Annotated in this window: 82 protein-coding genes and 8 pseudogenes (1 of these 90 running past the window's edge); 69 read left to right on the top strand and 21 right to left on the bottom strand. The window is 59.6% G+C overall.

What is annotated here, in order from left to right; genetic code table 11:
- Positions 1 to 69 precede the first annotated feature (69 nt).
- A protein-coding gene (locus P5W98_RS35590) for an IS3 family transposase (RefSeq protein WP_421028881.1) occupies positions 70 to 1244 on the top strand; the annotation gives its coding sequence in 2 pieces (ribosomal slippage) (positions 70 to 319 and positions 319 to 1244; 1176 coding nt in all).
- Positions 1245 to 1511: 267 nt separating this feature from the next.
- On the opposite strand, the gene P5W98_RS35585 is transcribed toward P5W98_RS35590, so the two are convergent.
- Positions 1512 to 1847, bottom strand: coding sequence for a hypothetical protein (locus tag P5W98_RS35585; protein ID WP_421028880.1), 336 nt, complete (start codon positions 1845 to 1847; stop codon positions 1512 to 1514).
- Between the two features lie 60 nt (positions 1848 to 1907).
- Positions 1908 to 2867 (bottom strand): IS5 family transposase, encoded by a 960-nt coding sequence (locus P5W98_RS35580; protein ID WP_421026637.1) that lies wholly within the window; start codon positions 2865 to 2867, stop codon positions 1908 to 1910.
- Positions 2868 to 5189: 2322 nt separating this feature from the next.
- Between P5W98_RS35580 and P5W98_RS35575 the strand changes: the two genes are divergently transcribed.
- From P5W98_RS35575 to P5W98_RS35505, 15 genes and pseudogenes are all read left to right on the top strand, one after another.
- Entirely contained in the window at positions 5190 to 6155 is a 966-nt protein-coding gene (locus P5W98_RS35575) for a GlxA family transcriptional regulator (RefSeq protein ID WP_421028879.1), read from the top strand.
- Between the two features lie 249 nt (positions 6156 to 6404).
- Positions 6405 to 7616, top strand: coding sequence for a M24 family metallopeptidase (locus P5W98_RS35570; protein WP_421028878.1), 1212 nt, complete (start codon positions 6405 to 6407; stop codon positions 7614 to 7616).
- A 166-nt stretch (positions 7617 to 7782) separates the two neighbouring features.
- Positions 7783 to 9042 carry a serine hydroxymethyltransferase gene (gene glyA, locus P5W98_RS35565; RefSeq protein WP_421028877.1) on the top strand — a complete coding sequence of 420 codons (1260 nt, stop codon included), beginning with the start codon at positions 7783 to 7785 and terminating at the stop codon, positions 9040 to 9042.
- A gap of 7 nt (positions 9043 to 9049) precedes the next feature.
- Positions 9050 to 10426: an L-serine ammonia-lyase gene (locus P5W98_RS35560; protein ID WP_421028876.1), complete on the top strand. Its 1377-nt coding sequence runs from the start codon at positions 9050 to 9052 to the stop codon at positions 10424 to 10426.
- Positions 10427 to 10438: 12 nt separating this feature from the next.
- Positions 10439 to 11683, top strand: a complete 1245-nt coding sequence (locus P5W98_RS35555) for a sarcosine oxidase subunit beta family protein (protein ID WP_421028875.1) — start codon at positions 10439 to 10441, stop codon at positions 11681 to 11683.
- Positions 11684 to 11711: 28 nt separating this feature from the next.
- A complete protein-coding gene (locus P5W98_RS35550) occupies positions 11712 to 12059 on the top strand; it encodes a sarcosine oxidase subunit delta (RefSeq protein ID WP_129563966.1) in 348 nt (115 codons plus the stop codon).
- Complete coding sequence (locus tag P5W98_RS35545) at positions 12056 to 15064, top strand: sarcosine oxidase subunit alpha family protein (RefSeq protein WP_421028874.1); 3009 nt, start codon at positions 12056 to 12058, stop codon at positions 15062 to 15064. The genes P5W98_RS35550 and P5W98_RS35545 overlap by 4 nt, the downstream gene beginning before the upstream one ends.
- On the top strand, positions 15054 to 15692 hold the full coding sequence (locus P5W98_RS35540; RefSeq protein WP_421028873.1) for a sarcosine oxidase subunit gamma: 639 nt from the start codon (positions 15054 to 15056) through the stop codon (positions 15690 to 15692). Before P5W98_RS35545 ends, P5W98_RS35540 begins: the two co-directional genes overlap by 11 nt.
- Positions 15689 to 16201, top strand: coding sequence for a dihydroneopterin aldolase (locus P5W98_RS35535; RefSeq protein ID WP_421028872.1), 513 nt, complete (start codon positions 15689 to 15691; stop codon positions 16199 to 16201). Before P5W98_RS35540 ends, P5W98_RS35535 begins: the two co-directional genes overlap by 4 nt.
- A 12-nt stretch (positions 16202 to 16213) precedes the next feature.
- Entirely contained in the window at positions 16214 to 17101 is an 888-nt protein-coding gene (purU, locus tag P5W98_RS35530) for a formyltetrahydrofolate deformylase (protein WP_421028871.1), read from the top strand.
- Positions 17102 to 17222: 121 nt separating this feature from the next.
- Positions 17223 to 18472: pseudogene (locus P5W98_RS35525) on the top strand (YbfB/YjiJ family MFS transporter).
- A gap of 177 nt (positions 18473 to 18649) precedes the next feature.
- Positions 18650 to 18883: a hypothetical protein gene (locus tag P5W98_RS35520; RefSeq protein WP_421028870.1), complete on the top strand. Its 234-nt coding sequence runs from the start codon at positions 18650 to 18652 to the stop codon at positions 18881 to 18883.
- Positions 18883 to 19677, top strand: a complete 795-nt coding sequence (locus tag P5W98_RS35515; RefSeq protein WP_421028869.1) for a creatininase — start codon at positions 18883 to 18885, stop codon at positions 19675 to 19677. The genes P5W98_RS35520 and P5W98_RS35515 overlap by 1 nt, the downstream gene beginning before the upstream one ends.
- A gap of 24 nt (positions 19678 to 19701) precedes the next feature.
- Positions 19702 to 21177 (top strand): purine-cytosine permease family protein, encoded by a 1476-nt coding sequence (locus P5W98_RS35510; RefSeq protein WP_421028868.1) that lies wholly within the window; start codon positions 19702 to 19704, stop codon positions 21175 to 21177.
- A 207-nt stretch (positions 21178 to 21384) separates the two neighbouring features.
- Entirely contained in the window at positions 21385 to 22545 is a 1161-nt protein-coding gene (locus tag P5W98_RS35505; protein ID WP_421028867.1) for a porin, read from the top strand.
- Between the two features lie 1346 nt (positions 22546 to 23891).
- On the opposite strand, the pseudogene P5W98_RS35500 reads toward P5W98_RS35505, so the two are convergent.
- Positions 23892 to 24071, bottom strand: a pseudogene (locus P5W98_RS35500) (IS110 family transposase); the annotation flags it as partial.
- A 691-nt stretch (positions 24072 to 24762) separates the two neighbouring features.
- Here P5W98_RS35500 and P5W98_RS35495 point away from each other — a divergent pair.
- A complete protein-coding gene (locus P5W98_RS35495) occupies positions 24763 to 25674 on the top strand; it encodes a LysR substrate-binding domain-containing protein (RefSeq protein WP_421028866.1) in 912 nt (303 codons plus the stop codon).
- A gap of 13 nt (positions 25675 to 25687) precedes the next feature.
- Here the strand turns inward: P5W98_RS35495 and P5W98_RS35490 are convergent, their stop codons facing one another.
- Together P5W98_RS35490 and P5W98_RS35485 are read right to left on the bottom strand one after the other, a co-directional pair.
- Entirely contained in the window at positions 25688 to 26719 is a 1032-nt protein-coding gene (locus tag P5W98_RS35490) for a flavin reductase family protein (RefSeq protein WP_421028865.1), read from the bottom strand.
- Complete coding sequence (locus P5W98_RS35485; protein ID WP_421028864.1) at positions 26716 to 27963, bottom strand: aromatic ring-hydroxylating oxygenase subunit alpha; 1248 nt, start codon at positions 27961 to 27963, stop codon at positions 26716 to 26718. The genes P5W98_RS35490 and P5W98_RS35485 overlap by 4 nt, the downstream gene beginning before the upstream one ends.
- Positions 27964 to 28504: 541 nt before the next feature.
- Here P5W98_RS35485 and fdhA point away from each other — a divergent pair.
- From fdhA to P5W98_RS35375, 22 genes are all read left to right on the top strand, one after another.
- Complete coding sequence (gene fdhA / locus P5W98_RS35480) at positions 28505 to 29707, top strand: formaldehyde dehydrogenase, glutathione-independent (RefSeq protein ID WP_421028863.1); 1203 nt, start codon at positions 28505 to 28507, stop codon at positions 29705 to 29707.
- A 445-nt stretch (positions 29708 to 30152) separates the two neighbouring features.
- Entirely contained in the window at positions 30153 to 32051 is a 1899-nt protein-coding gene (locus P5W98_RS35475; protein WP_421028862.1) for a methyl-accepting chemotaxis protein, read from the top strand.
- Positions 32052 to 32544: 493 nt separating this feature from the next.
- Entirely contained in the window at positions 32545 to 32862 is a 318-nt protein-coding gene (locus P5W98_RS35470) for a non-heme iron oxygenase ferredoxin subunit (RefSeq protein WP_421029108.1), read from the top strand.
- The gene (locus P5W98_RS35465; RefSeq protein WP_421028861.1) at positions 32863 to 33174 is read left to right on the top strand and encodes a recombinase-like helix-turn-helix domain-containing protein; all 312 of its coding nucleotides are present in this window, start codon (positions 32863 to 32865) and stop codon (positions 33172 to 33174) included.
- A gap of 46 nt (positions 33175 to 33220) precedes the next feature.
- Positions 33221 to 34291, top strand: a complete 1071-nt coding sequence (locus P5W98_RS35460) for a Rieske 2Fe-2S domain-containing protein (RefSeq protein WP_421028860.1) — start codon at positions 33221 to 33223, stop codon at positions 34289 to 34291.
- A complete protein-coding gene (locus tag P5W98_RS35455; protein WP_421028859.1) occupies positions 34284 to 35054 on the top strand; it encodes an SDR family oxidoreductase in 771 nt (256 codons plus the stop codon). The genes P5W98_RS35460 and P5W98_RS35455 overlap by 8 nt, the downstream gene beginning before the upstream one ends.
- 25 nt (positions 35055 to 35079) lie before the next feature.
- Entirely contained in the window at positions 35080 to 35610 is a 531-nt protein-coding gene (locus tag P5W98_RS35450; RefSeq protein ID WP_421028858.1) for a cupin domain-containing protein, read from the top strand.
- Between the two features lie 18 nt (positions 35611 to 35628).
- On the top strand, positions 35629 to 36525 hold the full coding sequence (locus P5W98_RS35445) for an alpha/beta fold hydrolase (protein ID WP_421028857.1): 897 nt from the start codon (positions 35629 to 35631) through the stop codon (positions 36523 to 36525).
- Positions 36522 to 37376, top strand: coding sequence for an IclR family transcriptional regulator (locus tag P5W98_RS35440; RefSeq protein WP_421028856.1), 855 nt, complete (start codon positions 36522 to 36524; stop codon positions 37374 to 37376). Before P5W98_RS35445 ends, P5W98_RS35440 begins: the two co-directional genes overlap by 4 nt.
- Entirely contained in the window at positions 37373 to 38170 is a 798-nt protein-coding gene (locus tag P5W98_RS35435; RefSeq protein WP_421028855.1) for an SDR family oxidoreductase, read from the top strand. Before P5W98_RS35440 ends, P5W98_RS35435 begins: the two co-directional genes overlap by 4 nt.
- Entirely contained in the window at positions 38163 to 39830 is a 1668-nt protein-coding gene (locus P5W98_RS35430; RefSeq protein ID WP_421028854.1) for a thiamine pyrophosphate-binding protein, read from the top strand. Before P5W98_RS35435 ends, P5W98_RS35430 begins: the two co-directional genes overlap by 8 nt.
- Positions 39823 to 40644 (top strand): aspartate dehydrogenase, encoded by an 822-nt coding sequence (locus P5W98_RS35425; RefSeq protein WP_421028853.1) that lies wholly within the window; start codon positions 39823 to 39825, stop codon positions 40642 to 40644. Before P5W98_RS35430 ends, P5W98_RS35425 begins: the two co-directional genes overlap by 8 nt.
- 89 nt (positions 40645 to 40733) lie before the next feature.
- Positions 40734 to 42224 (top strand): aldehyde dehydrogenase, encoded by a 1491-nt coding sequence (locus P5W98_RS35420; protein WP_421028852.1) that lies wholly within the window; start codon positions 40734 to 40736, stop codon positions 42222 to 42224.
- An 18-nt stretch (positions 42225 to 42242) separates the two neighbouring features.
- Positions 42243 to 43205, top strand: a complete 963-nt coding sequence (locus P5W98_RS35415) for a VOC family protein (protein WP_421028851.1) — start codon at positions 42243 to 42245, stop codon at positions 43203 to 43205.
- Entirely contained in the window at positions 43202 to 44446 is a 1245-nt protein-coding gene (locus tag P5W98_RS35410; protein WP_421028850.1) for an NAD(P)/FAD-dependent oxidoreductase, read from the top strand. Before P5W98_RS35415 ends, P5W98_RS35410 begins: the two co-directional genes overlap by 4 nt.
- Before the next feature lie 22 nt (positions 44447 to 44468).
- Positions 44469 to 45110 (top strand): arylformamidase, encoded by a 642-nt coding sequence (kynB, locus tag P5W98_RS35405; protein WP_421028849.1) that lies wholly within the window; start codon positions 44469 to 44471, stop codon positions 45108 to 45110.
- A 43-nt stretch (positions 45111 to 45153) separates the two neighbouring features.
- Complete coding sequence (gene kynA, locus P5W98_RS35400; protein ID WP_421028848.1) at positions 45154 to 46023, top strand: tryptophan 2,3-dioxygenase; 870 nt, start codon at positions 45154 to 45156, stop codon at positions 46021 to 46023.
- 53 nt (positions 46024 to 46076) lie between these two features.
- Complete coding sequence (locus P5W98_RS35395; protein WP_421028847.1) at positions 46077 to 47291, top strand: aromatic amino acid transaminase; 1215 nt, start codon at positions 46077 to 46079, stop codon at positions 47289 to 47291.
- A 54-nt stretch (positions 47292 to 47345) separates the two neighbouring features.
- Positions 47346 to 47732, top strand: coding sequence for a RidA family protein (locus P5W98_RS35390; protein WP_421028846.1), 387 nt, complete (start codon positions 47346 to 47348; stop codon positions 47730 to 47732).
- A 486-nt stretch (positions 47733 to 48218) separates the two neighbouring features.
- A complete protein-coding gene (locus P5W98_RS35385; RefSeq protein WP_421028845.1) occupies positions 48219 to 48557 on the top strand; it encodes a hypothetical protein in 339 nt (112 codons plus the stop codon).
- Between the two features lie 33 nt (positions 48558 to 48590).
- Positions 48591 to 49925, top strand: coding sequence for an NAD(P)/FAD-dependent oxidoreductase (locus tag P5W98_RS35380; protein WP_421028844.1), 1335 nt, complete (start codon positions 48591 to 48593; stop codon positions 49923 to 49925).
- Positions 49926 to 49954: 29 nt separating this feature from the next.
- Entirely contained in the window at positions 49955 to 51292 is a 1338-nt protein-coding gene (locus tag P5W98_RS35375) for a spinster family MFS transporter (protein WP_421028843.1), read from the top strand.
- Between the two features lie 328 nt (positions 51293 to 51620).
- On the opposite strand, the gene P5W98_RS35370 is transcribed toward P5W98_RS35375, so the two are convergent.
- Positions 51621 to 51890: a hypothetical protein gene (locus P5W98_RS35370; protein ID WP_421028842.1), complete on the bottom strand. Its 270-nt coding sequence runs from the start codon at positions 51888 to 51890 to the stop codon at positions 51621 to 51623.
- A 550-nt stretch (positions 51891 to 52440) separates the two neighbouring features.
- Between P5W98_RS35370 and P5W98_RS35365 the strand changes: the two genes are divergently transcribed.
- From P5W98_RS35365 to P5W98_RS35335, 7 genes are all read left to right on the top strand, one after another.
- A complete protein-coding gene (locus tag P5W98_RS35365) occupies positions 52441 to 53691 on the top strand; it encodes an aromatic ring-hydroxylating oxygenase subunit alpha (protein WP_421028841.1) in 1251 nt (416 codons plus the stop codon).
- A 543-nt stretch (positions 53692 to 54234) separates the two neighbouring features.
- Entirely contained in the window at positions 54235 to 55299 is a 1065-nt protein-coding gene (locus P5W98_RS35360) for a glycine betaine ABC transporter substrate-binding protein (RefSeq protein ID WP_421028840.1), read from the top strand.
- Between the two features lie 130 nt (positions 55300 to 55429).
- Entirely contained in the window at positions 55430 to 56293 is an 864-nt protein-coding gene (locus P5W98_RS35355; RefSeq protein ID WP_421028839.1) for an ABC transporter permease, read from the top strand.
- A 4-nt stretch (positions 56294 to 56297) separates the two neighbouring features.
- Positions 56298 to 57281, top strand: a complete 984-nt coding sequence (locus P5W98_RS35350) for a quaternary amine ABC transporter ATP-binding protein (RefSeq protein WP_421028838.1) — start codon at positions 56298 to 56300, stop codon at positions 57279 to 57281.
- A gap of 217 nt (positions 57282 to 57498) precedes the next feature.
- Positions 57499 to 58377, top strand: a complete 879-nt coding sequence (locus P5W98_RS35345) for an IS5 family transposase (protein WP_421028837.1) — start codon at positions 57499 to 57501, stop codon at positions 58375 to 58377.
- 254 nt (positions 58378 to 58631) lie between these two features.
- Entirely contained in the window at positions 58632 to 59681 is a 1050-nt protein-coding gene (locus P5W98_RS35340; RefSeq protein ID WP_421028836.1) for a porin, read from the top strand.
- A 381-nt stretch (positions 59682 to 60062) separates the two neighbouring features.
- Positions 60063 to 60218 (top strand): hypothetical protein, encoded by a 156-nt coding sequence (locus P5W98_RS35335; protein ID WP_421028835.1) that lies wholly within the window; start codon positions 60063 to 60065, stop codon positions 60216 to 60218.
- Between the two features lie 253 nt (positions 60219 to 60471).
- Here the strand turns inward: P5W98_RS35335 and P5W98_RS35330 are convergent, their stop codons facing one another.
- Entirely contained in the window at positions 60472 to 60774 is a 303-nt protein-coding gene (locus P5W98_RS35330; RefSeq protein ID WP_421073411.1) for a hypothetical protein, read from the bottom strand.
- Positions 60775 to 61450: 676 nt separating this feature from the next.
- On the opposite strand from P5W98_RS35330, the gene P5W98_RS35325 reads away from it, so the two are divergent.
- Together P5W98_RS35325 and P5W98_RS35320 are read left to right on the top strand one after the other, a co-directional pair.
- Positions 61451 to 61744, top strand: a complete 294-nt coding sequence (locus P5W98_RS35325; RefSeq protein WP_421028833.1) for a hypothetical protein — start codon at positions 61451 to 61453, stop codon at positions 61742 to 61744.
- Between the two features lie 77 nt (positions 61745 to 61821).
- Positions 61822 to 62001 carry a hypothetical protein gene (locus P5W98_RS35320; protein WP_421028832.1) on the top strand — a complete coding sequence of 60 codons (180 nt, stop codon included), beginning with the start codon at positions 61822 to 61824 and terminating at the stop codon, positions 61999 to 62001.
- Between the two features lie 257 nt (positions 62002 to 62258).
- Here the strand turns inward: P5W98_RS35320 and P5W98_RS35315 are convergent, their stop codons facing one another.
- On the bottom strand, positions 62259 to 62702 hold the full coding sequence (locus tag P5W98_RS35315) for a porin (RefSeq protein ID WP_421029107.1): 444 nt from the start codon (positions 62700 to 62702) through the stop codon (positions 62259 to 62261).
- 670 nt (positions 62703 to 63372) lie between these two features.
- On the opposite strand from P5W98_RS35315, the gene P5W98_RS35310 reads away from it, so the two are divergent.
- The 7 genes and pseudogenes from P5W98_RS35310 (at position 63373) to P5W98_RS35280 (ending at position 71766) form a co-directional block, all read left to right on the top strand.
- The gene (locus tag P5W98_RS35310) at positions 63373 to 64806 is read left to right on the top strand and encodes a spinster family MFS transporter (RefSeq protein ID WP_421028831.1); all 1434 of its coding nucleotides are present in this window, start codon (positions 63373 to 63375) and stop codon (positions 64804 to 64806) included.
- Between the two features lie 433 nt (positions 64807 to 65239).
- Complete coding sequence (locus P5W98_RS35305; protein WP_421042781.1) at positions 65240 to 66328, top strand: porin; 1089 nt, start codon at positions 65240 to 65242, stop codon at positions 66326 to 66328.
- Between the two features lie 319 nt (positions 66329 to 66647).
- A complete protein-coding gene (locus tag P5W98_RS35300) occupies positions 66648 to 67607 on the top strand; it encodes an IS5 family transposase (protein WP_421026637.1) in 960 nt (319 codons plus the stop codon).
- Between the two features lie 360 nt (positions 67608 to 67967).
- Positions 67968 to 69119, top strand: a pseudogene (gene antA, locus P5W98_RS35295) (anthranilate 1,2-dioxygenase large subunit); the annotation flags it as partial.
- A 3-nt stretch (positions 69120 to 69122) separates the two neighbouring features.
- Positions 69123 to 69614 (top strand): anthranilate 1,2-dioxygenase small subunit, encoded by a 492-nt coding sequence (gene antB / locus P5W98_RS35290; protein ID WP_421028829.1) that lies wholly within the window; start codon positions 69123 to 69125, stop codon positions 69612 to 69614.
- Positions 69615 to 69630: 16 nt separating this feature from the next.
- Entirely contained in the window at positions 69631 to 70671 is a 1041-nt protein-coding gene (antC, locus tag P5W98_RS35285) for an anthranilate 1,2-dioxygenase electron transfer component AntC (RefSeq protein ID WP_421028828.1), read from the top strand.
- A 96-nt stretch (positions 70672 to 70767) separates the two neighbouring features.
- A complete protein-coding gene (locus tag P5W98_RS35280) occupies positions 70768 to 71766 on the top strand; it encodes an AraC family transcriptional regulator (RefSeq protein ID WP_421028827.1) in 999 nt (332 codons plus the stop codon).
- Between the two features lie 293 nt (positions 71767 to 72059).
- Here the strand turns inward: P5W98_RS35280 and P5W98_RS35275 are convergent.
- The 5 genes and pseudogenes from P5W98_RS35275 to P5W98_RS35255 all read right to left on the bottom strand — a co-directional run.
- Positions 72060 to 72293, bottom strand: a pseudogene (locus P5W98_RS35275) (transporter); the annotation flags it as partial.
- Between the two features lie 118 nt (positions 72294 to 72411).
- Positions 72412 to 73707, bottom strand: a complete 1296-nt coding sequence (locus P5W98_RS35270; RefSeq protein ID WP_421073412.1) for a carboxylesterase family protein — start codon at positions 73705 to 73707, stop codon at positions 72412 to 72414.
- A gap of 57 nt (positions 73708 to 73764) precedes the next feature.
- Positions 73765 to 74991 carry an acyl-CoA dehydrogenase gene (locus P5W98_RS35265; RefSeq protein WP_421028825.1) on the bottom strand — a complete coding sequence of 409 codons (1227 nt, stop codon included), beginning with the start codon at positions 74989 to 74991 and terminating at the stop codon, positions 73765 to 73767.
- 218 nt (positions 74992 to 75209) lie between these two features.
- On the bottom strand, positions 75210 to 76256 hold the full coding sequence (locus tag P5W98_RS35260; RefSeq protein ID WP_421028824.1) for a peptidase M29: 1047 nt from the start codon (positions 76254 to 76256) through the stop codon (positions 75210 to 75212).
- Between the two features lie 95 nt (positions 76257 to 76351).
- Positions 76352 to 76867 carry a flavin reductase family protein gene (locus P5W98_RS35255; protein WP_421028823.1) on the bottom strand — a complete coding sequence of 172 codons (516 nt, stop codon included), beginning with the start codon at positions 76865 to 76867 and terminating at the stop codon, positions 76352 to 76354.
- A 649-nt stretch (positions 76868 to 77516) separates the two neighbouring features.
- Between P5W98_RS35255 and P5W98_RS35250 the strand changes: the two genes are divergently transcribed.
- From P5W98_RS35250 to P5W98_RS35230, 5 genes are all read left to right on the top strand, one after another.
- The gene (locus P5W98_RS35250) at positions 77517 to 77825 is read left to right on the top strand and encodes a Dabb family protein (protein ID WP_421028822.1); all 309 of its coding nucleotides are present in this window, start codon (positions 77517 to 77519) and stop codon (positions 77823 to 77825) included.
- A gap of 327 nt (positions 77826 to 78152) precedes the next feature.
- The gene (locus P5W98_RS35245; RefSeq protein WP_421028821.1) at positions 78153 to 79034 is read left to right on the top strand and encodes a PaaX family transcriptional regulator; all 882 of its coding nucleotides are present in this window, start codon (positions 78153 to 78155) and stop codon (positions 79032 to 79034) included.
- Positions 79035 to 79428: 394 nt separating this feature from the next.
- Entirely contained in the window at positions 79429 to 80454 is a 1026-nt protein-coding gene (trpS, locus tag P5W98_RS35240) for a tryptophan--tRNA ligase (RefSeq protein ID WP_421028820.1), read from the top strand.
- A gap of 1014 nt (positions 80455 to 81468) precedes the next feature.
- A complete protein-coding gene (locus tag P5W98_RS35235; RefSeq protein WP_421028819.1) occupies positions 81469 to 81765 on the top strand; it encodes a type II toxin-antitoxin system RelE/ParE family toxin in 297 nt (98 codons plus the stop codon).
- Between the two features lies 1 nt (position 81766).
- Entirely contained in the window at positions 81767 to 82234 is a 468-nt protein-coding gene (locus P5W98_RS35230; RefSeq protein WP_421028818.1) for an addiction module antidote protein, read from the top strand.
- 854 nt (positions 82235 to 83088) lie between these two features.
- Here the strand turns inward: P5W98_RS35230 and P5W98_RS35225 are convergent.
- Entirely contained in the window at positions 83089 to 83532 is a 444-nt protein-coding gene (locus tag P5W98_RS35225) for a hypothetical protein (protein WP_421028817.1), read from the bottom strand.
- 155 nt (positions 83533 to 83687) lie between these two features.
- Positions 83688 to 84113 (bottom strand): GNAT family N-acetyltransferase, encoded by a 426-nt coding sequence (locus P5W98_RS35220; protein WP_421028816.1) that lies wholly within the window; start codon positions 84111 to 84113, stop codon positions 83688 to 83690.
- Between the two features lie 203 nt (positions 84114 to 84316).
- Between P5W98_RS35220 and P5W98_RS35215 the strand changes: the two genes are divergently transcribed.
- The 3 genes from P5W98_RS35215 (at position 84317) to P5W98_RS35205 (ending at position 85289) form a co-directional block, all read left to right on the top strand.
- Positions 84317 to 84445 carry a hypothetical protein gene (locus P5W98_RS35215; RefSeq protein WP_421028815.1) on the top strand — a complete coding sequence of 43 codons (129 nt, stop codon included), beginning with the start codon at positions 84317 to 84319 and terminating at the stop codon, positions 84443 to 84445.
- Between the two features lie 45 nt (positions 84446 to 84490).
- Positions 84491 to 84625 (top strand): hypothetical protein, encoded by a 135-nt coding sequence (locus P5W98_RS35210; RefSeq protein WP_421028814.1) that lies wholly within the window; start codon positions 84491 to 84493, stop codon positions 84623 to 84625.
- Between the two features lie 295 nt (positions 84626 to 84920).
- Positions 84921 to 85289, top strand: coding sequence for a DUF3564 family protein (locus P5W98_RS35205; protein WP_421028813.1), 369 nt, complete (start codon positions 84921 to 84923; stop codon positions 85287 to 85289).
- Positions 85290 to 85765: 476 nt separating this feature from the next.
- On the opposite strand, the gene P5W98_RS35200 is transcribed toward P5W98_RS35205, so the two are convergent.
- The 3 genes and pseudogenes from P5W98_RS35200 to P5W98_RS35190 all read right to left on the bottom strand — a co-directional run.
- Positions 85766 to 85957, bottom strand: coding sequence for a hypothetical protein (locus P5W98_RS35200; protein ID WP_421028812.1), 192 nt, complete (start codon positions 85955 to 85957; stop codon positions 85766 to 85768).
- The gene (locus P5W98_RS35195) at positions 85938 to 86417 is read right to left on the bottom strand and encodes a hypothetical protein (protein ID WP_421028811.1); all 480 of its coding nucleotides are present in this window, start codon (positions 86415 to 86417) and stop codon (positions 85938 to 85940) included. Before P5W98_RS35195 ends, P5W98_RS35200 begins: the two co-directional genes overlap by 20 nt.
- A gap of 286 nt (positions 86418 to 86703) precedes the next feature.
- A pseudogene (locus P5W98_RS35190) lies at positions 86704 to 87589 on the bottom strand (DNA-binding protein); the annotation flags it as partial.
- 149 nt (positions 87590 to 87738) lie between these two features.
- Between P5W98_RS35190 and P5W98_RS35185 the strand changes: the two are divergent.
- A pseudogene (locus P5W98_RS35185) lies at positions 87739 to 88999 on the top strand (tyrosine-type recombinase/integrase).
- 501 nt (positions 89000 to 89500) lie between these two features.
- On the opposite strand, the gene P5W98_RS35180 reads toward P5W98_RS35185, so the two are convergent.
- The gene (locus P5W98_RS35180) at positions 89501 to 89734 is read right to left on the bottom strand and encodes a DUF6650 family protein (RefSeq protein ID WP_421028810.1); all 234 of its coding nucleotides are present in this window, start codon (positions 89732 to 89734) and stop codon (positions 89501 to 89503) included.
- 503 nt (positions 89735 to 90237) lie between these two features.
- On the opposite strand from P5W98_RS35180, the gene P5W98_RS35175 reads away from it, so the two are divergent.
- The gene (locus P5W98_RS35175; RefSeq protein WP_421028809.1) at positions 90238 to 91392 is read left to right on the top strand and encodes an AAA family ATPase; all 1155 of its coding nucleotides are present in this window, start codon (positions 90238 to 90240) and stop codon (positions 91390 to 91392) included.
- Positions 91389 to 91958, top strand: coding sequence for a hypothetical protein (locus P5W98_RS35170; RefSeq protein WP_421028808.1), 570 nt, complete (start codon positions 91389 to 91391; stop codon positions 91956 to 91958). Before P5W98_RS35175 ends, P5W98_RS35170 begins: the two co-directional genes overlap by 4 nt.
- 77 nt (positions 91959 to 92035) lie before the next feature.
- Here the strand turns inward: P5W98_RS35170 and P5W98_RS35165 are convergent.
- Both P5W98_RS35165 and P5W98_RS35160 read right to left on the bottom strand, forming a co-directional pair.
- A pseudogene (locus tag P5W98_RS35165) lies at positions 92036 to 92320 on the bottom strand (AAA domain-containing protein); the annotation flags it as partial.
- Positions 92321 to 92446: 126 nt separating this feature from the next.
- Positions 92447 to 92685, bottom strand: a pseudogene (locus tag P5W98_RS35160) (transposase); the annotation flags it as partial.
- 432 nt (positions 92686 to 93117) lie between these two features.
- Here P5W98_RS35160 and P5W98_RS35155 point away from each other — a divergent pair.
- From P5W98_RS35155 to P5W98_RS35145, 3 genes are all read left to right on the top strand, one after another.
- Positions 93118 to 93729: a hypothetical protein gene (locus tag P5W98_RS35155; protein ID WP_421028807.1), complete on the top strand. Its 612-nt coding sequence runs from the start codon at positions 93118 to 93120 to the stop codon at positions 93727 to 93729.
- 539 nt (positions 93730 to 94268) lie between these two features.
- The gene (locus P5W98_RS35150) at positions 94269 to 95552 is read left to right on the top strand and encodes a hypothetical protein (protein WP_421028806.1); all 1284 of its coding nucleotides are present in this window, start codon (positions 94269 to 94271) and stop codon (positions 95550 to 95552) included.
- An 829-nt stretch (positions 95553 to 96381) separates the two neighbouring features.
- Positions 96382 to 97548 carry the 5' portion of an HNH endonuclease family protein gene (locus P5W98_RS35145; protein WP_434717183.1) on the top strand. Its footprint extends 417 nt past the window's final position, so 1167 of the gene's 1584 nt are visible here — the first part of the coding sequence; its start codon is at positions 96382 to 96384; its stop codon lies off the right edge, out of view.

Genomic DNA, 97548 nt, shown 5'->3' with positions numbered 1-97548 from the left:
TGACCTTGCCCTCGAAAAACGTATCCGTTATTGAGAGTGTGTAAAACTTCAGTGACGGAGGATTGAGCAATGGGTAACCCGAGGGCGCGGTACACGCTGGAATTCAAGGTTGAGGCGGTTCGCATGGTGCGTAACGGCCAGAGCCAGGCGGCGGTGGCAAAGATTCTGGGCATCAGTACGCAGACGCTAAACAGCTGGCTCAAGGCTGACGAGGCTGGCAAGCTCGCTGGCGCAGGCAAACAGGTATCGGCCGAACAGATGGAAATTGCGCGACTCAGGGCAGAGAACGCGAAGCTGCGCATGGAGCGCGACATCCTGGGAAAAGCGACGGCATACTTCGCGAAGAGGTCGGCGTGAAGTATGCCTGGATTGAGCGGCACAGCCGACAATGGCCGGTATCCGTGGCCTGTGAGGCGCTGGGTGTCAGCCCCAGTGGTTATCACAACCGCAAGGCCCGAGACGTTGATCCTGATCGGCCGCGCCGACGTATCAGCAACGATGCGTTGCTGGTCCACATCAAGGCCGTGCACGCCGAATCCAAAGGCGAGTACGGCTGGCCGCGCGTGTGGAAAAAGCTGCTTGCGCAAGGCATTCGCGTGAGCAAGGACCGGGTTCAACGGCTGATGAAGCTGCATGGCATCAAGGCGCGGACCAAACGCCGCTTCAAGGCCACGACAGACAGCAGCCACAACCTTCCGGTCGCACCGAACCTGCTGCAACGCGACTTCTCGCCGGCGAAGCCCGATCAGGTCTGGACGACAGACATCACGTATCTGTGGACCGACGAGGGCTGGCTGTACCTGACGGTCATCCTGGATCTGTTTAGCCGCCAGGTCGTGGGCTGGTCGCTCAAGCCGCACATGCGCACGGAGCTGGTTTCTGACGCGTTGCGTATGGCGTGGTTCCGTCGTCGCCCCGAGACCGGTCTGATCGTGCACAGCGACCGTGGGAGCCAATATTGCAGCGCCGAGTTTCAGGACCTGCTCAAGAGCTACGGCATGCAAAGCTCGATGAGTCGCCGAGCAAATTGTTGGGACAACGCACCGACCGAAAGCCTGTGGGGATCGCTGAAGCAGGCGCGCATCCACGGCAAACGCTTTGCGACGCGTCGCGAAGCGATGGACGAGGTAATCGACTGGTTGAGCTTCTACAATCATTCGCGCTTGCACTCGACGTTGAATTACGTCAGTCCGATGCAATTTGAACAAGACTGGCACGCCGCACAGCGAAAGGAAGCGGCATAATAAGTGCTCGGTTAGCGGATGCGAAAATCGCGGGCAACGTCAACCTATTGCGACGCTTGAGACCATAACCGGGTGGGTGAATGATATTCGGAATAGCGAGGTGGCCGTGGGCTCGTCGAACAGGAGATACTGCGATAGATACGGTTAGGTGTCCTATCTATAAGATAAAAAACTTTTCTTGAGTACACCGTACAGCTTCCGTTTCTAATGGAAGCGTTCCTTCGAAGCTCTCGCATGGGCCGTTCAGCGAACACTACTTCGACAGTATTACCCGGCAAACAAGTACCTGTTCGAATTCATCCAGGGAATGTCCTGGAGTTGCACACGCCGCGAGCGCTCCAGATGTGCTTCTCCTTCGGCGATCATATCGGCGGCCCTGTCCAGCACCTCTTGCAGGCGCGCCAGTATTTCGCTGTGCCATTGCTCCGTGTCGTCGGCGAAGGCAGGAGGTCTGGCGAGGCTTTCGAGCAGGGAGTGGGCAGTTTCGACGAAAGGCAGCGCACCGTGGTAGTCCTTGACGGCAAGCATCGCCTCGTCGGTTGCCTCTTTCAGCACCCGCAGATGCACTGCTGACGCTTCTTCACCATCCGGCGACGACTGCATCGCAGCGGCGTTGTTGCGTAAATCAGGCGTAGAGACGACATGATCTGTGTGCTCTCAATCTCAGGCGATACGGACGGACTGCGGGCGAGCGAGGGCTACCATGCGATTGAGTACACCCGCACGGATTGATACCTCGGTGGCTTGCGAGCCCGTCGCGCGCGCCCACAGACAGGAGCCCGTGAGTACCTTGAGCCGGTACATCAAGGTCTCGGCGAGCGATCGCCGGTGGTAGCCGCTCGCCTGCTTCCATTCGCGCCTGCTGCTTCCTTCGATAGCGGCAATAGCTGCATTGCGCCAGGTGGCGCCGGGCGTGCGGTCTGGCCACGGCTTCGCTCCCTCGCGCGGCGGAATCGACGGGCTGGCGCCACGCGCGGCGATCTGCGCGTGACAAGGCTTGGTGTCGTAAGCGCCATCGCCTGCGATGGTATCGATCATTACATCAGCCGGAATCTGGTCGAGCAGATCGGGCAACACTTCGCCATCGCCTTCGTCCTGATGGGTCATCAGCGCGGCGCAGATCTGGCCTGTGTTCGCATCCATCGCGAGGTGCACCTTGCGCCAGGTGCGACGCTTGGACCAGCCATGCTTGCGCACCTTCCACTCGCCTTCGCCGTAAACCTTCAGCCCGGTGCTGTCGATCACGAGGTGCATGGGCTCATGGGGACGTTGCGCCGGCAGCGCGACCTTGAGGGTCTGGGCGCGACGGCTCAAGGTCGTGTAGTTGGGTACCGGCAAGCTCGGAAAGGCGAGCTTGCGCAAGCTCTGGGCGAAGCCTTGCAGTGCGCGCAGCGGCAGATGAAAGACTTGCTTGAGACTGAGCAGCATCTGGATCGCTGCATCGCTGTAGACACGCGGTCGGCCGTGCCTGGTCGGGCCAGCCTCGGGTACCTGCGTCAGTACGCCTTCATCAATCCACATGGTTACATCGCCTCTTGCGATCAAGCCCGCGTTGTAATCCCGCCAGTTCCTGACGCGGTACACCCCTTTGGGTTCGCTGGCCTTGCGTTCGTCCTTGCGCATCTTCTCGGGGAAAAAATCGAGAATCTACGCAGCTCGATGCGAAGTTAACATCCTGGTCAACCCGAGCGTTGCACGTAAACGTCAGTCCACCTGGAAGCGCCCCAATTTCTGCAACAACGCCCATCGCAGCGGATAAATGACCAACACGCGACGGGCCGAGCGCATCAAGAAGCAGCGAGCGCTGCTGGAGGTTTGCATACTGCTCGCGCAATCCGGTTTCACTGGGCATGCGGATATCCATTTGGCATAAACCCTTGTTCTACGACCGGCATGTTAGTGGACGCCCAGGAGAAGAGGGTCATAGATCGTCACTTCGCGGTCGATGTGGCGAGGGCTTCCTGACGTGCGGCCACGAACGCCTTCGAGTGGCACTGTTCCGCGTGATTCAGCGCAGCGCGCCAGATAGCGTGCAGTGCGTGAGCCGCCTCCTCCCGATCGCATCGCCGTGGTCCAGCTGCGCCAGGCAGGAGCGCATCGTCGTGCTGCATACCATCGCCGATGCGGCCCGCATGGCGGCGCCCAGTGAGCGCCAGATGAGGCTGTGGGTGATGACGCGGGAAAGCGTTAAATCATCAGGATTGCAAAAATTGTCGACAGCTGCCTCTAATGGGCAAGGCGCCGCACGCGAACCCCCGGACGTTGTGTGCCGCGAGGAACTGGCCGACTGTTTCAATGCAATGGCGTCCTGCACCGAAAAAACCACGCACTCAGGCGTCCACGGACATTGCGGGTACGCAAGGTTCGGGCAGGATCTTCAGTTGATCGAGCTCTCAGCCCCCTCATTGTCGGCACGCGCTGGCCTTGCCTTGGCGGATCAACGTCTACGATCCGTCGCGATCGAACGGCTCAGCTGTTTTCGAAACGACCCCGATGTGTCCGGCAGGCGGGAGAGGGCGGCCGCATCAGCAACGCGAGCTGGCGCGGGTCGGAATGAAGCCAGGTGGAAGCAGGCAATGACCAGCCGGGGATGAAACCTGGAAGGCCGCCTGGTGGAGCAGGGGGCTGGCGCCGTCCCGGCCGTGCAGGCCCGCGTGACGCAGTTCAACTTATGCGTATGCCGCGGCGCGCTGTCGGTCCCCGGGATGCGTGGAATGCACGGTGAGTGCTCACCAACGTTAACGGGCGGTTGCACGGACGAACGCCCAGGATATGCGGGCCCAGGCGCGCTCCGAGTCAGGCGCGTGCGTTCGCGCCCGACGAAAAAACGCCCGCACAGGGGCGCGGGCTTGGAGCGTGTGCGTGGGTCGGGGGCCGCACGCACGCTTAAATATTAGGCGAAACCTGAGAGGTCACATTAAAAAATGACGTAACCTGTTGATTTATATTATTAATATTTTGTGTGCGAGGGTGGGGTCCCGGTGGGCGGCGCCCGGTCCGTCCCCCATGTTCAAACGTTGATAATGCGGGATTCTGTCAAATGCGGGTGCCGCGCAGGCTGGCGAGTATCGCAACTAACCGTCTTCCAGCCACCCAGCTCTCCGCTTTCCTACCCCAAACCCGCCTGCAGGCCCGCAGGCCACCGAGGACGCCAGCTCGTCTTGACCGTCGCCTGTCGACACCCTGAAGCCAGGCAGCCGGATGCCAGGTGAGTATTTATTCGGGAATGCAAGGCAAAAGTTGCCATCGATGCATGAGGTCAAGCGGGCTGCGTGGCGGGGTACAGGCGGCAACGGCGGGGCGCGAGTCTGCCTCTTTCCGGGGCGGCGCGAAAAACGCACGTCGCGTCACGGGTTTCGAAGCGCATGACGGGATGGTCGCATCCGGAGCCTCACGACGTCTCGTCGGACCGCTTGTTCCGCTGACCGAAGATAAGGGGCCTATCCTCCGTCAACGATGCTTTAACTTTCGATACCTAAGTAATGCGCTCGATTGCATTTTTCCTCGGGGCGGCCGTTTCGGCAGTTTTAGCTTTTAGTCCCTTCGTCAAGGAGGCTGAATGCTTCGCGAGGGCGGTTTTTATCGTTTCTGTAATGCCTTTCGCGCTTGCCCTGGACTTCCGCAGAAGGCAGCGCTGACTTCAAGCAAACAGCTGTCAGGGCGTTGCGCCGGATTCATTGACGCCGATGGTGCCGACGGCGCTTGACTCAAGCGCGGGAAACGAGTGGTGACGCTCACGCGCCGGGTTGAACTGGCCGGCCGCCGCGCGGGCATCATCCACATTCAGACCTGCCCCGGGCACCCACCGCCGGGCGGGAAATTGCCGGCTGCAAGGGCCAACGCTAAGATGCTGCAATCCAACCGGCCCCTTTCCGCTGTCAAACCGATCTTCCGATGTCAACGACCCTACCCAGGCAATCGCCACCGTCAAAGGTACGTGACGGCATGCACGATCTGCGTGTCATGCGTTACGGCTTCCTGTTGCGCGAGAATTTTTCCCTGATTGCGCTTGGCTCCGCCATTGATCCGCTTCGGATAGCCAACATGATCATAGGACGGCGCGTCTATGACTACAGCCTGATCGGCTCAGGCGACGAGTTCGTTCCATCGAGTGACGGTATCCGGGTGGTCCCCGACGTCTCGATGGCGGACAGCGCGCCTTTTGACGTGGTGTTCGTTGTCGGGCCGAATCCCATTCCGAAAAGGGGGATTGGCGCCGTTGTGGACTGGCTGCGCAGGCAGGCGGGCAAGGGCGCGGCGCTTGGCGGGCTCGACACCGGCAGCTATTTTCTGGCGCGTGCTGGATTGCTGAATGGATACCGTTGCACGATTCACTGGGAAGACCAGGACGTGTTGATGGAGCAGTTTCCCAAGCTGACAGTTTCCACGCGGCTGTTCGAAATCGACCGGGATCGCTATACCTGCAGCGGTGGCGTGGCACCGCTTGACTTGATGGTGCATCTGCTGGCGAATCCGCCGGGCAGCCAGGCACTCGCGGCGCGTGTGCTCGAATTGCTGGTCGCGGAGCCGCGCAGTCGCGAATATCGACAGCAGACTTCGTTGCGTCAATATATCGGCGCGGAGCATGAGAAGCTCGACGAGGCATTGCAAATCATGGAAAGCAACGTCGAAGAGCCGATTGCCGTGCCGGAGATTGCGTCTCATCTGCGGGTCTCGCAGCGGCAACTCCAGCGCTGGTTCCAGGAGCGCCTTGGCAAATCGCCAGCTGAGGCGTACCTCGAGATTCGTCTTCTGCGCGCCCGGCAGCTTCTGTACCGCACGGCAACTTCGCTTGAGGACGTGTGCGCGCGCACCGGTTTCACGTCGACGACCCACTTCTCCACGCGCTACAAGGCGCAATTCCAGATCTCCCCGATCGCCGACCGGCGTCGCTATCAGAACGCGCTGTAGCCATTCAGAGATCGCGGCAGGATACGCCCGTCGCGTATCGGCACTAAAAATTGACACAACCTCGGCGTACGGCGCCGAGGCGTGCAAGCGCAGGCTCTCCACACACGCAGGCAAGCGAACGATCGATTTCATGGTTAACCCGATTTGGCCAATTCGGGAACGACGTTGTCCATTTCGGAAATTCTCCAAATTCCCGAACTTCTAACATCTGCTCACACCCACCACGCTTTTTCACCCAGGAGCGAGCACATGAAGATGGAGAACCTGATTCGAATCGAGAATGGCGAGAAGGTGAAGCACACCTTTTCCGATGCGGAGTACGCAATCCGCCAACGCAAGCTGCGCGAGCTGATGGCGCGCGAGAATATCGACGCGGTGCTTTTCACGTCGTATCACAACATCAACTACTACTCGGACTTTCTCTACTGCTCGTTCGGCAGAAAGTACGGTCTCGTGGTTACGTCGTCCAAGGTCGTCTCGATCTCGGCCAACATCGACGGCGGCCAGCCGTGGCGGCGTACGGTCGGCGACTACAACGTGGTCTATACAGACTGGCAGCGCGATAACTTCTTTCGCGCCGTGCAGGGCGAGATCGACAACAAGGGCCGTGTGGGCATCGAGTTCGATCATGTGCCCGTCGAAGTGCTCTCGAAGCTGAAGGCGGCGCTGCCGTCGGTCGAGTTTGTCGACATTGGCGCACAGACGATGCGCATGCGCATGATCAAGTCCGATGAGGAGATTGCGCTCATCAAGCATGGCGCGAACGTGTGCGATATCGGCGGCGCCGCGCTCGCGGCGGCGGTGCGCGAAGGCGTGCCCGAGCACGAGGTTGCGCTCGCCTCCACGCAGGCGATGGTGCGCGAAATCGCGCGCCGTTTTCCCGATTCGGAATTAATGGACACGTGGACGTGGTTCCAGTCGGGCATCAATACCGATGGCGCACACAATCCGGTCACGACGCGCAAGGTGCAAAAGGGCGACATTCTCAGCCTGAACTGCTTCTCGATGATCGCCGGCTACTACACGGCGCTGGAACGCACGATGTTCTTCGATCATTGCCCCGACGAGCACCTGCGTCTCTGGAAGGTTAACGTCGAAGTGCACGAAGCCGGCCTGAAGCTGATCAAGCCGGGCGCGCGCTGCGGCGATATCGCGCAGGAACTGAACAAAATCTACGCGGAATACGGGCTGCTGCAGTACCGCACGTTCGGCTATGGCCACTCGTTCGGCGTGCTGTCCCACTACTACGGCCGTGAGGCAGGGCTCGAACTGCGCGAAGACATTGACACCATTCTGGAGCCGAACATGGTCGTCTCGATGGAGCCGATGATCATGCTGCCCGAGGGGCAGCCGGGCGCCGGCGGCTACCGTGAGCACGACATCCTGGTGGTCGGTGAACAAGGCGCCACCAACATCACGGCCTTCCCGTACGGCCCCGAGCACAACATCATCAAGGGCTGACAGGACAGTGCCGCCCCGCGGCGTGCGTCGCGGGTTTTCTTATTGACAGCAACCATCTTGCATGGGACCGGAGCCAGTACTTTGCCTGGAACCCGGGGGACGCGCTTGAGCGCGAGCCCGGGTCGAAAGCCAAAGCGCCGGCTCCGGATCGACAGGAGACGCCAGCGTGTTTTCCAGGGAACAAACCATCGCCGGATTCGATCCGGATCTCGCGGAGGCGATGCGCCTCGAGCGCGCGCGCCAGGAAGCGCATATCGAGCTGATCGCATCGGAGAATTACACGAGCCCGCGCGTGCTCGAGGCACAGGGCTCGGTGCTGACCAACAAGTATGCGGAGGGCTATCCTGGCAAGCGCTACTACGGCGGCTGCGAGCATGTCGATGTGGTCGAGCAGCTGGCGATTGCGCGTGCCAAAGCGCTGTTTGGGGCCGATTTCGCGAACGTGCAGCCCCATAGCGGGTCGCAGGCCAACGCGGCCGTGTACCTCGCCTTGCTCTCGCCAGGTGACACGATTCTGGGCATGAGTCTCGCGCACGGCGGGCATCTCACGCATGGGGCGAAGGTTTCGTTTTCCGGGAAGATCTTCAACGCGGTCCAATATGGTGTCGACGCCAGCACCGGCCTGATCGATTACGACGAGGTCGAGCGCCTTGCGCTCGAGCATCGTCCGCGCATGATCGTAGCCGGCTTCTCCGCCTACTCACGCGTACTCGATTTCGCGCGCTTTCGCGCAATTGCCGACAAGGTGGGGGCCTTCCTCTTCGTAGACATGGCGCACGTCGCCGGTCTCGTCGCCGCGGGACTGTATCCGAACCCGGTGCCGTTTGCCGACGTGGTGACCACCACCACGCACAAGACGCTGCGCGGCCCGCGCGGTGGCCTGATTCTCGGGCGCGCCAACACGGATATCGAGAAAAAGCTCAATGCGACAGTGTTTCCGGGCACACAGGGCGGTCCGCTGATGCACGTGATTGCCGCCAAGGCCGTTGCATTCAGGGAGGCGCAAAGCGCCGAATTCAAGGCTTACCAGGCGCAGACGCTCGCCAATGCACGGGCCATGGTGGAAGTCTTCACCGCGCGCGGCTACGAGGTCATATCCGGCGGCACCGACGACCACCTCTTTCTTGTCAGTCTCGTGGCAAAGGGCATGACCGGCAAGGACGCGGATGCCGCGCTCGGTCGCTCGCATATCACCGTCAACAAGAACGCCGTGCCCAACGACCCGCAATCGCCTTTCGTTACGAGCGGAATCCGTATCGGTACTCCCGCGATCACCACGCGCGGTTTCGGCGAGGACGACGCCGCAATGACGGCGCGACTGATCTGTGACGTGCTCGATCACCTGGGCGACGCGCAGGTGGAAGGCCGTGTGCGTGACGAGGTGGCGAAGCTGTGCGCGCGGTATCCGGTCTATCAGGGTCTGTGAGGACGCCATGAACGTGAGCACCTTCGACCTGTTCAAGATCGGCATCGGTCCATCCAGTTCGCACACCGTGGGACCGATGATCGCCGCGTGCAAGTTTGCCGGACGTTTGCGCGATCGTTCCGTGCTTGCTCGTCTGGGCTCGATGCGTATCGAGCTGTTTGGATCGCTTGGTGCAACCGGCAAGGGGCACGGTACCGACAAGGCGGTACTACTCGGTCTCGAGGGCAACCTGCCCGATACGATCGATCCCGACTATGCGGAACAGCGCCTCGCCGCCATCCGCGCGGCGAAGGAACTCGACCTGGCGGGCGAGCGCCGCATCGCCTTCGACGAAAAGACGCAGATTGCCTTTCTGCGGCGCGAGGTATTGCCGCTGCATCCCAATGGCATGCGCTTTACGGCGCTCGATACGAACGGATCGGTGCTCGATACTCAGGCGTACTACTCGGTGGGCGGCGGCTTTGTGGTCAACGATGCCGGGGAGCGGCTCAATGGCCTGCCGGGCACCGACGACGTGCCGTATCCGTTCCGGACCGGCGTGGATCTGTTGCGGCTGTGCGGCGAAAGCGGCCTGTCGATCGCCGATGTGATGGTGGCCAATGAGTGCACGTGGCGCTCGCCCGACGCCGTGCGCGCGGGCCTCCTGACGATTCGCGACGTGATGGCGGCATCGATTGCACGCGGCTGTGCGATCGAAGGCACGCTGCCCGGTCCGCTCAAAGTGCGGCGGCGCGCTTCCGCGGTTTTTCAGCAGTTGAAAGCGCAGTCGGAAGAGTGCCTGCGCGATCCGCTTTCGATGATCGACTGGATCAACCTCTATGCGATGGCCGTGAACGAGGAGAACGCCGCGGGCGGACGAATCGTGACCGCGCCGACCAACGGCGCCGCGGGCATCATCCCGGCCGTGCTGCAGTACTACACGAAGTTCGTACCCGGCTCAGACGATAACGGCGCAGTCACGTTTCTTCTGACCGCCGCCGCGATCGGCCTGCTTTACAAGGAGAACGCGTCCATTTCCGGTGCCGAGGTGGGCTGCCAAGGCGAGGTGGGCGTGGCGTGCTCGATGGCGGCGGGCGCGCTCGCGGCAGTCCTGGGCGGGACGCCGGAGCAGGTGGAGAACGCCGCTGAAATCGGCATGGAGCACAACCTGGGCATGACCTGCGATCCGGTGGGCGGCCTCGTGCAGATTCCATGCATCGAGCGCAACGCCATGGGCGCGGTAAAGGCCGTCAACGCTGCCCGGATGGCGCTCAGGGGCAACGGCAAGCACTACGTTTCGCTCGACAAGGTCATCAAGACGATGCGTGAAACGGGTGCCGACATGAAAACGAAATACAAGGAAACTTCGCGCGGGGGCCTGGCGGTCAACGTGATCGAATGCTGAGAGGAAGACACCATGAGCCGCTATTCGATATTCAGTCTGTTCCGCAACGGGTTGTCGTATCACGAGAACTGGGAGCGGCAGTGGAGGAGCCCGGAGCCCAAGAAGGAGTACGACGTGGTGATCGTCGGCGGCGGCGGGCATGGGCTCGCCACCGCGTACTACCTCGCGAAGGAGCACGGCGTGAAGAACGTCGCGATTCTGGAGAAGGGCTGGATCGGCGGCGGCAACACGGCGCGCAACACCACCATCGTGCGCTCGAACTATCTGTGGGACGAGTCGGCCGCGCTCTACGAGAAGGCGATGAAGCTCTGGGAAGGGCTCTCGCAGGACCTGAACTACAACGTGATGTTCAGCCAGCGCGGCGTGATGAATCTCGCGCATACGCTGCAGGACGTGCGCGACACCGAGCGCCGCGTGAACGCGAACCGCCTGAACGGCGTGGACGCCGAGTTCCTCACGCCCGAGCAGGTCAAGGAGATCGAACCCACGATCAACCTGAACAGCCGCTATCCGGTGCTGGGCGCATCCATTCAGCGTCGCGCCGGCGTGGCGCGCCACGACGCGGTGGCCTGGGGCTACGCGCGCGGCGCGGACCGCCATGGCGTCGACATCATCCAGAATTGCCAGGTGACGGGCATTCGCCGCGACGGCGGCCGCGTGACCGGCGTGGATACGGTGAAAGGCTTCATCAAGGCGAAGAAGGTGGCGGTGGTTGCGGCAGGCAACACCACGACGCTCGCCGACATGGCCGGCATCCGCCTGCCGATCGAAAGTCACCCGCTGCAGGCGCTGGTTTCGGAGCCCATCAAGCCGGTGGTCAACTCGGTCATCATGTCGAACGCGGTGCACGCGTATATCAGCCAGTCCGACAAGGGCGACCTCGTGATTGGCGCGGGCGTCGATCAATACACGGGCTTTGGCCAGCGTGGCAGCTATCACATCATCGAAGGCACGCTGCAGGCCATCGTCGAAATGTTCCCGGTGTTCTCGCGCGTGCGCATGAATCGCCAGTGGGGCGGCATTGTTGACGTTTCGCCCGACGCGTGCCCGATCATCAGCAAGACCGACGTGAAGGGCCTCTACTTCAACTGCGGTTGGGGCACGGGCGGCTTCAAGGCGACGCCGGGCTCGGGCTGGGTGTTCGCGCATACCATCGCGAACGACGAACCGCATCCGCTCAACGCGCCGTTCGCACTGGACCGCTTCTACAACGGCCATCTGATCGACGAGCACGGCGCAGCTGCCGTGGCGCACTAAATACGCACCGACGTTAGGAGAACATGAAATGTTGCTGATCGAATGCCCATGGTGCGGGCCGCGCGCCGAACTCGAATTCACCTGTGGCGGCGAGGCGGACATCGCACGCCCGCTCGACACCGACAAGCTGAGCGACCGCGAATGGGGCGAATACCTGTTCATGCGCGATAACCCGCGCGGCGTGCACAAGGAGCAGTGGCTGCACACCCAGGGCTGCCGCCGCTGGTTCAAGGTGACGCGTGACACCGTGAGTTACGACATTCAGGGTTACGAAACGTTTGGCGACGCCAACTCGCCGGCGAACGTCCAGGCGAAAGCACAACAGGCCGCACAACAAAGCGCACAGCAAGGCACGCAAGGGAGCAAGCAGCGATGAGCCAGAAGAACCGTCTCGGCGCCGGCGGGCGCATCAACCGCGCGATTCCGCTGACCTTCACGTTCAACGGGCGCACGTATCAGGGTTATCAGGGCGACACGCTGGCATCGGCGCTGCTTGCCAACGACGTGCACTTCGTCGCGCGCAGCTTCAAGTACCACCGTCCGCGCGGCATCGTGACCGCCGATGTGGCCGAGCCGAATGCCGTGGTGCAGCTCGAGCGCGGCGCGTACACCGTGCCGAACGCGCGCTCGACCGAAGTCGAGCTCTATCAAGGTCTCGTGGCGACCAGCGTGAATGCGGAGCCGAGCCTCGAGCACGACCGCCTTGCGCGCAACCAGAAGTTCTCGCGCTTCCTGCCCGCGGGCTTTTACTACAAGACTTTCATGTGGCCGCGTAAATGGTGGCCGAAGTACGAAGAGAAGATCCGCGAAGCCGCGGGTCTGGGCAAGGCGCCCGAAGTGCGCGACGGCGACCGCTATGACAAGTGCTTCGCGCATTGCGACGTGCTTGTGGTTGGCGGCGGCCCCACGGGTCTGCTGGCTGCGCATACGGCGGGCCGTGCTGGCGCACGCGTGATTCTCGTCGACGATCAGCGCGAACTGGGCGGCAGCCTGCTGTCGTGCAAGACCGAGATCGACGGCCGCCCCGCAATCCAGTGGGTCGAGAAGATCGAGGCGGAACTCGCGGCCATGCCGGACGTGAAGATCCTCTCGCGCAGCACGGCCTTCGGCTATCAGGATCACAACCTCGTGACTATCACGCAGCGTTTGACCGAGCATCTGCCGGTCTCGACGCGCAAGGGCACGCGCGAACTGCTGTGGAAGGTCCGCGCGAAGCGCGTGATTCTCGCCACCGGCGCGCACGAGCGTCCCATCGTGTTCGGCAACAACGACCTGCCGGGCGTCATGATGGCCTCGGCGGTTTCCACCTACATTCATCGCTATGGCGTGCTGCCGGGCCGCAAGGTTGTAGTGTTCGCGAACAACGACGCTGGCTACCGCTGCGCGCTCGACCTGAAGGCCTGCGGTGCGGAAGTCACGGTGGTCGATTCGCGTGCGCAGGGCAAGGGCGCTATGCAGGACGCCGCACGCCGCCAGGGCGTGAAGATCATGAACAACGCGGCCATCATGGCGGCGCACGGCAAGCTGCGCGTGAACTCGGTCGACGTGGTCGCGTATCAGAACGGCCAGACCGGCGCGAAAGTGGCTGATCTGCCGTGCGATCTGGTAGCGATGTCGGGCGGCTTCAGCCCCGTGCTGCACCTGTTCGCTCAGTCGGGCGGCAAGGCGCACTGGAACGATACGAAGGCGTGCTTCACGCCGGGCAAGCGCATGCAGCAGGAAGTGAGCGTGGGCGCGGCAGTGGGCGAATTCAGCCTCGCACGCGGCCTGACCCAGGCGGTCGATGCCGGCATCGACGCAACGAAGTCGCTCGGCTTCGCCGTGACGCGCCTGCAGGTGCCGAAGGCCGCCGAGATCACCGAAACGCCGTTGCAGCCGCTGTGGCTCGTGGGCAGCCGCAAGGCCGCGCCGCGTGGCCCGAAGCAGTTCGTCGACTTCCAGAACGACGTGGCCGCATCGGACATCCTGCTTGCGGCGCGCGAAGGCTTCGAATCGGTCGAGCACGTGAAGCGCTACACGGCCATGGGCTTTGGCACCGACCAGGGCAAGCTCGGCAACATCAACGGCATGGCGATCCTCGCGGACGCGCTCGGCAAGACGATTCCCGAAACCGGCACGACCACGTTCCGCCCGAACTACACGCCCGTGACGTTCGGCACTGTGGCGGGCCGCGAACTGGGCGACTTCCTCGACCCGGTCCGCAAGACCTGCATTCACGAATGGCACGAAGCGAATGGCGCGCTGTTCGAAGACGTGGGCAACTGGAAGCGGCCCTGGTACTACCCGAAGAAGGGTGAGGACATGCACGCGGCGCTCAAGCGCGAGTGCCTCGCGGTGCGCAACAGCGTGGGCATTCTCGATGCGTCGACGCTCGGCAAGATCGACATTCAGGGCCCGGACGCCGCCAGGCTGCTCAACTGGGTCTACACGAATCCGTGGCTCAAGCTCGAAGTGGGCAAGTGCCGCTATGGCCTGATGCTCGACGAGAACGGCATGGTGTTCGACGACGGCGTGACCGTGCGCCTCGGACCGCAGCACTACATGATGACGACCACCACGGGCGGCGCGGCGCGCGTGCTCACGTGGCTCGAGCGCTGGCTGCAGACCGAGTGGCCCGACATGAAGGTGCGTCTGTCTTCCGTGACCGATCACTGGGCGACCTTCGCCGTGGTGGGCCCGAAGAGCCGCAAGGTGCTGCAGAAGGTATGCAAGGACATCGACTTCGACAACGCAGCGTTCCCGTTCATGTCGTATCGCAACGGCACGGTCGCGGGCGTGAAGTCGCGCGTCATGCGCATCAGCTTCTCGGGCGAGCTGGCCTATGAAGTGAACGTGCCGGCCAACGCGGGCCGCGCAGTGTGGGAAGCGCTGATGGCCGCGGGCGCCGAGTTCAACATCACGCCGTACGGCACGGAAACGATGCACGTGCTGCGTGCGGAGAAGGGCTACATCATCGTCGGCCAGGACACCGATGGGTCGGTTACGCCGTTCGATCTGGGCATGGGCGGGCTTGTCTCGCAGACCAAGGACTTCCTGGGCCGCCGCTCGCTCAAGCGCTCGGACACCGCGAAGGAAGGGCGCAAGCAGTTCGTCGGACTGCTAACCGACGACGCGAAGTTCGTGCTGCCCGAAGGCGGCCAGATCGTCGCCGTGGATGCGCAGCAGAAGGCGGACGGCACCACGCCGATGATCGGCCACGTGACGTCGAGCTATTACAGCCCGATTCTCGACCGCTCGATCGCACTGGCGGTCGTGAAGGGCGGTCACAACAAGACCGGCGAATACGTCTCCATCTCGATGGCCGATGGCCGGCGCGTGAAGGCGAAGATTGCCAGCCCGATTTTTTACGACACTGAAGGGGTGCGTCAGCATGTTGAATGAAACGATGGATACGGCGCCCCTTGCGGAGCGCGCGGCAGCAGCGGTGCGGCTCGAGTCGCCTTTCGTCGGAGTGGCCGGGCTCATCAAGGCCCAGGAAGGCCGTGCGCCGAAGGGGTTCACCCTGCGTGAACTGCCGTTCCGCGATCTGGTGAACGTGCGCGGCGAACTCAGCGATCCGGCATTCGTGGACGCGTTCGCCCAGGTGGTCGGCTGCCAGCCGCCCGCGAAGCCCAACACGGTCGCACGCGGCAACGGCTATGACGTGTTGTGGCTCGGCCCCGACGAATGGCTCGTGCGCTCGGACGCAGCGGTCCAGGCCGGCGTGCTCGAAGAGAAGCTCGCCCCCGCATTCGGCGAGGCCTACGCTGCAGCCGTGGACATTGGCAGCGGCTACACGGTGGTGAAGATCGACGGCGCGCGCACGCGCGAACTGCTCTCGCGCGGCTGCCCGCTCGATCTGCATCCGAATCTGTTCAAGGAAGGGCAGTGCGCGCAGAGCGTCTTTTTCAAGGCCTCTATCGTGCTGATTCCGATGGGCGGAGACCGCTTCGAGCTCGTCGTGCGCCGCAGCTTCGCCGACTACTTCTGCCGCATCATGCTCGACGCCACCGCGTCGCTTGCATCATGAAGATCGTCGACGGCACTTTCGATCCGGCGCTCGATGGGGCACTCAAGGTGCCGGCAGCGCTCGAAGCGCCGCTCTCGCGCGGACGCGGCTGGAGCGTGTTCGTCGAGGGCTTGAGCGTGCCGGCGCGCATCGGCATTCATGCGCACGAGCACGGCCAGCCTCAGCCGCTTGTGATCGATGCGCAGCTCGGCTATCGCTCGATGCCCAAAGAGGAGAGCGACTGGATCGATTACGAGCGCTACTGCGCGCGCATCGCCGAATTTCTCGCGAAGAAGCCGCATACGCGGCTGCTCGAAACGCTGGTGGCCGATATTGCGGCGCTGTCGTTTCGCGAGTGGCCCGCGCTCGATACGCTCACGATCGAAGTGCACAAGCCGAAGATCCGGCCTGGTACGCGCCGCATTGGCGTGTCGCTCGACTGGACGCGTGCCGATTATCGGCAGTGGGCGGCCTGCCAGCGTGACGGATGGATACGGGAAAAACACGGCACACATCCGATGTGCCAATGACGGGGAGCATTCATGAACGGGTCTTCTGCTGACGTGACCGGCAGCACGTGCCGCTTCATCCTGAACGTGACCTGCGCGAGTGCGCAGGGCCAGGTGGCGGCCGTCGTCGGCTTTCTCGACGGGTTTCACTGCTATATCGACGAGCTCTCGGTTTTCGACGATCCGCAGACCGCCCGCTTCTTCGTGCGATGCGAGTTCCATGCCCCCGCGCCGAGGCAGCTGGGCCGTGAAACGCTCTCGGAAGCCTTTGCGCCACTTGCGCGCCAGCACGCTTTCGAGTGGGCCATTTTTGACGCGTGCGTGAAGCCAAAGGTGCTGATGCTCGTCTCGCGGCTCGATCACTGCCTTGTGGATCTGCTGCATCGATGGCGCATCAGTGAATTGCCGATCGATATTGTGGGCGTAGTGTCCAATCACCGCGATCTCGAGCCCATGGTCCGATCTCACGGGATCGAGTTTCATCATCTTCCGTTGACCCCTGAAACCAAATCCGCTCAAGAGCAGGCGCTCGTCTCGCTGATCGAGCGCACGAGACCCGAACTGGTCGTCCTCGCCCGCTACATGCAGGTGTTGAGCTCTGACTTGTGTGCGCGGCTTGCGGGCCGGGCGATCAACATCCACCATTCGTTTCTGCCCGGCTTCAAGGGGGCGCGACCCTATCATCAGGCGTACGCGCGCGGGGTCAAGCTGATCGGGGCCACGGCGCATTTCGTGACCGGGGATCTCGACGAAGGGCCAATCATCGAGCAGGTGGTGGAGCGTGTGGATCACACTTACACGCCGGAGCGGCTGCTTGCGGCAGGGCGCGACATGGAGCGCGCTGCACTCGCCCGAGCCGTGCAGGGCTTTATCGAGCGACGCGTTTTCATCCACGAAGGGCGTACGGTCATCCTGCGCTAGCGGCCCAATGCGCGGCGTTTTCTGGCACTATCCCGGGCGGTGCCGGCGACCCGCGAGTGTTCGGGCGCCCGGTCTGGACAGTGCGTGGCGGGGCAACAGGAATACGGAGATCCCGACCTGGATGCAGTCGAATACCGACAACCCGACTGCCGGGCGTATCAAGGCGGCGCCGGCACATCTCGAGGATAGCGAGTCGTTTGCGTCGCTCTGGCTGGCTGTGCGCCTGTCGCTGGGCAGCGCGATGGCCCTGGGTTTCGTGCGTTTTTCCTATGCCTTGCTCCTGCCGGCGATGAAGGCTGACCTGGGATGGAGTTTCGCCCAGGCCGGCGCGATGAACACGTCCAACGCGGCGGGCTATCTGATCGGCGCGGCCATGTTCCCCTGGCTCGCCCGCCATCGAGCGCCCAGCACGCTGTTCGTTGCGGGCGCCTATGCGGTGATCGTGCTGACGGCGTTGTGTGGTCTCGTGTCCGGCACGTCCATGCTGTTCGCGCAGCGGCTCGTGGCTGGCGTCGGCAGTGCGTTCATCTTTATCAGTGGTGGTGTTCTGGCGGCGCGGCTCGCGACAGCCGTGCCGCGCCGTGGCGGACTGATCCTGGGCCTCTATTACGGCGGGACAGGATATGGCATTGTATTGTCGTCCATTTTCGTGCCGGCCACGGTGCGTTCCGTGCCGCACGGCTGGCAGCCTGCATGGTTCGCGTTGGCCGCCGCCTGCGCGGCTTGTACGCTGTTCGCGCGCGGCGCCGCGCGCCGCATCGATGTGATGGGCACAGGCGTCACGCGTGCGCCAGGCGGTGCAGTCGGGCAGCGGACCGCATGGTGGGGCTATGCTCCCGCACTGGGCGGATATGGCCTCTTTGGCGTGGGGTATATCGGCTACATGACGTTCATCGTTGCGCTGTTGCGCAGCGAAGGCATGAGCCAGGGCGTCGTCTGTGCGTTCTATATCGCCTTGGGGGGCGCAACGGTCGCGTCGGCACGCATCGGTCGCGTTTTCTGGACCGCACGCGTGGCGGCCTCGCGCTGGCGACGTTCAATGCGCTACTGGGCCTCGCGACGCTGATGCCGGCCGTATTCGCCCATCCCGTGGCGGCAGCCATTTCCGGCGTGATCTTCGGCTCGACGTTCCTTTCCGCCGTCGCCTCGACGACCGCATTCGTGCGACACAATCTTCCGTCTGACGAATGGACGCGCGGCATCAGCGCGTTCACGATCGTATTCGCGCTCGGCCAGATCGCAGGCCCGATCGCGATCGGCTGGGTATCTGACAGCGCGGGCCTCCCGCGCGGGCTCGTCTATTCTTCTGCGGTTCTGCTCGTCGGCGCGCTGCTGGCAGTGTGCCAGCGTCCCCTCAAACGCCGCGCCTGATCCATCCAGGCGTCTGCCCGACGCTGGACGCCGGACGCTTCCTGGATCAGGCCCCTTCACACATCGCGCACCGGAACGGCAATGTTGCGGCTAACGCCCATTGCCGGCGCCTGCGTTTGCGCCATGACGCTTTCCGATGCGGCGACAAGGCCGGCGGGTGTTTACCCTTGATGTCGAATGGAGAAAGTCGCTTGTCGCAAATGGAAATTTTCTGGAGGCTACACCTTCTACCATTGGTTCGTGACGCGTCGCGATTCGCGCGAGCAGCGAAACATTGCGGCTTGCGCTGGCCGACGATTGGCGGCGAACGATGCGCGTAGCGCGATGGCCATCGTAAGCCTGGTTGTTTATTATTTGCGCGCGCAACTATTTGTCGCTGCACAATTTCACTCAAACAAGGAGACGAGTTGATGGACGCAAAGGTGAGAATCGGAGATCTTGCATGGCCTGAATACGCACGCCGTATCAAGGAGGATGCGCAGACCATCCTCATTCCGATCGGTGCGCTGGAGCAGCATGGCCCCCATATGTCGATGAATCCGGACGTGCTGCTGCCCACGGCGATTTCGGAAGAGGTGGCGCGCCGGATCGACGCGATGGTCGCGCCCGCAATCGCATACGGCTACAAATCGCAGCAGAAAAGCGGAGGCGGCAATCATCTTTGCGGCACCACGAGCCTGGACGGTCATACGCTTTCCATGACGGTCAAGGACGTTCTGAAAGAGTTCGCACGCCACGGCGCGCGCAAGATCTGCCTCGTCAACGGCCATTTCGAAAACTCCATGTTCGCTGTCGAAGGCGTGGATCTCGCCATTCGCGAATTGCGCTGGGAGGGAATCCATGACTTTCAGGTTGTCATGCTGTCCTACTGGGATTTCGTGACCGAGGAGACCATCGCACGAATCTATCCAGATGGCTTTCCGGGCTGGGCGGTCGAGCACGGAGGCGTACTGGAGACCTCATTGATGCTGCACCTGCATCCGCATCTGGTCGACATGACGTGCGTGCCCCGGCATGCTGCCGCCACGTTCCCGCCCTACGACGTCTTTCCACCGATTCCCGAATGGACGCCCGCGTCAGGGTGCCTTTCGTCGGCCGCGGCGGCCTCGGGGGAGAAGGGCGCACTGCTGTACCAAGTCTGTGTGGAGGGCATCGCACAGGCGCTGCGCGAAGCTTTCGAGGTCCGCAGAAAATCGGCTCAATGAACGTGTTTGCAACCGGAGATTGAAATGGCGAATCATGGAAAGCATGAACCGCGCAACGGTGTCGAGGCGGACAAGGCCTGGAGCGTGGAGCAGCACGGCATAGACCCGATCCCCTTGAAGGATCGTCACGGCACGCCGGCCGAGCTGTTCAAGATGTGGATCGGCGCAAACACGAATTATGTCGTGGTGGTCACAGGTGCGCTTGCGCTTTCGCAAGGCCTGTCGCTGTGGCAGGCACTCGGCGCGATCCTGGTCGGCAATCTGTTGGGTTGCTTTGTGCTCGGTCTCACGACCATCATGGGACCGCGCACAGGCACATCGGGCATCATGACCTCACGCAGCTCGTTCGGCCAGCTGGGCTCGTTCCTGCCCAAAGCCGTGAGCCTCATTTCCGCGCTGAGCTGGTTCTCGATCAACTCCGTGGTCGCTACACAGGCGCTGGAAACCTTGTTGAAGATGGGAGGCTTTCAGAGTCATGCGGTGGTGTGGGTCTCGCTGGCCATCATACTTGCCGCGGAGATCCTGCTTGCGATCTTTGGGCACGCGACCATCATTGCGGCGGAGAAGTGGATCGCTGTGGCACTGGCCATCCTGTTCGGCGGGCTGGCCGCGTTCGTGTTGCCACATACGAGCCTGGCGGCAGCGTCCGCCATCAATCATGGTGGCGGCACTTTCAACACGTGGTTGATCGCGATGGGCATCGTCTTTTCCTATCCGATCGGCTGGGCCAATTTCGCGTCGGACTACAGCCGGTATTTTCCGGCCGAAACGAGCTGGAAGAAGATCGCGCTCGCGGCCGGTGGTGGCCAGTTCGTTGCGCTCGTGTTCTGCGAAGTGATCGGCGTGCTGTTTGCGACCGCGCTGGGTGGCACGCTCGGTGACGACCCGGTAAGCCAGTTGGGCCGATTCCTGCCGACGTGGTTCATCGTTCCGCTCCTGTTCGCGATCATCCTCGGGGGGATTGCAGCAAACGTGCCCAACGGCTACACCGCCGGGCTTGGCCTGCTGGCCCTGCGTATTCCAATCAACCGTGTGACTTCGCTAACCATCATCGCGCTTTTCACGCTGTGCTTCCGGATCGTCACCGTGTTTTACGGGCAGTTCTTCGACATGTACCAGGTGTTCTTGAACTACATGGTGTTCTGGACTGCGCCATGGGCTGCCATTATCATCGTCGACTACTTCATGCGCGGCGGACGGTATAGCAGGGAAGACTGGATGAAATGGGGAAGTGGTGCCTACTGGTATAACGGCGGGATCTTCTGGCCCGGAGTCATCGCATTGATTGCAGGCACCGTGGCATGCGTCGCGTTTTCCAATTCGCCCACCTACGTCAGTCCGCTGATGCACAACGTCCTGGGATGGGGGGATCTGAGTTTTGAAGCTGGACTGCTGCTGGCCGGCTTGACTTACTTCGTGCTCGCGCGTCGTCACCCGCTGTTTCAAAAATCCAACTCGCCCGTTCCGCTCAGCGCAGAAGTGCCTTCCCATTCGATCTGAGTTCAATCCGGCGCTCAAATGCCTGTGTAATCCTGCGACCCGCGTATCGAGCGGGTCGCACGGTAGCGCGAATTTTCACGACGCCTTTCGTGCCAGGCATCGCCTCATATCTGGAGAAACATTCTACTGATGTGCGGTGTGTGAAGTCGCCGAGTCACTAACGTCGTAAATAATTATTCGTATAACTAATTAATTGGCACCGATACCATGAAAAGAATACTGATTGGGGCGATGATATCCGGACTGTTTTCCGTGTGTGCCCATGCACAATCAAGCATCACCCTGTACGGTCTCATCGATACGGGCCTTGTCTACACCAATAATCAACTCGGTCATTCGAACTGGCAGATGATCAGCAGCGCTACCCAGAATACCGTCTTCGGGTTGAAGGGGGACGAAGACCTCGGCGGAGGCATGCATGCCATATTCAGGCTCGAGCAGGCTTTTGTGCTGAACAACGGTGCACAGGCACTTCCTGGCGACGGTTTCGGGTCGCAGGCCCTGGTTGGTATGCAAAGCGATGCCCACGGGACGTTGATGTTCGGCCGGCAGTTCGACGTGGTGAACGATCTCGTGGGGCCCCTGTCTGCCGAATATAACACCTGGGGAGGCAGTATTGCCGCCCACCCGTTCGATAACGATAACCTGGCCTCCAACGCGGTCATCTTTAACAACACGGTCAAATACATCAGCCCGACATATCTGGGCGCGACGCTCGAGACAATGTATGCCTTCAGCAACGAGCCAGGAAATTTTGCCGGCAACCGCGCGTACGGGTTCGCGCTCTCTTACGCGAAGGGGCCGGTCAATCTCGCCGCGGGCTATCTGCAGCTGAACAATCCGGGCGCCGGACCTGGTGCGGTGACGACGAATGACGGCAGCGCTAACTTCATCGCTCAACGCCAGCGAATCTGGTCGCTGGGAGGCAACCTGACCTTTGGCGCTGCCACGGTCGGTCTCGTATGGAGCCACACGCAGATTGACAACGCGGCAGGCGTACTTTCATTTGGCACAGGCACGTATCTCGGGGCGAACGATCCGTCCGCAGGCACGCTGGATGGATCGTTGCGTCTTGACAATTATGAGGTGAATGCGAAGTATTCGCTGACGCCCGCACTTAGCGTGTCCGGCGCGTACACCTACACGCATGGCGCCTACAATGGTTTCTCACCGGGGTGGAACACGGGCATGATCCAATGCGATTATGCTGTCAGCAAACGTACCGATTTTTACCTCGAGGGGGCGTACCAGAACGTTCACGGTGCGCCAGCGAATTCGGTTCTTTCGCATGCGATGCTCAATACACTGTCACCTGCTTCGACGAATATGCAGGTGGCGGTGACTGCGGGCATGCGTCACACTTTTTAGGTGCGGCAGAATTTACGCGGCTGACAAAGTTATGGGGTCCCTCAAATCTTATTCATAAATGAGCACCGTCGACGGCGGCGGAGGGCATCTGGTGTACACCCGCCGTCTGTCCCTGGTATGGCACAGGAAACCTGCTACATACGATTTTTGTAGAGATGTGCGCTTGCTGTGCAGGAGCGCTTTAAACTGGTTGAACACTCAATGGGCGATCTGCCAGATGCCGGCACACCGTCATCGTCCTTGCCGCGTCAGGATCCCAGCGGGAAACAGGTGCCGCAGCAGCGGCACCCAAACACCACTGCAATGAAGGAGAGATTCGATGGCTAGCCCTACATCGTCGCTGCGACTAATGGCCAAGCGCTTGCTTGCTTCGGAGTTCGCAGCCAAGGTAGGCTTCACTGGATTCAGAAGGACGCGCGCCGCTCGGGCGCGCAATGCATACGCTGGGACATTCAATGTGGCGGGGCAGGTTGCAATGCTTTTTTTTCGTCAGCAAGACGGCACATGGCGGCCCTATCCACCGAGTGTAGAACGGCCAGCCATGCGTACCTGGTAGATTTCGGCGATCGCACTTGCCAGCCGAGTGATCGAACGAGTCATACGTGCGTGACTTCCTGGCAAGCTGCATGACGTTTCCAGACGACGTGTATCCTGGAGGAACGCCGCCAGAAAGAACATTGCTGACGTCTTTGATATTGAGATATGAAGACTTTTCATAATAGGTCGATTTCGATTTTTCGAGAAAACTTCAACCGCTCACGGCGCTCGCACAACTAAAGTTGTTAATAGATTTCAACTAAAGTTGTTAATACTCGTCCCCATACCGTCGATGGGTCTGCTTGCGCCAATGCGTTGTGGCACTTCCTGCGACCGTTGCACAATCTCATGTCCGCAGCTACGCCGGCGCTGTTCAGTAGTTAACAAGATTAGTTGAAGTCGTAGATTAGATAACAACTTTAGTCGACGCTGAGGCCTTTGCCATTAACAACTTTAATTGAAATGCAAACCGGCTGTTGCGCTTTACGCGGTGGGCCTCTGAGTTAGATTTTGCATCGCACCGCAGTGTTAACAACTTTACTTGTGCAAGCGCAAGTAAACCTATGGTCCGCACCCAGTTTTGCAACGCCCCATGCTTGATGCGGTGTTGGCTTGCTCAGTTCTATCCGGCGTCGTTGTGGGGACTGCTCCCCGCGCCACGATGAAGTTCGCGCCCGCGGTCCCCATAAAGTTGGGCGGCTTCAGGAGCCTCTTTACTTGCCGGGGTGTTCCACAGGCCGGTGTGCCGCGTACTTCATCAGGTTTCAGTCGTCGCAAAAGCAGATAGGTTGATGGTGAGCCTGCGTTCGTCAGGGCGATCCTGTCGCAAGGCTCGGATCAAAGGCGGTATGACGGGCAACGATCGCCCAGGCGGTGCGAGCCAGCTTGTTGGCCAGCGCGCAAGCCACCACGTTTGAGTGGCGTCGAGTCAGAAGCGCTCGGGTCCAGTCGGCGAGGCGGCCGATGCGCTTCTCCAGGCGGCGCATGTATCCGGCGCTCGCTGTCCACGATCATGCTCACGCTATCGCAAGTTATAGCCCCTCCTTAGGCGCGGTCTCCTAATGCCGCAAGCTACTGCTTTCCCACTTGTCACGCGCAACTAAATCTCGTGTTAGCCAACGCAATTTCGTCTCAGTGAACGCGATCTGGGGCCATCGGCTGGCTCATATCGAGTAAGCAGAGCGCGCTATGTGCACCAATACGACGACGCGCCGCGACGTTGCGAGCGTTGCCTTCCGGTGGACGTGCTACGCGTGGCGGACGGAACAATGACGGAGGTTGCCGCACAGATCGGAATAACGCGTGCGACGCCACATCGACGGATCGTCGCCCTGGCCGGGGCATCGATGTTTGACGCGACGAGGCGCGGGATCGCGGTTGTCGAGTCATTCTCAGCTCGATTTTCAGTCGGCGCGGCGACGCACGGCTGCCGCAATCATTTGTCGACCGGAAGGGGGCATGCATGCAACTTTTAATGCAAGAAGGAATTAGCCAAACCCGTTATGAATCGCTGTGAATTCCCCGTATGTCATACGTGTCGTGGCTGACGTGCTCATAGGGTATGCCCTGGTCTACGTGCGTCGAGATTCGGTAGCATACAAATTTTGAATGCAGTAGAGTGTCCGGCTTGCGCCATTGTCCTAGATCAATTTTTAGGCGCGTGCCCTAGGAGTCTGCGAGTTGCCCACCCCACGCAAGCGGTTGCCCCCGCTGAACACAATTTCTGCTTTTGAGGCGTCGGCACGACTGATGAGCTTCACCAAGGCGGCCGAAGAGCTTCACCTTTCACAGGGGGCAGTAAGCAGGCAGATCCAGGTCCTTGAGGACCGCATGGGGGTGCCGCTCTTCACTCGACGGCACAAAGAGATCCAGCTTACGCGCGCTGGGCTCATCTTCCAGCAGGCCATCGCACAGAGCCTGAATTCGATTCGCCGAGCTGTGACGATGATCGAAGCGCTTGATACCAGCACCGTAACCATCGCGGCAACCAATGCGATGGCGAACTTCTGGTTGATGCCCGCAATCTTCGAATTCCGCAGCCAGCATCCAAACATTGATATCCGGGTGCTGGCGAGCAACTCGCCCATCGACCCATGGCACGAACCAATCGACCTTGCCATCAGATATGGTGATGGCCATTGGCCAAACCTAACGAAAGTCAAGCTCTTCGAGGAAGAGATTTTTCCGGTTTGCGCCCCATCCTATCAGCGGAACCACGGTATTAAGACGGTGCAGGACCTGATCGAGTGCGAACTTATTGAATACGACTCCGACAGTGCGGAGTCGAATTCGTGGGACACGTGGCTTGAGAGCGCGGGCTTTCAGCCTGGCGCTGTGAGAAAGAGCCTGACGCTATCCCACTATGATCTTGTCTATCGCGCTGCCTGCAGCGGAAAAGGGGTGGCGCTCGCCTGGGCGTACGGTGTTCCGCAAGAAGACAGGGGCGCGCTCCTTGTTCGGCCGCTTGACGTCTCTGTCAAGACTGGCCTGTCCGAATACATTATTTACGCGGACAATGAGGAACTCAGTGCGCCCGCCAAAGTTTTCCTGGATTGGCTGATTGATTTTGCGAACCAGAGTGTCTGGGCATAGGTGCCTTTGTCGCCTAATACTCGATGGTTACGTCCGATAGCGGTATGGAGCAGCACGGAAGGACGTACCCTTCGTCCACCTCCTCGTCTGTAATGCCGCCGTTGTGATTCATCTCGACTTGTCCTTCCAACTTGCGAAGTTTGCACGTTCCGCACACGCCGGAGCGACACGCGTTGGGGATCTTGGGTCCATTCGGGAGAGCATGGAGCGCATCCAGAATCGTGGTGCCGGGCGGGCAATTGAGTTCTAGCAGCGATTGTGACAATCGGATTCTGGATATTCCCATGGAGCCTGGCACCTGCTTGGGTGTCAGCTCAGGCAGTTGAAACCTCTCCTGATGAAAGCGGGGTGCAGTGCCCCCGTTCTCGAGAAACAGGGTGCGCATTATGGACATAAACGCGTCAGGCCCGCAACAAAGCACCTGCCTGGAGGTCCAGTCCGGAATTTCCTGGTCAAGCAGTTCTTTGGAAAGAAGCCCGGGGGAGAATTTCGCGTCGACTTCATCCGAAATGTAGAAGTGCGGAGTAATGCCACGGGACGCGCGACCGATCTGCAGCAGTTCCTCATGAAAGAGGATATCGGCGGGCGTCCGTGCAAACTGCAAGAACTGAATGTTCGAGTTTTCGCCTTGGGCATGAATCGCCCGCGCCATCGAAATAAGCGGTGTGATACCCACGCCGCCGGCTACAAGGAGCAGTGGCTCCGCATGGTTATCCGGCAAGACAAAATCGCCAGCGGGCCGCGAGACATGCAAGCTTTCACCGACAGTCAATTTATTATGAAGCCATGTCGAGACGGCACCGGTCGGTGAATGTTTGACGGTAATCTCAAATGTGGTGTTGCCAAGCGTGTCCGGTACGGATGAAATCGTGTAGCACCTGTAAAGCCTCTCGTTTCCGGTATCGACCCCCAGCGTGACATACTGCCCGGCTTCAAACTGAAAAGATTCATGAGATTGTGCGAGAGAGAACTGGAACGTCTTTACATTCCAGTTCTCTCGCCTGATGCCAATGCACAATGCATCGGTGAAAGCGGTCGTCGTCATTCTGCAATGCACTCCACAGCAATTGCCCTCGGCTTACTCTTCAACTCAGTCTTCAACGTGCTCAGATACCACTCGATGAACTCGGTGACGCCGCGCTCGACGAGGGGGGAATATGGGCCAGGCTGATAACCCCTGGAGTTGATGCCTTGTTGATTGGCCTCGACAAGCCGCTGGTCTTGGGCGTTTGTGGCCTTCCAGACCGCGGTGAGATTATCAAGGTCATAGTCTTCGCCCTCCGCGGCGTCCGCGCTTACCAGCCACCACGTGGTCACCTGCGTTTCCGTGGCGCTGAGCGGAAGCAGCCTGAACGCAATGGCGTGATCCGAAAGGACGTGGTTCCAAGTATTCGGAAAGCGGAGCAAGCGTAGTGAGCCGACGTCCTCGTCCAGGTTGGTGCCCAATAGCTTCGTGCAGGCGAGGTCACCGTTCATGGTGAAGGAGACTCCGCGCTCCATTGCGGCGCGGACCATGCGATAGCCTTCGTCGGTTTCGATGGGCTTGTAGGGCAGCCCGTTGGCTGTCCAGCGCGCTTCGTCTTTCTCGCATTTCTGAGCGTATTCGCCGCCGAATCTGGGGTCCGTTGGTCCGTCAAACTCCGAAATCGTGCGCAGAAGCTCGGGGTGGCTTCCGGTGCAGTGATAACACTCGCGATTGTTCTCGAGGACCAGCTTCCAGTTGCCCTTTTCGACAATGGTCGACTCGAATGCGACCTTTGCGTTGTCGAGACCATGAGGCTGGATATACGGCGACACCTGTCTGCGGAATTCCTCGAACGGTGGTGGCGTCACTGCAAGCGAGATAAAGATGTAGCCTTCGACCGATTCGCAATGCACGGGCTTGAGCGAGTATTGCGATGCATCGAATTCTCCACCCATCTCCTTGCTGAACAGCAGTTTGCCATCCAGGCCATAGGTCCATTGGTGATACGGGCATACGAGCGTCCCCGACGAACCCTTGTCGCCGGCGCAGATCCTCGAGCCGCGATGGCGGCAAGTATTGTAGAAAGCCCGAATTTCCTTGCTGCGGTCACGGATCACGACAATAGAACTGGACCCGACCTCAAGCGTGAACCAGTTGCCTGGTTTCGGAATCTGCGCTGCAACGCCGGCGAGGAGCCATTGACGCTCCCAGATCAGTTCCAGGTCGCGCTCGAATACCGCTTCGTCGGTGTAGAACGGCTGAGGCAGCGAGTGTCCGTTCACGCGTGACTCGATAAGGGAGATAAGTTGACTGTTCGACAGCATGATGGTGTTCAGTTTGGTTGAAATGCGTCAAGGAACGTATACACCTGCCGATTTGACCTGCAGGAAGAGGGGCTTGCAAGCCATGAAAACTGATGCCTTGCATGAATTTTTGTTGGTCATGGGCGGGGCCTTGCCGTAACCCTGGCCATCAGCCACATGCCGACTGGTTTGAGCCACAATGCGCGCGTAAGCCAGTCGGGAAAGGCTTTGTGCTGGTCTCATTGCAATCCGTAGATCGCCGGGACGTCGGTTTTGCGTACGTTCTTCAGCTCCGGTGAGCAACCGATGGCATTCACAATTTCATACATTGAAGGCGCCGCAATGTGACTCGCGTCCGGCAAGCCAGCCAGTGCCGGGCCGCAGGCCGCTGTATGCAAATCCGCATGCGGTAGCTCAGAAAAACTGCTTTGACGACGAGATTCCGTGCTCGGATGATTGCCGGGCACCGCTCAAATCGAGCAGCTTTTGCATCCGCTGTGAGTCAGGGCAGTCGTGGCAGGGACCGCACCCGATTCCCGGCGATAACAATCTCGGAGGCGTCATGTCAGGAAATCGTGGAGTTGTGTATGTGGAACCCGGAAAGGTCGAGGTGCGGAGTATCGCGTTCCCTGAGCTTTCCGATCCGGCCGGTCGCAAAGCCAGTCACGGGGTCATCCTTCGGGTTGTTGCCACGAACATCTGCGGTTCCGACCAGCATATGGTGCGTGGTAGGACTACTGCGCCGGCAGGGCTCGTACTGGGACACGAAATAACGGGCGAAGTGATCGAAACCGGCTCAGACGTTCTCACGCTGAAAAAGGGCGATCTCGTTTCGGTGCCTTTCAACGTCGCGTGTGGACGCTGTCCGATGTGCAAGGCACAGAATACGGGCGTGTGTCTGACCGTGAATCCCGCGCGCGCTGGAGGTGCGTACGGCTATGTCGATATGGGCGGCTGGATAGGCGGGCAGGCCGAATTCGTGATGGTGCCCTACGCTGACTTTAACCTGCTCAAGTTCCCCGACCGGGATCGGGCCATGGAAAAAATTCGCGATCTCACCTGCCTGTCCGACATCCTGCCGACTGGATACCACGGAGCGGTGACGGCGGGTGTTGCTCCGGGTGCCACGGTGTACGTCGCGGGCGCGGGCCCCGTTGGCCTTGCTGCAGCGGCATCTGCGAGGCTCATTGGTGCCGCGGTGACTATCATTGGCGATGTAAATCCCAAACGGCTGGAGCATGCCAGACGCGTTGGCTTCGAGACGGTCGATCTTTCTGAAGATGCTCCGCTAGCAGACCAGATTGCCAATTTGCTGGGCGAGCCCGAAGTCGATTGCGCCATCGATTGTGTTGGTTTCGAAGCACGCGGACATGGGCACGCGGGATCTCAGGTCGAGGCTCCGGCGACAGTGCTGAACTCGCTGATGGAGGTCACGCGAGTCGCCGGAAAGATTGGCATTCCAGGCCTGTATGTGACTGACGATCCTGGCGCGAGCGATACAGCAGCACAGAAAGGCAGCCTCTCCGTTCGACTTGGGCTTGGTTGGGCGAAGTCGCATTCCTTCTTCACCGGGCAAACCCCTGTCATGAAGTACAACCGAAGCCTGATGCAGGCAATCCTCTGGGACCGCCTGAATATCGCAGATGTAGTCAATGTCACTGTCATTGGCCTGGACCGGGCGCCAGACGGATATGCCGAATTCGATTCGGGCGTGCCGAAGAAATTTGTTATAGATCCGCACGGCAGCCTTAAGGCTGCCGCATGACCTGCTCGAATCTGACTGGATGAAGCCAACGTCTGCATAGGGTCTCAACATTGCGACAAGGCAAGCCTTGTGACGTTACATAAATTGACGCCGGTCATAGGCCGGCGCGTTCTCGAAAAGAAATCGTGGTGGGTTCGGGGTGCAGGAATTCCTCCAGGTAAAGCGCACTCCAGAAGAACGCAGCCGATGCAGCAGTGGTGTCTTGTGCGGTCCGGTTGGCCCCTCAAGCGGGGCGCGCAACGAAACGCCAGCACTCCATCTGCGAGACATCGCAACGGCTTATCGGGCACCAGTCGACTCCGGTTCGTTTGTAGGCACCAGGGGCACTGGCCCCTGTAAACGGACGGTCGTGCCGGTGCCGCCTACACACAGCTTTCAGCCTTCACGCGTAAGGTCGACAAACGGACCATATGCTATCAACGATAGGTATCCGTCAGGAGGGATCTTGCCTGTTCGTGCACATTCTATATCCGTCAAGCTCACACTGATATTTGGCGCCGCTCTGACCATAACGATCATTGCGATTACCTTGTTTGCGACGTTCAATGTCCGCCGTCTGGCAGAACAGAACTTCAACGAATCGAGCATAGGCCACATCCGTCAGATCGACATGAGTTTGAAGGACATGTTTAGACTGATGCGCGATAACGTGATGTTCGTGTCGAACACGCCTTTGGTGCAGTCCGCAGACGAGACGGTGACGAATTACCTGATGCATGGCGGTGCGATGACGCCCGACAAGAATGGGGGTGTCGAATCACAGATATATTCTTTGTTCAAGGAGTTCGGCGAGAGCCACGCGGATTTGCGCTACGTCTACCTCGGAACGCGGTGGGGCGGTTATATCCAATGGCCGCAGAGCAATCTGAACACCAGGTATGATCCACGTGATCGTCCATTTTATGAGAAAGGCATCCAGTCACAGGGGGAGGTCCGTCGCACTCCTGCATACAGGTCATTTGGGGATGACAACGGGGCCGTCATCAGCTTTGTGCGTCCTGTCCGGAATGCACAGGGTCAGCCAACAGGTGTCTTTGGCATGGACATCTCGCTCAACAGTCTTGCAAAAATGGTTGCGCAGGTCCGATTTGGCCACACTGGATATCTGATGATTGTCGAAGACGGTGGGAACGTGCTCGTCGACCCGCACAACCCCGCAAACGCCTTCAAATCGATAAAGGAACTCGGTGGCGGCTATCGCGACCTCGCGCAGACCGCCAACGGCGCACGCTCGGTGGAACTGGATGGCATCCGTTACGACAGTGTTGTTTATACGTCGCCCGACCTAGGGTGGAAATATATCGGTTTGATTCTGCGCTCGGAAATGATGGCCGCGGCAAACCGCCTGACCCTCGCCCTGACGTTCGGTGGCGTCCTTTTGATCATCGGATCTCTTCTTTTGACAATCGTGTTGGGGCGCCGGCTGACTGAACCACTTCGGCAACTGGCGGACGGAATGAAGGAGATAGCGTCTGGAGACGGAGACTTGACCCGCCGCCTTCCCGTAACGAGTGGCGACGAAGTCGGAATATTGGCCATGCAATTCAACGCGTTCGTCGAGAAACTCAACCGAGTGCTGCTCGACGTCCGTGCCAGCAGTGAGACCGTACGAATCTCCGCGAGTGAAATCGCGGCAGGCAACGCAGATCTCTCTCAGCGAACTGAGCAGCAGGCCTGCGCACTTGAGGAAACGGCGGCCAGTATGGAGCAGCTAACGTCGACAGTAAGGAACAATGCCGACAATGCGAGGCAAGCAAGTGCGCTCGCTGTTGAAGCGACCGATGTGGCGCACTGCGGCAATGACGTCGTCGAACGGGTTGCGCACACAATGAGCGCGATTACCAAGAGTTCCGGTCATATCGCAGAAATTACGACGTTGATCGAAGGTATCGCGTTCCAGACCAACATCCTCGCACTTAACGCCTCGGTAGAAGCGGCTCGGGCGGGCGAGCAGGGGCGGGGCTTTGCGGTCGTCGCGGGTGAGGTACGCAGCCTCGCACAACGCTCGTCCGTCGCAGCGAAGGAGATTAAGGAGCTGCTCGATTCGTCGGTGACCAGGATTCAGCAGGGTTTTGTTCTCGCTGGCGAGGCGGGACAGACGATGTCGGAGATGACACGTGCGGTCAGCCGGGTGGCGAGCATTACGGGTGAGATCGCCTCGGCGTCGGATGAGCAGAGCCGGGGTATCGAGCAGGTGAATTTTGCAATCGCTCAGATGGACGATGTCACGCAGAAGAACGCGGCACTTGTTGAGGAGGCGGCAGCCGCATCGCGTTCGCTGGAACGAGAGGGGCGTCAACTGAATGAGGTTATAGCTGGGTTCCAGTTGCGACATCCCGACTAGCAGGTCGTTGGATCGACGCGCGGCGGAGTTCGCCTTGCAGGTGAGAACGTAGGCAGATCTGTACGCCACGCTTAAACGTGGCGAACAGTTGCGCGGAACGTGTGCTTCATCGTCTGAAGTTGACCTGATAGATAGCAAGTACATCGATTTCAGCTCCAATCTTTACCGGGGATGACTACACGTCCGATCCCTTCCATTTGCACTCTGGTATGGGTTTTTGATCCGTGCGTGGTTGCTTCTTATTTCGCTCAATTTATTAGGAATGCGATTGAATTGAAGGATCTTGAAAACAACGTCGTATGTGGAACAAATGTTTTCTGAAATTGCAAGGGAATAAGTGGTCTATCTGATCCCGCTGCATGCGTTGAAGTCATGCTGTGGTGAACAATATTTCGGTTTCTCTTGTCGTGCACGCTTCCTATAATCGCCACACATAAACCGATGTTCCGCACTTGGAACGTAATTGAGAGCCGATCTGAAGGAAGGGTGGGAGATGTCTGAACAATGGGTATGCGCCGGGCACGTCGGCGCGCTGTCGGAAGACACGCCAATGGAGTTCAAGCGGACCGATGGCGTGGAGATCGGAATCTATCGTGTCGGTGACGAGGTGTACGCGCTAGAAAACGTGTGCCCACATGCCTATGCACTGTTGACGCAGGGATTCGTCGATGAAGGCACGGTCGAATGCCCGCTACACGAGGCGGTATTCGACATCAGAACAGGCGAGTGCCTGAAAGGACCGGGTGGTCGCGGGCTGAAGCAGTACGCCGTGCGCCTCGCCGGCGAGGAAATCCAGATCAAGGTGGAATGAATGAAAGAAGCAATCCTGAACTTCAATCCTTTTCTGAAGCCGTGGCTAGCGTCGTCGCCGAATAACGTTGCGGGCAAGGGCGAGATTGAAATCCCGGGTGAAGTGGAGAACCGCATCTGGCAGACGCGGAAGGCCGAGCCCACGGAATATGAGAACGATTTCGGTGACGCGCTCGAACGCGTATTCGAGACCGGCGCGGTCGAATTGGACGATGTCGTCGCGGGCCTGAACCGCATCGGCTTTCGCACGATGGACGGCGCGTCGTGGACCGTCGAGCGCTTCCGCGCAGATATTGCCTCGCTCGCGAAATGACCGCGAGACGCGTCGACCCGCCGACAACCGCATCCGGAGCACACTGATGACGTCCCCCGCAGAACACGCAACCCAACATGACCCGGTCCGTAACTACCTCGACCGCGGCATCAAGAACTACTGGTATCCCGTCGCGCCGAGCTGGCAGGTGTCCACTGCGCCCGTCGGGCTCACGCGCCTGTCCGAGCAGATCGTGCTGTGGCGCGACCACGATGGCAAGGTCCACGCGCTCGAAGATCGCTGCCCGCACCGAGGCGCGCGTCTGTCATTGGGATGGAACCTCGGTGGCAACCTCGCATGCTGGTATCACGGCATCGAAGTCGATGGCGGCGGTACGGTCAACAAGGTCCCGGCAGTTGCGAACTGTCCGCTCGAGGGCGCGAAGTGTGTGAAGTCGTACCCGGTCCAGGAAAAGGCCGGTGCGATCTTCCTGTGGTTCGGCGACGAAGCGCACGGCGAGCCGGCACCTCTGAACCTGCCCGAGGAACTGGTCGCCGACGAGTACGCGCACTTCCTGTGCGTGTCGAACTGGAACTGCAACTACCAATACGCCATCGACAACGTGATGGACCCGATGCACGGCGCGTACCTGCACGCAACGTCGCACTCGATGGCCGAAGGCGACAAGCAGGCCGACATGCGAGTGCGCAAGACGGAAACGGGTCTGATGTTCGAGAAGACCGGCCAGCGCGACGTGAACTTCGATTGGGTCGAGCTCGGCGAAACCGGTTGCCTGTGGATGCGCCTCGCGATTCCGTACAAACAGAAGTTCGGCCCTGGTGGCAGCTTCGGGATCGTTGGATTCGCGACGCCTGTGGACGACGACCATTGTCAGGTCTATTTCTGGCGGACGCGCAAGGTTAGCGGCTGGCAGCGCGACGTGTGGCGCTTCCTGTATCCAAATCGCCTGGAGGGTTTGCACTGGGCGGTTCTTGAGCAGGATCGCTACGTTCTCGAAAGCCTCGCGCCAAACGCGCGCGATCACGAATACCTGTACCAGCACGACGTTGGGATCACGCGTGTGCGCCGGATGCTGCGCCAGCGCGCGCAGGAGCACCTGTCCGCGCTCGATGCACACCGCGCGATGCGGACGGCTTCGGAGACCGCGAATGGTTGAGCCCGCACCGGTCGTGTCGCTCAGGGGTCTCCGCGTGCTCGTGACGGGTGGCGCACGTGGTCTCGGCGCAGCGTTCGTGAAGGCGCTCGTCGAAGCGGGTGCGCAGGTCGCATTCGGCGACGTGCTGGCCGACGAAGGACTTGCGCTCGCTTCGCAGCTTTCGGAAGCAGCCCATGCTGCGCATTTTTTCGCGCTCGACCTCGCCGATCCGGTGAGCGTCGACACATTCGTCGCGCAGGGCGCCGCGGCGCTCGGCGGCATCGATGCGCTGATCAATAACGCGGCGATCACGAACTCGGGCGGCAAGTTGTCGACGGAACTCGATGTGTCGACCTGGGACGCCGTAATGAACGTGAACGTGCGTGGAGCATGGCTCGTCAGCAATGCGGCGCTGCCGCACCTCGCGCAGTCGGGTCGCGGAGCGATTGTGAACCTTGCATCGGACACAGCGTTGTGGGGTGCGCCGAAGCTGCTCGCGTACGTCGCCAGCAAGGGCGCGGTAATTGCGATGACGCATGCGCTGGCGCGCGAGTTCGGCACTCATGGCGTAACGGTCAATGCGATCGCGCCGGGGCTGACCGAAGTCGAGGCGACGGCCTACGTTCCGGCCGAGCGGCATGCGTTCTACATGCAGGGTCGCGCGTTGACGCGGGCGCAGATGCCCGAGGATGTGACGGGCCCTGTCCTTTTCCTGCTGTCGGACGCCGCGCGCTTCGTGACCGGCCAATTGCTGCCGGTGAACGGCGGCTTCGTGATGAACTGAACTTTTCACTCTGAAGGAGATGACGATGGCGGACGCCGATCTCGAACGCAAGTCGTGGGACCAGCCGGAAGGCACAAGCTTTGGCGACTGGATGGAAGGGCGCGTCGCGCGCTATGCGACGCGGCGCTACGACTGGGACGCACTGAAATTCCAGGCCGACTACGACCCGAAGTACCGCCGCGCTCAGATGCGCTATGTGGGCACGGGCGGCACGGGTGTTGCGAAGGACATGAATGCGGTGCCCGCGGGCGGCTTCACGTTCTCTACGATGGTGATTCCTGCCGGCAACATCGGCCCGAGCCACATTCATATCGACGTCGAGGAAATCTTCTTCGTGCTGCGCGGCAAGATGAAGGTGATCTGCGAGCGGCGCGAAGGCGAGATCTGGGAAGCGATCCTCGGCGAGCGCGACCTGATTTCGGTGCCGCCGGGCGTGTATCGCACGGAAATCAACATCGGCGAGGAAGACGCGCTGATGTGCGTGATGCTCGGCTCGCCGAAGCCTGTTACGCCGACATATCCTCCAGATTCGCCGCTCGCGAAGATCAAGCGCTAAGGCGAGTCGGGCGAAGCTATGAGTGTCATCGATAAACGGGAACGCGACTGTGCCGCGGAGTTCACAGCGCTGCTCGAGCAGTTTCCCGAGCAACGCTGTGCAACTGGCGTGGCTGGCACGATCGGCTACCGTGAGGCCGGCGCTGAGCATGCTGATCACGCGTTCCCCGTCGTGCTGTTGCATGGGATCGGCTCGGGTGCCGCATCCTGGGTGCGCCAGCTCGACGCGCTCGGCGCTTCGCGGCGCGTGCTCGCGTGGGATGCGCCCGGTTACGGCGTTTCGACGCCCGTGCATGGCGCGTCACCCGCCGCCTCCCAGTACGCAGCATCGCTGAACGCGTGGCTCGAGGCACTCAGCATCGAACGCTGTGTGCTGGTCGGGCATTCACTCGGTGCGATCGTTGCGGGCGCTTTCGCCCGCGCGACGCCTGGGCGGATCGCCGGGCTGCTGCTTATCTCGCCCGCGGGTGGCTATGGCAGTTCGCCAGCCGCAACGCGCGAGTCCCGCCGCGACGCGCGGCTAGCGATGCTCGCTGAGCTTGGACCGGCCGGGCTTGCGGAGCAGCGCAGCGGCAACATGCTGTCGCCCTTCGCGAAAGAGGATGCACGTGCATGGGTGCGCTGGAACATGGCGCGCATTGTGCCCGCCGGCTACGCGCAGGCGACGCACTTGCTTGCCAATGCTGATCTCGCATCCGAACTTGAGGGCTTCTGCGGCCATATAGCGGTGGCCGTCGGGGCGAACGATGCAATCACGCCGCCCACCGAATGCCAGCGAATCGCAGCCGCCGCACACATCGAACTGCAGGTGATTGCACAGGCCGGGCACGCAGGCTACGTCGAAGCGCCTGGCCCGTATTCCAAGCTGATCGGGTCGTTTTGCCGCCAGTGCGACACACAACGGAGCGCGGCATGAGCGAACCGTTGAGGGAAGAGGTCGCGGTTGGAAAAAGCGAGGCGAACTATCTAGTGCCGGGTCTTGAGCGAGGTCTGCGGATTCTCACTGAATTTTCACCACGCGAACCCGTGCTCGGTGCGCCGGAGTTATCGAAGCGACTTGATATTCCACGCACAACGGTATTTCGTCTGCTGCAGACACTCGAATCGCTGGGCTTTATCGAGCGCATCGACAGGGAGCGCAACTACAAGCTGGGGATAGCAGTGTTGCGGCTCGGGTTCGAGTACCTGAGTTCGCTCGAGCTGACCGATCTCGGCCTGCCCGTGATCGAGAGCCTGCGCGACTCGACTGGCTTTACGACGCATATCGTCGTGCGTGACGGCCGGGAGGTGGTCTTCGTAGCGAAGGCGCAAAGCCACGCTCCGGGTTTTGGCTCGATCTGGGTAAACGTTGGCACGCGGCTGCCAGCGCATGCGTCAACGCATGGTCATGTGCTCATGGGCGACCTGTCACTGAAGGAATTGCGAGTCTTGTATCCCGAGGGACAACTCGAACGCCTGACGAAGGCGACACCGGAGACCGTAGATACTTTGTTTGATGTGGTGAGCGGACACGCGCTGCGCGGTTATGCGCTTGGGAATTCGGCATTTGAACAAGGTATTTCAGTCGTCACAGCGCCGGTACGCAACCACACGCAGCGGGTCGTTGCATGTATCACGGTGACGGTACCGCGCCCTGAGATCGACTCGACACTGATCGAGGACGGCCTGATCGACAAGGTACAAAGCGCAGCGGCGGAACTGTCGCGGCGGCTCAACTACCGCTCGGATAGCGGGCACACGTTTCTTAAAGCTTTGGGACTGAGATGATAGAGATCGATTTGAGCGGCCGGGTCGCGGTCGTCACGGGCGGCTCGTCCGGCATCGGGCTCGCGACGGCTGAACTGCTTCTGCAGGCGGGCGCGTCGGTCGCCATTTGCGGCCGGGATGGCGAGCGTCTTGCGCGGGCTGAAGCCCTGCTGCGCGACAGCTTTCCGGACGGACAGTTGCTTGCCGCACGCTGCGACGTGCTCGATGAGTGCGATGTCGCTGACTTCGCACAGGCCGTGTCTACGCGCTTCGGCCACGCTGAGATGCTGATTAACAACGCTGGTCAGGGCCGCGTGTCGACGTTCGCCGACACGAACGACGACGCATGGCGGGAAGAACTGAATCTGAAGTATTTCAGCATCATCCGGCCGACGCGCGCATTCCTGCCGATGCTGCGAGACACGCCCGAACCCACGATTACCTGCGTCAACTCGCTCCTGGCATTGCAGCCGGAGCCACATATGGTCGCGACCTCCTCGGCGCGTGCCGGGGTGCTGAGCCTCGTGAAATCACTCGCGACCGAACTTGCGCCGCAGCGCATTCGCGTCAATTCGATCCTGATTGGCATCGTCGAGTCAGGTCAATGGCGCCGCCGCTACGAAACACAGGCGCAGCCCGGGGAAAGCTGGGACGACTGGACGAGCGCGCTCGCACGCAAGAAGAACATTCCGCTCGGCCGCTTCGGCCGTCCTGAAGAAGCCGCACAGGCGCTCTTTTATCTCGCTACACCCTTGTCGTCGTATACGACGGGAAGCCACATTGATGTTTCCGGAGGCGTTGCACGTCATGTCTAACAAAACCACCGTCGGCGAACTGATCGCCGCTTTTCTTGAGCAGTGCGGCGTCAAGACCGCTTTCGGCGTGATCTCGATTCATAACATGCCGATCCTCGACGCGATCAACACGCGCGGCAAGATCCGCTACGTTGGCGCACGCGGTGAAGCGGGCGCGCTAAATATGGCCGACGGTCTCGCACGCGTGTCGGGCGGATTGGGCATCGCTTTCACGAGCACGGGCACGGCGGCCGGCAACGCCGCAGGTGCGATGGTGGAGGCGCTGACGGCCGGCACCGCGTTGCTGCACATTACCGGCCAGATCGAGACGCCGTATCTGGATCAGGACCTCGCGTATATCCACGAAGCGCCCGACCAATTGACGATGTTGAGCGCAATTTCGAAGGCTGCATTTCGTGTGCGCTCGGTCGAAACGGCGCTTGCGACTGTGCGTGAAGCTGCACGTGTTGCACAGACGGCGCCGAGCGGTCCCGTCAGCGTCGAAATTCCGATCGATATTCAGGCGGCAGAAGTGGAGTGGCCGGCCGACATGACCGCGCCGCACATCACCGCGCTCACGCACGACGTAAAGCGTGTTGAGCAACTCGCCGACGAACTCTCGAAGGCGAAGCGTCCGTTGCTGTGGCTCGGCGGCGGCAGCCGTCATGCGCGCGCGCAGGTCGAGCGTCTCGTCAAGCTCGGCTTTGCCATCGTGACGAGCGTGCAGGGCCGCGGCGTGTTGCCCGAAGATCATCCCGCGACGTTAGGCGCGTTCAACGTGCAGCCGGCCGTCGAGAAGTTCTACAAGACCTGCGACGCGCTGCTCGTGGTTGGCTCGCGTCTGCGCGGCAACGAAACGCTCAAGTACAAGCTCGCACTGCCGCAACCGCTGTTCCGTGTCGATGCCGATGCGCTTGCCGACAACCGCGGCTATCGCAACGAACTCTTTATTCACGGCGATGCGGCTGCTGTGCTCGATCAACTTGCGACGCTCCTCGAAGGCCGCATGAAGATCGATCCGGCTTTTGCCGACGATCTCGCAGCGACGCGCGAAGTTGCCGTCGCTGAAACGGGCAAGGGGCTCGGTCCGTACAAGCGTCTCGTCGACGTCCTGCAACAAGCAGTGGGCCGCGACTATAACTGGGTTCGCGACGTGACCATCTCGAATAGCACGTGGGGTAACCGCATGCTGAAGATTTTCCAGCCGCGCGCGGGCGTGCATGCGCTGGGAGGCGGCATCGGCCAAGGCATCCAGATGGCGATTGGTGCGGCGCTCGCGGATGTGGCCGAGAAAACGGTGTGCCTCGTCGGCGACGGCGGCCTGATGGTCAATGTCGGCGAACTGGTGACGGCCGTCCAGGAAAACGCGAACGTGATGATCGTGCTGATGAATGATCAGTGCTATGGCGTAATCCGCAACATCCAGGATGCCCAGTACGGCGGTCGCCGCTGCTACGTGCAACTGCATCAGCCGGATTTCGCACAATTCTGTGCGAGCTTCGGCCTCACGCACTATCGCATCACGTCGCTCGGCGACGCCGACGAGATCATTCGCGAAGGCATGTCGAAGTCGGGCCCGGTGATGGTCGAAGTGGACATGTTGTCGGTCGGCTCCTTTGCATCCGCGTTCGCCGGCCCTCCCGTGAAGAAAGAAACGCCCGAGGAGCACAAGTATGCATAACTCACATGCCCATGCACCGGTCGATATTGCGATGATTGGCTTTGGCGCAATTGGCGCGACCGTCTATCGGACAGTCGAACAAGACGCGGCGCTTCGCATCGCACACGTGATTGTCCCTGAGGAGCAATGGTCTGCCGTGCGCGAAGCGGTTGGCGATGGTGTCGAAGTCGTGTCGTCGGTCGATGCACTCGCGCGTCGCCCCGAGTTCGTACTCGAATGCGCAGGTCACGGTGCGCTCCTCGATCATGTCGTGCCGTTGCTCAGGTCGGGCATCGACTGCGCTGTCGCCTCTATCGGTGCGCTGTCGGATCTTGCGCTTTTCGAGGCACTGTCGAAGGCGGCCGACGAGGGCGACGCAAGGGTGACGCTGCTATCCGGCGCGATCGGCGGGATCGACGCGCTCGCTGCTGCGAAGCAGGGAGGGCTTGACGAAGTGCTATATGCAGGCCGCAAGCCGCCGCTCGGCTGGCTCGGTACACCAGCTGAGGATCTGTGCGACCTGCGCGCGATGACCCAGGAGAGGGTGATTTTCGAAGGCACTGCGCGCGATGCTGCGCGACTATATCCGAAGAACGCGAACGTCGCGGCGACGGTCGCGCTCGCGGGCCTCGGCCTCGACGCGACGCGCGTGCGTCTGATCGCCGATCCCGCCGTCGAACGCAACGTGCACAGGATCACCGCACGCGGCGCATTCGGGGAGATGTCACTCGAAATGAGCGGCATGCCGCTGCCCGATAACCCCAAGACTTCCGCCTTGACGGCCTTCAGCGCGATCCGCGCGCTGCGCAACCGCGCGGCTCGCTGCGTGATCTGACCGGGCAATTCAGGCAATTCACGCAATTGAACGCCCACCTGCGCGATGGCGGGGTGGGCGCGCAGAGACAGACTTGTAGGACCTCTGAAATGAGTCAATTCGATACGAGCCTTGTACCCAACGGCGACATCCTTATCGGCGGCGAGTGGCGGCGTGGTCGTGGCGCGCCTTACGCAAGCATCTATCCGGCCGACCAGTCGCTGAACATGGAAGTCTCGACGGCGAATGCGCAAGACGCGTCCGAAGCCGTCGAGGCCGCCGACGCGGCCTGGCGCCACGCAGGCTGGGCCGAGCTGAAGCCGCACCAGCGCGCGCTGGTGCTCTACCGCATCGCGGATCTCATCATGCAGCACCACGAAGCGCTGGCGAACCTGCAGCGGCGCGACAACGGCAAGCCTATCGCCGAAACGCGCGTGCTGGTGGCGAGCGCGGCGAACACGTTCCGCTATTACGCGGCGTGCCTGGAAACGCTCGACGAAGAACTGACGCCGTCGCGCGGCGACTACCTGACGATGAGCGTCTACGAGCCGATCGGCGTGGTCGCGGCAATCACGCCGTGGAACTCGCCAATCGCCTCCGACGCGCAGAAACTCGCGCCCGCGCTCGCGGGCGGTAACGCGGTGGTCCTCAAGCCGGCGGAAGTCACGCCACTCGCGTCGCTTGCGCTCGCGCGCATCTGCGAGGAGGCCGGCGTGCCGAAAGGCGTGCTTAGCGTGCTGCCAGGAAAGGGCTCGGTGATCGGCGACGTGCTCGTGCGTCACCCGCTCGTGAAGAAGGTGTCGTTTACCGGCGGCACCGACGTGGGCCGCGGCATCGCGCGCATCGCGGCTGAGAAGCTGATGCCGGTGTCGCTCGAACTCGGCGGCAAGTCGCCGACTATCGTGTTCGACGACGCCGATATCGATCACGCGGTCAACGGCGTGTTGTACGGAATCTTCAGCTCGTCGGGCGAGGCGTGCATCGCGGGTTCACGGCTGTTCGTGCAGCGCTCGATCTACGACGCGTTCATGCGGCGTCTGGTGGAGGGCGCGCGCAAGCTGCGCGTGGGCGACCCGACGCGGCCCGACACGCAGATGGGGCCGCTGATCACGGCCAGGCATCGCGAATCGGTGGAGCGCTACGTGGCGCTCGGCCTCGAGGAAGGCGGGCGACTGTTGTGCGGCGGCGAACGCCCGTCGGGCGACGGGCGCGAGAACGGCTTCTTCTACCAGCCGACGATTCTTGAAGGATTGCCGAACAGCGCGCGCATCTGCCAGGAAGAAATCTTCGGGCCGGTGCTGGTCGCGATGCAGTTCGACGACGAAGCGTCGCTGATCGCGCAGGCGAACGACAGCGCGTTCGGTCTTGCCGCCGGCATCTGGACGCGCGACTACAAGCGCGCGTGGCGCACCGCGCGTGCGCTCGAAACGGGCACCGTGTGGATCAACACGTACAAGCTGTTTTCGATCTCCACTCCGTTCTCGGGCTGGAAGGAGAGCGGGATGGGCCGTGAGAAGGGGCGTCTGGGCATCCGCGAATACATGCAGCAGAAGAGCCTCTACTGGGGCTTGAACGACGCGCCGCTGCCGTGGGCGAATTGAGCGAAGGGGAATGACGCAATGAGCATCTTGGGTATCGAGCAGATCACGTACGGCGTCGACGACCTCGCGACGTGCCGGGATTTTTTCGCCGACTGGGGGTTGAAGGAAGTAGCTCACGACGATATGTGCGCACGCTTCGAGACGATGAACGGTTGCACCGTGCTGGTCGTCAAGGCCGACGATCCGTCGCTGCCGCCCGCGTTCGAAGCGGGCCCGACGTTGCGCGAAGTCACGTGGGGCGTTGCGACTCCGCAGGAAGTCGACGCGCTGCGCACGAAGCTGGCTGGCCAGCCCGGCTATTACGCACAGGACAACGCGGTCGGCTGCATCGATCCGAACGGGATGGCGATCCGCATCGAAGTGACGCGCAAGCGCGCGCTCGACATCACCGGCTCGCCGTCGAACGTGTGGGGCCAGACGGTGCGCGTCGATCAGCCGAGTCCGATCTATGCGCGCGCCGAGCCGGTCGAGGTCGGCCACGTCGTGTTCTTCACGAACTGCCTCGACACACAGGAAAAGTTCTATCACGAGTTGCTCGGCTTCGAGACGTCGGATCGTTACCCGGGCCGCGGCGCGTTCATGCGCTGCGCGCCGCATGGCGGCCACCACGACCTGTTCCTGCTTGCGCTACCGAATGGCAAGCGCGGCTTGAACCACGTCGCGTTCACCGTACGTGACATCCATGAGGTGTTCGGCGGCGGCATGCACATCGACCGCTGCGGCTGGCAAACGCAGCTCGGACCGGGACGTCATCCGGTGTCGTCTGCGTACTTCTGGTACTTCCATAATCCCGCTGGCGCGCTGATCGAGTACTACGCGGACGAAGACGTGCTGACGCCCGATTGGTTACCGCGCGAATTCGAGCCGGGCCCGACAGTGTTCGCCGAATGGGCGGTCGACGGCGGTCTCGACGGAAGCACGCGTCGGCAGAAGAATGCGAAGGCGCCGGAAGGCAAGTTCATGACGGAGCGCAAATCATGAGCGAATCGAACATGCAACAGGCCGCGCGCGGCACGGTTGTCGTGATCGGTGGCGGTCAGGCCGCCGGCTGGGTGCTGAAGACGCTGCGCGCGGAAGGTTTCGCGGGTCGCCTCGTGATGATTGCCGACGAGCCGCACCCGCCGTACGAGCGTCCGCCACTGTCGAAGGCCGTGCTTGCCGGAGACGCAAATATCGACACCCTATGCGTCGTGCGCCCCGACGAGTTCGACGCGCTGAAGGTCGAGGCGTGGCAGCCGGAACGTGCAGCATCGATCGACCGCGCGCGCCGCGTGGTGAAAACTGAAAGCGGCCGCGAGATCGAATACGACCGGCTGGTGATCGCGACCGGCGGGACGTCGCGCCGCCTGCCCGACGCAATCGTGAAGACCCCGAAACTGCACTACCTGCGCACTCTTGACGAAGCGGCCGCGCTTGGCGAGAAACTGCGCGCGAGCCGGCGCGTGCTCGTCATTGGCGGCGGCTGGATCGGCCTCGAAGTCGCTGCGGCCGCGCGCAAGCTCGGCGTCGAGGCTATCGTCGTGGAAGGCGCGCCGCGGCTGTGCGGACGCTCGGTGCCGCAGGTCGTGTCGGATTTTCTGCTCAACCTTCACCGCGAAAACGGAGTCGACGTGCATCTGGGCGCTTCGCTCGCGTCACTCGATGTGCAACCGGGCGACACATCGCAGGTGCGTGCAACGCTCGCCGACGGCACGACGATTGACGCTGATTTTGCGGTGGCCGGAATCGGTCTCGCGCTGAATGCGTCGCTCGCAAGCGACGCGGGGCTTGAGGTTGCCGACGGTATTGTTGTTGACGAATGTGGCGTAACGAGCGACCCGGCTATCTTCGCGTGCGGCGACGTCGCGAACCATCACAACGGCTGGCTGAAGCGGCGCGTGCGGCTCGAATCGTGGGCGAACGCGCAGAACCAGGCAATCGCGGCCGCGAAGGCCGTGCTTGGCGTGCATGCACCGTATGCGGAAATTCCGTGGTTCTGGTCCGATCAGTACGACGTGAACCTGCAGATTCTGGGCGATCTTCAGGCCGACGCGGACATTGTCGTGCGCGGCGACCTCGCTGCGAAGCGTGCGACGCTATTTTTTCGCGGAAACGATGAGCAGTTAAGAGGGGTCATCGCCATCAACAATGCGCGGGAACTGAAGCTCGCGCGAAAGTGGATGAGTCAGGGACGCGCCATGGACCGGGCCGCCCTTATGGACTCGGCGAAGGCGCTGTCATGACAGCGGACATGGAGAATGTGTGATGGCAACGCGCACGGAAAAAATCATTGATATCAGCCCGGCGATCCAGACTGGTATGCCTGTTTGGCCCGGGGACACCGAATTCCAGGAGTCCGTGGTTTGGAGCATGGAAAGCGGAAGCCCTGTGAATGTCGGCAGATTTACGATGTCGCCACATACCGGCGCGCACACCGATGCGCCGAGGCACTATCACGCTGAAGGTGCATGCATCGGAGAGGTAGAGCTTTCTCCTTATATTGGCCCTTGTCGTGTTATCCGGGTGCCGTCAGGAAAAGCGTCAATCACGCCGGATGATCTTGTGAGTATTGGAAACGAAATTCCCGAGCGGGTACTTATTCGAACGTACCAAAAGGTGGCGGCCCGATCCTGGGATTCAGATTTCACAGCCATCGCCCCCGAGACGATAGAGCACCTGGCATTGCGTGGGGTCAAGCTGATTGGTGTCGACACACCTTCTCTCGACCCCGAAGCGTCCAAAGAAATGTTGGCGCATAACCAGGTATTGCGCTTCGACATGCGAATTCTCGAGGGACTTGTTCTCGATGATGTTCCAGACGGAATCTATGAGCTTGTTGCTCTTCCGCTGAAATTTTCCAATCTCGATGCGAGTCCTGTGCGAGCCATTCTAAGAACATTGAATTGATGATCCCGGACTTCTGGATTTCAATATCTGACGGAGCATACAAATGAGTTGCCCATTCTCAGCAAATCAGTCTGGCACAGAATCTGCTGTCGAAAAATCATGGCACGACGCACAGCTGGATTTTTCAAAGTCCATGAGCTATGGCGATTACCTTCACATCGATGAAGTTCTCAGCGCTCAGCATCCGCTCTCTCCCGATCACAACGAGATGCTGTTTATCGTTCAGCATCAGACGTCCGAGTTGTGGATGCAACTCATGTTGCATGAGTTGCGTGCTTCAAGAATCGGTGTTCGCAGCGATGAACTTCAGCCCGTGTTCAAAATGCTCGCGCGTGTCTCCCGGATCATGGATCAGCTGGTCCAGGCCTGGAGCGTTCTCGCGACCATGACGCCTCCGGAATACACGGCGATGAGGCCTTATCTCGGCTTGTCGTCGGGCTTCCAGTCCTATCAGTACAGGGAGATCGAGTTCATCCTGGGCAACAAGAACGCAACGATGCTGCGCCCCCATGAGCATCGTCCCGAAAGTCTCGGGCTCCTCCAGGAGGCGTTGGAAACGCCGTCCCTGTATGACGAGAGCATCAGGCTGCTGGCGCGCTCGGGCCTTTCTGTTGACCACGATCGACTCAACGCAGACTGGACCCAGCCTACACGTTACAACGCATCCGTTGCCGGAGCTTGGCTGCAGGTGTACCGCAATCCGCAGGAGTTCTGGAACCTGTATCAGTTGGCGGAAAAACTTGTGGACATCGAAGACTCGTTTCGGCAATGGCGTTTCCGGCATCTGACGACAGTCGAACGTGTCATTGGATTCAAGCGTGGAACGGGTGGTACGGAGGGCGTCGGGTATCTCCGCAAGATGCTGGATATCGTGCTGTTCCCCGAACTTTGGCAACTTCGGACCGAACTCTGATTCTCGCTTTCGCCCTCGCAGGCACACGCCAAAACTCAAACTGGATTACTGGAATGTTCAAGCACGTTGAAGCTTACCCTGGCGACCCGATTCTCTCGCTCATGGAAGCGTATTTAGCCGACAAGCGACCTGACAAAACCAACCTCGGTATCGGTCTTTACTATGATGAGGCGGGGAGAATTCCCGTTCTGGATTCCGTCAAGCATGCCGCTTCGATGCTCCAGGCTGCATCCAGGCCCCACACATACCTCCCGATGGAAGGTGACACGGCATACCGGGCAGCTGTCCAGGAAGTCATCTTCGGAAGAGATTCCGAAGCGGTGAAATCGGGACGTGTTGCGACGATTCATTCCGTTGGCGGCTCGGGTGCGATCCACATCGCGGCACGATTTCTAAAAGCCTGGCTGCCTGAAAGCGCCATATGGATCAGCAACCCCACATGGGATAACCACCGCGTACTGCTTGAGTCTGCAAAACTGACGGTTAACACCTATCCGTACTTCGATGTCGAGAAGAACTGCATCGATTTCGACGCGATGATCTCGACGCTCGATAGCCTGCCAGAGGGCAGCATTGTGCTGTTGCAGCCGTCATGTCACAACCCGACCGGAGCGGATCTGTCAGCAGAACAGTTCACGGATGTCATATACCTTTTGAAGCGCCGTAACCTTTTGCCGTTCGTCGATATGGCGTACCAGGGCTTCGGCGACGGGCTTGACGAAGATGCCGCCGCGATCCGTCGTATGGTCGAAGCTGGACTTCAGGTCATTGTGACCAATTCGTTTTCGAAGAACTTCTCGCTCTATGGTGAACGTGTGGGTGCGCTCTCGATCGTATGCTCCGATCCGCAGAACGCGTCGCGGGTGCTTGGCCAGCTCAAAGCGACGGTCAGACAGGTCTATTCCAGTCCTCCCGCATTTGGCGCTCAACTGGTCAGCACCATCCTGACCAATCCAGAGTTGTCGAGTCACTGGCAGTTGGAACTCGGGACAATGCGACGACGCATGAAGGAGATGCGACAAAAGCTGCGTTCGGATCTTGAAGCGCTGGCGCCGGATGTAGACGCGCGCTATCTGACGGATCAGCGCGGCATGTTCAGCTACACCGGGCTGACTTCTCAGGAAGTTGAGGTTTTGCGCGAGCACAAGTCGATCTACCTCGTTCAATCTGGCCGGATCTGTGTCGCGGGGTTGAACGATAACAACGTCGGTTACGTCGGCGAAGCCATTGCTGATGTTATCAAGCAGCGGGCTGCCGCATTGATCTGACAGCAGGGGACCAGCCGAGTCTGGTTCCTCCTTCAACACCTCTATTTTCCTTCCATGTTTCGCGAAACTATCGACACAGGTCTTCCTCAGTTGAATCAACCTTTTTCCTGGGCCACCAAAGCCGGCGGACTTCTTTTCACTGCGCACGGACCGGTGACAATGGACGGGAAAATTTGCGGTGCCGATATTGAGGAGCAGGCCAGATTGACTTTCTCAAATTTGCAGCGAGCTGTGGAAGCAGCTCAAGGAGTCATGCCGGATGTTGCACAGGTATTGATCTATATGAAAGACGCTGGCCATATGCCGACTATCGACCGGATTTATAGAGAGTTTTTTCAAATGCCTTATCCAAATCGGTCGAGCGTTGTTGTCAAGGATTTTGTTCATCCCGACATGCTGATCGAGATCGTTGCGTACGTGGGACTCAGTTCCCACGCCTGAGCGCATGTGCGCCTGCGGTCAGCTATCAGCGGCTGTAGCTACCACGACCGGGGCGCCGCGCTTCTGGTCGGTCTCACAATCGCAGACTCTCCGGCAGCATGGCAAGACGTCCGGACGAGGCACACACCCCGCGCTTTCCATTGCATAGGACGAACGAAAAAGGGGCCGGATATAAGAGCGGGCGCCATTTCTGTAGACAGAGCGTGCGCCATAATCCGGAGCATTCGCCCACTGTTGCGCAATTCGATCTGTGTGGAGGCGAGATAGCGGCTGGGGGTGTGCTGGGGGTGTATCTGGACGTTCGTCCGAATCACCCCTTCGGTTGGCAGGCAGTTTCCTGCCCGCAGGTGATCCCCCGGGCCCAGATAGGTTCACGCCCTCCATTCCACACATTTGTGCATGCTTTGCATGTGATATTTCCGCTTTCGTCGCTTTGTGGAGCCTTCCTAGAATGACGATTCCAATGGCTATATCCGTGATTTCCGTATGAATGATTCTGGAACTACTGCACTGACTCGTGCGGGTGATGCTGTGTGGGAAGTACGTGGCGGTGCGGAAGATACTGGCGGCGGCATCGCGTGGGCAGTGCAATCAGCCGGAAGCTCGCTGGCGTCGGGATTTGGTCGGCTGAAGGCCGGCCGGACACCCCCGAAGACGCTCGATTACGATGAAGTGATTCACGTGCTCAAGGGGACTTTCGGGGTGAGTTGCGACGGCGCACAGCTCGTTGCTCAGGCGGGCGACGTTCTGTCGCTTAGCCGGGGCTCGGTCGTCACCTATTCAGGCAGTGACGCAGAGTTCTTCTTCGTCGTAACGGCCGACTGACGCAGGTACAGAAACTCACAAACGGATTGCAGCATGAATGCTTCAGTATCATCGGAAAAACTGCTTCCTGCAGACGACAGGACGAATGGCTGGTCAGCGATCCTGCCCAAGCGCGTTCCTCGAGAGCCAGCACGAAAGGAAGCCAGCTTTGACTGGCTTGTGGTTGGAGCGGGATATGCTGGCCTGTCGGCAGCCAGACGGCTGGCGACCCTGAACCCATCGCATTCCATTGCACTCGTCGATGCGCAGGAGGTCGGAGAAGGCGCGCACGGTCGGAACGCCGGCTTTGCCATTGACCTTCCGCACAACAACGATCACGATCCCAACAACACAGCAAAAGGTCATCGATACATGCGACTGAGTCGCTATGGGATCGATTCCCTTGAAGAGTTGGTCCGGGTGAATGCGATAGATTGCCAGTGGAGCAAGAGCGGGCGCTATGACTGCGCAGTCTCGCCTGAAATCGCTCGTACACTTCTGGGCGCGACGGCGGCGGAGCTCGATGCACTGGACGAACCGTATGAAGTTTTGCGCGGCGACGCGCTCCACGAGCGCTTGGGCACTCGATACTACGATTCAGCGATCTATACGCCCGGTACAAGGCTCCTGAATCCGGCAGCCCTTTCGCGTGGTCTGGCCGACTCACTTCCTCCGAACGTGCATTTATTCGAGAACTCCCCGGTAATGGACCTCGAGTCCGGGTCGACGGTCGTAGCGACAATGCCCGGTGGCGTACGGTTCTCCGCGCGAAACGCGGTGCTTACGAACAATGCGTTCATCAATCGATTTAAGTATTTCGAAAGGAAACTGCTTCCGTTCGTCCTCTTTGCGAGCCTCTCGCGGCCTCTGACGCACGAGGAGCGAATCCAGCTTGGGGGTACCGTTGACTGGGGAGTTACACCGGCCCACGGTATTGCGGGGGCGACCATACGGTACACGAAGGACTTCCGCATCCTGTTCCGGTATGGGTTCCAGTTTGCACCGACGCTACGCTGCCCGGCATCGCTGCGTGAGCGCATGAAGCGTACTCACCAGGTGCTGTTCAAGGCCCGGTTTCCGATGCTGCAGCAGGTGTCACTCGAGCACTTTTGGGCGGGCTACCTTTCTCTGAGCCTGAATGGCGCTCCTGGCTGGGGTCAACTCTCAAAAAATATCTATGCTGCAGTGAATTGTAACGGCGTAGGGATCGCAAAACAGACCACAGCGGGAGCGCTTGTGGCTGAACTAGCCTGCGATACAGGACATCCCCTAATTGGTGACATGATGGACCTGGGTTCGCCCGACATGCTGCCGCGACGACCATTTCTGGATGTCGGCGTGAGAACCTATCTGGCCGCCCAAAAGTGGAAGGGCCGCTCTGAGAAGTAGCAGATACGAGAGTGAGAAAATACATAGACATGAAGAGCGAGACACATTATCAAACAGCAGTGACGGGAAGCGAAAGTGGCGCCACGAAATGGTGGGTGCTGTTTCTTCTTACGCTCGTCTACACCGTCAACATCGCGGACCGCTATGTGGTATCGACGCTGATCGAGCCCATCAAGCACGAGTTCAAGCTCTCCGATAGCGAAGTCGGCTTCATGACCGGAACGGCTATCGCGTTGTTCTACGTTACGCTAAGCCTGCCATTAGGTCTGCTTGCGGACCGCGTCAATCGCAAGCGCATGATCAGCGTTGCATTAGTTGTCTGGTCTGGCTTCACGGTCATGTGTGGCGCGAGCAGCAGTGCGCTGACATTCTTCCTCTCGCGGCTCGGCGTTGGTGTCGGTGAGGCAGGTTGTATGCCGTGTGCTGTTTCACTATTGGCAGACAAATTTGCTCCGTCGATGCGTGGCACGGCAATGAGCCTCTTCTCTGTTGGTGCTGCTGTAGGTGCGCTGATGGGATCGGCGGGAGGAGGATGGATCGCGGACCATCACGGATGGCGAGCAGTCCTGCTCGTGTTCGGATGTCTCGGCGTTCCACTGGCAATCATATTGATGCTTGGTTTTAGAGAGCCACGGCGCGGCGTGTTTGATAAGCCCGAACGCGAAGTGAACCGCGCGGGTCTCAAGGAAACCTTGCGCCACATTCGTGACTGTAAAGCGCTATTTCACGTAATAACCGGAACAACGGTTCTTACGTTTTGGGGATGGGGGCTAGTCTGGTGGACTCCGTCGTTTCTTGCCCGGAGTTTTCAGCTGAGTGTCGGCGACGCCGGCGAAATCCTTGGCGTGATTCACGGTGCCGGAGGGGGACTCGCAATGCTGTGTACCGCTTTGGTGCTGAGTCGGCCCCGTGCGCGGTCGGGTTGTTCCCAGGCAAAGCTCGTGGCGTTGGTCACTGCGTTGGCTACGGTACCCTCGTTCGTTGCCTACGCGTCGCCCTCACTTTCCTTAACCCACATTATGCTCTGGGTTTTCATACCCACGATTTACGTGTATATCGGTCCCTCCGCGTCCCTGGCCCAGAATCTCACGCCTGCGGCCATGCGGGGCCAGGTGGTCGGCATTATCGTGTTCGTCACGAATGTCGCGAATCTCGTCATCGCGCCGCAGGCTGTTGGATTTCTTTCGGACACCCTTGCAACACATGTGGCGAATCCCGCCGAGTCGCTCCGATATGTACTTGTGCTGGTATCCCTGACAGGTCTATGGGCAGCGTGGCATTTCTATCTGGCTGCGCGCCACATGCGTGCCGAGGAATCGGAAAGGGCGTCCGCGCAAATGCCCGGTGTGTCGGTACACGGCTCTTGAAGTGCTGGCGTCTCGATACATGGCAATCGTGGGTCGGGCGCGTCATTGGTATTCTCAACGACATACCCGGTGCGCGTCATCTGCTGTTGGCGAACTGACCAGCGTAAGCAGTGCGCGCATGTTCAGATGTCTCGCCGCTGGGCACCAAAATTTCTTCAGCAACACAGCTACTTCTGGCCCCGAAGCCGGACGATTGGCGGAGGGGCTTCCCGCCCCCCAGCATTGCTGGCCCGCGAATACATCCCGCCGATGACGATCTGCCTGGCCTCATCGAGGTCACGGTCACAGCATGCTTCCCGTCTGTCATTCTGAGGTTCGCGTCTCCCTTTCACCGTGCGGCCGGCGTGGCACAGGCAGATTGAATGGGACGCGCTTCGTTGGCTTCCTCGAACCGCACACCTGCGTCAAGCACCGACTTGCCCAGTTGTCTTTGCGCGAGGCGCGAAGCAATCGCCTTGCCGATAAAGATGACCCCGCACTCCTTCACGAATGTGGCGCTACGTTTGTGCAGCCAGACTTGCGGCACTTCAGTCTTACATGAAGCGTCGCGACATGCGGCATTTTTGCTGGCGCGCTGCGAGGTGGCGATGGCCGACACAATAGTGGCAAGGCGATGGGATGACCCAAGCGGATTGAACCAATCGTCAATGTGATTCGGATTGCAAATCAGTCTGCAAAGACGATGGGCACCTCGTCAAGGAGGTTCCCGAAGCATGAAACGATACACCAGCTATTCTGCTTGGAACGCCACGTGGGCTCCGGCCCGTAAAGAGTCATGGCGATAGTCCGCGGGCATGAGGCACTAACTCACGATTCGCGGCATTGGGAAGGGAATCGGGGGGCATACCTCGCGCCTGTCAGCCTCTTAGTGAAATAGTCTGACCGAAAATGACCAGCTTTCCATTTAGGGAATAACCCGAAGATTGTGTGCTTGCCAGTAGGCCGCCAATTGCGTCGGTCAGCCGTTTCCCTTGACGCAGCGGGGTAGTCCTCGACTGACGAACCGTGCATGCGATTTATCATGCAACGGACCAGAAATAGTCGTTTGTCTTCGTCTTTATGTCGTCATGAAATGCGCTCAGCGGCACGCCTGTGCCGCCGCGCCACCGGAAGAAGCGGCGCGCAACGAAAGATGCTCGGGACGCTCAATGTTCGACTCCTTGAAACTCAACTCACTGCTAGCCTCCTGTGTGCCCGGCCGCCCGTTACCCCAGGCGTTCTACAAGGACGAGGGTCTATTCGCCGCCGATATGGCGTTGATCTGGGAGCGCCACTGGTTATTTGCCGGGTTGTCGTGCGAGATCAAGCGGGCAGGGGACTGGTTCACTTTGAATGTCGGCGAGAGTTCGATCGTTGTGCTTCGCGATCGCGACGGCGCGATCCGGGCATTCTTCAACACGTGCCGTCATCGGGGTTCTCGAATCTGCGCAGGCGAGCGCGGATCATCGCGCATGCTGTCCTGCCCGTATCACCAGTGGACCTACGGACTCGACGGCAAGCTGGCGTTTGCCGGAAACATGGGCGAATCGTTCGACGCGTCGCAGCATGGGTTGAGGCCTGTCGCGTGCGAGATCGTGGCCGGATACATCTTCATCAATCTCGCTCGTGAACCACAAGACTTCACGTCATTCAGCCAGCGTGTTACGCCTTATCTTGCGCCGCATGGCATCGATAACGCAAAGGTCGCGTTCGAGTCGACCATTGTCGAGAAGGGCAACTGGAAGCTCGTGATCGAGAACAACCGGGAGTGCTATCACTGCACGGCAAACCACCCGGAACTGTTGCGCACGATTTCCGAGTACGACGGCCCGACCGACCCCCGTTACGGTAGCGACGGAGTGGTGTTCGCCGCGAAAACTGCACGTGATGAGGCGCGTTGGGCGGCCGCGGGCTTGCCGTATGCCCCGGTCGAAGAAGCTCCGGAATACCGGTTGATTCGGGCCGCAATGGAGCGCGGCTTGTCGTTCACGATGACGGGCGAACCGGCCTGCAGGCGGGTGATGGGAACATTGCCAGAGCAGGACGTGGGGTCCCTGCGTTTGCTCCGGTTCCCGAATACGTGGAATCACGCGCTCGGAGATCACGCGATCGCATTCCGTCTGTTACCGCTCGGTCCGCGCGAGACGCAGGTTACGACGAAGTGGCTCGTCCACGAGGATGCTGTCGAAGGCGTTGACTACGATCTCGAAACACTTACCGTAGTCTGGAAGGCCACAAACGCCCAGGATCAACGACTTGTCGAGACTAATCAGCTCGGCATCAATTCGGTGGGTTACGAGCCAGGCGAATATTCTTCGCTCGCCGAAAGCGGCGTGATCGCGTTTATCGACTGGTATCTCGGTGCGATGCGCGATGGCGTCGTGCGATCGAGTCCGACGCTTCCTGTCCGGGCTGCGTGATATGAGGATTGGCGTTCCTTGTTTCGTCGATGGGAGTCATATTGCGCAGGCTCCCGTCGAGAAACGACGATCGAGATTTCGGACGCCAACGGTCCGCCGTTTAGTGTCTCGTCGCGTAGTCAAGTCGACGGCGGAATGGCAAAACGGGTCGTCGATCTCGATAGCGGCACTTGTGGTTCGAATAGTCCCGGTCCGCACGGGCTTCGCCGAGTGTCTGACGAAGGTATGCAGCTACGTGCTTGCCTGCTGTTTGTTGTTCAGGTCGAACTGCGGAAGTTTACGGGACGGTCGCTCCGAAACTGCATGCGATTTTGCATGAGTGCCATCGCAGAATTTCGTTTGAGGCCGTTTTTTGTGCTCCATACGATGCCAGCAGTAGGGGGCGAAGTATTACCGGCCACCGTGGCCGCGCTTTGGCAGGGAAGGTGTCAGCGCGCTTTCCAACAGGCGTTTGACAATCATTAATGTACGTTCGCCCGGCCGCGCCGCTAGCAGCGGTAGGCGAAGCCGGGAATTCAGGTCAATCATCGGGCGGAGTGGAATATGTTCAAGCGAGTTCTCCCATTCAAAGTGGCGCGTGCAATTGCCGCGTGTGCGATCGGAGTGGTTGGGATGTTGGGTTCACAGGCGCATGCAGCCGATCTTTCGCATTCCTCATGGTGTGAGGCAGCCAAGCCAGTCAAGTTCGCGGAAATGGGCTGGGACAGCGCAAAATTTATGACCGAAGTGGTTCGATACGTTCTCGAGAAGGGCTACGGTTGCAAGACTGACCTGATGACTGCGACGAATGCCATCGCGTTGCAGGCAATTGCGACCGGTGACCTGAACGTGATGGTCGAGTATTGGGCTGGCCGTACCCCGGCATATGAGAAGGCGGCTCAGGACGGCCGGGTGAAGATCGTAGGCTCACTTGTCAACGGCGGGAGCGTGGAGGGCTACTACGTCCCGGATTATGTGATCAAAGGCGATGCTTCCCGGGGAATCAAGCCGCTTGCGCCGGATCTGAAGAGCGTTGCCGATTTGCCGCGTTACAAATCGGTGTTTGCCGATCCGGAAGATCCATCCCATGGCCGTCTGTATAACTGTCCGATCGGTTGGCAGTGCGAGTCCGACACCGAACAGAAAATGAAGGCTTACAAGATCGGCGCGGCCTACACAGATTTCCATCCGGGATCCGGGCCGGCACTTGATGCGGCGATCGAATCGGCCTACACGCGAGGCAAGCCGATTCTGTTCTACTACTGGGAGCCGTCGACCATCCTCGGTCGTTTCCACGCCGTCAAGCTGGAAGAGCCGGCGTACAACGGTGCCTGCTGGAAAACCATCAACGGAAGCAAGGATCCGAACCCGTGTGGTTCCGCTTCGCCTCCGACGTCTTTGCGCGTCGTTGTTTCGAATTCGCTGGCAGACGCCGATCCGGCGCTGATGTCGCTCTTCGAAAAGGTGCAGTTTTCTATGGGCGCATTGAACACCACCATTGCGCGAATGGCGACGGAGAAGGTCGATCCCCGCCAGGCTGCGGTCGACTTCCTGAACGCTAATCCTTCGATCGTCGCCAATTGGGTCCCGGCCGAAGCCGCGCAGAAGGTCGAGGCAAGTCTGAAGTGACGTGAAGTCCCGCAGCCGGATTGTGCTGCGGGTTTATTCGATCCGGCTCACGGACGGTCGTTGTGAAGCACGCACGCCGGCCTGCCGGATATCCGTCCGCGGGCGGAGCCTGACAGAGAAGGGAAATGGAGTGAACGGCATCTTTTATACGCTCGATCTGGGCGATACGATCAATCGATTTTTTACCGGCGTCGTCGCGCGGTATGGTGACGTGTTTCATCATGTGAGCGCGGTACTGCTGACGTACGCACTCAATCCGGTGGAGGCGATACTCAGGGCATGCCCCCCCTTTGTGGTCATCGCTGTCATTGGCGTAATGGCGTGGCTGGGTGCCCGCCGGATCGGCCTCGCGGTTCTGTTGATGGCACTGACCTACGTGATTGGTTGCCTCGGTCTATGGGACAAGTTGATGGCGACATGCGCGATCATGTTGGCGGCACTGATCCTGACGACAATCATCGGCATTCCGTTCGGGATTGCAATTTCTCGCAGCGCACTGCTCGCGCGCGTATTCAATCCGGTGCTAGACATGATGCAGACGTTGCCGTCGTTCGTGTACCTGATCCCGGTCGTGATGTTATTTGGTCTGGGCCGCGTGCCGGCGATCTTTGCAACGATGATTTACGCCCTCCCTCCACTTGTGCGACTTACCGATCTGGGCTTGCGTCAGGTACCGGAAGACGTTGTTGAGGCATCGCGTTCCTTCGGGGCGACGTCATGGCAGCAGCTCATCGCGGTAGAACTTCCGCTTGCAATGCCATCGATCATGACGGGTGTAAATCAGGCCGTGATGATGTCGCTCGCAATGGTCGTCATCGCCTCGATGATCGGTGCCCGTGGCCTGGGCGAGGACGTGCTGTCCGGCATCAACAACCTCGACATGGGGCAAGGTATCCTGGCCGGTGCCGCAATCGTCATTCTTGCCGTTGTGTTCGATCGCATCACCCAGTCTTTCGGCGTGGGCCAGCGTGCGCGCCGTCAAGTTCGGAAATGATCAGATGACACCTTATACCCTTTGCAATATGAGTTCGTCGCTCGAAGCGGATTCGCGCAGCGCCACTGACGTGCGGGAGGACGTTCGCGTCGAGACGGATGGGGCCCGTAGTGCTGTTGACAGCGGAGCGGATGTGCCTATTCTCGAGTTGCGCCACCTGTACAAAGTCTTCAGTCCTCACCGCGGCCGCATTGGGGAAGCGATCGCGCTGGCGCGTGCTGGTATGCCCAAAGATGAGATTCTGCAGCAGACCGGATCCAATGTTGCCGTGCGTGACGTTTCGCTGTCGATTCGCGAAGGCGAAATTTTCGTAATCATGGGGCTGTCGGGTTCCGGAAAGTCTACGCTCGTGCGTCATTTCAATCGGCTCATCGAACCCGATTCGGGGGAACTGCTGTTCCGTGGCACTGATGTTTTGCGTCTTGGCTCGCGCGCTTTGCGAGAGATGCGCAGATATCACATTGGCATGGTATTTCAGAGTTTCGCGCTACTTCCGCACAAGACGGTGCTCGAAAATGTGGTGTTCGGACGCTGGATCCGCGGCGACGAAAAAGCGGAGTCCGACAGTGTGGCGCGAGAATGGATTAACGGTCGGCTCGGACTCAAAGGATATGAGCGAAAATATCCAGACGAACTGTCGGGTGGTATGAGGCAGCGCGTCGGACTCGCCAGGGCGCTCGTATCCGAACCTGATGTGCTTCTGATGGACGAGGCATTCAGTGCGCTCGATCCATTGATTCGTGGCGAAATGCAGGACATTTTGCTGGAGATGCAGGCGGACCTGCGACGGACCATTGTGTTCATCACGCATGATCTGGACGAAGCGATGAAGATCGGTTCCAGGATCGCGATCATGAAAGATGGCGTCGTTATCCAGACAGGAACCCCGGAGGAAATCTGCAATGCCCCGGCAAACGACTACGTACGGCGTTTTGTCGAAGCACGCGGACAATCCTGCCATGCCATCGGTCGACGGTCGACTCAATGAGCGTGGCCAATAGAGGGGAATGGTCAACTGGTGACAAATTGGAGCACTCGCTATTGTTCGGATCGATCTGTGCGTGGCAGGCGTCTTAGCATCGTCGGGGTCAACTAATCTCCGCTTGCACAATGAGACCGCACCTAAGGAAGGTCTGCAAAAGTCCTGACGTTCACGCCCGGGTGAACTATCCTGGGATGAGGAAGGTTAGTTGAGGAGAGTCTTGATGACGCAATTGGGTCTTGGTCTGGATCTGTCAACGAAACGTACGCGCAAACGGGAATTTCTCGATGAGATGCGGCGCGTGGTGCCGTGGTCAAGGCTGATTGCGCTAATCGAGCCACACTATCCCGCCGGTAAAACCGGACAACCGCCGTTCCCGATTGCGACAATGCTGCAGATTCATATTATGCAGCAGTGGTTCGGTCTGTCGGACCCTGCGATGGAAGAAGCGCTATATGACGTACAGCTGTATCGCGATTTCGCCGGGCTCGACAGCGGCATGACGCGCTTGCCGGACGAGAGCACGATTCTTCGGTTCCGCCACCTGCTGGAAACTCACGGACTGGCAGCGCAAATGCTCACGCTGGTCAACGCAATCCTGGTGGAGAAAGGCTTGATGCTAAAAACTGGGTCAGTGGTCGATGCCACCTTGATTTCGGCCCCCAGTTCGACGAAGAACGACTCCGGTACACGTGACCCGGAAATGCACCAGACGAAGAAGGGCAATCAATGGTACTTCGGGATGAAAGCGCATATTGGCGTGGACACGGAGTCGGGCCTGGTTCACACGGTGATCGGCACGGCGGCCAACGTTCACGACATCAATGCAGCCGAAGCGTTGCTGCACGGCGATGAAACGGATGTGTACGCTGACGCCGGATATCAGGGTATCGAGAAGCGTTGCGAGGCTGACGCAGTGCGCTGGCATGTCGCGATGAGACTAGGCAGGCGCAGACAACTGGACCTACGTGTTCGTCTCAAGCGGCAGTTTGGCTACACAAAGACCCGGTATCGTGGCTTGATGAAGAACACCGCCCAGATCATGACGCTGTTCGCTCTGGGCAATCTGTGGATGGCGCGCCAAGCTCTGCGGAAAACCTGAAACACCTGAAGTTGGAAGCTCCGAGTCTCAGCGAGTGTCGCGTGGCACGACGCAAAGTCGCGCGATCAACATCCGAACAAATTCTCAACGCTTACACCCGCGCAAGAAGCAAAAGGTCGGCGCTCCGAAAAAAGGGTTATGCAGACCTTCCATAACTAATTTTAGATTTCGCCTTTTCTGGAAAGATATGAGTGGATGACGGCTCTTGCTGTAAATCTTCTGTTTTTACTATTTTTATAAAGTAGGAGTACATAATGAAAAAGATAGTGTTTGCAGTACTATCCGCGCTGAGCTGCGGGTCTGCATGGGCGCAATCGTCTGTCACACTGTACGGCTTGATTGACGCCGGCGTTACTTATACCAATCGAGTCGATTCTTCGTCGGGCAAGGGAGCCGCCGTTCAATTCCAGTCTGGAGTCGCCCAATCAAGTCGATGGGGGATGCGCGGTGTCGAAGATCTCGGCGGAGGAATGAAGGCGATTTTCACTCTGGAAAGTGAGTTTGACGTCGGTACGGGCTCGCTCCTGGCAGGGGGGGCAGAATTCGGCCTGCAATCGTTCGTTGGCTTGGCGGGAAACTGGGGTACCGTCACGCTCGGGCGTCAGTATGATTTCATCGGTTACTATTTCCCTGCGTACGCGATTGCCGCCAATACACCTGCCGGTCTGCTGGGCTGGAGCCTTCCGACCTATGCATCGGGAGGATATGCCCTTGATAACCGGGTGTGGGGTGATCTTGTCAATAACGCGGTCAAATATGAGTCTCCTGTTATCGGAGGCTTTACGTTTGGTGCAATGTATGGATTCGGCAATGTTGCAGGTTCGATGGGCCAGAATAGCGCTAGTAACTTCTATGTGGGCTATGCCAACGGACCGTTCAGCGCAGCGCTGTCCTATATGTCGATTCATAACGTGACACCTTCGGATAACTCAGCCGAATACGCAGCAGGTGCAGCCTATAACATTGGCAAGGCGCGCTTGTTCGGCTATGTCACGGATGTACAGCTATCGAGCGGTGACAGGCCTCGCGCGACGACATTCGAAGGCGGAGCCACCTACCAACTGACGCCTGCGCTGTCGCTCGGCGGGGGGCTGCAATATCAAATACGTAACAATGACGTTGGCAGCGCAAACCAACTGATACTCAGTGCAGACTACTTCCTCTCGAAACGCACGGACGTCTATCTAGTCGGCACTTTGGCACATGACCACGGTTTTAGTGCGCAAGCAGAGGCCGCATTGGGTGCACCCTCCGGCACCAACGTACAGACGGCTGTACGCATCGGGCTCCGGCACAAGTTCTAAGGGGGGCAGACTGGCTGTCGTGGGCCTGAAGAAGCTACACTGGCGCGGGGCTTTCTTGCATTGAAAGAAGACCCGTGCCATGTGCTTTTTCAGCGGTGACAACGTTCTCGTTGCCGAGGTCGAGTACTGTTCGAACGCAATTTGCCGGATGGCTCTGGCGAAACGAGGCGTAGTAGTGCGCAGGGTGACTCAGCATGATTGAATCTGCACAAATGTGGTTGAGCTCGAACGGCGCATAGTGTGACTGGCTGGAGCGCGCCAGGCTGGTGGAGGCGTCGTGCGTGATCGCTCGTCGGGAGAATGTGCATCCTTTCCCGAAGGCCGATGCGGATCTGCACAATCTCTTCAATCTGAAAACTGGTTGGCTTCTCGACGATGTTTGTGGGCGATCTCCTGGGCGCGCTGATTCTCCTCTATATCGTGAAGGGCACGCTTGCCCTGCTGCCCAGACATCCAAGCCAGTCCTCACGCATGACCGACGGCATGTTCAGGATCCGGCTGGCGCTCGATCTCGCCTATAACAACCGCCTGGCTTGACGGCAGATATGGGGTGCACGACCCGTCAGGGCTCGAACAGGGCCGTCGAAGGTTCTCACCTTTGCGGGATCAACGGCTCTCGAAGTGCGGGAGCCTGGGCCGGCCGCCCAGCATTGGGAGCGCCTAGCGGTCGTCGGGAATCGCGACATTTCAGCCTGGATGCAGCACCACGTCGAGATGAGGGAGGTCAACAATCGGACATAACTCCACGAGGCGGGGTGCGATTGCGCCTCATCGCAACCCCTTCATAACTCTAGCGTGCGGCCTGATTGTTATATGCATTCGTTAGTGCAACGTGAATGCTGAACATCCCGTTCGTGAGGCGGGAATCGCCAGGCCGCTTCGGGAGCAAAGCCAGCAATCCCTTCATCGCATACAGCATGATTAGCGTGCCGGTGAGGTCGCGCACAAACATGCTGAACAGGCTTTCGAAGAAATGCCCCGTCGCACCGGTCAACGCAAACCACAGGTGATGCAACAGCGGATTCGCGACTGAATACGCAACGGCGAGCACAAGAAGTCGGGGCGGTATGAGATTCGTCAACGATGCGCGCAAGCCGCAATATTCTCTCGCGAACCTGTACACCAGATACGGAGCCGCTGACCCAAGTATTGCGCCAGCAATCGCACTCACAGGGTCATGCGGGAACCAGTAAAGAATCCGTTACCAGACCGGCAAGCAGCAAGAAGGAAACCATCGACACCAACCAGCAGCGTGCTCAATAGCCGTACGCCGGATGGAAGGAATATCCAGTTGATGCCTCGGACAAACGAGGTATGCGCAAACCCCTCCCGATTGATCCACAGCGATGCCACGAACGCTATCAGGGTGGCCGCGATCGACCGGAAATCTATACGCAAGCTCAACTTTGCGATGAACTCCCTTTCCCTTCGGACTATGATTGGCCAATCATAGCGCCCGCGTGTGGTTCTGCGAAATGCATCTTCAACAGCCTATGCGCAAGCTTAAGGTTAGCGCCCGGGTCACAATGCTGACCACTGCGAATCTCGCGACGCGTGGAGTCTTGGCAATCAGAGACAACATTAGGGGAGTTGCGCGAGAGGAGGGGGATCATCGCGGATTGCATGTTTCTCATCATGCCGGTGAGTACACAGTCCGCGAGGCTCCACCATGATGGTATTCGCGGCCACAGCATGCTGCGTGTCTCAAGAGGAGGCAGGTACGCGGCGTGCTGTCACGCATGTGTAATGGCTTCGAATCTGGGGCACAAATGGAAATCGATACGACAGGATGGTTCCCATCGGACGACTATGCGCCGGCCCGGGAGGGCTGGTACGAAGTCAGGCTCACGACCGGAGATACGGCATTCTCCCGGTTTATCGACGGACATTGGACGGAGCAGCCTGTGCTTATGTTCACGCACTGGCGTGGTCTGAGTGCGGATCCGGGTGACTCCGCCGACAGCGAGCACATGGACGCGCAGGCGGCCGCCGCACAAGGCGTACGAGCGGTGTGGAACGCGTTTTTCCCCGCAGTGGGGGATACGCACACACTCAAGAAATAGCTGCTGTCACTTACCCATGCAGCAGAACCGTCATTCGGGTGGCTGGTTGGCTCCGAAAGCCGGCAGACAGGCAAGGAATGCTCGCCGCAGCTCTTGTTGGGGCTAGTTCCGGGCGCTTCGATCATGACGATACCTTTTTTACTCAGATCTCGCTCCGCAGTGACAAGCCGCAATTCGCGGCGCAGAACATCGCATTCGGCGGGCGCGGCAATCAGAGCCCGAAACTCCCCGGTACCCAGCGTGACCGCATCGTTTGACATGGCTATATCCAGCATGCCAGGGGGCCGCGCATACAGCCGATCCATTCGCAAAGTCTTCCTGGATGCGCCCTGATCTCTTGCCGTCTGAAAAATCTGAGGCATAGATTTCCCGATGTCAAGGAATCGCGATTTCTGCATCAGCGCTTTAAGCGTCCCGACGGTCGAAAATCCGGCCGATCAGTTCGTCATTTTCGTGGGGACTGAGGGGTTTATGACTCGCGCGGCACTGTCGTACCTCTGAAACGAAAGGATGGCTAACCGGCATGCCCGAGGAGTACCACTGCGCGAAGGTTTTCTCTCAGCGCATAACGAGTCTGTTTTCGCCGTATGGAGGGCGGCCTGCGCTTTTCTCGCAGAGGGGGCGGCCGCCGGATGCATCGTGGCGTTATCCAGGCGCGAGCCCGTGAGCAACTGAACCCAGACATCGGACGCGGGGAATTGGCCCAACCGATGGTGTCGTATGGCAGCAGCGTTTCGAACGGAATGCTGTACTGCCGGCCAAGCGTCACTTGCCCGTATCCGCTTTTGATACCCACGTACGCCTGTCGTCCGAACTCTCGATTGCCTTGCAGCGAGACCCTCGTTGTCGGATTGAAGTCCGCCTCGATGCGAAATATCGCGGACATGCCGCCACCTAGGTCTTCGGTGCCGAACAGGCCCAGTCGCGATCCGTTGAAGAAGCCCGGGCCGAGCGCCACGGCACTGCCCAGATGGTCTTGGCACCCGGCCACTGTCACTCTCCCCAGAGTGACTGACTCGAAGATCAAATGGGCATTCCTCCCGCCTCAGAATCTAGCAGTTCTACTCATCCCGCCGTCCAAGTCTGCGACGTCGCGTTTGGCAGGCTCGTGAAGCACCACCCGCCGGGGCCCGAGGCTGACTCGACAATAGCTCATAACAGTTCTGATCGCAATCGCATGGCAATACATCGAGGAGGGATCGACGGTCAAGAAATGATCGTCTCGTAGGTACATACCCCAATTCTTTGCGCGCAATTCCACGATGTCATTGCGGTCAAGCTTGATATCCGTATTGCACCTGGATTGCGATCGACGACAATTCGACATATTATTGGCCCGCGCTTTGCCTCGCAAGGGGGAGGGAGATATCACTAGAGTGCCGTCAACGTCTTCATAGCTAGAAACGTAGGCCGCTCGCGATTGCCGTCACTTCTTCGACTCTTTCGCAGGTCGAGCCATCCGCGCGCGGTGCTGGCCACCTCTTCAACGGCTGATACGAATCAACTGGAATGTAGATGTTCGGCCGCGAAACGTGCCAGCTTTAGAGAGATCTTTTTTGTAACGAGACATCTGCGCTTCGGCGAATTCTCGTCGCTGAAGGTTGAGCAGATTCATACCGGAGCATGAGATGAACGTAAGAGTTGAGGGGCCCTCGAAGGAGAAACGCTACACCTACGAGTGGTACGTTGTGTGCATCTGCATGTTGGCGTACATTTTTTCTTTCGTGGATCGGCAGGTTCTCGCACTCATGATTGAGCCAATAAAACGTGATTTAGATCTTACCGATACCCAGTTTAGCCTTTTGTACGGCTTCGCCTTTTCACTCTTCTACGCGGTGATGGGGATGCCACTCGCATATCTTGCTGATCGCTTCGCGCGCCCCCGCATCATTGCGTCTGGCGTCGCGCTATGGAGTCTGGCGACTGCCGCATGTGGTCTAAGTCAGAACTTCGTCCATATGTTCATTTCTCGAATGAGTGTGGGCGTTGGAGAAGCAGCACTGTCGCCCGGGACCTATTCGATGCTCGCCGATATGTTTCCTAAGTCGAAGCTTGGACGCGCCGTGGGCGTCTATTCACTCGGTTCATTCATTGGTGGGGGGGCAGCGTTTCTTGTGGGAGCTTATGTGATTGCGCTACTGAAACATACCAGTGTCGTCTCGCTACCTCTTATTGGCGACGTTCGGCCGTGGCAGGTCACGTTTTTCATGGTCGGATTGCCCGGTCTGCTGATCGCCTTGATTGTCAAGCTCACCGTTCGCGACCCTGCTCGACAGGAACTTGCCCGCGATGATGAAGGCCAGATCAAGCGGGTTTCGACGGCGGACGCTTTGCGCTTTATCGCATTGCATCGACGCACTTTCCTTTGCCATTTCATGGGATTTTCGTTTTACGCAATGACTCTTTATTGCCTCATGAACTGGAGTCCCGCGTTCTATATTCGACGCTTCGGCCTCACCCCGGTCGAGGCGGGCTACGCACTGGGGACTGTGATGCTTATCTCCAATACGGCCGGAGTATTCTGCGGTGGTTGGCTGAGCGACTGGCTTCTGCGGTGCGGATACGCCGACGCGCCAATGCGCGCAGCCTCTATCGGCGCTGTCTGCATGCTCGTGCCATCTGTGGCGTTTGCGCAGACCTCGGGCCTTATCGCATCTCTGGCGTGGCTGGTCGTTGCCATGTTCTTCGCCTCATTTCCGCTCGCTACCTCAGTGGCCGCTATGCAGACCCTCTCCCCGAACCAAATGCGGGCTCAGATCTCGGCGATGTTTTTGCTTGTTTCCAACCTCATTGGCCTTGGTCTCGGGATGACCCTTGTTGCACTCGTTACTGACAAAGTGTTCGGGTCACCGCTTGCGGTCGGAAACTCTATGACGGTCGTAAATGCTTGTGGCGCCAGTCTTGCGGCAATCTTGCTCATCTTGGGATGTAAGCAGTTTCGCGCAAGTATGCAACGAGAAGCAATACGCATGAACGCCACAGCAGATCGTCCAGGTGAACCGAGTCGCGGACAGCTTGATGCCGACGACACTGTCGCCATTGACTCAAACGGACCTCTGTAAACTTCCAGCTTCGTCGCCCGGTCTAGCCGACAGACAACAAACATGCGCGAATAACTTATCTTGGACTCAATCGGTCCGGATCTAATTGTTCAATGGTGAAACCTGCGCTGAAGTAAGATTTGTCACCACACGATAAATTCGTCCGCGCCCCCTGAAATCATCTGAGTCAATCAGATTATTTCGAAGAAACTACTTCGGATGACGAATCGATACGGAGGTGGTGATGGAGTTGGATCTGCAACGTCGAATTCCATGCAAGAAATGTGTATGTGGGAAACTCGTTCTGCTATGTAGTGAAGGAACGATCCAGGTAATGCTTTCTTGCTTGGAAGGCGATCGAGCGGGGTATTTCGCGGAAGTCTGAATCGTTGTTATAGGATGGTTTTTAAAATCAATCTAGAAAAATAAGTTATTTATCGTTTGGAGAGAGGCGATGTTAAAGAAAATGAGCGCGACACTTCTTTTCGCGGTTACGGGGTCAGTGTTCGCACAGAGCAGCACAACGCTGTATGGCATTATTGACACAGGCGTGTCTTATTACAACAACGCTTTGTCGGGGGGCTCGTCGGTTGGAATGCCGACCATAACGGGTGAACTTCCATCGCGCTGGGGCATGAGGGGAACCGAAGATCTGGGCGGGGGCTACAAGACCTTCTTCGTGCTGGAAAATGGTTTCCAGCCGGCTACCGGCGCGTTGAACTACGGCGGACGTTTTTTTGGTCGCCAGGCGAATGTTGGCGTGAGTAGTACGTTTGGGTCACTCACGTTTGGCCGCCAGTTGAATATGACCATGTATGCCTTGAACAATGCTGACGTGATAGGACCGTCTATTCATTCGTTGGGTAATTTTGATCCTTATATCCCGAACGCCCGAAGTGACAACGCCATTGGTTATATGGGAACATTCCGAGGACTGACGCTCGGCGGCACGTACAGCTTTGGCCGTGATGCTGCGGGGCCTGCCGGCCCCTCGGCCACCAATTGTGCTGGCCAAGTTCCTGGTGACATGGTCGCGTGCAGGCAATACACGGCAATGATCGCATACGATTCGACCCGATTCGGAGTTGCTGCGTCGTTTGACGTGTCCCGCGGAGGCATTGGTGCGTCGGCACCGTTGAATAATCCGAGCTACACGGATACACACAATATTGTTGACGGCTATCTCAAACTTGGTTCCGCCAAAATTGGTGTTGGGTGGGTCAGAAGAAATACGGCAGGCGCTAGTCATCTTCAATCTGATATTTTCTTTGCAGGTGGAACGTATTCAGTTACGCCATTCCTGATTTTCGACGCTCAGGGAGTGCGTTACCTGCAACGCGGTGAAGGTGCCGACGCGGATGCGAACTCAACGTTGCTCGTTGGCCGTATTAACTATCTCTTATCAAAACGAACCACTGTCTACACATCAATTGGTTACGTATTCAATAGTGCGCGTGCCGCGAATCCAGTTGCCGCAGGAGGAGCAGTTAGTCGTGGCACGAACCAAGTCGGTGTAATGGCGGGATTGCAGCAGCGGTTTTGAGCGATGTAAATGATGAATAGACGAACTAAGACGCACTGCGGGAGGGTAAATAACTAAGGCGCCAAAGTGAATTCAGTGTGCGTTGCCCCTTGCCGGCTCTGCTTAGGCCGGCAAGGCGTGACGATCCGTGAGAATCGGAAGATCGCTTGGATCGCTGCGACGCGCAGATGAGCGCAGCGATTTTCTCGGCCTCTGAACGGCGTTGTTGCAGAAATTGGGGCGCTTCCAGGTGGACTGACGTTTACGTGCAACGCTCGGGTTGACCAGGATGTTAACTTCGCATCGAGCTGCGTAGATTCTCGATTTTTTCCCCGAGAAGATGCGCAAGGACGAACGCAAGGCCAGCGAACCCAAAGGGGTGTACCGCGTCAGGAACTGGCGGGATTACAACGCGGGCTTGATCGCAAGAGGCGATGTAACCATGTGGATTGATGAAGGCGTACTGACGCAGGTACCCGAGGCTGGCCCGACCAGGCACGGCCGACCGCGTGTCTACAGCGATGCAGCGATCCAGATGCTGCTCAGTCTCAAGCAAGTCTTTCATCTGCCGCTGCGCGCACTGCAAGGCTTCGCCCAGAGCTTGCGCAAGCTCGCCTTTCCGAGCTTGCCGGTACCCAACTACACGACCTTGAGCCGTCGCGCCCAGACCCTCAAGGTCGCGCTGCCGGCGCAACGTCCCCATGAGCCCATGCACCTCGTGATCGACAGCACCGGGCTGAAGGTTTACGGCGAAGGCGAGTGGAAGGTGCGCAAGCATGGCTGGTCCAAGCGTCGCACCTGGCGCAAGGTGCACCTCGCGATGGATGCGAACACAGGCCAGATCTGCGCCGCGCTGATGACCCATCAGGACGAAGGCGATGGCGAAGTGTTGCCCGATCTGCTCGACCAGATTCCGGCTGATGTAATGATCGATACCATCGCAGGCGATGGCGCTTACGACACCAAGCCTTGTCACGCGCAGATCGCCGCGCGTGGCGCCAGCCCGTCGATTCCGCCGCGCGAGGGAGCGAAGCCGTGGCCAGACCGCACGCCCGGCGCCACCTGGCGCAATGCAGCTATTGCCGCTATCGAAGGAAGCAGCAGGCGCGAATGGAAGCAGGCGAGCGGCTACCACCGGCGATCGCTCGCCGAGACCTTGATGTACCGGCTCAAGGTACTCACGGGCTCCTGTCTGTGGGCGCGCGCGACGGGCTCGCAAGCCACCGAGGTATCAATCCGTGCGGGTGTACTCAATCGCATGGTAGCCCTCGCTCGCCCGCAGTCCGTCCGTATCGCCTGAGATTGAGAGCACACAGATCATGTCGTCTCTACGCCTGATTTACGCAACAACGCCCCTCTGAACGGTCGGAGCCAATAACCAAGCTCGGGGTTGATCAATTGATGCATTCCTTGCCAGATGCCTTTGCTGCCAGGCGGGGATCGCTAGCTCGCGGGCAGTAGCCGCTGAGTTGCGCGAGCTTCATGAGGCTGTGTGATGTAGGTCGCGCGTTCGCGGTACGTGAGATGGATCTGAGCCTTCTTGGCGATCGTTTTCTGTTAGCGAAGCGAGGCGAGATTGAAGCTGAAGGCATAGTACGCTGCACACCTGGTTCCTGACGGGCATAAACCCGATATACGAGGGAATGGGCGTCACTTCCGGACGCGCGACGGCAACGGCGAGCTCAACGCGATGATCAACGCCTGCCAGCATCGCGGCGCGACCCTCACGCGCATGGGCAAGGGCAATCAGTCGACTTTCACCTGTCCGTTCCATGCGTGGTGCTACAAGAGCGACGGACGTCTCGTGAAGGTCAAGGCGCCCGGCGAGTACTGCGACGACTTCGACAAGTCCACGCGCGGCCTCAAGAAGGCCCGCATTGCAAGCTACAAGGGCTTCGTGTTCATCAGCCTCGATGTCGAGGCGACTGACACGCTCGAGGACTGTCTCGGCGACGCGCGCATCTTCCTCGACATGATGGTCGCGCAGTCGCCCACGGGCGAGCTCGAAGTGCTGCCCGGCAAGTCCGCCTACACCTACGAAGGTAACTGGAAGCTGCAGAACGAGAATGGCCTCGACGGCTATCACGTGAGCACCGTGCACTACAACTACGTCGCCACAGTGCAGCGCCGGCAAGAAGCGAACGCGCAGAACGGCGGCGCGGCGAACGGCACGCTCGACTACAGCAAGCTAGGTGCGGGCGACGCGGAGACCGACGATGGCTGGTTTGCGTTCAGGAATGGCCATAGCGTCCTGTTCAGTGACATGCCGAACCCCAGCGTGCGTCCCGGCTATGCGAGCGTCATGCCGCGTCTCGTCGAGGCATACGGCCAGAAGAAAGCCGAGTGGATGATGCACCGCCTGCGCAACCTGAACGTCTATCCGAGCCTCTTTTTCATGGACCAGATCAGCTCCCAGTTGCGCATCGTGCGTCCGGTCGCCTGGAACAAGACGGAGGTCATCAGCCAGTGCATCGGCGTGAAGGGCGAATCGGACCAGGACCGCGAGAGCCGCATTCGGCAATTCGAAGACTTCTTCAATGTATCGGGAATGGGCACGCCGGACGATCTCGTGGAGTTCCGCGAACAGCAGCGCGGCTTCCAGGCACGCCTCGAACGCTGGAGCGATATCTCGCGCGGTCATCACAAATGGGTGGCGGGCGAGACGGCGAATACGCGCCTGCTCGGGATCGACCCCGTGCTGTGCGGCACGGAGCTGACCCACGAGGGGCTTTACGTCAACCAGCACGGTGCGTGGCAGACCTTCCTCGCGAACGGTCTCGCACAGCAGTCGAACATCACGAAGGAGGGGTGAATCATGCCGGTCACCTTGCAGCAATCGGTCGAGCAGTTTCTCTATCGCAAGGCCGAGCTTTGCGACGCGCAAAGCTGGGACGAGTATCTCGATCTCTTCGACGAAAACAGCGAATTGCACGTGCCCCAATGGGACTCCGAGCACGTGTACACGACCGACCCGAAGCGCGGCATGTCGCTCATCTACTACGCGAACCGCACGGGACTGGAAGATCGTGTGTTCCGCCTGCGTACGGGCAAGTCGGCGGCTTCGACGCCGCTGCCGCGCACGCTGCACCAGATCACCAATGTGCGCATAGCAGAGCGCGAACACGGCGAACTGGAGGTGAAGGCCAACTGGGTGACGTTCTACGCGCGGCACGGCGTGGCCGAACACTTCTTCGGACGCGTCACCTATCAGCTGCGTCCAGCCGGCGACACCTGGAAGATCGCACGCAAGCATGTGCTCCTGCTGAACGACACGATCAACGCCGTGCTCGACTTCTACCATCTGTAAGCGGGAGCGCCACGAAATGAGCCACAAGGTTGCATTCAGTTTTGCCGACGGCAAGACGGTATTTTTTGACGTCCGCTCCGGCGAACTCCTGCTCGACGCCGCGCTGCGCAATGGCGTGAGCATTCCGCTCGATTGTCGCGAGGGCGTGTGTGGGACCTGCCAGGGACGTTGCGAGTCGGGCAGCTTTACGCAGGACTATGTCGACGAAGAAACGCTCTCCGCCGCCGATGTCGCCGCGCGCAAAATCCTGTCCTGCCAGACGCGCGTGCAATCCGATGCGTCGTTTTACTTCGACTTCGATTCGAGCCTGTGCAGCGCGGGCGGCACCACGTTGCTCACTGGCCAGGTCACGGCCGTGAAGCAGGTATCCGAAACGACGGCCATCCTGCATCTGGACGCGAGTACGCATCCGGGACGGCTCGATTTTCTGCCCGGGCAGTATGCCCGCGTAAAGGTGCCAGGCGCCGATGTGTGGCGTTCATATTCGTTCGCCAACCGGCCCAAGGATGACAATCAGCTGCAATTTCTGATTCGTCTGTTGCCCGATGGCGCGATGAGCAACTACATGCGCGAGCATTGCGCGCCGGGCCAGACGATCGAGTTCGAGGCGCCACTCGGCACGTTCTATCTGCGGGAAGTAGAGCGGCCCCTGGTGATGGTCGCGGGTGGCACCGGCCTGTCCGCATTCCTGGGCATGCTCGACGATCTCGCGCACAAGGGCGGCTGCGGCCAGAAAATTCACCTTTACTATGGCGTCACGAACGCGCGCGATCTGTGCGAGCTCGATCGATTGAAGTCTTACGAGGCGCGCATCGCGAACTTCGCGAGCGATATCGTGGTGATGAATCCCTCCGAAGCATGGCAGGGCAAGACGGGGCTCATTCCCGAGCATTTCGACCGCGCGACGCTCGAGGCGAGCCTGTTCGACATGTACCTGTGCGGACCGCCGCAGATGGTCGAGGCAATCAAAACGTGGCTCGCTAGCGAACGCCTCGACGGCCACCGTCTCTACTACGAGAAATTTGGGGACAGCAACGGCGCGCAGCCAGCCGCGTGAGGCTGCGGCGCAGCATGCATTTGGGGTGTTGCGGTATTTTGTCCGTGCGTGGCGTGGTTTACCATTGAGTAATTGTTTATCTCTCAGTGACACGCCATGCCAACCCCCGCCGTCAACGATAGTCGAGGTATCGACGCGCTGCGTCACGACCTCGAAGGCGCGCGCGACTGGATGGCGTCGATATGCGGACCGCACGCGCTGCAGGTGCGCAGCCCGAAGGCACTGCAGTTCCATCATTCGGGAACAGTGATGCGCTCCATGGCGAGCACGTTGGGCTATGTCGAATACGGCACCGACGTCACCGTCTCCGTGCACAACGACGCGCCGCTCAACTGCTATAGCGTGAGTCTGCCGCTCACCGGGCAGCAGGAGCTCGCCGCGCGCGGTCGCCTGTGGCTGTCGGACCAGGACAGCGGCCTCGTCCTGTCGCCGCACGAGCGGCAGGACCTTGCGATCATGGGCAATTGCCGCAAGATCATCGTTTCGATTCCGAGCCCGGCCGCGCGCCAGGTGCTGGAAGGACTTCTGCAACGACCGCTCGACGCCGCCTTGACGTTCGAGCCGCAAATGAACGCTGCCGATGGCAATCAGGCCGCGTGGTGGCGCATGGTCAAGTTTCTGCTGGCCGAGATGGGGCAGGTCGGCCCGTTGCTCAATCATCAGCAGATGGTGGGAGATCTCGAGCAGGCGCTGATCAAAGGGCTGTTGCTCTCCCAGCCGCACAACTATTCGCAGGCGCTTGCCGAGGCGATGCGTCCAGCGTGCCCGCACTATTTGTTGCGCGCGAAACAGTTTATCCACGACAACGCCCGTGAAAGTATCGCGCTCGAAGACATCGAGCGTGCGGCCGGCGTGTCGCGCTACAAGTTGTTCGAAGGCTTCAGGCAGCATTTCGGGCATGCACCCATGGCCTATCTGAAGAGGCACCGGCTCGAAGCGGTGCGGCGCGAAATTGTTTCGGATTGCTCGGATCGCAATGTTTCTTCCATCGCGATGAACTGGGGCTTCTCGCATCTCGGCCGCTTTTCCAGCGACTACAAGCAGCTCTTTGGCGAAACGCCATCGCAAACACTCAGGCGTGCGGCGAGACGTTAGATCGTTCGACGAGGAGTCGCACGAAGTCAGTATGGACGGGCGGGGGGCACGCTATGAGCATAGAGACGACATGTGCCGCTTATTGAGGCAAGCTATGCACGCCGGCTCGGCGTGCAGGTGGACTCAGGACTTGCGAACAGGATTCCTCGAACGATCAGCGCATCATGGCACTGAGCTGCGTGGGGAGGTTCACCGCATGGTGAACTGATGAATACCTCCATGAGCATCCGCTTGCGCCATATCCGCAGACTCGACTCCAGCCCCCGGTATGGCGCAATCTCTTGATACGCGTGTCACTGGAAGTGATGCACGTAGCGCGGCGCCAAGGGCGTTCCCTCGGGCCGGTTGCGCGCATCCGCCTCGAAATAGGCATTGAACATCAGGTGGTCCTGCTGGGAGAGGCTATACATTGCCCCCGGCCCTCCTATAACCCATGCCGCTTCACGCTGCCCGGACACATTCTGGCCATTCACATTCATGTCGGTGATCTGGTGCAACCGGTAGCCGTTGAGTCTGGTCCTTATCCCGGCAAACAAAGGCGGTGCGCTTGCTTAACACCGATCCCTCGGATCAAGCCGTCTCGTGTGAGGAGACCTGCATATCGGAACACCGACGTTGGTCTCGGAGTCGGCTCGGTCTTCAGGTTCAAGACACAGGGCAGCGAGCACAAGCAAACGTGGCGATATCTGAAATTAGCGGTCGCGAAATAGCATCGAAGCGGTCGACGCTAAATCCCGCAAGCATGGGGGCGTCAGCCCAGGCGTCCAGATTGCCGAATTGAAACGGCAGATCGAAACAGTGGCCGCTGTGCAAGCCTTCCAGCATGCTCTCGGTCTCGAAGGAGGAAAACTGGACGTTTTTTCCTAGTTGTTTCAGCGCTCTGGCGTACTCTGCAGGAAAACGCTGGAACTGCCGCCAGGACGACGCCGCGACCAGTTGCCGATAGGGTGACAGCCCGGACGATGCGCCACAGAATGCACCGTTATTTTGGAGCTCGGGTGGCAAATCAGCGGGTAACCATTGGGATAGCGCCTCATCCACTTGTGCCTGGGTTGCATTGCGCTGCTCAGGCACGTTGAAGAAGAAAGCGGCCGATTCATCTGCCGTGCAGCGGATGTACACTGCCTCGGCATGGCATGCCCGCGCAGCCCATGCCGGATCGAGCATCTTCTCCGGCATGCCGGCACTGGCGACTGGAAGAAATGCCGATGACGCATGGCCCAGCCCTGGCGGTTCCCTGACCAGCGCAGACATGCCCGCCTCGAGAAGCTTCTCGACTGGTGCGCCTTGCAGGTCTCCGTCGACCAGCAGGCTGGCTCTGCGAGTCACTTCGATTTGCCGCTCGGCGAGCCAAGGCGTGCGGGTGCCCATGCTCAACAGCGCCACGCGATGGATCCCCCCCCTCGTTTGCGGGAGGACAGAAAGCAGATGCGCATACCAGCCGCCGGCCGATTGGCCCATCAGCGTGACCCTTCCGGGATCTCCCCCAAATGCATGGACGTTACCAAGAACCCACTGCAGGGCCAGCAGAAGATCGGCGGCAGGAATGGGCAGTGCATGAGCATCCGGCGCGCCGAGGTGCCCGAAAGGGCCCAGGCGATAATTGACGTTGACCACGACGAGTCCCTGCGCGGCAAGCTGTGATCCGTCGTACCACGCCATGGCGCCACCGCCCGTCATCCATGCTCCACCATGAATGAAGAGGACGACGGGCAGCCCTTGTCCATCCGGTGGCGCCCAGATGTTCAAAAAGAACGCATCCTCGGATTGCGTGTTGGCGCGCCCATGGCCCATTGCGGCGGATAGCTTGCCGGGCAGTTGAGGAAAAATCGGCACCTCGTGCTGCCGCGATGCCATCATTCTTCCCGTCGCGGGGCGAGGCGGTGCGAACCTTGAGTCGGCTACCGCGTATCGCAGTCCATGCCAGGCATGCACTTGCATGCCATCAACAAGCAGCTGCTCGGACGGTGCGCCCGGAATGTCGCGTGGTCCCATGGCTTAGAGCTTCGTGGAAATATAGTCAGTCCCAGTCATGCCGTTGCCATGTAGTTCGTACCCCATGGGCGCCGTGATGGAAGCGTGACGGGTTCCCGTATTGATGTCGCGCCACATGCGGCCAAGCAAACTGTTTTCGGCGAAAGCTGCGGTGCCGTGCAGCCAGCACAAGTCATTGACCGCATCCACCAGTTCGTGTCCAGCATGCCCGATGCCGGCACGGTGACGCGCGCGTCGTTCGAGCGGCATGGGGACGCTGCCCGAGGCTGCAGTATCGATCTCCGCTGCGGCGCGCTCGAGCAACAAGCGTGCTGCGTCAATCTTGATGCTGGCCGCACCAAGATTCTGCACAAACGCGCCTGAATCCACCTGCTTCCTGTAGTGCGTATAGGTTATGCCACGTTTGCCCGAGAGGTTTGTCGTATAGTCCAGCGCCGCATACGCAGCCCCCAGTGACGACGACTGAATGGTTGTGGACATCGTCAGATGCGGTGTGAGTCGGCGCCCGAAAGTTGCGTGAGGATCCTGTTCGGGAACATTGCCCATCAGTTGTTCGAAAGTGATGACCCGGTTCTTCGGAACCCACAAGTTTTCGGCAACCATCGTATTAGAACCGGAGCCGCGCATGCCGATGGTGAACCACGTATCCTGGATTTCGAATTCTTCTCGGCGCATCAAAACGAAGCCCACCTGCTGAGATTCGGCTTTTTCATTCTCCTTGATGAAGAGGATGCCAAGTGCCCAGTCCGAATAATTGCTGTTGGAGGCGAAGGGCCACTTTCCAGTGATCCGCCACCCGTCGCCATCCGGTGTGGCCGTACCCTGAGGTTGGGCGAAAATCGACGCGGCCTTGATCGGGCCATTCGCAAAGACCTCGTCGAGCATTTCATCGTCAAACCGGTTGGCAAGCATGACGGAACCGTTGGAGATCACAACGCACCATGCCGCAGCGGGATCGTAGTAGCTTACCGCCTTAGCCGCTTCCAGCAACATCGAAGCGCCTCCCTCGTAACCTCCGTAGCGCTTCAGGGTTGAGATGCGCCAGACACCGGTAGTGTCAAGCGCATCGACCGATTCCTGCGGGAGCATACGATTGCGGTCGGCGATGGCCGCCTGCTCGCGCAGCACGGGGCCAATCTCGTGAATGCGGGCGACGAGTCTGGCGGTTTCCTCGCTCGAGGGCGGGCCAGAAACGGTGACGCGGTCGACCATTGAGATAGCGGAAGACATAGTGATCCTTATAATATTGAATTGCAACCACGAATCAGGAAAAACCGGACTCCGGCTTTTAAATTACATTGACTTACTAATGATTATATTTGACATCGCCGGACTGAATGACGCGGTGATGTTGAAACATCACCTAACTCCTTGAGTCTGGGTGGTGCTGACAAATGCGACGCAGGAGATTCCTGCAATAGTTGAGCGCCCGAAATGAAATCTACTTTCTATGCCAGGTCGCCCCGCAAAACGCCCTGATGCACGACGTCATTTCCGTCGAGACTGACGGTGCAGTTGCGCATCGGGAAGTCGAAATGGCAAGAGGTGAATCGACCGGCAGCGGGGTTAGCTCCGGTAGAGAACAGGAAGTTGCCAGCAAAGGCGCGCAGTTCAGTCCCGTTGGTGTCCCGCTTGTCATACATTACTAAAGAATCCCAACGGGCCGCAGGAGCCATGCCCCATCCTACGTGACTGACGGCATAGGCATCACGCTCCGTCCAGTTGGTGTAATAAGAGCGTATTAATTCCGCATCGAGCCCTTTCCCTTCAATGGCAGTCACGAAGTCGTTCTCGATGCGCAGCGTGACGGGTGTTTCCAGGTAGCGCTTGAAGGTCAGATTGACATCGCCACGGTCAAGCACAAGCGTGCCGTTGACGCTACCGTTGCTCGGGTAGCAGATGCACAGCCCAGCCGGCCAGTAACCGAAGCTGCCTGGCCGGTCAGCAATCCCCGCGCTGCCACGCCCCTGGACCCCCGCGAGATCGACGGTCAGATCTGTGCCAGCGGCCGAGGTAACGCGCATGGCCCTGGCCTCGGTGATTAGGCGTGCGCCCAGCTGACATTTCTCGTGAACCATCGGGCTGGGCTTCACCCGCTCCAGAATCTCGGGGTGTTCGTCGCTGATCATCATGATCCGGGCGCCGTTGGCGAGCAATGCAGCCCGCTCCACCGAGTGCAGCAACCCTTCCACTGTGCAGTCAACGATGAACTGGCTTGAGGAAAGTGCCTGGATCACTGGTTCCAACCCCTCGATTGCCAGTGAGGTGCCCGTGGAGCGCAGCGGGACCGTCCCCTGCAAACGCGGCGTAACCAGGCGTACGTGAAAGACTTTCGCCCCCATCTGAATCAGCGCAAGCTCGGCCAAATCGGCCAATACCGAACGCGACTGCGATTCTGACAAAACGGCCGCCACCTCTCCCGGCTTAACCTGACACAGTCCAAATACCTCGACGAAATCGGCAATCCACTTGCCTTCAATACGCTCAACAAGCATGCTCAATTCTCCAGTTTAAGTGTTGAATACCCGGCGTCGTCATCTGGCGCAACGCTCTGCATTTGATCCGTCAATTTTTCTGCTTTCTCGTCACCTTATGCGCATGCTGGCTGCGTGGCGGTGGCGAGTTGCGTGAATCTGGAGCTGTGAAAAATCAAAGGGGCTGCTTCTTTCCTCAGACTCAGGTCATGGATCAGCAACTGAATGGCGTAATGGTCACCTGCGGGATGGACGTCAAAGACGCTGCAATCGAACCAAAGAGGAGCACCGAGAATGTGGAGTGCGCCTTCGCTTGTCGCTTCGGTTTGGACGTTCTGAAACCTGGTGGCTTTGTCGTGAGAAGCCAGTTGCCTGCAGATGGCAGCATGTTCGACTCCGAGAATTGAGACGCCCAAACGGGGGGCTTTCGATAGAACGCTCCACGTTGAGGAGGTCTTTTGAACGAAGAAGGCGGCAAGGGGAGGCTCAAGCGAAACCCCTACCGAAAAACTGGAAGCGACAACGACGTGCGGCTTTCCGTTGTGTTCCGCAGCGATGGCGGCGACTCCAGAGGGAAAGTGGCTGAAGGCTTCACGTACCACCTTCGATTCCAGGCCGACAGGTTTGTTCATTACGATCACTCCGTGTATTTGTGCGTACTTCGATGAACGGCCCTGCGTTGTACCCGCAACTGGCGCCGCCTCAAGGATGCCTAGTTTGTTACGATCGTCTAGAATTTGCAATATGTATAGGGAAAATACCTACATGATCTCCGCTAAACAGCGTGCTAGGTGGGGATACTTGGCTGATTTTTGATGATGCGGCCCTTATTCAATATTGCAACTATGCTGCTATCGTATATAAAGTGGTATAGTCGTCGTCTAGTGAGGCTTCTCGAGTCGCCGAGATGGTTGCCCCACAAACCCGCCTTGCGGGGGAGCGGCGACGTGAGGGCAAAGGCAGGGGCGAGATGCGATATCCCACGGAGCTGGAAAAGACGGTCGTGCAACGCATGAGACTGCGTGGGAAGTGGGCCGATCGAGCGATGGTCGGGGCCTTCCCTGTAGCTTTCGTAACGCTATATGGTTGGCGCCGAACAATCCAACGAGATAGCGTCTCCCGGACGATAGTAGCGGAGCCTCCGAACCACAGGCCATCGAGCACTTGCGTTCAGATACGTCACGGACCTCGAAATTTGTTCGTCGATGTATTCCGATGTGCGCGATTCCCGACATCGTTTGCCGCCCTGATGTGAAGCTTTTTTATTAAGGATATCGAATAGTGTATTTGCACATTGTTATGATGGCGTTCAACAAGGAGATAAGTCCATCACTCAGGACGCAATTCGAAAAATGGTTTCAGAACACGGCTCGCGACTGCGACGGCGTTGAGCGCTTTGATTTTGTTGACAACCAGTCGCGCACGTCAGCCAGTTACTCGCATGCTCTCGTTTCAGTATTCTCGAGCAAGCAGGCGCTGGATGCCTACCGGGCCAGTGCCGCTCATAGCAAAATGATGGCGGAGTTGGGCTACTACATCAAAGAGATTGCCGTACTCGACACCGACTTGGAGCAGCATTGCCGACTCTGAAATTTTGCTTACCCCAGCAGCCGGCCCAAGAACTCCATGTGCACCAAAGAGGCGTTGTGGGTGGCTCCGCGGAAGGTTTGAGAGCTTACGGTATGCAGTTTAGCCTTCCGCTGCGGACTGACATGTAAGATGGCGACTGTAAAGTAATCAGGGACTTCCCCTTCCATGGGGCGCAGCACTGACTAATGGTTTCCGCTGAGTGCACCGGCTTTCGACTTCTCGGGAGCACGCTGGGATCGCCGGCCAGTGGTAGAGCCTGGGGGAGTGGGCCAGCGAGGCGCTTGATGCGTTTAAGATAGCACTATTGCATTAGCATTGAGATACGAGATGAAAGCTTCCGTCGCTATTGACGAAATAATTGCCGGACGAGAACACTGGAGCCATGAACAGCCTACACATCATCGCTACCTTCTGACGTTTTTCGGACTGTATGCGCGACCTGCGGGCAAGGCAATTCCCGTTGCGGCGGTCGTCCGCCTTATGGCCGAACTGGGCTCCGAACCGTCAAGTGTGCGCTCGTCAATTTCCCGGTTGAAAACAAAGGGCGTACTTGTCAGCAAGAAAGCCGGGGCGGGCAGCGAATATGCGTTATCGGAGCTTCTTGAGCCACATATGCAAGCAGGCGACGAGCGGATTTTTTCACCTCGCTCGATGGGAATCGGTGATTCTTGGCTGCTGGTTTCGTTCTCGGTGCCGGAAAGCGAACGCCAGAACCGGCACAAGATCCGCGCTGGGCTCACCCGGATGGGATTCGGGACCGTGGGCGCCGGATTGTACATCGGTCCAGAACACTTGCAGGCCGAGGCTGCCGAATATATCCGGGAACACCAGCTTTGGAACTATGTTCAACTATTCGTTGGTCAGCCTGGCGGTCATGGCAACCTCCAGGAAAAGGTGGCGCAATGGTGGGATCTGGAGGGGTTACGCGAAGAGTACCAGGTATTTGTAGACTCCTATCGGCCTGAGTCCATAAAGTGGCAGTCCTGGCTACGCGATGGTACTGGAACCGCGGGCGATGCATTCAAACTCTATATTGCGATGGTAACGCATTGGCGCAGGCTCCCATTTCTGGATCCGGGTCTCCCTCCCGAGCTATTGCCGGCAGACTGGGTCGGGATCGCGGCGCGCAAGGTCTTCACCGATTTGCATCGCGTCCTCAAACCATTGTCGGCGCAGTATTTCGCCCAGGTCATTGGCGAGTACGCTTGATGCCGAACTGATTCGCGGAAGAAGGCCGTTCGGCAGCATGTTTCCGGGCCGACTAGCATAACTTTTGTGTCCGAGGGACGAGGACAAGCTTGTCCGCGTGACGCGTACAGAGCTCAAAGCATCGTTCGCGGTTGGGCGCCGTCGACCAGCGACGCCCAGCCGCTGTGTTCTCCATGACGCCACCACGACGCGGTAAAGCAAAACCCGATTGCGAAATCAAATTGTGCGGGTCTCGGGTCGGATTCCGCCAAATCTGTACTGCCGGTGGAGCGTCTGAACCTGACGGGCCCTTTCCCGTCCATTTCTAAAACGCGATGCCGCAGTCCGGGAGTCCGGGCAGTATTTATGTATCAGCATCCTGACTGGTGGCTCAATATCCACGGAACATCCGACCATGACAATCGCAAATCAGCACATCATTCTCACGGGCGACCGCCCGACCGGGCCGCTACACCTTGGCCACTACATCGGTTCGCTCTATGCTCGCGTGCAGCTTCAGTACGAGGCACGGCAGTTCCTGATGCTCGCCGACACGCAGGCGCTGACCGATAACGTCGGTCGCCATCAGAAGATCAGCAGCAACGTTCTCGAAGTGGCACTGGATTATCTGGCGGTGGGTATAGACCCCGCGAGATCCACCATCTTTATCCAGTCGCAGGTGCCGGAACTGGCCGAATTGTCACAGTACCTACTGAATCTGGTAACCGTCGCGCGGCTTGAGAGAAATCCGACCATCAAGGAGGAGATTCGCCTGCGTGGATTCGAACGTGATATTCCGGCGGGCTTCCTGACGTATCCCGTGAGCCAGGCAGCCGACATCACGGCCTTCAAGGCGACACGGGTACCGGTCGGTGATGATCAGTTGCCGATGATCGAACAGACCAACGAGCTGGTACGTCGATTTAACAACTCCGTTGACCGATCTGTGCTTGTGGAATGCGATGCGGTGCTCTCCAGCGTCCCACGATTGCCCGGTATTGACGGCAAAGCGAAAATGAGCAAGTCGCTTGGCAATGCGATTGCGCTCAGCGCGAGTCCGGATGAGATCACAAAAGCGGTGACCAACATGTACACGGACCCGAATCATCTGCGCGTAAGTGACCCGGGCCGGATTGAAGGCAATGTCGTCTTTGCCTTCCTTGATGCGTTCGAACCTGATGTCCCCCTGGTCAATGAACTCAAGGCCCACTACCGGCGTGGCGGGCTTGGCGACAGCATCGTCAAGCAGAAGCTGAACGAGCGGCTCCAGGCACTGCTTGCGCCCATCCGGGAGCGCCGTCACGAGTTCGCACGTGACCGCGCGGAAGTGCTCGCGATTCTCGGACGCGGTACAACTCGCGCACGAGAAGTCGCCGGTACAACTCTGGCAGAGGTGAAAAATGCACTCGGCCTCACTTACTTCGCGTCTAAGCGACCGTAGATACTGGGCGGCCGAATGCGCTTTCTGCTTGCGTCGATGAATACGTGCCATACACCACTGCCCGAGAGGGCTTTGATCGCGACGTGGGCCTGCCCTCGCCCGTCAAGACGGGATCGCTGGGCGCTTACCTCGAGTTAGCGAAGCGGGCAGCCCAGATGGGGGTACACGTTCTTTTCGTGCGTTTTCTGGCGGTTTCACCAGAAAACGCTTTCAGTGTCAACTAGTTGAAAATTCATCAAGTTGCAAAAACGTATGAGGCCGCTCAGCCGTGCTACGAGCAGCCTTCCTGCGCCGTCACCGCCTGAAAATACTTGAGAAGGACAAGTACCCCAGCCAACGCGGCCAACGATAACCGACAACGGTTCTGGACCGGGCGTCCTCCGAGCTTACGTTTCATGTCCCATTTCAGAATGTCAGTGTCCCAAAAGAGAAGGCAGGCCTGATCTAAACCTCCGAGATTTACGTCACCGCTCGGATGTTCGTTTCGAATTTGCTGCGACGCGCAGGTTCGGGAGTACAAAGGTCTCGTCAACAACGGTATTCGGGCGGCTGAGATGCTCGACCGCGCAATTTAACATAAATATAATTATCGAAGTTAATTCGTAATCCTATATTGTTAAAATAAAGCAGTGCCGGGGTTTAGAGTTCCGGCCATATGAAGCCTGTAGCGCGTCAGCCAGCGCGAATTTCAATGAGCATGCTGGCCACGAAGCAAGTTATGTATTCCATGCTGCGCCAGCGTCAGCGGCGCGCACGGACTGCGTGGGGGCTCCGGCTCGATACGTACGGAAAAGTCGACGTCGATGCCATGAGATGAACATCCGTCATCCCAGCAGCTGCGTGTGCGGGGTGACCTTGTAGCCGTGGGACAAGACGAAATCACCTCGTAAGGTACGTTCGGCGAAGGATCCATTCCCGACCGCGCATAGTTGCCTGCCGCAAAGCCCGGCTGCTCTGCCGGCCGAGACGGGCCGCACGTTGATGCATTGTGACTCATAGGTTACAATGACGCGCATGACAAAGCTGATCATTACCACCGAATTCGACGCCTGGCTTTCCCGCGTACGGGATCGTCAGGCTGCGACGGCGATCACCGGTCGGCTCAAGCGTGCAGCGTTAGGCAACCTCGGATACTGGCGTGCGGTCGGCGACGGCATCTCGGAGATGAAGATCGACGTCGGTAAGGGGTATCGGGTCTATTTCACGCAGCGTGGCGACGTCCTGGTGATCATTTTGTGCGGTGGGGACAAGTCCACGCAGTCCGCAGACATCAAGCGGGCGAAGGCCATCGCGGAAGAGCTGGAGGATTGAAATGAAAGTAAGCGAGCTGATGGAGTTCGACGCTTCGAAGTACCTGAAGGACGAAACGGACTACCGGCTGTACCTTGCGCAAGCGTTCGAGGGCGGCGACCCGGTCGAGATTCAGGCGGCGCTCGGGGACGTTGCCAAGGCGCGAGGCATGACGGCGCTCGCGCGCGAGTCGGGCATTGCGCGTGAGGCGCTGTACCGGGCGCTCTCCAACAAGGGGAATGCGGAGTTCGCGACGATCATGAAGGTGATCGGGGCGATGGGCCTGCACCTTACGCTGACGAAGCCCGAGGAAGACCTGAAAGCGAAACTCAAGGCAAAGGCTGCAGCGAAGCCTGTCGCGGCGAAGAAGAAGGCTGCGACGGTCGCGAAACGTGGCGTCAGCACGGCGACGAAGGCTCGTGCCGATGCTACGGCCCGCAAGACCGCCAAAGGGCGCACCAAGGCCAGCAGCGCCCACGCGCACGCCTGAAGCACCATCCCACTCGCAGCCAACGATCCGCCGACACCGGCCTCGCAGGCTTCGTCGCCTATGCGACATCGAATAATGGATAAGAACAATCGCGCTCCGTCTCGCAAAGAGATGCTGAAGCGCGGCATTCTGCCGGGTGCCTTGATTGGCATCGCAGGCGAGATCGGGTATGTCTCGGGCTGAGTTCGGTCGCTTTACGAAGCGCATCCGCCGACTGACGCAGGATCAGCGGCGAGCTGGGTGCAGGCCTTCGGATCGTGTTCACTTCCAGAGTGATTCGCGCAGTACAAGATGACATTTGGCGAATCGCCTGCGGTCTCGCTGTGGGACCGCTCCTGACTGAACTGAGCGCTTCCCGTGAATGTGGCTCGTTTAGTAATTTTACATAATTCTATTGATCAATTTCTATAGGAATACTAATCATATGCCATTGACGCAAAGGGTCGGTCGCACAGCGGGAACCGGGCGCGGGTGGCCCGTTGCATGTCCTGCCCATCAGCTCAGATTCGAGCCAATTCACTGGAGCACGTTGCCGGGGCCGTCGCACACGGGACGGCGCCGCCCGTCCACGAGTCCTGTGCCGTGGCATGGATGTCGTTGAAGATCTTGTGCAGGCCAGCGTGGGAGGAGGGCCGTGGCGGCCACGGTCCCAGAGGCAGGCAAGACAAACTGGTCGGCACTTGCCAGCACGGGTGTCCGGCCATTTGCGGCATCCAGAAATCTGGATACAACCGATCGGGCGTCGCCAACCAGCAATCCGCTCCTGGCGCCGCGCGCAGACAAATTCGACGACTTTAAAAAGCGGGCAACCAGTTGATTCGAGGTCGCCCTGCGATCTTTGTGCGAACAGCGCGTCAGGCCTCGCAGACAATTGCCGATAGTATCAGCGGAATGACCTGTTGAATTTCTGCATGACCGCCCGCTTTTCGCACGAGTGCTTCGACAGAGTCGGCCGAACCGAATACCACCGCTCCGTAGACTGGACCCGAGGACGTCTTGGCACTTCCGGGTTTGAAGAATGGGTCACCCGGCTGGTATCCAAACACTGCGCGAACTCGCAGTCCGTAAGCCGTGAGTTCCGTCGTATGCGTGGGCCGAAACGCATTGACCGAGTCCGCCTCGACGTGAATCGGGGTGGGGTCAATCGACTGATCATTGATGAGGTTGGCAATGAACGCGTGTGGATTGGATTTGCACGCGAACTGTTCGTCGAGCGTACGCCCGAACGCCGACGTTGTGCAAATTCCGGCACTCGTTATGACTGCGGAAACCAGAGGGACGAGAAGGCGCTTGTTCATGGCAGACCGTGGAATGCACCCGGCTCGATATCGTTACCTTGCGACACGCGACCACGTGTATTCGCGAAACGATGCGGATGCGGGTGCGGGGGATATTGCATTTCGTTTCTGGAAACCATTCGAGCGTGCTGACTGCCTATGCGCAAGGATGGCTACTACAGCGCAACCTGCATGATGTCGAGCGCTGCACGAGGTGACGTGCGTTCCAGTGAACGGCGCAGATCGTCCGGTAACTCCGATGTCTCGGCTGCCGTAAATCCGATCTTCTCGAAATAGCGTTCGGCGCCTGTGGAGTCGACGACCAGTGACTCGATTCCGCACTCGCGCGCATCGGCGACGAGCAGAGAAAAGATGAAGTCGCCGAGCCCCGCGAACCGCGCGCGTCGTGCGACGGCGATGCATCGAAGTAACCCGACCTTGCCATAGTGCTCCAGGCCAGCGCATCCAATGATGCCGCCACTGTCCCTGGACACCAGATAGCGATCGATGTGTTCGCGGACGCCCTCGACCGGCAATTCGCAGGTACGCAGCAGGTCCTCGACCTCGGGGAGGTCTTTCTTCGTTGCATAGCGGGGGCGCATCACACCATCTCGACAAGCAAAACACTGGTGTCGATGCTATATCGCCGCGGTCGTTCATGCGCCCAGGGATTCTTCGTAAGGCCATATCGGGACGTCTGGTGCGAACGAGAAAGTGCTGCCGCGACCAGGGCGGCATGCGATATGAATCTCTCCACCCATCAATCGCACAAGTTCGCGCGCATGGTGTACTTCACGCCCAATGCGTGTTGAAGCTTTCGTACGACGGACAGCGGCGCTATGAAGAGCAGCAGCGCCAGCTCAGCATCGCCGCGCTCAGGCGTCGCGCATCCGCGCTGGGATTCGAGATCACCCCGACCGGCCAGACACCCTGAAAACCTGCCGTATCCTTAGTGTTTCTCGTGTGGTCGGAAGATGGCATGAAAAAAAAGAATCTTGAACTTGAAGACATGCGGGCGACGGTTTCACCGCCAGGGGGTTACGTCTGGTGGGGCGACCGCAGCGATCTGCTGGCTACAGCGGCTCACGCGGCCGGTTTCGGGCGAATCGAATGATGCTGGTCGACCCTCCCGAGTCGTCAGCTGCCATGCCACCGCAAGGAGGTAGGGTCGGTACAGTTGCCCGCTGCATCGCCACTTTCACAGGCGTCTGATCAGCCCTTCCGGAGATTGTCATCGCTGACCACGCCCTGTACAGCATGGTTACCTGACCGTGCGGAGGGGTGGATTAAACGGGCATTGGCGACAGCCTGACGCATACAAAAAGCCCGCATCTGCACGTATCGTGAATATGGCAAACGACGACGACCGTGGCGGATCACGGAGCCACGAACAACGATTGGAGAATTCCATGCGCATTACGCTCCATCTCGACACGTTCGACCGCATTGACCCGAATGCCTATGCGATTCTTTGGATCGACAACGAAACCTGCAAGTGGTCCCGCGAAGGTCATGCCGGTCTCCAGCTCCCCGAATGGGGAATGCTGCGGGTCGAAAGCCCAGGCGCGCTGGTTTGCGGTCAGCATGATGCGCGCCCTCTATTCACCCTCGAAGGTCTTGCACTGGAAGGCCAAACTGGTCCGTTTGAGGGAGAATCAGGCGAGGCACTCTGGCACTGTGAAAACGGGCCACGCATCGCAGGACACTGGCATGTACAGTGCATCGACAAGGATGCAGTGCCTGCCGAGCACAGCGTGTTCGCAGAGGACGAGGTGTAAGGCGAATCTCAGGCCGCCGGCGGTACAGAATGCGCCAGGAGGCTCAGGGCGGCCCTGAGCTGTTGAGGCCAGAAGGGGCCATTCAAACGAAACGGCAGGCGTTGCGCGACCTAACGTCGGCCTGCGAGCGGCCGAAAAGTGAGTGAAGCCGACGCCCGCATGTCCGACATGCGCCTGTGATCACGGATCGTTCATGGCCGTTCTCCGCCCAATACAGATGGCACGCGCTGCAGCTACCTTCGCATGCGAAAGGCAGACGCAGCAATTCCCTGATTTGACGCATGGATAATGGTTGCCAGCATGAGATCGCGATGATGTTCGGCGCTTCGCGCGCAACGGTCTGGGACTACCTGGACCGTGCCCGGCGTGCGCAACTGGACTTCGGGAAAGGTGTTGCCATCGGTCGGCAGTCGCCGCGCGCTGCCAACAAAAACGCCACCCGCAGGTGGCGTTGCTCGTGCCCGGGGCAGTATGGATCAGTCCTGCCCGGATTCGGCCGTGCGACGCGCGCGCACCCTCAGCGTGGCCCGGTAGATCGGCCGGGCGGGCTGCTTCGGCAGCGTACCATTCGCGATCGCAGCCTCGGTGTGTTCGAGGACCACGGCAACGCCGCGCTTCTGCATGGCGACCACTTTCGGGCGCAGCCTGCTAGATGCGTTCAAAGCCATAGAATCCTCCTTCGTCAGTGGCGGGGCGCGTCACACACCGGAACGACGCACCGAACTCGCCGCGGGCAAACCGCCGCGACATCCTATTATAGAGCGAGTCAAGCTTGCCGTTCTGCGGGGCGTAGAAATACTGGCGCACGGCCGGAAACGCGAGGGCATGGCCCTCGACGGCCACGGCCAGCACTTCCATGAACTGCCAGATCATGTCGGGCTCCGGCAGCGGCCACGCGCGCGGGTCGAACATCGTGTCCCGGTCGGCCCCTGCGCGCAGGAACTTGACGATGCGCGAACCGGGCGCCGGGATGAAGCCGTTGTTCCACGCGACGGCTGTCTCGCGCACGAAATCGGGGTCGTTGCCGGCATACGCCATGACGTCGGCGAAGAATACGAGAAACCGCGTGCCGGCGAAGTCGATACCGACTGCCTCCATCGTCGAATCAATCGGCAACGGTTCGGTCACGACGATGGCGTCGTCCGGCGGGTTCGGAAAAAGGCGCGCGATCAGCGCCGGGGTCACATAGTCGATCATTCTCGGGTCTGGCTGGTTTCTGCCAATTGTATATAGGAGCGCCAGATCCGCGACACGCGGGCGGCAGCCGGCCGGCGCAACAGCGATGCGCTGAAAGGCCCACGACAGCGCGTCTGCGCGCGATCGGCGGTACTGCCTGCTTCACCGCCATGCTGGCCTTCGTCCAGCGCGTGCCGCCCGTCGCGCAGCCACCGGGGACGGCATCTGCGCCGGGATGGGCCGCATGGCTCGCCCGCATCGCGTCAAGCTGGCCTTCCAGCATGCCCGCCTGATGACGCAGATCGCCCAGCTGCGCCTGCAGCGACTGGATCTCGACCTGCGCGCGCTCGCCTTCGCGAACCGCGCGTTGCTGTGCGCTGTCGATGTCGCGCTGCAGACGCGTATTCGCAGTGCGTTCCCGCTCGATCTCCAGCAGCGCGCGCTTCTCCGCGGCCTGCAGGCGCGTCTCGGCCAGCGCCGTGCTGCTGCGCTGTTTGTCGAGTTCGGCGGCGAAATCGGTGCGGGCCTGCGCAAGGGCGGCATCCCGTTCGCGGCCTTCCTGCTGCAGCCGCGCGAGCTCGCCTTCCAGCGCTTCGCGCGTCGCCCCTGCGGCCGCCTGCGCCTGCTCGAGTGCCTGGATGCGAACCTGCGCGGCGAGCAGGGCGCCTGTGCGATGCTCGAGCGCCGTTCCGGTGCGCGCCAGATCCGCCTGCAGGGCGGCGACTGACGCCTCGGCAGCGACTCGGGCGGCTTCAGCTTCATCCCGCAGCGCCGCCAGGGCGTCCTGTGCGGCACCGCTCGCACGTGTCCAGAGGGCGGCCACCCGCTCGCCGGGGGCGCCCCGCAGGTCCTCGGGCAGGTCGGCGTGCTCGATGCGCACGCGGCTTTTTTTCCCGCAGGTCGACCCAGAATTCGGCGAGCACCTCGGTGGGCGTGCCCATGCTGCCGCGGCGCACCAGCTGGTACAGGCGGTTGGCCGTCGGCGTGATGCCGAAGCGGAAGAACAGCAGCGCGCAGACTTCGCGATAGAGCTCGCGCGTCTTTGGATGCGCGACCTTCAGGCGCTCGATCCCGGCGGCCAGGGCGACGTCGGGGGCGACGGCGGGGACCGTTTCGGCGGACAGGGTATGGTGCGTGGAAATTTTCGGGGTGAATTTTTATAAATATTACTACGTAATATGATCAATTTCTGACGATTTTAACGTGATACACGACATTAGGCGTATAATGTCGTGTAGTGTATAATTCAGCATCGTACCCACTCCGTGACGTCATCTGGAGCCCTCAGGCCGTGAAAAACACCGGTCTCGTTGCCATCCAGCCCGTCGAATCGCTCGTCGTGCCGGCCGCGCTCGATGGCCGTGACGGCAGCAACCGCGGCGTGGCCGGCCAATAGCCACAATAGCCAGCTCGCCGCGGACAACGACCTGGACGCCCTGCGCGCGTGGCTGTCGAACTACGCCGATACGAAAACCACCTTCGACAGCTACCGCAAGGAAGCCGAACGGCTGCTGCTCTGGGCCGTCGTGCAGCTCGGCAAGCCGCTGTCGTCGCTGACGCACGAGGATCTGCTGCGGTACAAGGTGTTTCTCACCGACCCGCAGCCGGCCAGCCGCTGGGTCTCGCTCAGGGACGACGGCACCCGCGGCGGCAAATACGCGCGCGCCGACGCACGCTGGCGCCCGTTCAACGGCCCGCTTTCGCCGGCCAGCCAGCGCCAGGCGCTCATCATCCTCAATGCGATGTTCACCTGGCTCGTGAGCGCCGGCTATCTGCGCGGCAATCCCATGGCGCTGCTGCGGCAGCGCGCGAAGCGTTCGGCGCCGCGCGTGACGCGCTATCTGTCGACCTCGCTATGGGACGAGGTCAAGGCCTGGGTGGAACAGCTCCCCCAGCAGAGCGAAGCCGAACGCAGATATGCCGCACGCTGCCGCTGGCTCACGACGCTGTTCTATCTGCAGGGCATGCGGATTTCGGAGGTCGCGGGCGGCCGCATGGGCGACTTCTTCCGGCGCCTGGGCGCCGACGGCCAGGACCAGTGGTGGCTGGAAACGGTGGGCAAAGGCGACAAGGCGCGCATCGTGCCGGCGTCACCCGAGCTGATCGCCGAGCCGCGGCGCTATCGAACCGCGAACGCCCTGGCCGCCCTGCCCGCGCGCGCCGAGGACCTGCCGCTCATCCTGCCGTTTCGGGGCACCGCGCGCTGCCTGTCGCGCTCCGCCGTGCACGACGCCATCAAGGGCATTTTTGGCAGTGCCGCCGCCTGGCTGCGCGACAGGGATGCGGAATTCGCCGATCGCGCCGATGAACTCGACCGGGCCTCGGCGCACTGGCTGCGGCACACGGCCGGCTCGCACCAGGCGGACGGCGGCGTGGACCTGCGCACGATCCGCGACAACCTTGGCCACGTCTCGCTGAACACGACCAGCCTCTATCTGCATGCCGAAGACGACGAGCGTCATCGCGAAACGGTCGATCGTCACCGGATGAACTGGACGCCGCCGCCCGCCGGAAGCAGCAAGGACGAGGATTGACAGCGATCCCCTTGCGTTGATCATCCTGCCGGGCAGGCCGTGGCCGGATGGCGACCTGGATCCTGCGCGCTCGCGAGAGCTAGTGGCTCGGACCCTGCCCTTCAAGTCGTTTTATATAGCCGAACGCACTTTGTCTGCTAACAAGCGTTAGGGTTCGGGGTACGAGCTCGGTGTGGCCGCCGGTCTTTCTTACCAAGCATCCTTTGCCATTGCGCATGAGCGGAACGTTTACTCTTTCACACGCGGCAAGACTCTTTCGACAAGGGCAGCCAGGTGTTTATCTAGGTCAAGCTCGTAAGACACAGCGAGGCGGGCCACACCCTTTGCCATCGCTCGATGAAACGGCTTCAGATGATTCACGTCGGCCAGTGTCTGTCTCCTGTCCATAACGAATTTAGTAGGTTTATCCTCCAACTGCGTCCGGCAAGCCTCTTGCATTTCTGACAGCAAGTTCTTCACTTTCGGGGGAAAGATCGTAGCTTGCAATGTTTTGGTGATTTCCTACCGCATTTCGAGAATCGAGGCGGCAAGCCACTCCGGGCTTTGGACGTGACTGGCAAGGTGGGAAGCGTCTCCTTTTTCATCTACATGAAGAACTCGTCGATCGTCCAGAAAGACCAAGAGCTTGCGGATAGCCTCCTTTTCTGAGGTTGTTGATTGCCACGACACTCCAACAAGCGGGGTCGACACTCCTGTGAAATTTTCCCGAAGCCACTGAAATGGTCGCTTAAGCATCCTGTCCGCCTTTGGGTGAGTGATGGAGAGAGGCAAAACGCGTCATGGGAATTCTAAGTCTAGTCTGCCGATCTTTTTCCGATGCAGCTTACGTATTAGCTGAGAGCTCAAGCCGCGAAAGCGGCGAAGCGACGCCAAGCGCCGAGCTGGGGCGAGGGGAATCACCCCGCAGGCCGTGCTGATAGCGGAGCGAACCATGCCACCACCCCGGTGAGTGCCTGCGTCCAATGCTGGACGGAATGGGCTGCAAGCCCGAATGGCTTTCCTAAGCGATTTCTCTATTGCTTTCCACTCGGCCTCGCTGGCTCTCTTGATCTTCTGACCGGAGATCAGAGTGGCGGAAAAAACGCATGACTGCCGCATGAAATTAGCTTATTGACGGCTTCTCGTTAAAAGTTCTAGAATATCGTCAAATAGGCCCCGCCATGCTATACAAACTCGAAGTCGAAAACTTCTTCTCTGTCCGCGACCGCCAGGTACTCGATCTCACGATCGACGCCAAGGTGCCGGATCTCGACACGCGCTTCGCCCCGATCTTTGAGGGATCGGCTGCGCGCGCGCCGAAGGTCGTTGTCCTGTACGGCGCCAATGCGTCCGGCAAGACGACCGTGCTGCGCACCCTCGAATTTATCGTCACGATGATCCGCGACAGCGTTCAGCGCACCGTTCCCGGTTTTGCCGGCTGCGAACGCTTCAACGATGCCGAATCCGCGAACCGTCCGATAAAGCTGGCGATCGAACTCGGCGGGATCATGAACGTCACGCCGAACGTGCTTCAGCGCGCGCAGTCCGGCGAGAAGGTCGAGCAGGGGTTCTATCGTTACGAGTTGGAACTCGAGGTCATCGACGGACTCGCCACGCGCATCCAGCATGAAGCCCTGCACCAGAGGCCGAACGGTCAAGGCAAATGGCAGCGCGTGTTCGACCGCGACGCCGAGGGCAAGGTGAAAGGCTCAAAGTCGTTCAGCCTGTCAGGCTTCCAGCATCTGGTGAAGACGCTTGCCGCCAATCACACGGTCCTGTCCTCCTTCGCGAAATTCCAGCACCCGACCGCGCAAATCTTCGTCGATATCGCGCGCCAGGCGTTTTTCTCGATCGAGCCGGTCGCGCACACGAACACCGATAAGGCCGTTATCGATTATCTGAAAAACCAGCCGAACATCGTCTCGCGCCTCAATGCGGAAATGAACCGCATCGATATCGGCGTGGAAGGCCTGCGCTTTCAGGATGGGAAAGACGGGCCGTTCCTGATGTTCAAACATGCCGGCCTGGAGCATGAAATGCCGTGGCTGCTCGAAAGCCACGGGACGCGCGCCTTCATCAAGATGTTCCCATATCTGGTCGCGGCACTCGACCAGGGCGGTGTGATCGCGATCGACGAAATGGACGCGGCGATCCATCCCCTGGTGCTGCCGGAATTGCTGCGTTGGTTCTATGACAAGCAGACGCGTAACAGGTATGATGCGCAGCTCTGGCTTTCCTGTCATTCGGCCTCGCTGCTCGACGATCTGAACAAGGAAGAGATCGTCATCTGCGAAAAAGACCGTCAGGGGCGCACACAGTTTTTCAGCCTCATGGACGTGAAAGTGCGACGCGATGAAAACCACTACCGCAAGTATTTGAGCGGTGCCTATGGTGGAGTGCCGCTGCTCGGATGAATCGAAGGCGCGCTCCCCATATCCCACAGAAGCGGCAGATTTACATCGGCTGTGAAGGCGCTTCCGAAGTCGGCTATGCGGCTTTGCTGCAGGACTTCATCAACGAGGCCGGCCTGCCCGTCCATCTCAAAATCGACGAGCTGGCGCCTGGCGCCGGTGATCCCCTCGCACGCGTCGAACTGGCGGTCATGCGCATCGGCATGCTCGCCAAAAAGCGAATTGCGCCGGCCGCTGCCTTCGTGCTGCTTGATACCGATCAGATCGCGCTCGATCAACAGCGGGCCAACCGGGCTCGGCGACTGGCGATCGACAACGATATCACCATCGTCTGGCAGGAAAGCTGTTTCGAAGCCGTCCTGCTCCGGCATCTTCCGAACCGGGCAGCGAATCGGCCGCCTGACAGCAGAGCCGCCGAGCAGGCCATCACCAGGGAGTGGCCGGAGTACGAAAAGCCCATGTCGCGCGCGGCCCTGGCCAGGCGGATCACGCTCGATTCCGTCCTGCAGGCCGCCGGCGTCGAGCCCGATCTTGCCGGCCTGCTTCGCAGCCTGGAATTGCTGGCCTGAACCAGCCGGACGGATCTTCCTCTTGGCAAGAGTTCATTCCAGGCCATCGGAAAGATGCACGCCAACGCGTCGTTACCCGACGTCGCGACCATCGAATAGAAGATGACACCCCGCTCCTCACCCTGCCACGAGTCGAAGGTGAACACCCGCAACCGCAGGCGGTCCTCGAACTCCTGCGCCCGGGGGTGCGAAAATAGAGTCTTTGTCAGCAGCGTGTGCCGTTTTCGGAATGGCGTCACGACCGCCACTGTCGGTGGGTTCTCATCCCCCAACATTTCCATAAGCCATTCAGCGATGAATTCGGCCCTCCGCTGCGTTGGTGGTGCGGCTGACCGACTTGCCGCTCGTATCCACCTCGTCAAAACGAATCACATCCTCGAGTGGGAGACCGCAGATTTTGAAAGCCTGCAACTGCCCATCGTAGAAGAACCGAAGAACCGCGACGAATAGCCGATGAGTTCAGGAAATGAGCGGAAATGCTTGCGCAAGCCTGCCTGAATCCAGCGCCGCGTCTGCTGGTAGACCGTCTCCCACGGCGGAAAGTCATTGGGCAGCAGACGCCACGGTGCACCCGCGCGGACAATCCAGCGCAAGGCGTTGAACATTTCGCGCAATTCGTAGCGACGCTGAGGCGCGTCCTGACCTGATTCATCAATATCAGGTACGGAGGGGCGAAGTACCACTCTTCATCCGAAACATCCGTTGGGTAGGGTCTGCGTTTCTTCATCCCGCCAGGGTACCAGGTCTGGCCGAAAGTTCATAACACCTTCTAAGCGGAGACATCGCCGAGCGTATATACAAGCATCCAGTCACCAACGCCACGCCACCCAACGAGCGGCAGATGGGGAAAGTCTGTGTGGCCGAGGGCACATTGGACCGCACCCGGCGCGGGTGGGTGTCCATAGAATCTATACAGGCTGACGAACCACTGGGACGGTGAATCATGGGTAGCCCACTCAGGACGATCGAGAAACGGCTTGAAGGAAACGCTCTCGCTGTCAGGGCTCTGGTTGACGCCGGATCACCTCGTGTGGTCAGGCACGCAGTGGTGGGAAGCGCAGTATCTGGAGCAAGACGCAAGTATCCACTCCCAGTCATTGGCTTTCGCAGCGGCGAGCTTGCCGTCACTGGATACCTGCTCGGTGAACGGGGCGGCGCTATGCTCATCGTCCGATGCAGTTGTGGGAGACCAGAATACAGCGTCGACCCCGTCAATTTCCGCACGGGGGCCAGTACGCGATGCGACGTATGCGCCAACGCAGCAGCCAAGGGCAAGAAGTACTGGCGCTACTACGATGCCATGCCCGACACCGGACATCGATCCCGCCTGCTCAACCGGCTCGCCGCCGCCATCACACGCTGCCACAATCCTAACGACGAAGGCTATGTCAACTATGGCGGTCGGGGTATTCGCGTTTGTGAAGAATGGAGACGAGACCGCACCGCATTCCTGCGGCACGCCGCCACGCTCCCCGGATGGGACGACCCCACACTCGACATGGACCGCGAGAACACAAACGGTCACTACGAGCCCGGCAACATCCGATTCATCACCCGAACCGAGAACGCCAAAAACAAGCGTAAAATCCGCGAGCTTGAGGCAGAGATTGACCGTCTACGATCTGCTCTCTACTGGGCCGAAGGACAGATTCAACGTCTGGAGCGATGCGCGGCCGATGATCATCCACAACTGCAAATTGGCATTGGGCTTCGGCATGGGTGTCAAGTTCACTATCTCCATGCCTGGGCAGGCCAGGGACAAGAATGGTAGGCCGCCAGTGCTCGAGCCGTCCTTTGCCCACTACATCGTGCATCACGTCTACCGGGGCAACCTCGCAAGGAGATCCAGTTAGGCTCGGAATTCGTCACTGCCGTGAAGCTCTGGGCCGAACTGGAGAAAGCGAAGACACCTTCCGCAATACATACAACATTCGGCCGGCAATTGGGTGGTGCTGCCGCCATTCGCGCAGTCGCAGCCTCGAATGTCAGAGGCCGATGCGAGTAGATGAGCACTCGCGCCCCTGAGCTGCCATTGAAGTTCACCTCGTCTCCCTTCAACTACGTGTTCGCCCCCTAGCAGGGATATCGGTACGCACACGGACGGCTGGAGGGATCTGCACCGTGTGGCGCCTGGCGCCGTGCAAAACCGCGTATCGGTGCTGGCCTGCCAAGGTTGCCTAAATCTGCGTATATTTGCATTGCCAGGGCGCAGCACGGCATCGCTCAATGAACATGACCGGTTCAGTGGACACGACTGAACCCGCGCTCCATAATCGACTCGCCCTATTTTCCGCTTCGCCCCCGAGCACCATGAAGACCGAACCAAACTATCCCGACTGGTGGCGAGACGCCATCGCCATCGAGTATCTGCCCTGTCGCAACTATCGTGAAGGCGAGCGCATCGGCCGCATCGATTTCGGCCTCGTGTCCGACGATGCATGGACGCAGGCGCTAACCACTCACCGAATCGTGTCTTACGGCACGCTGGTCCATAATGTCGATCCCGATACGTTCCGGTCACGCTTAGCGCACAGTCTGTTCAGTCCTGTAGTTGTCCCGCTCGTCGATGGCGACTCGAAGGCGATCATGCCACATGGGCAGGTCAGCCCGCATCACTTTCCGTGGCTGACCAACGATATTCACGTTGCCGATCCGATCGAGGGTTTTCACAGTCACATCCAAGTGTTAGATGAGGGCGTCCTGTACCAGTGGGAAGTGGCCCGACTGGAGGGAGTCAAGGACCGTCACTACGGGCGATGGGTTTCCGATTACGCGGACCTGTCCGGGTTCGACGCCCTGTACGATCCGTTCCAGGAATTGATGTCGCTGAGGCGAACCGCCTCGCCCGACGACTACGCGCTTCGCGCCGAGGCCTTTGTCGCCATGGCGAGGGCGACACGGGCGCGCGCCTTCGCCGAGTTGCTAAACGTCCACGAGGATTTCAAGAGACAGTCCGGGCGCAGCAAACGCAAGCTCATCGAGCACGCTCCCCCCGTGCTGTCGCACTTTGAAATGATGGCAGTGGAGGACAACAGGGTCTCCACGCGGGCCATGATGGCGCCGGTGTTTTACCGATCGGCCGTACGGCATTGCGGGTACGACAAAAGCATTCGCCAACCGGGTGCGCCGGTTTCAGTGCGTCTGCTCGACGAGATGTATGGCGCGCGCGCGGAGGCCGTCATCATGGCCATGGCCTGCCTCGAAGCCGTCGCGAACGAGATCGGCTACAAGCACTATGCCGGTCTGTGGGAAGGCATGGAGAAACTCTCTATCGACGACAAGTTCCGGCTCCTCTTTAGGCTGTGCGGCCAGGAAAGCGCGTTTGACACCGCGAAGGCCCCTTGGCAGGCGCTGGGCGCTCTGATTAAGGCGCGGAACGGGATGATTCATTTCAAGCCGTCGTACAAGCCGGTGAGTATCGACAAGGGCATGTCCGTGACAAGCCTCAGCAGACTGCTGGGTGATGAGCTCGTATCGATCCTGCCCACAGCCCTGTGTGGCATGGTCGAAGCCGTGTATCTCGCCTGTGGCCTCACCGCTCCCCCGTGGCTGCAGGAGCAACCGGGCTGGTCGCTCGCGCCCCGCCCGGCCTGACCGGATACACCGTCAGCGGATTCCCGCGTGCGCGGCTGGTGCTGCCTCGTGCAGCAAACCAGCCCTCTGCCGACATACCATCGCCTATCGACGAATGTCGGGTATGGCCGACGACCCGACGCCGGCCTTCGCCAATCGAATGGCCGCTTGCTGGACGGAACAACCATCTGAATGTCTGTCGACGCAACCGGACCAAGGTCTCCTCTTGACCGCTTTAGGTCCCAACCATCGAGTCAACGTCGACATAGGCACGCCTGGCGCATCCAGACGTGCGCTAGGCCAGTCAAGTCCTTTTCCGCCCAACTACAACAGACCCGGCGAATTCGGCTTACCTGCGCCACCTTGAGCCCTTTTGGGTCAGAAGGCGCGAATACGCGGTCTTTGGGCTCCAAGCCTCAGCCTCGGTGCGCAGGCTGCGCAAACATGCTGGAATGCCGATTGAAGAGCCAACGCTGGGCAGGCGGCATCGTAGCCAAGCATTGTCCAGTGCAAATGTCAGGATCGACGCCGTGCGCGAGCCTGTCGAACGTCGCATTGCTGAGTAACGCGCCGTGCAAATTCTTCGCACGCGCTAAAGCGCACATGGTAGGCGGGCTATCTTTACTTCCGTTCGGACAGTCCTTGTGGTTCGCCGTAGCGCTTTCCATCGTTTATGCTGCGGTGAGCTCCGGCGCGTCGCTACCACTCGTATCGGCGCGCTTTTTTATGCCGCTTCTCCGCCGCGTCGGAGGACGGGCACTGCACAGGTGTAAGATGCGCTAGTCTGAGCCCGGCGCCGGGTTCGTTACGCAAAAGCCGTAAGGGGAGCGTTGAAGTGGCTACACACTTGGTGAACTTGGATGCACTGATCCCGCGAGACGACTTCGAATCGGTCACGGATTCGCCTCTCGTTTCGCTTTCTCTCGCGGCGGGCTTAAAGGTGAACGAGCTAGAGTCCCACGGCCTCACCTACCTAACGCTCAGAAAGCCGGATTTCCAGCGAGAGACTGCAAGTTGGGACCCGGAAAAGGTCGTGGACTTGGTTGAGAGTTTCCTCGATGGCGATCTCATCCCAGCACTGATTCTTTGGCGTTCTCCAACTAGCGGAAACATATTTGTCATCGACGGAGCACACCGACTCAGTGCGCTTATCGCCTGGGTGCACGACGATTATGGCGCGTCGTCTAAGTCGTTGGATTTTTTCGAAAACCTTGTGACGCCTGAGCAGGTCGAGGCCGCGACTAAATGCCGGGCTCTGATCGAATCTAGGATTGGTAGCTACAAGAAGCTCACTCTGGCGTTACAAAAGCCAGAAAACTCGACTGCTGAACAGGTGCGCCGCGCAAGAAACATGGCGGTTCTTCAAGTTCAATTGCAGTGGGTTAGTGGCGACGCGAAAAAGGCCGAAGCGTCATTTTTTAAGATTAACCAAAAGGCCACAGCAATCAACGCCACAGAATTGGCGATGCTGAAGTCGCGCCGCAAGCCTAATGCGATAGCGACACGTGCGATCATTCGTGCAGGGGTCGGCCATAAGTATTGGTCGGGATTTCCTGAAGAGGTGCAGCAGTCGATCCAGCGTTTGGCGCGGGAGATTTACGACAACCTTTTTACCCCCGTCCTAGAGACGCCGATCAAGACCCTCGATCTGCCGGTGGCCGGGCGCGGCTACTCTGCTGAAAGCGTTAAGTTGGTTTTTGATTTCGTCAACTTGGCAAACTCTTTGAGCCTTCGCGGGAAGCAGGAAGATGACTTGGAAGACGACTTGTCGGGAGATGAGACTGTACGCTTTCTGAAGAGCGTCAAGCGCCTATCGAACCTGATTTCGGGCGCCCATCCGGGCTCGCTCGGGCTGCACCCCGCAGTTTACTTCTATAGCCTTGGAGGTCGGTATCAACCCTCTGCATTCTTGGCAACGGCGAAATTGCTGGACGATTTCGACCGCACAAACGCGTTTCCGAGATTCACCGATGTTCGCAAGAAATTCGAAGATTTTCTGGTAAAACATCGTTACCTT

Source organism: Paraburkholderia sp. A1BS-2L, from assembly GCF_051125205.1.
Classification (GTDB): Bacteria; Pseudomonadota; Gammaproteobacteria; order Burkholderiales; family Burkholderiaceae; genus Paraburkholderia.
This window is presented reverse-complemented; position numbering and strand designations above follow the sequence as displayed.

What these genes read in the sequence shown, in the direction of transcription:
- P5W98_RS35300 (WP_421026637.1), top strand. Translation starts at nt 66,648, where the DNA reads ATGCGCAAGGACGAACGCAAGGCCAGCGAACCCAAAGGGGTGTACCGC.
- purU (WP_421028871.1), top strand. Translation starts at nt 16,214, where the DNA reads ATGAACGGGTCTTCTGCTGACGTGACCGGCAGCACGTGCCGCTTCATC.
- P5W98_RS35225 (WP_421028817.1), bottom strand. Translation starts at nt 83,532, where the DNA reads ATGAACAAGCGCCTTCTCGTCCCTCTGGTTTCCGCAGTCATAACGAGT.
- P5W98_RS35255 (WP_421028823.1), bottom strand. Translation starts at nt 76,867, where the DNA reads ATGAACAAACCTGTCGGCCTGGAATCGAAGGTGGTACGTGAAGCCTTC.
- P5W98_RS35550 (WP_129563966.1), top strand. Translation starts at nt 11,712, where the DNA reads ATGTTGCTGATCGAATGCCCATGGTGCGGGCCGCGCGCCGAACTCGAA.
- P5W98_RS35200 (WP_421028812.1), bottom strand. Translation starts at nt 85,957, where the DNA reads ATGGCTTTGAACGCATCTAGCAGGCTGCGCCCGAAAGTGGTCGCCATG.
- P5W98_RS35420 (WP_421028852.1), top strand. Translation starts at nt 40,734, where the DNA reads ATGAGTCAATTCGATACGAGCCTTGTACCCAACGGCGACATCCTTATC.
- P5W98_RS35390 (WP_421028846.1), top strand. Translation starts at nt 47,346, where the DNA reads ATGTTTCGCGAAACTATCGACACAGGTCTTCCTCAGTTGAATCAACCT.
- P5W98_RS35310 (WP_421028831.1), top strand. Translation starts at nt 63,373, where the DNA reads ATGAACGTAAGAGTTGAGGGGCCCTCGAAGGAGAAACGCTACACCTAC.
- P5W98_RS35235 (WP_421028819.1), top strand. Translation starts at nt 81,469, where the DNA reads ATGACAAAGCTGATCATTACCACCGAATTCGACGCCTGGCTTTCCCGC.
- P5W98_RS35515 (WP_421028869.1), top strand. Translation starts at nt 18,883, where the DNA reads ATGGACGCAAAGGTGAGAATCGGAGATCTTGCATGGCCTGAATACGCA.
- P5W98_RS35365 (WP_421028841.1), top strand. Translation starts at nt 52,441, where the DNA reads ATGTTCGACTCCTTGAAACTCAACTCACTGCTAGCCTCCTGTGTGCCC.
- P5W98_RS35305 (WP_421042781.1), top strand. Translation starts at nt 65,240, where the DNA reads ATGTTAAAGAAAATGAGCGCGACACTTCTTTTCGCGGTTACGGGGTCA.
- P5W98_RS35440 (WP_421028856.1), top strand. Translation starts at nt 36,522, where the DNA reads ATGAGCGAACCGTTGAGGGAAGAGGTCGCGGTTGGAAAAAGCGAGGCG.
- P5W98_RS35350 (WP_421028838.1), top strand. Translation starts at nt 56,298, where the DNA reads ATGACACCTTATACCCTTTGCAATATGAGTTCGTCGCTCGAAGCGGAT.
- P5W98_RS35555 (WP_421028875.1), top strand. Translation starts at nt 10,439, where the DNA reads ATGAGCCGCTATTCGATATTCAGTCTGTTCCGCAACGGGTTGTCGTAT.
- P5W98_RS35170 (WP_421028808.1), top strand. Translation starts at nt 91,389, where the DNA reads ATGAATCGAAGGCGCGCTCCCCATATCCCACAGAAGCGGCAGATTTAC.
- kynB (WP_421028849.1), top strand. Translation starts at nt 44,469, where the DNA reads ATGGCAACGCGCACGGAAAAAATCATTGATATCAGCCCGGCGATCCAG.
- P5W98_RS35325 (WP_421028833.1), top strand. Translation starts at nt 61,451, where the DNA reads ATGGAAATCGATACGACAGGATGGTTCCCATCGGACGACTATGCGCCG.
- P5W98_RS35585 (WP_421028880.1), bottom strand. Translation starts at nt 1,847, where the DNA reads ATGCAGTCGTCGCCGGATGGTGAAGAAGCGTCAGCAGTGCATCTGCGG.
- P5W98_RS35180 (WP_421028810.1), bottom strand. Translation starts at nt 89,734, where the DNA reads ATGCTTAAGCGACCATTTCAGTGGCTTCGGGAAAATTTCACAGGAGTG.
- antB (WP_421028829.1), top strand. Translation starts at nt 69,123, where the DNA reads ATGCCGGTCACCTTGCAGCAATCGGTCGAGCAGTTTCTCTATCGCAAG.
- P5W98_RS35460 (WP_421028860.1), top strand. Translation starts at nt 33,221, where the DNA reads ATGACGTCCCCCGCAGAACACGCAACCCAACATGACCCGGTCCGTAAC.
- P5W98_RS35345 (WP_421028837.1), top strand. Translation starts at nt 57,499, where the DNA reads ATGACGCAATTGGGTCTTGGTCTGGATCTGTCAACGAAACGTACGCGC.
- P5W98_RS35230 (WP_421028818.1), top strand. Translation starts at nt 81,767, where the DNA reads ATGAAAGTAAGCGAGCTGATGGAGTTCGACGCTTCGAAGTACCTGAAG.
- P5W98_RS35245 (WP_421028821.1), top strand. Translation starts at nt 78,153, where the DNA reads ATGAAAGCTTCCGTCGCTATTGACGAAATAATTGCCGGACGAGAACAC.
- P5W98_RS35430 (WP_421028854.1), top strand. Translation starts at nt 38,163, where the DNA reads ATGTCTAACAAAACCACCGTCGGCGAACTGATCGCCGCTTTTCTTGAG.
- P5W98_RS35265 (WP_421028825.1), bottom strand. Translation starts at nt 74,991, where the DNA reads ATGTCTTCCGCTATCTCAATGGTCGACCGCGTCACCGTTTCTGGCCCG.
- P5W98_RS35280 (WP_421028827.1), top strand. Translation starts at nt 70,768, where the DNA reads ATGCCAACCCCCGCCGTCAACGATAGTCGAGGTATCGACGCGCTGCGT.
- P5W98_RS35205 (WP_421028813.1), top strand. Translation starts at nt 84,921, where the DNA reads ATGCGCATTACGCTCCATCTCGACACGTTCGACCGCATTGACCCGAAT.
- P5W98_RS35560 (WP_421028876.1), top strand. Translation starts at nt 9,050, where the DNA reads ATGAACGTGAGCACCTTCGACCTGTTCAAGATCGGCATCGGTCCATCC.
- P5W98_RS35545 (WP_421028874.1), top strand. Translation starts at nt 12,056, where the DNA reads ATGAGCCAGAAGAACCGTCTCGGCGCCGGCGGGCGCATCAACCGCGCG.
- P5W98_RS35270 (WP_421073412.1), bottom strand. Translation starts at nt 73,707, where the DNA reads ATGCAAGTGCATGCCTGGCATGGACTGCGATACGCGGTAGCCGACTCA.
- trpS (WP_421028820.1), top strand. Translation starts at nt 79,429, where the DNA reads ATGACAATCGCAAATCAGCACATCATTCTCACGGGCGACCGCCCGACC.
- P5W98_RS35375 (WP_421028843.1), top strand. Translation starts at nt 49,955, where the DNA reads ATGAAGAGCGAGACACATTATCAAACAGCAGTGACGGGAAGCGAAAGT.
- P5W98_RS35320 (WP_421028832.1), top strand. Translation starts at nt 61,822, where the DNA reads ATGCTCGCCGCAGCTCTTGTTGGGGCTAGTTCCGGGCGCTTCGATCAT.
- P5W98_RS35485 (WP_421028864.1), bottom strand. Translation starts at nt 27,963, where the DNA reads ATGCTGTCGAACAGTCAACTTATCTCCCTTATCGAGTCACGCGTGAAC.
- P5W98_RS35445 (WP_421028857.1), top strand. Translation starts at nt 35,629, where the DNA reads ATGAGTGTCATCGATAAACGGGAACGCGACTGTGCCGCGGAGTTCACA.
- P5W98_RS35425 (WP_421028853.1), top strand. Translation starts at nt 39,823, where the DNA reads ATGCATAACTCACATGCCCATGCACCGGTCGATATTGCGATGATTGGC.
- P5W98_RS35415 (WP_421028851.1), top strand. Translation starts at nt 42,243, where the DNA reads ATGAGCATCTTGGGTATCGAGCAGATCACGTACGGCGTCGACGACCTC.
- P5W98_RS35210 (WP_421028814.1), top strand. Translation starts at nt 84,491, where the DNA reads ATGAAAAAAAAGAATCTTGAACTTGAAGACATGCGGGCGACGGTTTCA.
- P5W98_RS35395 (WP_421028847.1), top strand. Translation starts at nt 46,077, where the DNA reads ATGTTCAAGCACGTTGAAGCTTACCCTGGCGACCCGATTCTCTCGCTC.
- P5W98_RS35410 (WP_421028850.1), top strand. Translation starts at nt 43,202, where the DNA reads ATGAGCGAATCGAACATGCAACAGGCCGCGCGCGGCACGGTTGTCGTG.
- P5W98_RS35155 (WP_421028807.1), top strand. Translation starts at nt 93,118, where the DNA reads ATGCTCATCGTCCGATGCAGTTGTGGGAGACCAGAATACAGCGTCGAC.
- P5W98_RS35505 (WP_421028867.1), top strand. Translation starts at nt 21,385, where the DNA reads ATGAAAAGAATACTGATTGGGGCGATGATATCCGGACTGTTTTCCGTG.
- P5W98_RS35490 (WP_421028865.1), bottom strand. Translation starts at nt 26,719, where the DNA reads ATGACGACGACCGCTTTCACCGATGCATTGTGCATTGGCATCAGGCGA.
- P5W98_RS35540 (WP_421028873.1), top strand. Translation starts at nt 15,054, where the DNA reads ATGTTGAATGAAACGATGGATACGGCGCCCCTTGCGGAGCGCGCGGCA.
- antC (WP_421028828.1), top strand. Translation starts at nt 69,631, where the DNA reads ATGAGCCACAAGGTTGCATTCAGTTTTGCCGACGGCAAGACGGTATTT.
- P5W98_RS35580 (WP_421026637.1), bottom strand. Translation starts at nt 2,867, where the DNA reads ATGCGCAAGGACGAACGCAAGGCCAGCGAACCCAAAGGGGTGTACCGC.
- P5W98_RS35260 (WP_421028824.1), bottom strand. Translation starts at nt 76,256, where the DNA reads ATGCTTGTTGAGCGTATTGAAGGCAAGTGGATTGCCGATTTCGTCGAG.
- P5W98_RS35435 (WP_421028855.1), top strand. Translation starts at nt 37,373, where the DNA reads ATGATAGAGATCGATTTGAGCGGCCGGGTCGCGGTCGTCACGGGCGGC.
- P5W98_RS35150 (WP_421028806.1), top strand. Translation starts at nt 94,269, where the DNA reads ATGAAGACCGAACCAAACTATCCCGACTGGTGGCGAGACGCCATCGCC.
- P5W98_RS35520 (WP_421028870.1), top strand. Translation starts at nt 18,650, where the DNA reads ATGGAGAAAGTCGCTTGTCGCAAATGGAAATTTTCTGGAGGCTACACC.
- P5W98_RS35470 (WP_421029108.1), top strand. Translation starts at nt 32,545, where the DNA reads ATGTCTGAACAATGGGTATGCGCCGGGCACGTCGGCGCGCTGTCGGAA.
- P5W98_RS35385 (WP_421028845.1), top strand. Translation starts at nt 48,219, where the DNA reads ATGAATGATTCTGGAACTACTGCACTGACTCGTGCGGGTGATGCTGTG.
- P5W98_RS35535 (WP_421028872.1), top strand. Translation starts at nt 15,689, where the DNA reads ATGAAGATCGTCGACGGCACTTTCGATCCGGCGCTCGATGGGGCACTC.
- P5W98_RS35360 (WP_421028840.1), top strand. Translation starts at nt 54,235, where the DNA reads ATGTTCAAGCGAGTTCTCCCATTCAAAGTGGCGCGTGCAATTGCCGCG.
- P5W98_RS35340 (WP_421028836.1), top strand. Translation starts at nt 58,632, where the DNA reads ATGAAAAAGATAGTGTTTGCAGTACTATCCGCGCTGAGCTGCGGGTCT.
- fdhA (WP_421028863.1), top strand. Translation starts at nt 28,505, where the DNA reads ATGTCAGGAAATCGTGGAGTTGTGTATGTGGAACCCGGAAAGGTCGAG.
- P5W98_RS35575 (WP_421028879.1), top strand. Translation starts at nt 5,190, where the DNA reads ATGCACGATCTGCGTGTCATGCGTTACGGCTTCCTGTTGCGCGAGAAT.
- P5W98_RS35455 (WP_421028859.1), top strand. Translation starts at nt 34,284, where the DNA reads ATGGTTGAGCCCGCACCGGTCGTGTCGCTCAGGGGTCTCCGCGTGCTC.
- P5W98_RS35510 (WP_421028868.1), top strand. Translation starts at nt 19,702, where the DNA reads ATGGCGAATCATGGAAAGCATGAACCGCGCAACGGTGTCGAGGCGGAC.
- P5W98_RS35570 (WP_421028878.1), top strand. Translation starts at nt 6,405, where the DNA reads ATGAAGATGGAGAACCTGATTCGAATCGAGAATGGCGAGAAGGTGAAG.
- kynA (WP_421028848.1), top strand. Translation starts at nt 45,154, where the DNA reads ATGAGTTGCCCATTCTCAGCAAATCAGTCTGGCACAGAATCTGCTGTC.
- P5W98_RS35465 (WP_421028861.1), top strand. Translation starts at nt 32,863, where the DNA reads ATGAAAGAAGCAATCCTGAACTTCAATCCTTTTCTGAAGCCGTGGCTA.
- P5W98_RS35380 (WP_421028844.1), top strand. Translation starts at nt 48,591, where the DNA reads ATGAATGCTTCAGTATCATCGGAAAAACTGCTTCCTGCAGACGACAGG.
- P5W98_RS35450 (WP_421028858.1), top strand. Translation starts at nt 35,080, where the DNA reads ATGGCGGACGCCGATCTCGAACGCAAGTCGTGGGACCAGCCGGAAGGC.
- P5W98_RS35220 (WP_421028816.1), bottom strand. Translation starts at nt 84,113, where the DNA reads ATGCGCCCCCGCTATGCAACGAAGAAAGACCTCCCCGAGGTCGAGGAC.